106 protein-coding genes, 1 tRNA gene and 1 rRNA gene (1 of these 108 cut by a window edge) are annotated in these 113647 nt (G+C 71.5%); 39 read left to right on the top strand and 69 right to left on the bottom strand.

Translation table 11 applies throughout. From position 1 onward, the window contains the following. From GQF42_RS25025 to GQF42_RS24995, 7 genes are all read right to left on the bottom strand, one after another. Positions 1–756, bottom strand: a 16S ribosomal RNA gene (locus tag GQF42_RS25025); it reaches 770 nt to the left of the window's first position. Positions 757–1411: 655 nt separating this feature from the next. Continuing rightward, positions 1412–2224 (bottom strand): pyrroline-5-carboxylate reductase, encoded by an 813-nt coding sequence (proC, locus tag GQF42_RS25020; RefSeq protein ID WP_158923453.1) that lies wholly within the window; start codon positions 2222–2224, stop codon positions 1412–1414. Between the two features lie 84 nt (positions 2225–2308). Then, positions 2309–3100: an ABC transporter permease gene (locus GQF42_RS25015; RefSeq protein WP_158923451.1), complete on the bottom strand. Its 792-nt coding sequence runs from the start codon at positions 3098–3100 to the stop codon at positions 2309–2311. Next, positions 3097–3861 carry an ABC transporter ATP-binding protein gene (locus GQF42_RS25010; protein ID WP_158923449.1) on the bottom strand — a complete coding sequence of 255 codons (765 nt, stop codon included), beginning with the start codon at positions 3859–3861 and terminating at the stop codon, positions 3097–3099. Before GQF42_RS25010 ends, GQF42_RS25015 begins: the two co-directional genes overlap by 4 nt. A 196-nt stretch (positions 3862–4057) precedes the next feature. Beyond that, positions 4058–4858, bottom strand: coding sequence for a class I SAM-dependent methyltransferase (locus GQF42_RS25005; RefSeq protein ID WP_158923447.1), 801 nt, complete (start codon positions 4856–4858; stop codon positions 4058–4060). A gap of 133 nt (positions 4859–4991) precedes the next feature. Continuing rightward, entirely contained in the window at positions 4992–5516 is a 525-nt protein-coding gene (locus GQF42_RS25000) for an EamA/RhaT family transporter (protein WP_158923445.1), read from the bottom strand. 42 nt (positions 5517–5558) lie between these two features. Further along, positions 5559–5873 (bottom strand): SH3 domain-containing protein, encoded by a 315-nt coding sequence (locus tag GQF42_RS24995; protein WP_158923443.1) that lies wholly within the window; start codon positions 5871–5873, stop codon positions 5559–5561. Between the two features lie 178 nt (positions 5874–6051). On the opposite strand from GQF42_RS24995, the gene GQF42_RS24990 reads away from it, so the two are divergent. Next, positions 6052–8151 (top strand): protein kinase domain-containing protein, encoded by a 2100-nt coding sequence (locus GQF42_RS24990; protein WP_158923441.1) that lies wholly within the window; start codon positions 6052–6054, stop codon positions 8149–8151. 97 nt (positions 8152–8248) lie between these two features. Here the strand turns inward: GQF42_RS24990 and ilvD are convergent, their stop codons facing one another. The 4 genes from ilvD to GQF42_RS24970 form a co-directional block, all read right to left on the bottom strand. Next, positions 8249–10102: a dihydroxy-acid dehydratase gene (gene ilvD, locus GQF42_RS24985; protein WP_158923439.1), complete on the bottom strand. Its 1854-nt coding sequence runs from the start codon at positions 10100–10102 to the stop codon at positions 8249–8251. A 121-nt stretch (positions 10103–10223) separates the two neighbouring features. Further along, positions 10224–10889, bottom strand: coding sequence for a TetR/AcrR family transcriptional regulator (locus tag GQF42_RS24980; RefSeq protein WP_158923437.1), 666 nt, complete (start codon positions 10887–10889; stop codon positions 10224–10226). Then, positions 10886–11698, bottom strand: a complete 813-nt coding sequence (locus tag GQF42_RS24975; RefSeq protein ID WP_158923435.1) for a sugar phosphate isomerase/epimerase family protein — start codon at positions 11696–11698, stop codon at positions 10886–10888. Before GQF42_RS24975 ends, GQF42_RS24980 begins: the two co-directional genes overlap by 4 nt. Positions 11699–11824: 126 nt before the next feature. Further along, positions 11825–12757: a Ppx/GppA phosphatase family protein gene (locus GQF42_RS24970; RefSeq protein WP_158923433.1), complete on the bottom strand. Its 933-nt coding sequence runs from the start codon at positions 12755–12757 to the stop codon at positions 11825–11827. Between the two features lie 71 nt (positions 12758–12828). Here GQF42_RS24970 and GQF42_RS24965 point away from each other — a divergent pair, with 71 nt between their 5' ends. Then, the gene (locus GQF42_RS24965; protein ID WP_199272786.1) at positions 12829–13689 is read left to right on the top strand and encodes a hypothetical protein; all 861 of its coding nucleotides are present in this window, start codon (positions 12829–12831) and stop codon (positions 13687–13689) included. Between the two features lie 94 nt (positions 13690–13783). On the opposite strand, the gene GQF42_RS24960 is transcribed toward GQF42_RS24965, so the two are convergent. Further along, positions 13784–15502 (bottom strand): BACON domain-containing protein, encoded by a 1719-nt coding sequence (locus GQF42_RS24960; protein ID WP_375994848.1) that lies wholly within the window; start codon positions 15500–15502, stop codon positions 13784–13786. Between the two features lie 221 nt (positions 15503–15723). On the opposite strand from GQF42_RS24960, the gene radA reads away from it, so the two are divergent. Then, positions 15724–17133, top strand: coding sequence for a DNA repair protein RadA (gene radA, locus GQF42_RS24955; protein ID WP_158923427.1), 1410 nt, complete (start codon positions 15724–15726; stop codon positions 17131–17133). Positions 17134–17213: 80 nt separating this feature from the next. Further along, the gene (disA, locus tag GQF42_RS24950) at positions 17214–18338 is read left to right on the top strand and encodes a DNA integrity scanning diadenylate cyclase DisA (RefSeq protein ID WP_158923425.1); all 1125 of its coding nucleotides are present in this window, start codon (positions 17214–17216) and stop codon (positions 18336–18338) included. 93 nt (positions 18339–18431) lie between these two features. On the opposite strand, the gene GQF42_RS24945 is transcribed toward disA, so the two are convergent. Then, positions 18432–19244: a hypothetical protein gene (locus tag GQF42_RS24945; RefSeq protein ID WP_199272785.1), complete on the bottom strand. Its 813-nt coding sequence runs from the start codon at positions 19242–19244 to the stop codon at positions 18432–18434. 179 nt (positions 19245–19423) lie between these two features. Between GQF42_RS24945 and GQF42_RS24940 the strand changes: the two genes are divergently transcribed. From GQF42_RS24940 to cseC, 5 genes are all read left to right on the top strand, one after another. Continuing rightward, on the top strand, positions 19424–20299 hold the full coding sequence (locus tag GQF42_RS24940) for an HhH-GPD family protein (protein ID WP_158923423.1): 876 nt from the start codon (positions 19424–19426) through the stop codon (positions 20297–20299). A gap of 274 nt (positions 20300–20573) precedes the next feature. Beyond that, a complete protein-coding gene (locus GQF42_RS24935; protein WP_158923421.1) occupies positions 20574–21113 on the top strand; it encodes a SigE family RNA polymerase sigma factor in 540 nt (179 codons plus the stop codon). Between the two features lie 41 nt (positions 21114–21154). Continuing rightward, positions 21155–21757, top strand: a complete 603-nt coding sequence (locus GQF42_RS24930) for a hypothetical protein (RefSeq protein ID WP_158923419.1) — start codon at positions 21155–21157, stop codon at positions 21755–21757. 44 nt (positions 21758–21801) lie between these two features. Continuing rightward, the gene (gene cseB / locus GQF42_RS24925) at positions 21802–22506 is read left to right on the top strand and encodes a two-component system response regulator CseB (RefSeq protein ID WP_158923417.1); all 705 of its coding nucleotides are present in this window, start codon (positions 21802–21804) and stop codon (positions 22504–22506) included. A gap of 11 nt (positions 22507–22517) precedes the next feature. Continuing rightward, positions 22518–23876: a two-component system sensor histidine kinase CseC gene (gene cseC, locus GQF42_RS24920; RefSeq protein WP_158923415.1), complete on the top strand. Its 1359-nt coding sequence runs from the start codon at positions 22518–22520 to the stop codon at positions 23874–23876. 40 nt (positions 23877–23916) lie between these two features. Here cseC and GQF42_RS24915 read toward each other — a convergent pair whose 3' ends face one another. Beyond that, positions 23917–24498 carry a TetR/AcrR family transcriptional regulator gene (locus tag GQF42_RS24915; protein WP_158923413.1) on the bottom strand — a complete coding sequence of 194 codons (582 nt, stop codon included), beginning with the start codon at positions 24496–24498 and terminating at the stop codon, positions 23917–23919. A gap of 126 nt (positions 24499–24624) precedes the next feature. Here GQF42_RS24915 and GQF42_RS24910 point away from each other — a divergent pair, with 126 nt between their 5' ends. Continuing rightward, a complete protein-coding gene (locus tag GQF42_RS24910) occupies positions 24625–25377 on the top strand; it encodes an SDR family oxidoreductase (RefSeq protein ID WP_199272784.1) in 753 nt (250 codons plus the stop codon). Positions 25378–25525: 148 nt separating this feature from the next. Here GQF42_RS24910 and GQF42_RS24905 read toward each other — a convergent pair whose 3' ends face one another. The 3 genes from GQF42_RS24905 to GQF42_RS24895 form a co-directional block, all read right to left on the bottom strand. After that, positions 25526–25969 carry a VOC family protein gene (locus tag GQF42_RS24905; protein ID WP_158923411.1) on the bottom strand — a complete coding sequence of 148 codons (444 nt, stop codon included), beginning with the start codon at positions 25967–25969 and terminating at the stop codon, positions 25526–25528. Beyond that, positions 25966–26457 (bottom strand): helix-turn-helix transcriptional regulator, encoded by a 492-nt coding sequence (locus tag GQF42_RS24900; protein WP_158923409.1) that lies wholly within the window; start codon positions 26455–26457, stop codon positions 25966–25968. The genes GQF42_RS24905 and GQF42_RS24900 overlap by 4 nt, the downstream gene beginning before the upstream one ends. Positions 26458–26617: 160 nt before the next feature. After that, complete coding sequence (locus tag GQF42_RS24895; RefSeq protein WP_158923407.1) at positions 26618–28192, bottom strand: MDR family MFS transporter; 1575 nt, start codon at positions 28190–28192, stop codon at positions 26618–26620. A gap of 125 nt (positions 28193–28317) precedes the next feature. On the opposite strand from GQF42_RS24895, the gene GQF42_RS24890 reads away from it, so the two are divergent. After that, positions 28318–28929, top strand: a complete 612-nt coding sequence (locus tag GQF42_RS24890; RefSeq protein ID WP_158923405.1) for a TetR/AcrR family transcriptional regulator — start codon at positions 28318–28320, stop codon at positions 28927–28929. Here GQF42_RS24890 and GQF42_RS24885 read toward each other — a convergent pair. Further along, positions 28919–29470, bottom strand: coding sequence for a M23 family metallopeptidase (locus GQF42_RS24885; protein WP_158923403.1), 552 nt, complete (start codon positions 29468–29470; stop codon positions 28919–28921). The two genes, GQF42_RS24890 and GQF42_RS24885, sit on opposite strands and share 11 nt — an antisense overlap. Before the next feature lie 444 nt (positions 29471–29914). Here GQF42_RS24885 and GQF42_RS24880 point away from each other — a divergent pair, with 444 nt between their 5' ends. Next, positions 29915–30535, top strand: a complete 621-nt coding sequence (locus tag GQF42_RS24880) for an HAD family acid phosphatase (RefSeq protein WP_158923401.1) — start codon at positions 29915–29917, stop codon at positions 30533–30535. 114 nt (positions 30536–30649) lie between these two features. On the opposite strand, the gene GQF42_RS24875 is transcribed toward GQF42_RS24880, so the two are convergent. Continuing rightward, positions 30650–33175 carry an ATP-dependent Clp protease ATP-binding subunit gene (locus GQF42_RS24875; protein WP_158923399.1) on the bottom strand — a complete coding sequence of 842 codons (2526 nt, stop codon included), beginning with the start codon at positions 33173–33175 and terminating at the stop codon, positions 30650–30652. 457 nt (positions 33176–33632) lie between these two features. On the opposite strand from GQF42_RS24875, the gene GQF42_RS24865 reads away from it, so the two are divergent. Next, entirely contained in the window at positions 33633–34340 is a 708-nt protein-coding gene (locus tag GQF42_RS24865; protein ID WP_233273454.1) for an SCO3374 family protein, read from the top strand. Here the strand turns inward: GQF42_RS24865 and GQF42_RS24860 are convergent. From GQF42_RS24860 to GQF42_RS24815, 10 genes are all read right to left on the bottom strand, one after another. After that, complete coding sequence (locus GQF42_RS24860) at positions 34319–34654, bottom strand: histone-like nucleoid-structuring protein Lsr2 (RefSeq protein ID WP_158923397.1); 336 nt, start codon at positions 34652–34654, stop codon at positions 34319–34321. The two genes, GQF42_RS24865 and GQF42_RS24860, sit on opposite strands and share 22 nt — an antisense overlap. Before the next feature lie 204 nt (positions 34655–34858). After that, entirely contained in the window at positions 34859–35392 is a 534-nt protein-coding gene (locus tag GQF42_RS24855) for an amino-acid N-acetyltransferase (protein WP_158923395.1), read from the bottom strand. A gap of 9 nt (positions 35393–35401) precedes the next feature. Beyond that, positions 35402–35845, bottom strand: coding sequence for a BlaI/MecI/CopY family transcriptional regulator (locus GQF42_RS24850; protein WP_233273453.1), 444 nt, complete (start codon positions 35843–35845; stop codon positions 35402–35404). Between the two features lie 207 nt (positions 35846–36052). Beyond that, entirely contained in the window at positions 36053–36232 is a 180-nt protein-coding gene (locus GQF42_RS24845) for a hypothetical protein (RefSeq protein ID WP_158923391.1), read from the bottom strand. 168 nt (positions 36233–36400) lie between these two features. Further along, positions 36401–37048, bottom strand: coding sequence for a hypothetical protein (locus tag GQF42_RS24840; protein WP_158930545.1), 648 nt, complete (start codon positions 37046–37048; stop codon positions 36401–36403). Positions 37049–37270: 222 nt separating this feature from the next. Continuing rightward, entirely contained in the window at positions 37271–38068 is a 798-nt protein-coding gene (locus GQF42_RS24835) for a type III pantothenate kinase (RefSeq protein WP_067046540.1), read from the bottom strand. Positions 38069–38073: 5 nt separating this feature from the next. Further along, positions 38074–39051, bottom strand: a complete 978-nt coding sequence (gene nadC / locus GQF42_RS24830) for a carboxylating nicotinate-nucleotide diphosphorylase (protein WP_158923389.1) — start codon at positions 39049–39051, stop codon at positions 38074–38076. Between the two features lie 37 nt (positions 39052–39088). Then, the gene (locus GQF42_RS24825; RefSeq protein ID WP_158923387.1) at positions 39089–40786 is read right to left on the bottom strand and encodes an L-aspartate oxidase; all 1698 of its coding nucleotides are present in this window, start codon (positions 40784–40786) and stop codon (positions 39089–39091) included. Next, positions 40783–41784, bottom strand: a complete 1002-nt coding sequence (panC, locus tag GQF42_RS24820) for a pantoate--beta-alanine ligase (protein ID WP_158923385.1) — start codon at positions 41782–41784, stop codon at positions 40783–40785. Before panC ends, GQF42_RS24825 begins: the two co-directional genes overlap by 4 nt. Further along, positions 41784–42728, bottom strand: a complete 945-nt coding sequence (locus GQF42_RS24815; protein ID WP_158923383.1) for a Rossmann-like and DUF2520 domain-containing protein — start codon at positions 42726–42728, stop codon at positions 41784–41786. Before GQF42_RS24815 ends, panC begins: the two co-directional genes overlap by 1 nt. A gap of 196 nt (positions 42729–42924) precedes the next feature. Between GQF42_RS24815 and GQF42_RS24810 the strand changes: the two genes are divergently transcribed. Continuing rightward, positions 42925–44082: a threonine aldolase family protein gene (locus tag GQF42_RS24810; protein WP_199272783.1), complete on the top strand. Its 1158-nt coding sequence runs from the start codon at positions 42925–42927 to the stop codon at positions 44080–44082. Here GQF42_RS24810 and GQF42_RS24805 read toward each other — a convergent pair whose 3' ends face one another. Then, positions 44083–44289 (bottom strand): hypothetical protein, encoded by a 207-nt coding sequence (locus GQF42_RS24805; protein WP_158923381.1) that lies wholly within the window; start codon positions 44287–44289, stop codon positions 44083–44085. Positions 44290–44473: 184 nt separating this feature from the next. Between GQF42_RS24805 and GQF42_RS24800 the strand changes: the two genes are divergently transcribed. Next, positions 44474–45577 (top strand): DUF5937 family protein, encoded by a 1104-nt coding sequence (locus tag GQF42_RS24800; RefSeq protein ID WP_158923379.1) that lies wholly within the window; start codon positions 44474–44476, stop codon positions 45575–45577. A gap of 33 nt (positions 45578–45610) precedes the next feature. Here the strand turns inward: GQF42_RS24800 and GQF42_RS24795 are convergent, their stop codons facing one another. Both GQF42_RS24795 and GQF42_RS24790 read right to left on the bottom strand, forming a co-directional pair. Continuing rightward, positions 45611–46282: a response regulator transcription factor gene (locus GQF42_RS24795; RefSeq protein ID WP_158923377.1), complete on the bottom strand. Its 672-nt coding sequence runs from the start codon at positions 46280–46282 to the stop codon at positions 45611–45613. Between the two features lie 77 nt (positions 46283–46359). Then, entirely contained in the window at positions 46360–47565 is a 1206-nt protein-coding gene (locus GQF42_RS24790; protein WP_158923375.1) for a sensor histidine kinase, read from the bottom strand. A gap of 238 nt (positions 47566–47803) precedes the next feature. On the opposite strand from GQF42_RS24790, the gene GQF42_RS24785 reads away from it, so the two are divergent. Further along, positions 47804–48979, top strand: a complete 1176-nt coding sequence (locus GQF42_RS24785; protein WP_158930541.1) for an SAM-dependent methyltransferase — start codon at positions 47804–47806, stop codon at positions 48977–48979. A 92-nt stretch (positions 48980–49071) separates the two neighbouring features. Here the strand turns inward: GQF42_RS24785 and GQF42_RS24780 are convergent, their stop codons facing one another. Further along, positions 49072–50223: an NADH-quinone oxidoreductase subunit D gene (locus tag GQF42_RS24780; protein WP_158923373.1), complete on the bottom strand. Its 1152-nt coding sequence runs from the start codon at positions 50221–50223 to the stop codon at positions 49072–49074. A gap of 31 nt (positions 50224–50254) precedes the next feature. Between GQF42_RS24780 and GQF42_RS24775 the strand changes: the two genes are divergently transcribed. Further along, positions 50255–50767, top strand: a complete 513-nt coding sequence (locus GQF42_RS24775) for a PH domain-containing protein (RefSeq protein WP_158923371.1) — start codon at positions 50255–50257, stop codon at positions 50765–50767. A 167-nt stretch (positions 50768–50934) separates the two neighbouring features. Continuing rightward, positions 50935–52224 carry a PH domain-containing protein gene (locus tag GQF42_RS24770; protein ID WP_158930539.1) on the top strand — a complete coding sequence of 430 codons (1290 nt, stop codon included), beginning with the start codon at positions 50935–50937 and terminating at the stop codon, positions 52222–52224. Positions 52225–52281: 57 nt separating this feature from the next. Here the strand turns inward: GQF42_RS24770 and GQF42_RS24765 are convergent, their stop codons facing one another. Together GQF42_RS24765 and GQF42_RS24760 are read right to left on the bottom strand one after the other, a co-directional pair. After that, on the bottom strand, positions 52282–53748 hold the full coding sequence (locus GQF42_RS24765; protein ID WP_199272782.1) for a hypothetical protein: 1467 nt from the start codon (positions 53746–53748) through the stop codon (positions 52282–52284). Between the two features lie 96 nt (positions 53749–53844). Continuing rightward, positions 53845–54969: an alpha/beta hydrolase gene (locus GQF42_RS24760; RefSeq protein ID WP_158923369.1), complete on the bottom strand. Its 1125-nt coding sequence runs from the start codon at positions 54967–54969 to the stop codon at positions 53845–53847. A 203-nt stretch (positions 54970–55172) separates the two neighbouring features. Here GQF42_RS24760 and GQF42_RS24755 point away from each other — a divergent pair, with 203 nt between their 5' ends. The 6 genes from GQF42_RS24755 to GQF42_RS24730 all read left to right on the top strand — a co-directional run bounded on the left by GQF42_RS24755 (position 55173) and on the right by GQF42_RS24730 (position 60507). Further along, positions 55173–57011 (top strand): phosphatidylglycerol lysyltransferase domain-containing protein, encoded by a 1839-nt coding sequence (locus GQF42_RS24755; protein WP_375991383.1) that lies wholly within the window; start codon positions 55173–55175, stop codon positions 57009–57011. Positions 57012–57147: 136 nt separating this feature from the next. Continuing rightward, positions 57148–58197, top strand: coding sequence for a dihydropteroate synthase (folP, locus tag GQF42_RS24750; RefSeq protein ID WP_233273452.1), 1050 nt, complete (start codon positions 57148–57150; stop codon positions 58195–58197). Further along, positions 58194–58730, top strand: coding sequence for a nuclear transport factor 2 family protein (locus GQF42_RS24745; protein ID WP_158923364.1), 537 nt, complete (start codon positions 58194–58196; stop codon positions 58728–58730). The genes folP and GQF42_RS24745 overlap by 4 nt, the downstream gene beginning before the upstream one ends. Positions 58731–58979: 249 nt before the next feature. Beyond that, complete coding sequence (gene folB, locus GQF42_RS24740; protein ID WP_158923362.1) at positions 58980–59339, top strand: dihydroneopterin aldolase; 360 nt, start codon at positions 58980–58982, stop codon at positions 59337–59339. Beyond that, positions 59336–59947, top strand: a complete 612-nt coding sequence (gene folK, locus GQF42_RS24735; RefSeq protein WP_158923360.1) for a 2-amino-4-hydroxy-6-hydroxymethyldihydropteridine diphosphokinase — start codon at positions 59336–59338, stop codon at positions 59945–59947. The genes folB and folK overlap by 4 nt, the downstream gene beginning before the upstream one ends. A gap of 71 nt (positions 59948–60018) precedes the next feature. Further along, positions 60019–60507, top strand: a complete 489-nt coding sequence (locus tag GQF42_RS24730) for a DUF3180 domain-containing protein (RefSeq protein WP_158923358.1) — start codon at positions 60019–60021, stop codon at positions 60505–60507. 22 nt (positions 60508–60529) lie between these two features. Here the strand turns inward: GQF42_RS24730 and folE are convergent, their stop codons facing one another. The 6 genes from folE to dacB form a co-directional block, all read right to left on the bottom strand. Next, positions 60530–61135 carry a GTP cyclohydrolase I FolE gene (gene folE / locus GQF42_RS24725; RefSeq protein ID WP_158923356.1) on the bottom strand — a complete coding sequence of 202 codons (606 nt, stop codon included), beginning with the start codon at positions 61133–61135 and terminating at the stop codon, positions 60530–60532. A 132-nt stretch (positions 61136–61267) separates the two neighbouring features. Then, the gene (ftsH, locus tag GQF42_RS24720) at positions 61268–63307 is read right to left on the bottom strand and encodes an ATP-dependent zinc metalloprotease FtsH (RefSeq protein ID WP_199272781.1); all 2040 of its coding nucleotides are present in this window, start codon (positions 63305–63307) and stop codon (positions 61268–61270) included. A 195-nt stretch (positions 63308–63502) separates the two neighbouring features. Then, positions 63503–64063 carry a hypoxanthine phosphoribosyltransferase gene (gene hpt, locus GQF42_RS24715; protein WP_158923354.1) on the bottom strand — a complete coding sequence of 187 codons (561 nt, stop codon included), beginning with the start codon at positions 64061–64063 and terminating at the stop codon, positions 63503–63505. Between the two features lie 73 nt (positions 64064–64136). Next, positions 64137–65189 carry a tRNA lysidine(34) synthetase TilS gene (gene tilS, locus GQF42_RS24710; RefSeq protein WP_158923352.1) on the bottom strand — a complete coding sequence of 351 codons (1053 nt, stop codon included), beginning with the start codon at positions 65187–65189 and terminating at the stop codon, positions 64137–64139. Positions 65190–65380: 191 nt separating this feature from the next. Further along, on the bottom strand, positions 65381–66514 hold the full coding sequence (locus GQF42_RS24705; protein ID WP_158923350.1) for a zinc-dependent metalloprotease: 1134 nt from the start codon (positions 66512–66514) through the stop codon (positions 65381–65383). 131 nt (positions 66515–66645) lie between these two features. Further along, complete coding sequence (gene dacB / locus GQF42_RS24700; RefSeq protein WP_233273451.1) at positions 66646–68247, bottom strand: D-alanyl-D-alanine carboxypeptidase/D-alanyl-D-alanine endopeptidase; 1602 nt, start codon at positions 68245–68247, stop codon at positions 66646–66648. A gap of 79 nt (positions 68248–68326) precedes the next feature. Between dacB and GQF42_RS24695 the strand changes: the two genes are divergently transcribed. Together GQF42_RS24695 and GQF42_RS24690 are read left to right on the top strand one after the other, a co-directional pair. Then, on the top strand, positions 68327–68818 hold the full coding sequence (locus GQF42_RS24695) for an inorganic diphosphatase (RefSeq protein WP_031225172.1): 492 nt from the start codon (positions 68327–68329) through the stop codon (positions 68816–68818). Positions 68819–68935: 117 nt separating this feature from the next. Beyond that, a complete protein-coding gene (locus tag GQF42_RS24690) occupies positions 68936–70591 on the top strand; it encodes a threonine/serine exporter family protein (RefSeq protein WP_158923348.1) in 1656 nt (551 codons plus the stop codon). 21 nt (positions 70592–70612) lie between these two features. Here GQF42_RS24690 and GQF42_RS24685 read toward each other — a convergent pair whose 3' ends face one another. Further along, positions 70613–71611: a DedA family protein gene (locus GQF42_RS24685; RefSeq protein ID WP_158923346.1), complete on the bottom strand. Its 999-nt coding sequence runs from the start codon at positions 71609–71611 to the stop codon at positions 70613–70615. A gap of 157 nt (positions 71612–71768) precedes the next feature. Between GQF42_RS24685 and GQF42_RS24680 the strand changes: the two genes are divergently transcribed. Continuing rightward, complete coding sequence (locus GQF42_RS24680; protein ID WP_158923344.1) at positions 71769–72137, top strand: YbjQ family protein; 369 nt, start codon at positions 71769–71771, stop codon at positions 72135–72137. 54 nt (positions 72138–72191) lie between these two features. On the opposite strand, the gene GQF42_RS24675 is transcribed toward GQF42_RS24680, so the two are convergent. Continuing rightward, complete coding sequence (locus GQF42_RS24675) at positions 72192–72953, bottom strand: MerR family transcriptional regulator (protein WP_158923342.1); 762 nt, start codon at positions 72951–72953, stop codon at positions 72192–72194. Between the two features lie 141 nt (positions 72954–73094). On the opposite strand from GQF42_RS24675, the gene GQF42_RS24670 reads away from it, so the two are divergent. Together GQF42_RS24670 and GQF42_RS24665 are read left to right on the top strand one after the other, a co-directional pair. Next, positions 73095–74381: an ion channel protein gene (locus GQF42_RS24670; protein ID WP_158923340.1), complete on the top strand. Its 1287-nt coding sequence runs from the start codon at positions 73095–73097 to the stop codon at positions 74379–74381. 31 nt (positions 74382–74412) lie between these two features. Further along, positions 74413–75822, top strand: coding sequence for a glutamate decarboxylase (locus GQF42_RS24665; RefSeq protein WP_158923338.1), 1410 nt, complete (start codon positions 74413–74415; stop codon positions 75820–75822). A gap of 7 nt (positions 75823–75829) precedes the next feature. On the opposite strand, the gene GQF42_RS24660 is transcribed toward GQF42_RS24665, so the two are convergent. Continuing rightward, positions 75830–76051, bottom strand: a complete 222-nt coding sequence (locus GQF42_RS24660) for a DUF397 domain-containing protein (protein WP_158923336.1) — start codon at positions 76049–76051, stop codon at positions 75830–75832. Beyond that, positions 76044–76838, bottom strand: coding sequence for a helix-turn-helix domain-containing protein (locus GQF42_RS24655; RefSeq protein WP_158923334.1), 795 nt, complete (start codon positions 76836–76838; stop codon positions 76044–76046). Before GQF42_RS24655 ends, GQF42_RS24660 begins: the two co-directional genes overlap by 8 nt. A gap of 108 nt (positions 76839–76946) precedes the next feature. On the opposite strand from GQF42_RS24655, the gene GQF42_RS24650 reads away from it, so the two are divergent. Both GQF42_RS24650 and GQF42_RS24645 read left to right on the top strand, forming a co-directional pair. Then, positions 76947–77111 carry a hypothetical protein gene (locus tag GQF42_RS24650; RefSeq protein WP_158923332.1) on the top strand — a complete coding sequence of 55 codons (165 nt, stop codon included), beginning with the start codon at positions 76947–76949 and terminating at the stop codon, positions 77109–77111. Then, the gene (locus tag GQF42_RS24645; RefSeq protein WP_158923330.1) at positions 77108–77410 is read left to right on the top strand and encodes a hypothetical protein; all 303 of its coding nucleotides are present in this window, start codon (positions 77108–77110) and stop codon (positions 77408–77410) included. The genes GQF42_RS24650 and GQF42_RS24645 overlap by 4 nt, the downstream gene beginning before the upstream one ends. A 31-nt stretch (positions 77411–77441) precedes the next feature. Here the strand turns inward: GQF42_RS24645 and GQF42_RS24640 are convergent, their stop codons facing one another. The 4 genes from GQF42_RS24640 to GQF42_RS24625 form a co-directional block, all read right to left on the bottom strand. Further along, the gene (locus GQF42_RS24640; protein WP_158923328.1) at positions 77442–78083 is read right to left on the bottom strand and encodes a PadR family transcriptional regulator; all 642 of its coding nucleotides are present in this window, start codon (positions 78081–78083) and stop codon (positions 77442–77444) included. Positions 78084–78118: 35 nt separating this feature from the next. Then, positions 78119–78658, bottom strand: coding sequence for a DinB family protein (locus tag GQF42_RS24635; protein WP_158923326.1), 540 nt, complete (start codon positions 78656–78658; stop codon positions 78119–78121). A 120-nt stretch (positions 78659–78778) separates the two neighbouring features. Next, positions 78779–80242, bottom strand: a complete 1464-nt coding sequence (locus tag GQF42_RS24630) for an aldehyde dehydrogenase family protein (RefSeq protein WP_158923324.1) — start codon at positions 80240–80242, stop codon at positions 78779–78781. A gap of 109 nt (positions 80243–80351) precedes the next feature. Further along, positions 80352–81176, bottom strand: coding sequence for a helix-turn-helix domain-containing protein (locus tag GQF42_RS24625; RefSeq protein WP_158930531.1), 825 nt, complete (start codon positions 81174–81176; stop codon positions 80352–80354). A gap of 346 nt (positions 81177–81522) precedes the next feature. On the opposite strand from GQF42_RS24625, the gene GQF42_RS24620 reads away from it, so the two are divergent. After that, positions 81523–82017, top strand: coding sequence for an ATP-binding protein (locus GQF42_RS24620; RefSeq protein ID WP_199272780.1), 495 nt, complete (start codon positions 81523–81525; stop codon positions 82015–82017). 101 nt (positions 82018–82118) lie between these two features. Here the strand turns inward: GQF42_RS24620 and GQF42_RS24615 are convergent, their stop codons facing one another. The 8 genes from GQF42_RS24615 to rpmG all read right to left on the bottom strand — a co-directional run bounded on the left by GQF42_RS24615 (position 82119) and on the right by rpmG (position 85745). After that, a complete protein-coding gene (locus tag GQF42_RS24615; RefSeq protein WP_158923322.1) occupies positions 82119–82388 on the bottom strand; it encodes a DUF397 domain-containing protein in 270 nt (89 codons plus the stop codon). 215 nt (positions 82389–82603) lie between these two features. After that, entirely contained in the window at positions 82604–83068 is a 465-nt protein-coding gene (locus GQF42_RS24610) for an SRPBCC family protein (RefSeq protein WP_158923320.1), read from the bottom strand. Continuing rightward, positions 83065–83412, bottom strand: a complete 348-nt coding sequence (locus GQF42_RS24605; protein ID WP_158923318.1) for an ArsR/SmtB family transcription factor — start codon at positions 83410–83412, stop codon at positions 83065–83067. The genes GQF42_RS24610 and GQF42_RS24605 overlap by 4 nt, the downstream gene beginning before the upstream one ends. A gap of 7 nt (positions 83413–83419) precedes the next feature. Further along, on the bottom strand, positions 83420–83794 hold the full coding sequence (locus GQF42_RS24600) for a VOC family protein (protein ID WP_158923316.1): 375 nt from the start codon (positions 83792–83794) through the stop codon (positions 83420–83422). A 64-nt stretch (positions 83795–83858) separates the two neighbouring features. After that, entirely contained in the window at positions 83859–84092 is a 234-nt protein-coding gene (gene rpsR / locus GQF42_RS24595) for a 30S ribosomal protein S18 (protein WP_158923314.1), read from the bottom strand. Further along, on the bottom strand, positions 84092–85312 hold the full coding sequence (locus GQF42_RS24590) for a CobW family GTP-binding protein (RefSeq protein ID WP_158923312.1): 1221 nt from the start codon (positions 85310–85312) through the stop codon (positions 84092–84094). The genes rpsR and GQF42_RS24590 overlap by 1 nt, the downstream gene beginning before the upstream one ends. Then, on the bottom strand, positions 85309–85572 hold the full coding sequence (locus tag GQF42_RS24585) for a type B 50S ribosomal protein L31 (RefSeq protein WP_158923310.1): 264 nt from the start codon (positions 85570–85572) through the stop codon (positions 85309–85311). Before GQF42_RS24585 ends, GQF42_RS24590 begins: the two co-directional genes overlap by 4 nt. A gap of 8 nt (positions 85573–85580) precedes the next feature. After that, entirely contained in the window at positions 85581–85745 is a 165-nt protein-coding gene (gene rpmG, locus GQF42_RS24580; RefSeq protein ID WP_158923308.1) for a 50S ribosomal protein L33, read from the bottom strand. Between the two features lie 61 nt (positions 85746–85806). On the opposite strand from rpmG, the gene rpmB reads away from it, so the two are divergent. The 4 genes from rpmB to GQF42_RS24560 all read left to right on the top strand — a co-directional run bounded on the left by rpmB (position 85807) and on the right by GQF42_RS24560 (position 87575). Continuing rightward, positions 85807–86043, top strand: a complete 237-nt coding sequence (gene rpmB / locus GQF42_RS24575) for a 50S ribosomal protein L28 (RefSeq protein ID WP_158923306.1) — start codon at positions 85807–85809, stop codon at positions 86041–86043. Beyond that, a complete protein-coding gene (gene rpsN, locus GQF42_RS24570; RefSeq protein ID WP_158923304.1) occupies positions 86043–86348 on the top strand; it encodes a 30S ribosomal protein S14 in 306 nt (101 codons plus the stop codon). Before rpmB ends, rpsN begins: the two co-directional genes overlap by 1 nt. A 118-nt stretch (positions 86349–86466) precedes the next feature. After that, positions 86467–86943 (top strand): hypothetical protein, encoded by a 477-nt coding sequence (locus tag GQF42_RS24565; protein ID WP_199272779.1) that lies wholly within the window; start codon positions 86467–86469, stop codon positions 86941–86943. Positions 86944–87062: 119 nt separating this feature from the next. Then, entirely contained in the window at positions 87063–87575 is a 513-nt protein-coding gene (locus tag GQF42_RS24560) for a DUF4232 domain-containing protein (RefSeq protein WP_158923300.1), read from the top strand. A 16-nt stretch (positions 87576–87591) separates the two neighbouring features. Here GQF42_RS24560 and GQF42_RS24555 read toward each other — a convergent pair whose 3' ends face one another. Further along, a complete protein-coding gene (locus GQF42_RS24555; RefSeq protein ID WP_199272778.1) occupies positions 87592–88701 on the bottom strand; it encodes a DUF2786 domain-containing protein in 1110 nt (369 codons plus the stop codon). 268 nt (positions 88702–88969) lie between these two features. Between GQF42_RS24555 and GQF42_RS24550 the strand changes: the two genes are divergently transcribed. Continuing rightward, on the top strand, positions 88970–90670 hold the full coding sequence (locus GQF42_RS24550; RefSeq protein WP_158923298.1) for a bifunctional 3'-5' exonuclease/DNA polymerase: 1701 nt from the start codon (positions 88970–88972) through the stop codon (positions 90668–90670). A 7-nt stretch (positions 90671–90677) separates the two neighbouring features. Here the strand turns inward: GQF42_RS24550 and GQF42_RS24545 are convergent, their stop codons facing one another. Continuing rightward, the gene (locus tag GQF42_RS24545; protein ID WP_158923296.1) at positions 90678–93956 is read right to left on the bottom strand and encodes an AfsR/SARP family transcriptional regulator; all 3279 of its coding nucleotides are present in this window, start codon (positions 93954–93956) and stop codon (positions 90678–90680) included. Between the two features lie 450 nt (positions 93957–94406). Continuing rightward, positions 94407–95300 (bottom strand): glycosyltransferase family 2 protein, encoded by an 894-nt coding sequence (locus tag GQF42_RS24540; RefSeq protein WP_158923294.1) that lies wholly within the window; start codon positions 95298–95300, stop codon positions 94407–94409. Positions 95301–95608: 308 nt separating this feature from the next. On the opposite strand from GQF42_RS24540, the gene GQF42_RS24535 reads away from it, so the two are divergent. Next, positions 95609–96649 (top strand): ATP-binding cassette domain-containing protein, encoded by a 1041-nt coding sequence (locus tag GQF42_RS24535; protein ID WP_233273450.1) that lies wholly within the window; start codon positions 95609–95611, stop codon positions 96647–96649. Further along, complete coding sequence (locus tag GQF42_RS24530; RefSeq protein ID WP_158923292.1) at positions 96646–97440, top strand: ABC transporter permease; 795 nt, start codon at positions 96646–96648, stop codon at positions 97438–97440. Before GQF42_RS24535 ends, GQF42_RS24530 begins: the two co-directional genes overlap by 4 nt. Here GQF42_RS24530 and GQF42_RS24525 read toward each other — a convergent pair. The 9 genes from GQF42_RS24525 to GQF42_RS24485 form a co-directional block, all read right to left on the bottom strand. Further along, positions 97418–100588: an ATP-binding protein gene (locus tag GQF42_RS24525; protein ID WP_158923290.1), complete on the bottom strand. Its 3171-nt coding sequence runs from the start codon at positions 100586–100588 to the stop codon at positions 97418–97420. The two genes, GQF42_RS24530 and GQF42_RS24525, sit on opposite strands and share 23 nt — an antisense overlap. A gap of 123 nt (positions 100589–100711) precedes the next feature. Then, positions 100712–100788, bottom strand: a tRNA-Thr gene (locus GQF42_RS24520). A 118-nt stretch (positions 100789–100906) separates the two neighbouring features. Then, positions 100907–102511 carry an alpha/beta hydrolase gene (locus tag GQF42_RS24515; protein WP_158923288.1) on the bottom strand — a complete coding sequence of 535 codons (1605 nt, stop codon included), beginning with the start codon at positions 102509–102511 and terminating at the stop codon, positions 100907–100909. A gap of 368 nt (positions 102512–102879) precedes the next feature. Then, positions 102880–104085, bottom strand: a complete 1206-nt coding sequence (locus GQF42_RS24510) for a DNA polymerase III subunit delta' (protein ID WP_158923286.1) — start codon at positions 104083–104085, stop codon at positions 102880–102882. A 176-nt stretch (positions 104086–104261) separates the two neighbouring features. After that, on the bottom strand, positions 104262–107591 hold the full coding sequence (gene tmk / locus GQF42_RS24505; protein ID WP_158923284.1) for a dTMP kinase: 3330 nt from the start codon (positions 107589–107591) through the stop codon (positions 104262–104264). Between the two features lie 167 nt (positions 107592–107758). After that, entirely contained in the window at positions 107759–110593 is a 2835-nt protein-coding gene (topA, locus tag GQF42_RS24500) for a type I DNA topoisomerase (RefSeq protein WP_158923282.1), read from the bottom strand. Between the two features lie 269 nt (positions 110594–110862). Continuing rightward, positions 110863–111060, bottom strand: coding sequence for a hypothetical protein (locus tag GQF42_RS24495; RefSeq protein WP_158923280.1), 198 nt, complete (start codon positions 111058–111060; stop codon positions 110863–110865). A gap of 414 nt (positions 111061–111474) precedes the next feature. Further along, positions 111475–113016, bottom strand: a complete 1542-nt coding sequence (locus GQF42_RS24490) for a DUF7059 domain-containing protein (RefSeq protein WP_199272777.1) — start codon at positions 113014–113016, stop codon at positions 111475–111477. A gap of 20 nt (positions 113017–113036) precedes the next feature. Continuing rightward, a complete protein-coding gene (locus tag GQF42_RS24485; RefSeq protein ID WP_158923276.1) occupies positions 113037–113645 on the bottom strand; it encodes a small secreted protein in 609 nt (202 codons plus the stop codon). Positions 113646–113647 lie beyond the last annotated feature (2 nt).

The following is a 113647-nucleotide window of genomic DNA, read 5'->3' as shown; positions in this document are numbered from 1 at the left end:
TGTTCGCTCCCCACGCTTTCGCTCCTCAGCGTCAGTAATGGCCCAGAGATCCGCCTTCGCCACCGGTGTTCCTCCTGATATCTGCGCATTTCACCGCTACACCAGGAATTCCGATCTCCCCTACCACACTCTAGCTAGCCCGTATCGACTGCAGACTCGGGGTTAAGCCCCGAGCTTTCACAATCGACGTGACAAGCCGCCTACGAGCTCTTTACGCCCAATAATTCCGGACAACGCTTGCGCCCTACGTATTACCGCGGCTGCTGGCACGTAGTTAGCCGGCGCTTCTTCTGCAGGTACCGTCACTCTCGCTTCTTCCCTGCTGAAAGAGGTTTACAACCCGAAGGCCGTCATCCCTCACGCGGCGTCGCTGCATCAGGCTTTCGCCCATTGTGCAATATTCCCCACTGCTGCCTCCCGTAGGAGTCTGGGCCGTGTCTCAGTCCCAGTGTGGCCGGTCGCCCTCTCAGGCCGGCTACCCGTCGTCGCCTTGGTGAGCCATTACCTCACCAACAAGCTGATAGGCCGCGGGCTCATCCTTCACCGCCGGAGCTTTCCAACCTCCAAGATGCCTTGGAGGCTCGTATCCGGTATTAGACCCCGTTTCCAGGGCTTGTCCCAGAGTGAAGGGCAGATTGCCCACGTGTTACTCACCCGTTCGCCACTAATCCACCCCGAAGGGCTTCATCGTTCGACTTGCATGTGTTAAGCACGCCGCCAGCGTTCGTCCTGAGCCAGGATCAAACTCTCCGTGAATGTTTACTCGGCCAGAAAATTAATTCAGCCGGTGCAACACCACGAGAGCGGAACCACCGGAGGAATAATCCGATGGTTCACAGCGTCCTCGCTGTGTTTTTTCAAAGGAACCTCGACCATCGGAATGTTCCGACGGACGGGGTATCAACATATCTGGCGTTGACTTTTGGCACGCTGTTGAGTTCTCAAGGAACGGTCGCTTCCTTTGTACTCACCCTCTCGGGCTTTCCTCCGGGCTTCCCTTCGGTGTTTCCGACTCTATCAGATCTTTTCTCGACCCGATTTCCTCGGTGCTTTCCAGGTTCCCGCCTCGCTTTCGCTTGGCGTTTCCCTTTCCGGCGGTTCCGACTCTATCAGATCCTTTCGGCGTCCGATTCCCGGTCGGCGGGGTTTGTCTTCCCGGCCGTTGGGCCGTTCCGACGAGTGAGACTTTAGCGGATTCCTTGCTCCCGAGCTAATCGGGGCGGCGTCCTTTCGAACGCGGATTCCTCATTTCGCAAATACGCACGCCAAAACGGCCGACACCTGGGTGCCGATGATTGGCTGGGACTTGCGGAATGGCTGTCCGGGGACCGACCTGGATCGGCGCTCACGTCGGACAACTCGGAGAACAGTACGGATCGGGAGGGGGCGTGTCAACTCGCTGCCGTGAGGTTCAGTCCTTCTTGCCGGTGGCCAGTTCGCGGCTGCGGTCGCGGGCGGCCTCGAGGGCGGCGATGAGGGCGGCGCGGACGCCGTGGTTCTCCAGCTCGCGGATGGCGTTGATCGTCGTACCGGCCGGAGAGGTGACGTTCTCACGGAGCTTGACGGGGTGTTCACCGCTGTCGCGAAGCATCACGGCGGCGCCGATCGCGGACTGGACGATGAGGTCGTGCGCCTTGTCGCGGGGCAGGCCGAGCAGGATGCCGGCGTCGGTCATGGCTTCGACCAGGTAGAAGAAGTACGCCGGGCCGGAGCCGGACAGGGCGGTGCAGGCGTCCTGCTGGGACTCCGGGACGCGGAGCGTCTTGCCGACGGCGCCGAAGATCTCCTCTGCGGTGGCGAGGTGGTCGGCGGTGGCGTGACTGCCGGGGGAGATGACCGACATGGCCTCGTCGACGAGGGCCGGGGTGTTGGTCATGACGCGGACGACCGGGGTGCCCGCGGCCAGGCGCTCCTCGAAGAACGAGGTGGGGATGCCGGCGGCGCCGCTGATGACAAGGCGGTCGGCGGGGACGTGCGGAGCCAGCTCGTCCAGGAGGGTTCCCATGTCCTGTGGTTTGACCGTCAGGATCAGGGTGTCGGCGGTCTTGGCGGCCTCGGTGTTGGTGACCGGGGTGACTCCGTGACGGGCGCGGAGTTCTTCGGCGCGTTCGGGACGGCGGGCCGTGACGAGGAGGTCGGTGGGGGCCCAGCCGGCGCGGATCATTCCGCTGAGCAGGGCTTCGCCGATCTTGCCGGTGCCGAGGACTGCGACTTTCTGGCTCATGCGGGCCAGTCTGGCACCGGGGCGAGCCGCGCGGGTCGGTTGTCCGGTGAGCGGAACGACGCCGTGCGGCTCGGATCGGCGGGCTCAGGCCGTACGCCGTCGCAGCGTCGCCGCTCCCAGCCCCAGGACCAGCACCGCGCTGCCCGTCACGATCAGGACGTCCCGCACGAAGGTCGCTGTCATGTCGGTGTGGTGCAGGACCTGATTCATGCCGTCGACGGCGTACGACATGGGCAGGACGTCGGAGATGGCGGTCAGGGCGGGGTGCATGTCGGAGCGGGGCGTGAACAGGCCGCAGAGCAGGAGCTGGGGAAAGATCACCGCCGGCATGAACTGGACGGCCTGGAACTCCGAGGCGGCGAAGGCCGACACGAACAGGCCGAGGGCCGTGCCGAGCAGGGCGTCGAGGAGCGCGACTAGCAGGAGCAGCCAGGGGGAGCCGGTCACGTCCAGGCCCAGGAACCAGACCGCCAGGCCGGTGGCCAGAGCCGACTGGACGATGGCGAGACCGCCGAAGGCGAGGGCGTAGCCGGCGATGAGGTCGGCTTTGCCCAGAGGCATGGCCAGGAGGCGTTCCAGGGTTCCGGAGGTCCGTTCGCGCAAGGTCGCGATGGAGGTGACCAGGAACATCGTGATCAGCGGGAAGATGCCGAGCAGGGAGGCGCCGATGTTGTCGAAGGTGCGGGGGCTCGCGTCGAAGACGTAGCGCAGCAGGACCAGCATCAAGCAGGGGATGAGGACCAACAGTGCGATCGTGCGCGGGTCGTGGCGGAGCTGACGCAGGACCCGGGCCGCGGTGGCGGTGGTGCGGGAGACGCTGAACTGGCCGGTGGGGGCGGCGGGCGCGAGGGGGGTCGCGGCGGCTGTCGTGGTCATCGGGTCGGCTCCTGGGTGCGGTGTGCGGCGGCTTCGTCCACCAGGTGGAGGAACGCGGCTTCGACGGTGTCGGTACCGGTGCGTGCGCGCAGGGCGTCGGGGGTGTCGTCGTCGAGGATCTCGCCCTCCCTCATGAGCAGGAGACGGTGGCAGCGCTCGGCCTCGTCCATGACGTGGGAGGAGACGAGGAGGGTGGTGCCGCGGGTGGCGGCGAGCTCGTGGAAGAGGTTCCACAGGTCGCGGCGCAGGACGGGGTCGAGGCCGACCGTCGGTTCGTCGAGGACGAGCAGGTCGGGGGCGCCGAGCAGGGCGACGGCCAGGGAGACGCGACCGCGCTGGCCGCCGGAGAGGTTGCCGGCGAGCGCGTCGGCGTGGCTGGTGAGGTCGACGTCGGCGATGGCTCGGGTGACGTGTGCGTGGCGGCGTTCCGCGGCGGCGCGGCCGGGGTCGAGGATCGCCGCGAAGTAGGCGAGGTTCTGCCGGACGGTCAGGTCGGCGTAGACGGAGGGCGCCTGGGTGACGTAGCCGATGCGGCTGCGCAGGGTCGGGTGGCCGGCCGGGTGGCCGAGGACGTCCAGGGTGCCGGTGACCTTGGCCTGGGTGCCGACGATCGCGCGCATGAGGGTGGATTTGCCGCAGCCGGAGGGGCCGAGCAGGCCGGTGATCCGACCGCGCGGGACGGTGAAGCGGAGCTGGTGCAGGACCGTGCGCCGACCGCGGGCGACGGTGAGGTCGTCGGCGCGGATCGCATTATTCATCATGTGATGAATAATTGGGTCCGACGGCTCGGTCGTCAAGGGGCGTGGTCGTCACGGGGCTCGGTCGTCAGAGGCATCGGTCGTCAGAGGCATCGGTCGTCACGGGCGGGTGCGGCGGAGGCGGGTACAAGGCAGCGGCGGCCGGACGGGTGTCCGGCCGCCGCTGTGCGGGTGTGTGCGTGGGGGGAGAACGCCGTTGTCAGGGCTTGGTGGCGACGAGCAGGAGGACGTCGTACGTCTCCTCGACGATCCCGTCCGGGAAGACCTCCAGCAGATGGACGCGCTCCTGCTCCAGGAAGGCGGCCCTGCGCTCCTCGGGCGCGACGAGGAACACCGAGTGGCTGCCGATGTTGCCGAGGCGGGTCTCGATCGGGACGCGGCGGCTCCAGCGGACCGTGCGCAGGGTGAGGTCCAGGCGTCCGCTGGGGTCGACCCGGTCGACGCGTTCGGCGGCCTTGCGCTTCTCGGCGGCGACGTCCACGCCGAAGAAACGGCCGGTGCGATCGGCGGCCTCGGCGATCCAGTCGACGTCGAGGGCATCGGTGTTCCACCACAGCGCCAGCGCGCCGCCCGGCCGCAGCACGCGCAGGGCCTCCGGGACCGACCGGGCGGTGTCGGTCCAGTGCCAGGCCTGGGCGTAGGTGATGAAGTCGGCGTGGGCGTCGGCGACGGGCAGGGCGTTGCCGCTGCCGCGGACGAGGGGGATGTGCGGCAGTCCGCGGCGGAACTCGGCGGCCATGCCCGCGCCGGGTTCGACGGCGAGGACGTCGGCGCCGCGGGCGTGCAGGAGCGAGGTGGCGATACCGGTGCCGGCACCCACGTCCACGACCCTGGCACCGGACAGCGACCGGCCGGCCAGTTCCTCGACGGTGTCGAAGAGAGCGGGTGGATAGGAGGGGCGGTGCGCCGCGTACTGGGCGGCTGCGGCGTTGAAGGAGTGGGCGCGCAGCGAGCGGGACGGTGGCGTCGTGGTCGCACGGTCATGGTCGTCGACGGTCATACGGCCATGGTGGTCGCTCGGCCGGGCGGACCACAGCGGGTTTCGGGGCGGGGTGCGGGGCGTCGACGACCGGAACGGGTACGGGCCGTGGCGGGCACCCGTCGGCGCCGGTGCCGCTGACCGCCGGGGAGCCCTACTTGTGCCGCTTCTTCTTCGACGGGTTGCCGGTGCGGCGGGAGGTGCGGTGTTCGTACGCCTCGCGGGCCTGGTCGTACTCCTCGCGGTGGAGCTTCTCGCCCGGGGCCTCGGTGAGGCAGCGGAAGAAGTAGGCGACGAGGGAGCCGATGAAGCCGATGGTGAGCAGGCCGCGCAGGGAGGCCTGGCGCTGCGGGTCCTGGCGCTTGCCGAAGCCCTCCCAGGTGTTGCGGAAGGCGAGTGCGCTGCAGATCGCGAACATGGCGATGACCAGCACGGTCACGAAGGAGCCGGTGCCGGCGATCCGGATGCCTTCGTAGGCGAAGCGGAGCACCAGACAGGAGGCGACGGCCGCGGCGAGGGAGCCGACGGCGACGCCGGCGCGGCGGGCCGCGTAGCCGTTGTCGTGCTCCACCCAGGAGGTGCCGAAGAAGCGCAGGGACTCGGGGCGGGGGCCGCCCTGGGCTGCCGCGCCGCCTGGGGAGCCCGCCGGGGTGTCCGGGGTGCCGGTTTCGTCGCTCACGGGACGATTATGGCGCCGGGCGCGGGCGGGCTCCGGGCCGGGTCAGGCGCAGCGCGAGGCCACGTAGCCGTCGGTGCCGGTGTGGACGTAGGCGTCCGACACGTATTCGCCGTTGTTGATGTTGTCCCAGATGTTCGTGGTGCCGTACGGGCCGGAGACCGTCGTGCCCGGTGCCTGGCAGAAGATCGGGACGCGGGTGTTCTCGGGCAGGACCCGGGTGACGCCGTAGTCGGTGCCGGGGCCGCTGCGGACGTTGAGGCGGACGCCGGGGGCGGTCGCGTACGTGCGGATGGCCGACTCGGCCGTCAGGGACTCGTTCTCGTCGCTGCTCGCGGCTTCCGCCTGGTCGATGGACATATCGGTTCTCCCCCTCTGGGCCCCACGGTCGTGGTGGGGTCGCTCGTTTCCCTCTGATCGAGTTCCGGAACACGCATGCGCAACTCGCACGCGGAGGCTAGCAAGCCGCCTCGGTCTCGTACGAGTCATCGACTAGGCTCCGTGCGTCGCGCGCGGACTGACAGTACGGGGGTGGTCCATGACGCCACAGCGCAGCACCGGAGCAGGCGCGGAAGCGGAACTTCCCGAGTACGCCGGTCACTACCCTCTGGAGTCATGTCTGGGCTCGGGCGGCATGGGCGTGGTGCACCTGGCCCGCAGCACCTCGGGGCTCAAGCTCGCGGTGAAGGTCGTACACGCCGAGTTCGCCAGGGACCCCGAGTTCAGGGGCCGTTTCCGGCAGGAGGTGGCCGCCGCCCGGAGGGTGAGCGGTGCCTTCACCGCTCCTGTCGTGGACGCCGATCCGGAAGCCGCGCGGCCGTGGATGGCCACACTGTTCATTCCCGGGCCGACCCTGTCCGAGCATGTGAAGCGGAACGGGCCGATGCCGGCCGCGCAGTTGCGCCGGCTCATGGCCGGGCTCGCCGAGGCACTGCGCGACATCCATCGGGTCGGGGTCGTGCACCGGGACCTGAAGCCGAGCAATGTGCTGCTCGCCGAGGACGGGCCGAAGGTCATCGACTTCGGCATCTCCCGGCCGAAGGACAGCGAACTGCGCACCGAGACCGGCAAGTTGATCGGTACGCCGCCCTTCATGGCGCCCGAGCAGTTCCGGCGGCCCCGTGAGGTGGGGCCGGCGGCCGACATCTTCGCGCTCGGGTCGGTGCTGGTGCACGCGGCGACCGGGCGCGGTCCGTTCGACTCGGACAGTCCGTATGTCGTCGCCTATCAGGTGGTGCACGACGAACCCGATCTGACCGGGGTGCCGGAGAGTCTCGCGCCGCTGGTGCTGCGGTGTCTGGCCAAGGAGCCGGAGGACCGGCCGACGCCCGACGAGCTGATGCGGGAGCTGCGGTCGGTGGCCGCCTCCTACGACACACAGGCGTTCATACCGGCGCAGCGGACCGGGGACGACGCACCGGCGCCGGAACCCTCCGGCGCCGGGCCGGCGCCGGGACCCCGCGGGCGCTTCGGCAGGCGCGCGGCCCTTGCCGCCGGGGCGCTCGTCCTCGCCCTGGGCGCCGTGCTCACCGGGCTGCTGTGGCCGGGCGACGGCGGTGGTCCCGCGGCGGGGAGGACCACCGCGCCCGCCACCGCCGCCAAGGTCACCGCGTGGCGCGCGAAGCCGCCCGGGAAGGGCTCCGGGATGCCGCTGTGCGTCGACGGTGCGGGCACGTTGCTCTGCTTCCGTTCCGGACTGGCGTACGCCCTCGACCCCACGCACGGCACGCTCCTGTGGCGCCGCTCGGTCGCCGGGGAGCGGACGAGCGGCACTCCCGCGTTCTCGGGCGGCCTGCTGTTGGTGCCGACGGACGGTGGCCGCCGGGTGGTGGCACTCGACCCGGCCTCCGGCGCACCGCGCTGGCAGCGGGACATGTCCGGGCCCGGAGGGATGCAGTCCACCGGCGGCATGCTGCTCGTCACCGGCGCGGACGGGACGGTCACGGGGCTGGCCGGGGCCTCGGGGGACACGAAGTGGCATCGGCGGGTGGCCGGGCAGGGCACCCCCGCGCTGGCCTCCTACGCCGGTGACCCGCTGGCGTACGCGGCATCCGCCTCCGCGGACGGGGCGTACACGCTGGTCAGCGCCGTGGACCCGGGCAGTGGTGGCACGCGTTGGCAGGCGCGGCTGAAGGGCACGCTGCAGCCCATCGGCAGCCAGGGCGGTTCCCTGTTCCTGCTCGCCGTCGACCCCGCCACCGGGGAGGCGAACGCGGTCGTCCGCTACACGCCGGGCTCGAAGGCCGTCCGCCGGGTCGCACTGTCCGTCCCGCTCATGGCGCCCCAGGCCGACGTACGCGGCGACGCCGTGCATCTGCTGGCGGCCGGCGGCTCCCTGTACGCCCTCGATCTGGGCACGGGCAAGCAGCTGTGGCACGTCGAGACGTCCGTGAGCCGTGGTTCGGCGCCGGTCTCCTCGGCCGGCCATGTCTACTTCACCGCCCCGGACGGGCGTCTGCTCGCCTTCGACGCACACGACGGCAGCCTGGTGGGACAGACACCGCCCCGACTGGACACGAACGCGGGCGAGGTCGCCGGGGTCCTGCCGACCCCGCTGCTCGCCGGCGCCCGCGTCTGCGCCGCCTCCCCCGACGGAACCGTCTTCGGCGTGGCCGCGCGGGATCCGGCCGGCTGGTGACGCCCGAGGGCTCAGCGGACACGGACGCGGGCAGAGCGGACACGGACACGGCGAAGGGGCCGCTCCACCGGGAGCGGCCCCTTGCGCGAGCGGGGGATCAGCCCAGCTTGGTCACGTCGCGGACCGCGCCCTTGTCGGCACTGGTGGCCATCGCGGCGTAGGCACGCAGGGCGGCCGAGACCTTGCGGTCGCGGTTCCTGGGGGCGTAGGCGCCGTTCAGGGCCTGCTCGCGGCGAGCCAGTTCGGCCTCGTCGACCAGCAGCTCGATCGTGCGGTTCGGGATGTCGATGCGGATGCGGTCGCCGTCCTGGACCAGGGCGATGGTGCCGCCGGAGGCCGCCTCGGGCGAGGCATGGCCGATCGACAGGCCCGAGGTCCCGCCGGAGAAGCGGCCGTCGGTGATCAGGGCGCAGGTCTTGCCCAGGCCCCGGCCCTTGAGATACGAGGTCGGGTACAGCATCTCCTGCATGCCGGGGCCGCCCTTGGGGCCCTCGTAGCGGATGACGACGACGTCGCCGTCCTTGACCTCGTGGGTGAGGATCCGCTGGACGGCCTCCTCCTGGGACTCGCAGACGACCGCCGGGCCCTCGAAGGTCCAGATCGACTCGTCCACGCCGGCCGTCTTCACCACGCAGCCGTCGACCGCCAGGTTGCCCTTGAGGACCGCGAGGCCGCCGTCCTTGGAGTACGCGTGCTCGGCGGAGCGGATGCAGCCGCCCTCGGCGTCCTCGTCCAGGGCCTCCCAGCGCTCGGACTGGGAGAAGGCCTCGGCGGAGCGGACGCAGCCGGGGGCCGCGTGCCACAGCTCGACCGCCTCGGGGGACGGGGAGCCGCCGCGGACGTCCCAGGTCTTGAGCCAGTCGCCGAGGGACGGGCTGTGGACCGCGTGCACGTCCTCGTTGAGCAGGCCCGCGCGGTGCAGTTCGCCGAGCAGGGCCGGGATGCCGCCGGCGCGGTGCACGTCCTCCATGTAGTACGTGCGGTTCTTCGCGACGTTGGGGGCCACCTTCGCCAGGCACGGCACCCGGCGCGAGACGGCGTCGATCTGCTCCAGGCCGAAGGGCACACCCGCCTCCTGGGCAGCGGCCAGCAGGTGCAGGATCGTGTTGGTGGAGCCGCCCATCGCGATGTCCAGAGCCATGGCGTTCTCGAAGGCCTGGAAGGTCGCGATGTTGAGCGGCAGGGCCGAGTCGTCGTCCTGCTCGTAGTAGCGGCGGGTGAGGTCCATGACCGTGCGGGCCGCGTCGACGTAGAGCTGCTTGCGTGCGGTGTGGGTGGCCAGGACCGAGCCGTTGCCGGGCAGGGACAGGCCGATGGCCTCGGTCAGGCAGTTCATCGAGTTGGCGGTGAACATGCCGGAACAGCTGCCGCAGGTCGGGCAGGCGTTCTCCTCGATCCGGAGGATGTCCTCGTCCGAGATCTTCTCGTTCACGGCGTCGGAGATCGCGTCGACCAGGTCGAGGGTGCGGACCGTGCCGTCGACCAGCGTGGCCCGGCCGGACTCCATCGGGCCGCCGGAGACGAACACCGTCGGGATGTTCAGGCGCAGGGCCGCAAGCAGCATGCCCGGGGTGATCTTGTCGCAGTTGGAGATGCAGACCAGGGCGTCGGCGCAGTGGGCCTCGACCATGTACTCCACCGAGTCCGCGATCAGGTCGCGGGAGGGCAGGGAGTAGAGCATGCCGCCGTGGCCCATGGCGATGCCGTCGTCCACGGCGATCGTGTTGAACTCGCGCGGGATGCCGCCCGCCTCCGTGATCGCCTCGCTGACGATCCGGCCGACCGGCTGCAGATGGGTGTGGCCGGGCACGAACTCGGTGAAGGAGTTCGCGACCGCGATGATCGGCTTCCGGCCGATGTCCGCACCGGGTACACCGGAAGCGCGCATCAGGGCGCGGGCGCCCGCCATGTTGCGGCCGTGGGTGACTGTGCGGGACCTCAGCTCGGGCATCGTCGCTCGCTCCTTCGAAGACCTACGAAGACCTACTGCCAGAGAGTTCTGACTGTACGGTCGAGCGTACGCCGGTGCTCCAAGGGCTGGACACACTTGTCCGGAATACGGGACGCGTGTTTCACCTGTCCGTGAGGTGGTGCTGAACGACGGGGGCGAGGCGCGCGATGATCTGCTCCAGGTCCGCCGAGGCCAGCGGCTCCAGCCTGATCACGTAGCGCATCATCGCCACCCCCACCAGCTGGGCGGCGCCCAGCTCGGCGCGCAGCTCCGGATCCGGCAGGTCCACCTGGGCGGCGATACGGCGCAGCAGCTGGGAGGCGATCAGGCGGCGCAGCACGGCGGCCGCGGTGTCGTTGTTCAGGGCGGAGCGGACGATGGCCAGCAGCGGGGTACGGGTCGTGGCGTCCTCCCAGACGCCGAAGAAGAAGCGGGTCAGCCGCTCCCCCACCCCGTCCAGCGGGCCGTCGGCGATCGCGACCGGCGCGTCGAGCGCGGGTGCGACGGCCGCGGAGACGGCCGCCTCGAAGACCTGTTCCTTGGTCCCGAAGTAGTGGTGGACGAGGGCGGAGTCGACACCGGCCACCTTTGCGATGCCGCGGACGGACGTCTTCTCGTAGCCCCGCTGGGAGAACTCCTCGCGGGCCGCGGTCAGGATGCGGTCGCGGGTGCCGGCGGACTCCTTGCGCGGGGGTCTGCCCCTTCTGCGGGCGGCCTTCCCCGACTCGGGCGGGGTCTCGCCGAAGGGGGAGCGGGTGCCGTGGGAGGGGGACGGGGTGTCGTTCATCGCCGTGGCACCCGTACCGCCGAGGCCAGATGTTTGCGGGTGAAGGCCAGGGCCTCGGCGAGGTCGGCCTCGCGCTCGGCGCTGGACATCGCCCGCCGGGTGTTGACCTCGATCACGACGTGACCGTCGAAGCCGGAGAGGGTCAGGTGTTCCAGCAGCTCGGCGCAGGGCTGGGTGCCGCGACCGGGCACCAGGTGCTCGTCCTTGGCGGAGCCCTTGCCGTCGGCGAGGTGGACGTGCCCGAGCCGGTCGCCCATGCGGTCGATCATCTCCAGGGCGTCGGTGCGGGCCGTCGCCGTGTGGCTGAGGTCGATCGTGAAGTGCCGGTAGTCGTGCTGGGTGACGTCCCAGTCGGGGGCGTACGCGAGCATCTCGCGGTCGCGGTAGCGCCAGGGGTACATGTTCTCGACGGCGAACCGTACGTCCGTCTCGTCCGCCATCCGCCAGATCCCGTCGACGAAGTCGCGCGCGTACTGGCGCTGCCAGCGGAACGGCGGGTGTACGACGACGGTGGAGGCGCCCAGCTTCTCGGCGGCCGCCCGGGCCCGCTGCAGCTTGACCCAGGGGTCGGTCGACCAGACCCGCTGGGTGATCAGCAGGCAGGGGGCGTGGACGGCCAGGACCGGCACGCCGTGGTAGTCCGACAGGCGGCGCAGCGCCTCGATGTCCTGGCTGACCGGGTCGGTCCAGACCATGATCTCGACGCCGTCGTACCCGAGGCGCGCGGCGATCTCGAAGGCCGTCGCCGTGGACTCCGGGTAGACGGAGGCTGTCGACAGCGCGACGGGAACGTCCCTTGGTTCGGCCACGTCCGTCACCTTACGGGGTGGAGTGGCTCGGGTGTTGGGTGCCTATTCGCCGTTGTGACCTTTGCCATTCGGGCGGGTGCGAGTGCTTCGTGGTTGCTCGCGCCGCTCCCTGCGCCCCTTCGGGGGCTACGCGGATCCCATGTGGTCGAGGCGCCGCAGGATCACGCCCTCACGCAGCGCCCACGGGCAGACCTCCAGGCTCTCGATGCCGAAGAGATCCATCGCGGCCTCGGCCACCAGGGCGCCCGCGAGGAGCTGCCCGGAGCGGCCCTGCGAGACGCCGGGGAGTTCGGCGCGCTGGTCCGCGCTCATGGAGGCCAGACGGGGGACCCAGGCCTCGAGGGACTCGCGCTTGAGTTCACGCTGGACATAGAGGCCCTCGGCGCTGCGGGCGGCGCCGGCGATACGGGCGAGCTGTTTGAAGGTCTTGGACGTGGCGACGACGTGGTCGGGGGCTCCGATGCGGCTGAATTCGCCGACCGTGCGGGCGATCTCCGTCCGCACATGGCGGCGCAGCGCCCGGACGTCCTCGGGGGCGGGCGGGTCGCCGGGCAGCCAGCCCGCGGTGAGCCGGCCGGCGCCGAGCGGCAGGGAGACCGCGGCGTCCGGTTCCTCGTCCATGCCGTAGGCGATCTCCAGGGAGCCGCCGCCGATGTCCAGGACCAGCAGCTTTCCGGCGGACCAGCCGAACCAGCGGCGAACGGCGAGAAAGGTGAGACGGGCCTCCTCGGCGCCGGTGAGCACCTGGAGCCGTACGCCGGTCTCGGCCTCCACGCGCGCGAGGACGTCGTCGGCGTTGCGGGCCTCGCGCACCGCGGAGGTCGCGAACGGCAGCAGGTCCTCGACGCCCTTGTCCTCGGCGGCCTGGAGCGCGTCCTGTACGACGGCGACCAGCTTGTGGATGCCGTCGTCACCGATGGAACCGCCGTCGTCGAGGAGTTGGGCAAGCCTAAGGTCGGTCTTGTGCGAATGCGCGGGCAACGGGCGCGCGCCGGGGTGAGCGTCCACCACCAGCAGATGCACCGTGTTCGAACCCACGTCCAGGACACCGAGTCTCATATACGGAACGCTACTGCCAGATCGTCCGCCCAAGGTCCCCGCAGCGGCGCTGGGCCGCTTACCCTGGACGGGTGCCAAAGACGAAAAAGGCGAAGGGCCACAAATCCTCCAAGGGTTTGAAGGACTCTGCGCAGGCGAAGGCGTCGTCCATGTCGAAGAAGTCCCAGCAGGCCGCGAAGGCGAGCGACGAGAAGGGGCTCGACTTCGCGCGCGCCTGGGTGGAGTTTCCGGATCCGGCGGACGACGAGCAGGTCTTCCGCTGTGATCTGACATGGCTGACCTCTCGCTGGACCTGCATCTTCGGCAGCGGCTGCCAGGGCATCCAGGCGGGCCGCGCGGACGACGGGTGCTGCTCGCTGGGCGCGCACTTCTCCGACGAGGACGACGAGAAGCGGGTTGCCGAGCACGTGGCACGGCTCACGCCGGAGATCTGGCAGCACCACGACGAGGGCACCCGGGGCGGCTGGGTGTCGAAGGACGAGGAGGGGTCCCGGCAGACGCGGCCCTTCCAGGGGTCCTGCATCTTCCAGAACCGGCCCGGGTTCGCGGGCGGCGCGGGCTGCTCGCTGCACATCCTCGCCCTCAAGGAGGGCCGGGAGCCGCTGGAGACCAAGCCGGACGTGTGCTGGCAGCTGCCGATCCGGCGGACGTACGACTGGATCGACCGGCCCGACGACACCCGGGTGCTGCAGGTGTCCATCGGGGAGTACGACCGCCGGGGCTGGGGTCCGGGCGGTCACGACCTGCACTGGTGGTGCACCTCGGCGACCTCGGCGCACGGCGCGGGCGAGCCGGTGTACGTCTCCTACCGGGCCGAGCTGACCGAGCTGATGGGCAAGGCCGGCTACGACCGTCTGGTCGAGCTGTGCGAAGCGCGACTGGCGTCGCAGCTGCCGCTGGTCGCGCCTCACCCGGCCGACCCGGCGCCGTAACCCCGCTCCCCCGCCGCTCTTCGACCCGCACGCTCCCCGCGCCCACCCCTGGGTCCCGTCGTCGCGAGGCGGACAGGAATGTGACGACAAGGGCCTAGCTCCCCGAAGGACTCGGTGTCCCGCTCCCCGAGGGCGGCGGGGTCGGTGCCGGGGAGTCCGGCGGTGAGGGGGCCGTGGGTGTCGGGCTCGGGTCGGGCGAAGACGGCGGCGGGCTCGAAGGGGGGTCGGTGGGAGGAGTGCCGGAGGGGGTCGGATCCGGATCGGGGGAGGACTGCGGGGGCGTGGGATGCGTCGGGCGGGTCGGGGCCGTGCCGTAGCCGTCGATCGTGACCACCGTGCCGGCCGGGGAGATCGCCACCTGCGCCCGCCAGTGGCCGGATGGCTCGCGGAGGTGGTCGACGTACACCCTGATCGTCGCCGTCCCGCCCGGTTCGAGGGTTCCGGAGGACTGGCTGAGGTAGAGCCAGCCCGCCGCCGTGGACGCGGACCAGCGCACCGGGGCGGAGCCCGCGTCCGTGAGGGTGATCAGCGTGGTGTCGCCGTCGTTCGCGGCCCCGACGTCGAGCCGCCCCGCGCCCTTCGCGCCTGCTCCGTCGACGCTGACGACCTGTACGGAGACGTCCGTCCCGGCACCCTTGCCGGCACTCGGGCCGGGCTTCGCGCTCGCGTTCCCCGCGTTCTCGTAGCCGCCGCCCTGATCGGTGCCGAGGGCGTCGGGGCCCTGTGCCTCGCGCGCGGTGGGCGAGCGGCCTTCCCCGTCGGCGGTCGGGGCGCCCCGGTAGGCGGCCCACAGGGCCAGGACGGGTGCGGCCACGACCGTGGCGACGACCGTCGTCGTCACCGCACGCGCGCGTAGGCGGTCACGGCGGGCCGCGCGGTCCTTGGGGTCCACCGGGAAGCCGCGCCGGTCGAAGCGGGGTACGGCCGCACCACGCGCGCGTGGGCGCTGTGCCGGGGCGACGTGCAGTGCCGCGCGGGGCGCCTCCAGGACGGGCAGCTCGGCAGGGGTGACCGTGGCGCCGGGCCAGCGGGCGGGGTCGGCGCGCTCGGCGGTGCGGCGGCAGCGCGGGCAGTCGTCCACGTGCCGGACCAGTTCGCGGCGCAGGGCCGCGCTGAGGACCAGCCCGCTGTCACCGGTGAGGTGAGCCACGCCCGGACAGCCGCCGGTCTGGACGACGGCGAGGGCGGCACGGGTGCGCTCGACCTCGCAGGCGGCGGAGGCGAGCAGGTCGCGTGCGGTGCCGGGCGTCATGCCGAGAACGGCGGCGACCTCGTGCACGGCGAGGTGGTGGCGGACGGCCAGCTCCAGTGCCTCACGCTGCTCGGGGGTCGTACCGGCCGCCTCCGGCCAGGCCAGCAGGGCGAGTTCGCGGCGGCGGCGCTCCTGGATCTCCGAGGAGACGGGCGGATCGGGAGCCTGCCTCGCGGCCCCGGGCCGGCCGACCGCATGTGTGGCCTGACGTTTCTGCTTGGCCTCGGCCAGCCCGCGCAGACACGCCCATCGGGCCAGCGCGTACAGCCAGGCCCTGCGGTCGGCGGCCTCCGGGACGCGGTGCGCGCGCCGCTCGGCCAGGGCGAGGACGTCGCCGAGGGCGACGGTGGCCGCGTCGTGGTCGCACAGCACGGACAGGCAATAGGTGAACAGGCCGTCCAGGTACGGCTCGTAACGTGCCGGCGGCCGGTGGGCGAGGGTGCGCGCGGCGGCGCGGTCGCGCACCTCCCGCGCATCTCGCGCCTCTCGTGCTGCGCGCGCCTCGCGGTGCGCTCTGTGCGCGCCGGTGGTGCGGGTCGTGGTCTCCGGACTGCTGCTCATCACCCGTGCGACCGTAGGCGGCGGCGGAGTGTCCCCTCTTGCACCTTGAGCACTTTTAATCCGTACGGGTGAAACGATCCCTCATAAGGGGACAGGAACCCTTTGTTCCGTGGCCCGAACCCGACAACCGGTGGCCGATACCGGTTCACCCGCAGACGTCCCGGGAGCACCCGCACACGGGCCGGGGACCGGCTGTCAGTGCCGGGGGCTACGGTTTCCGCATGGCTGCCCGTACGAAGACCACCAAGGACCGCCCGTCCTACCGCTGCACCGAGTGCGGCTGGCAGACGGCCAAGTGGCTCGGCCGCTGCCCCGAATGCCAGGCCTGGGGCACGGTCGAGGAGTACGGCGCACCCGCGGTCCGTACGACGGCGCCGGGCCGCGTCACCACCTCCGCGGTGCCCATCGGCCAGGTCGACGGCCGGCAGGCCACCGCCCGCACGACCGGCGTGCCCGAGCTGGACCGGGTGCTCGGCGGCGGTCTCGTGCCCGGCGCGGTCGTGCTCCTCGCGGGCGAGCCCGGCGTCGGCAAGTCCACCCTGCTGCTGGACGTGGCCGCCAAGTCCGCGAGCGCCGAGCACCGCACCCTCTATGTCACCGGCGAGGAGTCGGCGAGCCAGGTGCGGCTGCGCGCGGACCGCATCGGCGCCCTGCACGACGAGCTGTATCTGGCCGCCGAGACCGATCTGGCCGCCATTCTCGGCCACTTGGACGAGGTCAAGCCGTCGCTGCTGATCCTGGACTCGGTGCAGACGGTCGCCTCCCCTCAGATCGAGGGCGCACCCGGCGGCATGGCCCAGGTGCGGGAGGTCGCGGGCGCCCTCATCCGCGCCTCCAAGGAGCGCGGCATGTCCACGCTCCTGGTGGGCCATGTCACGAAGGACGGCGCGATCGCGGGGCCCCGTCTCCTGGAGCACCTGGTGGACGTCGTCCTGCACTTCGAGGGCGACCGGCACGCGCGCCTGCGCCTGGTGCGCGGGGTGAAGAACCGCTACGGCGCCACGGACGAGGTCGGCTGCTTCGAACTGCACGACGAGGGCATCACGGGCCTGGCCGACCCCAGCGGACTTTTCCTGACACGACGGGACGAACCGGTCCCCGGCACCTGCCTGACCGTCACCCTGGAGGGCCGCCGCCCGCTGGTGGCCGAGGTGCAGGCACTGACCGTCGACTCCCAGATCCCCTCCCCGCGCCGGACGACCTCGGGCCTGGAGACCTCCCGGGTGTCGATGATGCTCGCGGTGCTGGAGCAGCGCGGCCGGATCAGCGCGCTCGGCAAGCGGGACATCTACTCGGCGACGGTGGGCGGGGTGAAGCTGTCGGAGCCGGCCGCGGACCTCGCGGTCGCGCTGGCGCTCGCCTCCGCCGCCAGCGACACCCCGCTGCCGAAGAACCTGGTGGCCATCGGCGAGGTGGGCCTCGCGGGCGAGGTCAGACGGGTCACGGGCGTGCAGCGACGGCTCGCCGAGGCGCACCGGCTGGGCTTCACGCACGCGCTCGTGCCCACCGATCCGGGCAAGGTGCCGCCCGGCATGAAGGTCCTGGAAGTGGCCGACATGGGGGACGCGCTGCGGGTGCTGCCGCGCCCGCGTCGCCGAGAGGCCCCGCGGGAGGCGGAGGACCGCCGGTAGACTTTGCGCAGGTCTCGCCCGTCCGTACGAACCGCGTGCGGGAGCGGGGGCGCGTCAGAACCTGCGACCGGAGGAGTGCAGTGGCAGCCAACGACCGGGCGGCAGCTCCCGGAAAGTCCGGTGGGAGTGCCGGTTCCGATCGCCTGATGCGCGCCTCGCTGAGCGCCGTGGCTCCCGGTACGGCGCTGCGCGACGGCCTCGAGCGCGTGCTGCGCGGCAACACCGGCGGGCTGATCGTCCTCGGCTCGGACAAGACGGTCGAGGCGATGTGCACGGGCGGTTTCGTGCTGGACGTGGAGTTCACCGCGACCCGGCTGCGGGAGCTGTGCAAGCTCGACGGCGGCATCGTGCTGTCGTCGGACCTGTCGAAGATCCTGCGGGCGGGTGTGCAGTTCGTGCCGGACGCGACGATCCCGACGGAGGAGACGGGCACCCGGCACCGTACGGCGGACCGGGTCAGTAAGCAGGTCGGCTTCCCCGTCGTCTCGGTCTCCCAGTCGATGCGCCTGATCGCCCTGTACGTGGACGGTCAGCGCCGCGTCCTGGAGGACTCGGCGGCGATCCTGTCCCGCGCGAACCAGGCGCTGGCCACCCTGGAGCGGTACAAGCTCCGCCTGGACGAGGTCGCGGGCACCCTGTCGGCGCTGGAGATCGAGGACCTGGTGACGGTCAGGGACGTCTCCGCCGTCGCCCAGCGGCTGGAGATGGTCCGGCGCATCGCCACCGAAATCGCCGAATACGTGGTCGAACTGGGCACGGACGGGCGTCTTCTCGCGCTCCAGCTGGAGGAGTTGATCGCCGGGGTCGAGCCCGACCGCGAGCTGGTCGTACGGGACTACGTCCCCGAGCCGACGGCGAAACGGTCCCGTACGGTCGAGGAGGCGCTGTCCGAGCTGGACGCGCTGACCCACGCGGAGCTGCTCGAACTCGGCACGGTGGCGCGTGCGCTGGGCTACACCGGATCTCCCGAGACCCTGGACTCCGCGGTGTCCCCGCGCGGCTTCCGGCTGCTGGCGAAGGTTCCGCGGCTGCCGGGCGCGATCATCGACCGGCTCGTGGAGCACTTCGGCGGCCTGCAGAAGCTGCTCGCCGCGAGTGTCGACGACCTTCAGACCGTGGACGGCGTGGGCGAGGCCCGGGCGCGGAGCGTGCGGGAGGGCCTGTCGCGGCTGGCGGAGTCCTCGATTCTCGAGCGGTACGTCTGAGGAGCGCCCCCGAGGGGCGCGAGGAACTGCACGGCCGGCCACGACGAGCGCGCCGCCGCTGCACGGCGCGACACCCCGAACTGTCGGATGCTCCTAGTCCGCCGAGAGCACGAACGAAGTCTGCAGGTTCCCGAAGCCCGGTGTCTTCGCCTGCAGCAGATACGTGTCCGCCTTCGCCGAGCCGGCCGCGGGCGTCGCGCACTGCGGGGCGCTCGGCCTGCGGTCCCACTGCACGGTGTAGGTGATGCTCTGGCCCGCCGGCACCCGGAAGACGAGGTGCGCGGCACCCCGGGGGCAGTCGGACGACGTCCAGTACGCGCCACCGCCGTCCGTCGGCGTGATGGCCAGCACCGCGTTCTTCGGCCCGAGATCGATCTTGCAGTCGGTGGAGGAACCGTTCTTCGCGGTGAGCTGGAAGGCCGGCGTCTGGTCCGGCGAGTAGGAGTTGTGCAGGCTCTTCAGGCTCAACGCCACTGCGGAGGAGGTGCAGTTGGGCAGCGGGGAGGACGCCGGGAGCACATCCCCCGCGACGACGCTGCCGCCGCCCGCCACCCCCGAGGACGCACCGCCGCCGGACCCGGAGGAGCCCGCGGAAGAGGAGCCGGCGGAACCGGAACCGCCGTCGTCGCCCGAGGAGGAGCCGCTCCCCCCGCCGCCCGACTCGTCGCGCCCGCCCGGGTGTTGGCTGATCGCGGGGCCGGACGAGGACGGACCGGGGGTGATCGTGTGCGCGGGGTTCTTGCCGTTGGACGCCTCGCTGCGCTTCTTGCCGCCCCCGCCGCCGCCGGCGGTGACGACCCATGTGATCAGCAGCGCCGACACGACGACCACGGACAGCAGTACGGCCCTCCTTCGCCAGTAGATGGAGGAGGGAAGCGGCCCGACCGGATTGCGCAGAGATCCCACGCGGAAACTGTACGAGAGATCGGCGCGCTTGCTTGCGTCACCCGCCGCACCGGCGCCAACTTTTCCCGATCATCATTCCGGCAACTGCCGTCACTCCCAGGCTTCTTCACTGTTCGCCACGCTCGGTGACCGCGCCGTCACCCACCCTGCCCGCCGAGGCGTGGCAGGATCGGAAGGCCATGACTGAGAAGCTCCACACCCCCGTGATCGCCTGGTTCGACACCCATGCCCGCGACCTCCCCTGGCGCCGCCCGGACGCGGGCCCGTGGGGCGTGATGGTCAGCGAGTTCATGCTCCAGCAGACCCCGGTCAACCGGGTGCTGCCGGTGTACGAGGAGTGGCTGGCCCGCTGGCCGCGCCCCGCCGACCTCGCGAAGGAGGCGCCGGGCGAGGCGGTACGCGCCTGGGGCCGGCTCGGCTATCCGCGCCGGGCGCTCAGGCTGCACGGCGCCGCGGTCGCCATAACGGAACGGCACGGCGGGGACGTGCCGACGGACCACGCGCAGCTGCTGGCGCTGCCCGGGATCGGCGAGTACACGGCCGCCGCGGTGGCCTCGTTCGCGTACGGGCAGCGGCATGCGGTGCTGGACACCAATGTGCGCCGGGTCTTCGCGCGGGCGGTGACAGGGGTGCAGTACCCGCCGAACGCGACCACGGCCGCCGAGCGCAGGCTCGCCCGGGAACTGCTGCCCGTGGACGAGCGGACCGCCGCGCGCTGGGCCGCCGCCTCCATGGAGCTGGGCGCGCTGGTGTGCACGGCGAAGAACGAGGGGTGCGTACGGTGCCCGATCGCCGCGCAGTGCGCCTGGCGGCTGGCCGGCAAGCCGGAGCACGTCGGACCGCCGCGCCGCGGGCAGACGTACGCCGGGACCGACCGCCAGGTGCGCGGCAAGCTGCTGGCCGTGCTCCGGGAGGCGCACGCGCCGGTGCCGCAGGCGGTGCTGGACCGGGTCTGGCACGAGCCGGTGCAGCGCGCCCGCGCGCTCGACGGTCTGGTCGCGGACGGTCTGGTGGAGCCGCTGCCGGGCGGCCTGTATCGGCTGCCGCTGAGCTGACGGACAGCCAAGTCACAGGAGCCGGGCCTTCGTTACGGGCCATCTCGACCGACAAAGCCCCCCATAAAGGGACATAGCCCCCTCCCCCCTTACCCCGGACCTACTTCCGTTACACAACCGACGGATAGCCGATTGCTAGCCGAAGGCTGGCCCGCACAGCGCCGTGACAACCATTGCCTAACTTCTCTTCTGTGCCCGGCAGACCACCGGACACGGGGAACGCAGGTACTTCAGGCACGGGGCCGGAGTGAACGGGGAACGGAGGCGGTTGATCATGGCGCAGGGAGAGGTGCTCGAATTCGAGGAGTACGTCCGCTCCCGGCAGGACGCGCTGCTGCGCAGCGCCCGCCGGCTGGTCCCGGACCCGGTCGACGCCCAGGACCTGCTGCAGACCGCGCTGGTGCGGACGTACGGCCGCTGGGAGGGCATCGCCGACAAGCGGCTGGCCGACGCCTATCTGCGCCGCGTCATGATCAACACGCGGACCGAGTGGTGGCGGGCCCGCAAGCTGGAGGAGGTCCCGACCGAGCAGCTGCCGGACGCGTCCGTGGACGACTCCACCGAGCAGCACGCCGACCGGGCTCTGCTGATGGACGTCATGAAGGTACTCGCGCCGAAGCAGCGCAGTGTTGTAGTACTGCGACACTGGGAGCAGATGTCCACGGAGGAGACGGCCGCCGCCCTCGGCATGTCGGCCGGTACGGTCAAGAGCACGCTGCACCGGGCGCTCGCCCGGCTCCGCGAGGAGCTGGAGGCCCGCGATCTGGACGCACGCGCGCTGGAGCGTGAGGAGCGGGAGCGTTGCGCGGCCTGACAGGGGCCGGGTCCGACCGGGCCCCAGGCGGTACACAGGCGGTGATCACGGCAGGGGCCGTGCTCGCCGCCCTCGCCCTTTTGGTCGCCGCGTGCGGCACGGGCGGCACGGGCGCCCGGGACGAGGGCCCGGCACACGCCTCGGCGGTGGCCGGTGCCGTCGCCTCGCCCTCGGCGAGCGCGCCCGGCGTGTACAAGAAGGTGGACGCGGTGACGCTGATCAAGCAGGACCCGCAGGTCTCGACCACGGTGAAGAACGAGCTGAAGCCCTGCAGCGGCGAGGAGTACCCGGTCGACGTCACCTACGGCCGGCTCACCGGGAGCACCCGGGACGATGTCGTGGTCAACGTGCTGACCTGTGCGGACGCGGTCGGCATCGGCTCGTACGTGTACCGGGACGAGGGCGGGACGTACAAGAATGTCTTCAAGACCGAGGAGTCGCCGGTCTACGCGGAGATCGACCAGGGCCTGCTGACCGTCACCAAGCAGGTCTACAAGAAGGGCGATCCGATCTCCAGCCCGTCCGGCGAGGATGTGATCACCTACGACTGGTCCGGGGGCCGCTTCGTCGGCCGGCCACCGGTCCACACCGACTACGGCAAGACCGGCACGGGCGGTGACGCGACACCCGCGCCCGACAACTGACCGACCACGACCACCGAACGACCCCAAGGACTGAGAGCACCGGGATGGCAGACCAGACCCACGTCCTGTTCGTCGAGGACGACGACGTCATCCGTGAGGCCACCCAGCTCGCCCTGGAGCGGGACGGCTTCGCGGTCACCGCCATGCCCGACGGCCTGTCCGGCCTGGAGGCGTTCCGGGCCGACCGTCCCGACATCGCGCTGCTGGACGTCATGGTCCCGGGCCTGGACGGCGTCAGCCTGTGCCGGCGGATCCGGGACGAGTCGACCGTGCCGGTGATCATGCTCTCGGCGCGCGCCGACTCCATCGACGTCGTCCTCGGCCTGGAGGCGGGCGCCGACGACTATGTGACCAAGCCGTTCGACGGGGCCGTGCTGGTCGCCCGGATCCGGGCCGTACTGCGCCGCTTCGGGCACGCGGGCGGCAGCGACCGGACCGAGGCCGCCGAGGACCCGGTGGCCGGTGGCGTGCTCACCTTCGGGGACCTGGAGATCGACACCGAGGGCATGGAGGTGCGCCGGGCCGGGCAGCCGGTGGCGCTCACCCCGACCGAGATGCGTCTGCTGCTGGAGTTCTCCTCGGCGCCGGGCACCGTGCTCTCCCGCGACAAGCTGCTGGAGCGCGTGTGGGACTACGGCTGGGGCGGGGACACCCGGGTCGTCGACGTGCATGTGCAGCGGCTGCGCCAGAAGATCGGCCAGGACCGGATCGAGACGGTCCGCGGCTTCGGCTACAAGCTGAAGGCCTGAGCGGGGCGCACATGTGGGGGTTCCTTCGGCGGCCGAAGCGGCGTATGGAGCGCATGGACCTGCGTACCGGGCTCAGATGGAAGCTCAGCGCGGCGATCGCGCTGGTGGCCGGTCTCGTGGCGATCGTGCTGAGCCTGGTCGTGCACAACGCGGCCCGGGTCTCGATGCTGGACAACGCGCGCGAGCTGGCCAACGACCGCGTCCAGATCGCCCAGCGCAACTACGAGCTGAACCGCCGCCCCAACTTCCCCAACATCAAGCTCGACGACCCCGCGCTGCCGGCCGCGCTGCGCGAGAAGCTCGAAGAGGGCCGGATGGTCAGCGACGTCTCGGACCACGCCGGCCGGGCGGACATCTGGGCGGCCGTGCCGGTCAAGAACGGGCACGTGCTGTCGTACCACAGCCATCTGCCGGATCCTTCGGCCGAGATGCTGAACGATCTCGACCAGGCCCTGATCATCGGCTCGGTCTCGGTCGTCCTCGGCGGCAGCGCGCTAGGCGTGCTGATCGGCGGTCAGCTCTCCCGGCGGCTGCGCAAGGCGGCGGCCGCCGCGAACATGGTCGCCAAGGGCGAGACCGACGTGCGGGTGCGCGAGGCCATCGGCGGGGTCGTACGGGACGAGACCGATGATCTCGCGCGCGCGGTGGATGCCATGGCGGACGCGCTGCGCCAGCGTCTGGAGGCCGAGCGCCGGGTCACCGCCGACATCGCGCACGAACTGCGCACCCCGGTGACGGGCCTGCTCACGGCCGCCGAGCTGCTGCCCCCCGGCCGTCTCACGGAGCTGGTCCTGGACCGCGCCAAGGCGATGCGCACACTGGTGGAGGACGTCCTGGAGGTGGCCCGGCTGGACGGCGCCTCGGAGCGGGCCGAGCTGCAGGACATCATGCTCGGCGAGTTCGTCACCCGGCGTGTGGCGGCCAAGGACCCGGACGTCGTCGTACGGGTGGTGCACGAGTCGGAGGTCACCACCGACCCGCGTCGGCTGGAGCGGGTGCTGTTCAACCTGCTGGCGAACGCCGCCCGACACGGCCGGCCGCCGATCGAGGTGACCGTCGAGGGCCGGGTCATCCGCATAAGGGACCACGGCCCCGGCTTCCCCGAGGAACTCCTCGCCGAGGGCCCGAGCCGCTTCCGCACCGGCAGCATGGACCGCGCCGGGCAGGGCCACGGCCTGGGCCTGACCATCGCGGCCGGCCAGGCCCGCGTCCTCGGCGCCCGCCTGACCTTCCGCAACATCCGCCCCGTGGGAGCCCCGGCCCACATCCCCTCGGAGGGCGCGGTGGCGGTGCTGTGGCTTCCGGAACACGCTCCTACGGCGACGGGAAGCTATCCGATGCTGCCGGTGTCGGGCGGCAGCACCTCGTAGGACGGCCGGCGCTGCCGGGGGACCGCGAGCCCGACGGCGCTCAGCGCAGCAGTTCGTCGGCGCATCGCACCGCCGTGGCCGCGTCCAACGGCGCGTGTCCCAGCAGGAACCGGTACCAGAAGAAGCCGTAGAACTGGTCGACCAGCAGGTCGAGGTCCCGGTCGGGGGCCAACTCCCCCCGCTCACGCCCCCGTTCGAGTACCGCCCGGACGGCGTCCCGCCGCCCTTGCGTGAACGTCCGCATCAGTTCGGCCAGATGGGCATCACGGGCCGCCTCCCGGACGAGAGTGCGCAGCGCCGGGGCCGACGGCGGACGCCGGGATGCCTCGAACGTGGCGACGGCCAGCGCGCGCAGGTCCTCGCGCACACTGCCCGTGTCCGGCGCGGGCACGTCCTGGGCGGCGCGGTCGGTGAGGGCCTCCAGCAGCACGGCACCCTTCGACGGCCACCAGCGGTAGAGGGTCTGTTTGCCGACCCCGGCCGCGCGGGCGATGGTCTCCACGCTCACCGGGGCGCCGTCGGCGTCGGCGAGCAGTTCCAGCGCGGCGTCGAGAATCGCCCGCCGCGCGGCCTCGTTACGGCGCCGCCCGGTGTGCGGGCGGGGTTCGTTGCTGTCGTGCACAGACCCATCCTCTCCGACTCCGTACGCCACAGGCTTGACGAGACTACCGGTCTCGGTAACACTTTGACGAGACCGGTGTTCTCGGTAATGGACCGGAACCCGGTGAGCCTCGGGAGAGAGCCAGCCATGAGCACTCCGAACAGCCCTGTGCACCCGCTCGCCGGACAGCGTGCCGTCGTCATGGGAGGCAGCTCCGGCATCGGCGAGGCGGCTGCCGCCCGCTTCGCGGCGGACGGCGCGGAGGTGGTCATCACCGGCCGCGACCAGGACCGCCTCGACGCCGCGACGGAACGGATCGGCGGCAAGGTCTCGGCGTACCGGCTGGACGCGACGGACCGCGCCGCGCTCGACGCCTTCTTCGCCGGCTCCGGCCCCGTCGACCACCTCGTCCTCGCGCTCAGCGGCAGCAAGGGCGGCGGCCCCTTCGCCGAACTGGACCTGGCCGAGCTGGCGGCCGGCTTCGACGGCAAGTTCTGGCCGCACGTCCAGGCAGTGCAGGCCGCGCTGCCCGCGCTGCGGCGCGAGGGCTCGGTGACCCTGGTGACCGCCGCCTCCGCCCGCGCCGCCCTGCCCGGCACCGCGGGCCTCGCCGCGATCAACGGCGCCCTGGAGTCCCTCGTCCCGCCGCTCGCGGTGGAACTGGCCCCGCTCAGGATCAACGCGGTCTCGCCGGGCGTCGTCGACACCCCCTGGTGGGACTCCGTACCCGCCGAGCAGCGCCGTTCCCTCTTCGACGGCTTCGCCGCGATCACCCCCGTGGGCCGCGTCGGACGGCCCGAGGACATCGCCCACACCATCCACCTGCTCGCCACCAGCGGCTTTGTGACCGGTGTGGTCCTGGAGGCGACGGGCGGGGCGACGCTGGCGACAGGCCGCTGAGGCCCCCGGCCACCGGGCCCCGACCCCTACGGCGTCCCGGCCCCAGCCCCCTGCCGCCGGGACGCGCCCCAGGTAACCGTCGGGCCCGGCGGGCCCGGCGAGTGGCCGTCGGGCCCGGCGGACGGCCGCCAGACTCGGCGGACGGCCCTCAGGCACAGTCCCGTTCCAGGTCCAGCCCGCCCTCACGGCGCTGGGTGAAGGAGAACCAGTTGCCGGAGTCGTCCCGGAAGAGTGCCTCGGTGCCGTAGGGGCGCTCCTGCGGCTCCTGGAGGAACTCCACTCCACGGTCCTTGAGTTTCCTGTAGTCACCGTGGATGTCGTCGGTCGCCAGGACACCGACGCCGAAGGCACCCTTCGCGACGAGCTTGCGCACCATCTCGGCGGACTCGGGGTCCATCGCGGGTGGCCCGGGCACCATGAGCGTCAGCTCGACGTCGGGCTGGTCGGGGGCGCCCACGGTGAGCCAGCGCATGCTGCCCTCCCCCATGGTCAGGTCCGTACGGACCTCGAGGCCCAGCTTCTGGGTGTAGAACTCCTTGGCACGGTCCGGGTCGAGGACCCAGACGGTGGCGATGGCCAGCCCCTTGATCATGGTTCTGCTCTCCTGTCGGCGGTGCCGGTGATGCTGTCGGCGGATTCCCCTTCGTCACCGTAGGCAGGGCCGGGCCCGGTCCGCTTCTCCGATCTTGCGGTGCTGAAACCGCCGGCCCAGAGCATGGCGTAGCAGCCGGGTATCAGGGAGGCTCCGCGACCCACGTGCCGGGCGCGGTACGCGCTCGGGGTGAGTCCCGTACGGGCCTTGAAGCGGGCGGAGAACGTACCGAGGCTGCTGAAGCCGACGAGCGTGCAGATCTCGGTCACCGTGAGACTGGCACAGCGCAGCATCTCCTCGGCCCGCTCGATCCGCCGGTGGGTCAGATACTGGCCCGGCGTCTCGCCGTAGGCCTCCTTGAAGGCGCGCAGGAAGTGATACCGCGAGTACCCGGCGCACGCGGCGACCGCGTCCAGATCGAGACCGGGGTCGGCCCAGTCCCGGTCCATGGCGTCCTTGGCCAGACGCATGCGGCGCAGTTTGTCCATGAGGCCGATGGTGACACGGGGGTCTGACAACGACGGCCCGGCCGGATGAGCAGGGCGACCGCACGGGTAGAAGGCGGGCGGGCCAGGGGCGGGCGGGCAGAAAGGAAGAAGACCCCGGGGCGGACACCGGCCGGGGTCTTCAGCTCGAGGGAAGGTGAGGTCAGACGGCCTCGACCAGTGCCACCGGAGCAGCATCCTCGCCGTCCTGCGCCGAGGGCTTGGAACCGGCCCCCCGCAGCGGTACTTCCTTCACGAACAGCGCCGCGATCAGCACGATCACCGCGATCCCCGCGCCCAGCAGGAACGCCGAGTGCGTGCCGGCGGACACGGCGTGCTGGTACGCCTCCCGGATCAGCGGCGGCAGCTTGTGCAGGCTCTTCGCGTCCAGCGCCGCGCTCTTCTCGGTCATGTGCTTGCCGGCCACCCCGGCCCGCTCCGCCATGACGTGCTTGACCCGGTCGTTGAACAGCGCGCCCATGATGGCCACACCGAAGGAGGAGCCGAGGGTACGGAACAGCGTCGCGGAGGAGGAGGCCACGCCCATGTCCTTCATCTCCACGCTGTTCTGCGCCACCAGCATGGTGATCTGCATCAGGCAGCCCATGCCCAGGCCCAGTACGGCCATGTAGATGCCGGAGGTCAGCCGGGTCGTACCGGTGTCCATGACGGACAGCAGATACAGTCCGGCGACCATCAGCGCGCCACCGGCGACCGGGAAGATCTTGTAGCGGCCGCTGTTGGTGGTGACCCGGCCCGCGACCATCGAGGTCACGAGCATCGCGCCGAGCATCGGCAGGAGCAGCAGACCTGAGTTGGTCGCGGAGGCTCCCTGCACCGACTGCTGGTACAGCGGCAGGTAGAGCGTTGCGCCGAACATCACGAAGCCGGTGACGAAGCCGATGATCGACATCAGGGTGAAGTTGCGGTTCTTGAACATGTGCAGCGGCAGCACCGGCTCGGCGGCCCTGGTCTGCCACCACACGAACCCGATCAGCGTGACGACGCCGATGGCGATCAGTTCCATGATCCGCGCGGAGGTCCAGGCGTACTCGGTGCCGCCCCAGGTGGTGACCAGCACGGTCGAGGTGATGCCGACCGTCAGCAGAGCGACGCCCAGGTAGTCGATGCGCGCCTGCGCCCTCTTCTTGGGCAGGTGCAGCACGGCGCTGACCAGCGCCAGGGCCACGACCCCCAGCGGCAGGTTGATGTAGAACGACCAGCGCCAGCCCCAGTTGTCGGTGATGGTGCCGCCGACCAGCGGACCGCCGATCATCGCCAGCGCCATGACGCCGGCCATCATGCCGGTGTACTTGCCGCGCTCCCGCGGCGGGATCAGGTCGCCGATGATCGCCATGACGCCGACCATCAGACCGCCGGCGCCGAGCCCCTGCACGGCCCGGAAGCCGATCAGCTCGCCCATGTTCTGGGCCATGCCGCTGAGCGCCGACCCGATCAGGAAGATCACGATCGAGCTGAGGAAGGCGCCCTTGCGCCCGTACATGTCACCGAGCTTGCCCCAGATCGGGGTCGAGGCCGCGGTGGCCAGGGTGTATCCGGTGACCACCCAGGACAGGTGCTCCAGGCCGCCCAGCTCGCCCACGATCGTCGGCATGGCCGTACCCACGATCATGTTGTCGAGCATGGCGAGCATCATCGCGATCATGAGTGCGAGCAGGACCACCCGCACGCTTTTGGGCTGTTTGCCCTCCGGGGCACTTCCGACCGTGTCCGCCATCTCTTTCCACTCCCCCTGCAGCGACTACTTACTTGCCGCCCGGCTAGTTGACTACACTGGGGAAGGTAGACCTGTCACTAGCCGGTCGTCAAGTAAGTTTCCGTCGGAGTGCGAGGAGTACGAGGATGGGCGGCACCATGGACGGCACGAAGCAGCAGCGCCGCGGCAACACCCGCCAGCGCATTCAGGACGTGGCGCTTGAACTCTTCGCGGAGCAGGGCTACGAGAAGACCTCTCTGCGCGAGATCGCCGAGCGCCTCGAGGTCACGAAAGCGGCCCTGTACTACCACTTCAAGACCAAGGAAGAGATCATCGTCAGTCTCTTCGACGACTTGACGAAACCGATCGAGGAACTGATCGAGTGGGGTCGCAGCCAGCCTCACACCCTCGAGACCAAGCAGGACATCGTGCGGCGCTACAGCGACGCGCTCGCCGGCGCCGAACCGCTGTTCCGCTTCATGCAGGAGAACCAGGCGACGGTGCGGGAACTGCGCATCGGCGACACCTTCAAGGACCGGATGCGCGGCCTCAGGGACATCCTCATCGACCCGGAGGCCGAACTCGTCGACCAGGTGCGCTCGGTCAGCGCGATGTTCACGCTGCACGCCGGGATGTTCGTGCTGCAGGACATCGAGGGCGACGCCGAGAAGAAGCGCGAGGCCGTTCTCGAAGTCGCCCTGGACCTGGTCACCCAGGCGCACGAACACACCCGTCAGCGGGCCCGCTTCAGAGAGTGACGCCCTTGCCGCGCAGGAAGGCGGCCGGGTCGACGGCGGAGCCGTGGTGCGGGGTCGTACGGATCTCGAAGTGCAGGTGCGGACCGGTGGAGTTGCCGGTGGAGCCGGACAGGGCGATGCGCTGGCCGGTAGCGACGCCCTGGCCGACCTTGACGTCGATCCGGGACAGGTGCGCGTACTGCGAGTAGGCGCCGTCGGCGTGCTTGACGACGATGGCGTTGCCGTACGCGGGGCCTTCGCCGGCGCCGTTGGGGCCTGCCTTGACGACGGCGCCGCCGCGCGTGGCGACGACCTCGGTACCGGTCGGCACGGCGAAGTCCTGGCCGCTGTGCCTGGCCTGCCACATGGCGCCGGACTGCATGAACCTGGCCGAGAGGGTGTACTTCCTCACCGGGTCGACCCAGGAGGCGGCGGACGGCGCGGCGGCGCTCGCAACCCCGGTCCCCACGACGGCCGCGGCGCCGATTCCGGCGGCCAGGACGGTCACGCGGGTGCGGAGCGAGGGCGTACGGGAGGAACGGGACGTGGCGCGCTGGAACATCGAAACCTCGTGGACTCGGGGACAGAACCGCCACCCGGTGAACGCGCGTTCAGTCCGGCGGCCATTCCTTCGTAACGCAGCACCTCGTACGCCCCAAAACAGCGCTTCTACGGCTTCTGGTAGTAGATGACCGCGAAACCATCCGTGCTCTTGACAGGACCCCGACCCGCCGGGCACGGCCCCTGGCGACGCCGTTCCCTCCCGGATGGTTCCAGGCAAAAAGTCCCTTTTCCTGACCTTTACCATCCTACTGCCCCGGTTAGTAGGGGGCAGGTCGCCTGTGCGGCTTGTCACCGGGGTCCCGAACCGGCGATCACGCACATGTGACGCACACCTCCGGGCCTCCTACCGTTCAGTAACCTTACGGTTCCCCCCACGCCACCCTCGCCTCGGATCATGCCCCTGACATTCAGGCCGCCCACCCGTGCGAGAGGACCCCCACCGATGACCAGAGGCCCCTGGGCTCGCCGCATATCCGCCACCGCCGTCTCCGGGGCCGCGCTGGCCGCGCTGGCCGCCCCGGCCCAGGCCGCGACCACGAGCAGCACCGCCGCCACCGCCTCGACCACCAAGGTGGACTACGCGACCTGGCAGAAGGACTGCCAGTCGGTGATGGACCAGGCCCTGCCGTACCTCAAGGCACGCATCGCCGCCGCCAAGCCGGGCGAGAGGCAGGCGATCGTCTTCGACATCGACAACACCACACTGGAGACCGACTACGGCTTCAGCTACCCCCAGCCGGCCAACAAGCCCGTGCTGGACGTCGCGAAGTACGCCCAGGAGCACGGCGTCTCGCTCTTCTTCGTCACGGCCCGCCCGGGCATCATCTACCTGCCCACCGAGTACAACCTCGAACACGACGGCTACGACGTCTCCGGCCTCTATGTGCGCGGCCTGTTCGACCTGTTCAAGGATGTCGCCGCCTACAAGACCGCCCAGCGCGTCGACATCGAGAACAACGGCTACACGATCATCGCGAACATCGGCAACAACGCCACCGACCTCTCCGGCGGCCACGCCGACAAGACGTTCAAGCTCCCCGACTACAACGGGCAGTTGTCCTGACGCGAAGCCCTGAGCACATGAACCCGGTCTTCTGACACGGACTTACGCGAACACCGAAAGGGGCCGGTGCCCCAAGGCACCGGCCCCTTTCAACTCGGCTGATCCGCTGGACGCTTACGCGTCCTTGCTCAGGTTCGGCCCGGCTCCGCCGGCCGCCTGCTCGATCGGCGGGACGTCGGGCAGCGCCGCCTTCTCCTCACCCCGGAAGGTGAAGGTCTGGGTGTCGCCCTCGCCCTCGGTGTCCACGACCACGATGTGACCGGGGCGCAGCTCGCCGAAGAGGATCTTCTCGGAGAGCGTGTCCTCGATCTCGCGCTGGATCGTGCGACGCAGCGGACGCGCGCCCAGCACCGGGTCGTAACCCTTCTTGGACAGCAGCTCCTTGGCGGACTGGGACAGCTCGATGCCCATGTCCCGGTCCTTCAGGCGCTCGTCCACCTTGCTGATCATCAGGTCGACGATCCGCAGGATGTCCTCCTGCGTCAGCTGCGGGAAGACGACGACGTCGTCGACGCGGTTGAGGAACTCGGGCCGGAAGTGCTGCTTGAGCTCGTCCGACACCTTGTTCTTCATGCGCTCGTAGTTCGACTTCGTGTCACCCGAGGCCGCGAAGCCCAGGTTGAAGCCCTTGGAGATGTCCCGGGTGCCGAGGTTGGTCGTCATGATGATGACCGTGTTCTTGAAGTCCACGACCCGGCCCTGGGAGTCGGTCAGGCGACCGTCCTCCAGGATCTGCAGCAGCGAGTTGAAGATGTCCGGGTGGGCCTTCTCGACCTCGTCGAACAGGACGACGGAGAACGGCTTGCGGCGCACCTTCTCGGTGAGCTGGCCGCCCTCTTCGTAGCCCACGTAGCCGGGGGGCGAACCGAACAGACGCGAGACCGTGTGCTTCTCGCTGAACTCCGACATGTCGAGGGAGATCAGCGCGTCCTCGTCACCGAAGAGGAACTCGGCAAGGGCCTTGGACAGCTCGGTCTTACCGACACCGGACGGGCCGGCGAAGATGAACGAACCACCCGGACGCTTCGGGTCCTTGAGGCCTGCGCGCGTACGGCGGATCGCCTTGGACAGCGCCTTGACGGCGTCGACCTGGCCGATGACCCGCTTGTGCAGCTCGTCCTCCATGCGCAGCAGGCGGGAGGACTCCTCCTCGGTCAGCTTGAAGACCGGGATGCCGGTGGCGGTCGCGAGGACTTCGGCGATCAGCTCGCCGTCGACCTCGGCGACGACGTCCATGTCGCCGGCCTTCCACTCCTTCTCGCGCTTGGCCTTGGCGGCCAGCAGCTGCTTCTCCTTGTCACGGAGAGAGGCGGCCTTCTCGAAGTCCTGCGAGTCGATCGCGGACTCCTTGTCCCGGCGGACGGCGGCGATCTTCTCGTCGAACTCGCGCAGGTCCGGCGGAGCGGTCATCCGGCGGATACGCATCCGGGAGCCGGCCTCGTCGATCAGGTCGATCGCCTTGTCCGGCAGGAAGCGGTCCGAGATGTACCGGTCGGCCAGGGTGGCCGCCTGGACCAGGGCCTCGTCCGTGATGGAGACGCGGTGGTGGGCCTCGTAGCGGTCGCGCAGGCCCTTGAGGATCTCGATCGTGTGCGGCAGGGACGGCTCGGCGACCTGGATGGGCTGGAAGCGGCGCTCCAGGGCCGCGTCCTTCTCCAGGTGCTTGCGGTACTCGTCCAGGGTGGTCGCACCGATGGTCTGCAGCTCACCACGGGCCAGCATCGGCTTGAGGATGCTCGCGGCGTCGATGGCGCCCTCGGCGGCACCCGCACCGACCAGCGTGTGCAGCTCGTCGATGAACAGGATGATGTCGCCGCGGGTGCGGATCTCCTTGAGCACCTTCTTCAGGCGCTCCTCGAAGTCACCGCGGTAGCGGGAGCCGGCGACCAGGGCGCCGAGGTCCAGCGTGTAGAGGTGCTTGTCCTTGAGCGTCTCAGGCACCTCGCCCTTGACGATGGCCTGGGCGAGGCCCTCGACGACGGCGGTCTTGCCGACGCCGGGCTCACCGATCAGGACCGGGTTGTTCTTCGTACGGCGGGACAGCACCTGCATGACCCGCTCGATCTCCTTCTCGCGCCCGATGACCGGGTCGAGCTTGGACTCACGAGCGGCCTGGGTGAGGTTCCGGCCGAACTGGTCCAGGACGAGGGAGGTCGAGGGGGTGCCCTCGGCCGGACCGCCGGCGGTGGCGGTCTCCTTGCCCTGGTAACCGGAGAGCAGCTGGATGACCTGCTGCCGGACCCGGTTGAGGTCTGCGCCCAGCTTGACCAGGACCTGGGCGGCGACGCCCTCGCCCTCACGGATCAGGCCGAGCAGGATGTGCTCCGTACCGATGTAGTTGTGGCCCAGCTGAAGAGCCTCGCGGAGCGACAGCTCCAGGACCTTCTTGGCACGGGGGGTGAAGGGGATGTGCCCGGACGGAGCCTGCTGGCCCTGACCGATGATCTCCTCCACCTGCTGGCGGACCGCCTCAAGCGAAATGCCGAGGCTCTCCAGGGCCTTAGCGGCGACACCTTCGCCCTCGTGGATGAGACCCAGGAGGATGTGCTCGGTGCCGATGTAGTTGTGGTTGAGCATCCGGGCTTCTTCCTGAGCCAGGACGACAACCCGCCGCGCGCGGTCGGTGAACCTCTCGAACATCGTTAATCGCTCCTCAGAGCGGTCAGGCAGTGGGGGGAACTTCCCCTCCCTGTCCTTCCGCAGCTTAGTCCCGCAAGCGGGGACCGCTCATTCCAACTGCCGACACCGTCCTTGGCCTCCTGACCCCGAACGCCGACATATGCTCCAACCCGATGGTGCGAGACGATGTTCCCGCAGGCCAGGCAGTTACCCCACTCGCCAGTACGCCGATGGCGAACGTGAGACGGCCCGTCCTGCGTGTCGCCCCCTCCCACTAGGCATGTCTTACCCGCCGGCACCGACACTCCATGCCGCGCGCCCCCGCTCCCTCCGCTATGGGCGAACAACCTCGCGCCTCCCCGTACCCCCACGCGCCCCCATTTCCGGGACTCTGCGCGTTCGGGAGGACACCCAGCGTAACTTCGCGCCTGCTTCGGCGGTTGCACTTGGCATGGCTGGCTCGGCCCTCGCGCACCACATGACTGACGCGAATCCCACGCATCCCAGGGAGCCCGGGAGACTCACGGCACCCTCGGGCCCCGCGACCGACGACTCCACGGTCCACACCGTCCCCCTTCCGCGCCGGCCCCTCGGTCCGGGGCCGCAGCCCTGCGCTCCGCCGGCCGGCCCGGAGGCGCGGGCCCGCCACTGGTACGAGAACGATCTGGGATGGACGACCGTGCCCGGACGGCCGCTGCGGCTGCTCACCGGAGTGCGGTTCGACGTCCTGGACGTGCCGGCCGAGGCGGGCGCGGGAGCGCTCCGGCATCTCGCACCGGGCTCTCCGGTGGCCCTGCGGGGCGACCGGATGGAACTGCTGGTGGCCGCGGGCAGCGCGGAGGAGCTGCCGGGGCTGCTGGACTGGCTGGAGTGGAGCGCCGTCGCCCTCGACCTTCGGGTCCTGGGCACGGGCGAGTCACTGGAAGCACCGGTGCCGCCCTTGTGGGGGGCGGCCGGTTCCGTACGGGGGGCCGCCGTGTGGCTGCGGCCCCCCGGGCCGGGCCGCGAGGTCGAAGCCTCGTTGCCCGCGCTGTCGGCCGTGGGACACGAGGGGAGCGCCCACGATCTCGTGCGACTGGTGGACACGGTGGCAGCGTGGTGTCACCGGATCCGGCTGCGGCACGCGTGCGCGCGCACCGAGTCGTCTCCCGCCATACGGCGAGATCAGCCGTTGGCCTTCTCGTAAGCCTCGCGAATGGACGCGGGAACACGGCCGCGGTCGTTGACCTCGTAACCGTTCTCCTTGGCCCAGGCGCGGATCGCCGCGGTGTCCTGGTTGCCACCGGAAGCGGCACGCGCCTTTCCACGCCCCCCAGAGGCACGGCCTCCGGTACGACGACCGCCCTTCACATAGGCGTCGAGAAGTCCACGCAGCTTGTCCGCATTGGCGGTCGTGAGATCGATCTCGTACGTCTTGCCGTCCAGCGCGAACGTCACGGTCTCGTCCGCCTCGCCGCCGTCGAGGTCGTCGACAAGAAGGACCTGAACCTTCTGTGCCACCGGATTTCCTTTCATCGATAACGTTGAGGACCAGGGGTGTGCGGCGTCCCGCCGTTTCGCCGCCCCTGTTATATGCAGTACTGCAGTACGTCGGAAAGCAAACCGCTTTTGCCGGAAAAACTCAAACCCCTGGGAGAGGACCGGTGGACCGACTCCGTCCGGAAACATACGCGTTTCGGACATAGGGCACCGGGGCAATGACGATCACAGATGCAGAAGCATCCGGCTGTTGCCCAAGGTGTTCGGTTTCACTCGTTCGAGACCGAGGAACTCCGCGACACCCTCGTCATAGGAACGCAACAGCTCCGCGTAGACATCGGTGTCGACGGGCGTCTCCCCGATCTCCACGAAGCCGTGCTTCGCGAAGAAGTCGACTTCGAAGGTCAGGCAGAAAACGCGGCGTACCCCGAGCCAGCGTGCCGTCTCGAGCAACTTCTCCAGCAACTGATGGCCGACACCGGCGCCCTTGAGGCCGGGCTTCACCGCCAGAGTGCGGACTTCCGCAAGGTCCTCCCACATGACATGCAGCGCACCGCAGCCGACCACCTCGGCGTTGTCGTCGCGTTCCGCGACCCAGAACTCCTGGATGTCCTCGTAAAGCATGACCGTGGCTTTGTCGAGCAGGATGCGGTCACGCACGTAGGCGTCGAGGAGGTGTCGTACGGCCGGGACGTCGCTGGTCCGAGCCCGCCGGACGGTGATGGCTTTTGCGGAGACTTCGAGGTGCTCTGCTGACATGAGCGGACGCTATCGCCCGAGCGCACCCTCTGCCGAGCCGGGGTTCTCCTCTTGCCGGGGTTCGGCGGCTTCCTGTTGCGCGGGTTCCTGTTGCCGGGGTTCGCGGGCTTCGGGGGCTTCCCGGGTTTCCGGCCCCTGGACGATGCGTACGGCATCCCTCAGGGCCTGGCGCTGTTCGTCGCTCATCATCCCGAAGAAGGCGACGAGAGCGGCAGCCGGGTTGTCACTCTGCGACCACGCGTCGTTCATCAGGGCGGCGGCGTACGCGGCGCGCGTCGAGACGGCCTCATATCGATAGGCCCGCCCTTCCGCCTCACGGCGCACCCAGCCCTTCTGATGGAGATTGTCCAAAACGGTCATCACGGTGGTGTACGCGATCGAGCGTTCCTGCTGGAGGTCTTCAAGGACTTCTCGAACGGTCACCGGGCGGTTCCACTTCCACACCCGCGTCATGACCGCGTCTTCGAGTTCTCCCAATGGGCGAGGCACAGCTCAGAACAATAGTGGGAGATCCCGGCAATGGCGTGCCGGACGTGCACCAACTCTACGAATGGGAACAAAAAGGGCGCACGACTCGAAGTCGCACCGGGATGCGGGAGTCGTACGCCGAGGGAAGTCGAAGGCCGGGCCGGCCACGGGGGCGCCCGGGCGGGCGTCGGATCAGGCGTCGCCGCCGGCGGAGGCCTGCCGCGCACCCTCCGCGCGCGCGAGGGCGGCGTCGACGGCCGCGTCCTCCTTGGCCTTGGCGGCCCCGCCCTGGGTCTTCACGATCACCCTGACCACACCGATGAAGAACACGGCCATCACGGCCGGAGGCACGAGCGCGGAGACGTAGTCCATGGATCCAGGGTAGCCACGCGGGAACGGGCGAAAGGGGCGGGGTGCGCGAACCACCCGTTCGGCCTCCTCACCTGCACAGACACAGCCCGCGCCATCGGTGTCCGAGAGCGGGGGCCGCCGGGTTCGGTACGGGTGGCGCGGGCCGGGGCCGAGCGGTGGCTGCCGGGGTCAGCCCGCGGCCAGCTGGCGGGACTCGGCGGTGTCGGCCGGAGGCGTCGGTTTGCGGCGCGGGAAGACCTCGCCCGGCGTCGGAATGGGCCGCTTGGGTGCCGCCGGTTCGGGCGCGGGGCGCTCCGCGGGGGCCGGTCCGGGCTTCTGTGCGGGCTTCTCCGCCGGTTTCGACGGCTCCTCGGCCTCCTGGGCCCCGGACTCGCCCGCGCCGCCGGGAAGGGCCAGCAGGCGCGTGCGCGAGGGCGGTACGGCGGGCGCCGGCACAGCCCTGCCGCCCTGCGCGAACCGGGCCCGTACGTCCCGCTCGGCCAGCGCCTGGCAGCGGTCCAGCAGCGCGGCCGCCACGGGGTTGCCGCGCAGTGCCCGCAGCGCGGCGAGGTCGTCCGCCGTCGGCCGGTGCCCGGTGGCCAGCGCCTCCTCCAGGAGAGTGAGATAGCCGGCGGCCGTACCGGGGAGAGCGGCCCGGTACCGACCGAGGTCGGCCACCAGGAACGCGCGCAGTCTCGCCCCCTCGCACATCGCCTCGTCGAGCGACTCGGCGAGCCGGAAACAGTCCTGGACGTCTCCGGCGGAGGCGGGACCGGAGTGAAGGGCGAGGGCGAGGGCGCGGCGGAGCACACGCAGCTCCTCCACGCCGAACGCCATGCCGCCGCGGGATCCATATGGCGTGGGCATGCGGCGACGCTACCGCTAATCGGACAAAAGTGACGGAACGGAATGATGTGTCGCCGCGTGTCGCTCCCGGTTTCCCTCGACCGGGGCCACGGGCACGCACGCGTTAAGCCGGAACGGCGCAGCGGGAAAAGCGGTCCGGGAAAACCGGCGTACCGGCAGGGCACCGGTCGGCCGGTCGGCCGGTCGGTCAGCTCACAGACGCGACACATTCCGTTCGTACACCAGGCGCAGTCCGATCAACGTCAGCCACGGCTGGTGCTCGTCGATCGCCGAGGACTCCCCCAGCACCATCGGCGCGAGCCCGCCCGTGGCGATCACGGTCACGTCGTCCGGGTCGTCGGCCAGTTCCCGGGCCATCCGCTCGACCACCCCGTCGACCTGCCCGGCGAAGCCGTACACGATGCCCGCCTGCATGGCTTCGACGGTGTTCTTGCCGATCACGCTGCGCGGCCGGGCCACCTCGATCTTGCGCAGCTGCGCGCCCTTGACGCCGAGCGCCTCCACGGAGATCTCGATGCCGGGGGCGATGACACCGCCGACGTACTCCCCGCGCGCGGAGACCGCGTCGAACGTCGTCGCGGTACCGAAGTCGACGACGATCGCCGGGCCGCCGTACAGCTCCACGGCCGCGACCGCGTTGATGATCCGGTCGGCGCCGACCTCCTTGGGGTTGTCGGTGAGGATCGGCACGCCCGTCTTCACGCCCGGTTCGACCAGCACCGCGGGCACGTCGCCGTAGTACCTGCGGGTGACCTCGCGCAGTTCGTGCAGTACCGAGGGGACGGTCGCGCAGATCGCGATGCCGTCGATGCCGTCGCCCAGCTCGTCGCCGAGCAGCGGGTGCATGCCCATCAGGCCCTGGAGCAGCACGGCCAGCTCGTCCGCCGTGCGGCGCGCGTCCGTGGAGATGCGCCAGTGTTCGACGATGTCCTCGCCGTCGAACAGGCCGAGGACGGTGTGCGTGTTGCCGACGTCGATCGTGAGCAGCATGGCCGTTACTCCGCCTCGCGCAGGTCCAGGCCGATGTCGAGGATCGGCGAGGAGTGGGTGAGGGCGCCGACCGCAAGGAAGTCCACCCCGGTGTCGGCGTACGCGCGCGCGTTGCCGAGCGTCAGCCGGCCGGAGGCCTCCAGCAGGGCCCGGCCGCCGACGATGCCGACGGCCTCCGCGCACTCGCCGGGCGTGAAGTTGTCCAGCAGGATCAGGTCGGCGCCCGCCTCGACGACCTCGCGCAGCTGGTGCAGCGTGTCGACCTCGACCTCGATCGGCACCTCCGGGAAGGCCTCCCGTACGGCCTTGAAGGCCTGCGCGACACCACCGGCGGCGACCACGTGGTTGTCCTTCACGAGGGCCGCGTCCGACAGCGACATGCGGTGGTTGACGCCCCCGCCGCAGCGGACGGCGAACTTCTCCAGCGAACGCAGGCCGGGCGTCGTCTTCCGGGTGTCACGGACCTTGGTCCTGGTGCCCTCCAGGGCGTCCACCCACGCGCGCGTGGCGGTCGCGATGCCCGACAGGCGGCACAGGATGTTCAGCGCGCTGCGCTCGGCGGTGAGCAGGTCACGCGTTCGCGTGGTGACCGACAGCAGCTTCTGCCCGGCCTCGATCCGGTCGCCGTCCTCGACGTGCCGCTCGACCTCGAACTCGTCGGTGCAGACCACGGACAGGACGGCCTCGGCGACCCTGAGGCCCGCCACGACGCCCGCCTCGCGCGCGGTGAAGTCGCCGGTGGCGGTGGCGTCCTCGGCGATGGTCGAGACGGTCGTCACGTCCACCCCGCCGTCCAGGTCCTCCTGGATGGCGACGTTGGCGACGTCCTCGACCTCGATCGGGTCGAGTCCGGCGGCGGCCAGCAGCTCGGCGAGCGCGGGGTCGAGCCCGCACTCCAGGTATTCCTGGTCGCCCTCGGCGCCGCAGGCGCAGTCGTCGCCGCAGCCGCCGGCGGAGGCGAGGGGAAGGTCGTCGGTGCTCACGTCTGTCACTGCTCCTGAAGCGCTGGGTTCGCTGGTGTTACCGGGTCGGGGGGAAGTCTGCGGTGTCGGTGGTGCGTACGGCCAGCGTCCGGTCCGGGCTCAGCCGTACGACGATGTGCCGCCGCCACGCGTTGTCGTCGCGCTCGGCACGGTCCTCGCGCCAGTGGCAGCCGCGGGTCTCCTCGCGCAGCCGGGCGGCGGCGACCAGGACGCGGGCGACGCACAGCAGGTTGGTGGCCTCCCAGGTGTCGACACCTGGCTCGGCGGTCTTGCCGTTCTCCTCGAGAGCACCGCGGGCGTCCGTGTGCAGCTGCTGGAGCTGAGCGGCGGCCCGCGCGAGGGACTCCTCGGAGCGCAGCACACCGGCGCCCTCGGTCATGATCCGCTGGATGCCGAAGCGGGTCTCGGGGGCGAGCAGCGGGTGCGCGGGCTTGTCCGGGTGCGGGACCGGTGCGGGCACGCGCGCGTGGAGGCCGTTCGCCGCGTGGACGGCGGTGATGTCGGCGGCGATCCGCTCGGCGTACACGAGGCCTTCGAGCAGGGAGTTGGAGGCGAGCCGGTTCGCGCCGTGCACGCCGGTGCAGGCGACCTCACCGCACGCGTACAGGCCGGGCACGGTCGTCCGCCCCTGCGCGTCGGTGCGCACGCCTCCGGAGGCGTAGTGGGCGGCCGGGGCGATCGGGATGGGCTCGGTGAGCGGATCGATCCCGTTGGCGCGGCAGGCGGCCAGGATGGTCGGGAAACGGTGCTCCCACATCTCGGCGCCGAAGTGCCGGGCGTCGAGGTACATGTGCTCGGCGCCCTGCTCCAGCATCCGGCGCAGGATGCCCTTGGCGACGATGTCCCGGGGCGCCAGCTCGGCCAGTTCGTGCTGGCCCACCATGAAGCGCACGCCGTCGGCGTCGACCAGGTGGGCACCCTCGCCGCGCACCGCCTCGGAGACGAGCGGCTGCTGCCCCTCCGCATCCGGGCCGAGGAACAGCACGGTCGGGTGGAACTGCACGAACTCCAGGTCGGAGACCTCCGCACCGGCGCGCAGCGCCAGCGCCACGCCGTCGCCGGTCGACACGGACGGGTTGGTGGTCGCGGAGAACACCTGGCCCATGCCGCCGGTCGCGAGGACCACCGCGGGGGCGTGCACGGCGCCCACGCCGTCGTGCTGGCCCTCGCCCATCACGTGCAGCGTGACACCGGCCGTACGGCCCTCGGTGTCGGTCAGCAGGTCCAGTACGAGCGCGTTCTCGATCGTGCGCACCCCACGCGCGTGCACGGCCTCCACGAGCGCCCGGGAGACCTCCGCGCCGGTGGCGTCGCCGCCCGCGTGCGCGATCCGGCGCCTGTGGTGGCCGCCCTCGCGGGTGAGGTGGATGTCGCCCTCGTCGTCGGTGTCGAAGTGCGCGCCGGTGGAGATCAGCCGCCGTACGGCGTCGGGGCCCTCGGTGACGAGGATCCGTACGGCCTCCTCGTCGCACAGGCCCGCGCCGGCCACCAGGGTGTCGTCGAGGTGCTGCTCGGGGGTGTCGCCCTCGCCGAGGGCGGCGGCGATCCCGCCCTGCGCCCAGCGCGTGGAGCCGTCGTCCAGGCGGGCCTTGGTGACGACGACCGTGGTGAGACCGGCCGCCTCGCAGCGCAGGGCCGCGGTCAGGCCGGCCACGCCGGAGCCGACGACGACCACGTCCGCGGAGATGCTCCACCCGGGGGCGGGCGCATGCAGTCGTATGCCTGTGCTGGTCACGAGGCGGCTCCGAGGGTTCCGAAGGTGAGGGGCAGGTTGTCGATCAGCCGGGTCGCGCCGACCCGGGCGGCGACGGCGAGGACGGCCTCGCCGGTGAAGTCGTCACCGATCTCGGTGAAGTCGGCGGGGTCGACCAGGGCGAGGTAGTCCAGCCGGAGCGGCGGGACGAAGCGGGCGGCCTCGTCCAGGATCTGGCGGGCCGCCGCGCGGACCGTGGCCGGACCGCCGGGCGCGGCGGTGGCGACGGCGTGCGCGTCGGCCGCCGCGCGGGACTCCCCTATGGCGCTCAGCGCCTCGGCACGCGCGTGCGTGGAGGGCACTTCGCGGGCCCGCGCGCGCAGCGCCTCCTGCGCGGCGTGCCGGTCGCGGCCCGCGAACAGCGCCCGGGACAGCGCGAGCGCGGTGCCGCGCTCCTCGGGCGAGAGGTAGCGGTTGCGGCTGGACAGGGCGAGCCCGTCCGCCTCGCGCACCGTCGGTACGGCGACGATCTCGACGCCGAAGTTCAGGTCCCGCACCATGCGCCGGATCAGGGCCAGCTGCTGGGCGTCCTTCTGCCCGAACAGGGCGGCGTCGGGGCGGGTCAGGTGCAGCAGCTTGGCGACGACGGTGAGCATGCCGTCGAAGTGGCCGGGCCGCGAGGCGCCCTCCAGGCGTTCGCCCATGGGGCCGGCGGTGATGCGCACCTGGGGTTCGCCGCCCGGGTAGACCTCGTCCACGGAGGGCGCGAAGACGGCGTCCGCGCCGGACTGCTCGGCGAGCTTCAGGTCGGCCTCGAGGGTGCGCGGGTAGCGGTCGAGGTCCTCGCCCGCGCCGAACTGCAACGGGTTGACGAAGACGGTGACGACCACCTCGCCGTCCGGCCCGGCCAGCTCCCGCGCGGCGCGGATCAGGGTGGCGTGGCCCTCGTGCAGGGCGCCCATGGTCATCACGACGGCGCGGCGGCCGGCGCGCACGCGCGCGTGCAGCTCTTCGGCGGTGCTCAGCAGGGCGGTGGTCATCAGGCGTTCCCCTCGGTGCCGTTGGTGCCGGTGATGCCGGTGGAACCGTCGGCCAGCACGCCGAGCAGGTCCTCGGCGAGTTCCGGCTTCAGCAGGCCGTGGGCCAGGGCCCGGTCGGCGGTGGCACGGGCCATCGCGAGGTAGCCCGCAACGGTCTGCGGGGCGTGCCTGCGCAACACGGTGACGTGCGCGGCGACGGTCCCGGCGTCCCCGCGCGCGACAGGCCCGGTGAGCGCCATGTCGCCGGAGCGCAGCGCGTTGTCCAGGGCGGCACCGAGCAGCGGGCCGAGCATCCGGTCGGGCGCCGCCACACCGGCCGTGCGCAGCAGCTCCATGGACTGGGCCACCAGGGTCACCAGGTGGTTGGCGCCCAGCGCGAGGGCCGCGTGGTACAGCGGGCGGTTCTGCTCGCTGATCCACTCCGGTTCGCCGCCCATCTCGATGACCAGGGCCTCGGCGGCCAGCCGCAGCTCCTCGGGCGCGGTGACGCCGAAGGAGCAGCCGGCCAGGCGCTGGACGTCCACCGGGGTGCCGGTGAACGTCATCGCCGGGTGCAGGGCCAACGGCAGCGCGCCCGCGCGCAGGGCGGGGTCGAGGACGCCCACGCCGTACCGCCCGGAGGTGTGCACGAGCAGCTGTCCCGGCCGTACGGCGCCGGTCTCGGCGAGGCCGGCGACCAGCCCGGGCAGGGCGTCGTCGGGGACGGTGAGCAGCACCAGGTCGGCACGCTCGAGGACCTCGGCGGGCGGCACCACGGGCACGTCGGGGAGCAGGGTCTCGGCGCGCCTGCGGGAGGCTTCCGAGACACCGGAGACGGCCACCGGACGGTGTCCGGCGAGCTGGAGGGACGCGGCCAGCGCCGGGCCCACGCGGCCGGCGCCGACGACACCGACGGTGAGCCGCGCGGGGCGGTCCTTGAGATCTGGCTGGTGGACTGTACTCACGCGACGGCGGCCTTCCCGTTCCAGTCCGCTCTGGGTACCGGACGATGTACCGAACGATTTCTCGTCATGTTAACGCTATCGGGTTCGGGGGCGGCCGGTTGTCCACAGGCTGTGGGTTTCACCACGCCGTCGCAACGGCCTCGCGGTGAGGAATTCCCGGTACCGGGCGCGGCCCGGGCGCGGCATGATCCCCGGCATGAGCGATACGGCTGAGCAGGACCAGAGGCGGGCGCGGTACGAACGGCGGGTGGCCGCCTCCAGACAGGCACGGCTCGTGCTGCGGCGCACCGATCACGAGGGCACGATCCGGGAACGCCTGGACTGGCTGACGCGGACGGCACCCGAGGTCTACGACCTCGACGAACGGGCCGACATGTACGGCGACCGGATCGTGGCCACCCTGGAGGAGCGGGTCGCCGGCCTGCTCGGCACGGAGGCCGCCGCCTTCTTCCCGACCGGCACGATGGCCCAGCAGGTGGCCCTGCGCTGCTGGGCCGCCCGCACCGGCGACCCCACGGTCGCGCTGCATGGCCTCGCCCACCCCGAAGTGCACGAACGGAACGCGTTCAGCCAGGTCAGCGCGTTGCGCCCGGTGCGCGTGACCAACGAACCCCGGCTGCCCACGGCCGCCGAGATACGCGACTTCGAAGAGCCTTTCGGCGCGCTGATGCTGGAACTGCCCCTCAGGGACGCCGGTTACGTGCTGCCCACCTGGGAGGAGCTGACCGAAGTCGTCGAGGCCGCGCGGGAGCGCGACGCGGTGGTGCACTTCGACGGCGCGCGCCTGTGGGAGTGCACCGCGCACTTCGGCCGCCCCCTGGACGAGATCGCTGCACTCGCCGACACCGTCTACGTGTCGTTCTACAAGTCCCTGGGCGGTTTCGGCGGCGCCGCGCTGGCGGGCCCCAAGACGCTCGTCGAAGAGGCGAAGACCTGGCGGCACCGGTACGGCGGAATGGTCTTCCAGCAGTTCCCGACCGTCCTTGCGGCGCTCGCGGGGCTCGAGACGGAGCTGCCCCGGCTGCCCGACTACGTGCGACACGCGCGCGTGGTGGCCGCCGCGCTGCGGGAGGGGTTCGCCGAGGCCGGGGTGGCGTGGGCCCGCGTGCACCCCGCGCAGCCGCACACCCACGAGTTCCAGGTCTGGCTGCCGTACGACCCCGACGTGGTGGCCGAAGCGGCGGTGCGGCAGGCGGAGGAGACCTCGGTCCTGCTGTTCTCACGGGCCTGGGACCGCGGTGGACCGGACCTCGCGTACACGGAGGTCACGGTCGGCGCGGCGGGCCTGGAGTGGACGGCGGACGACGTACGGGCGGCCGTGGCCGACTTCGTCGCCCGCCTGCCCGCACGGTGATCACAGCGCGCGCGGGCGCAGCCACCGGCGCAGGGCGTAGCGCACGCGTCCCCGCGCCGGGCGCTCGGCGATGACCGCGCCGAAGCGCCGGTAGTCGCGCAGTTCGCGCGCCACCCGGAGGTCGTGGCGCCCGGGCGCGGGCGGCTCGGGCTCGCCGAGCACCCGCGCGCGGTGGCTGTCGAGGAGGTACTGCTGAGTGATGCTCATGGCGGATCGCCTTCACGGACGTTCTCGGGACGTGGACTGGTCACCGACCGCTCGGTGACCGCTCGGGCTCCGCGGCTGCCCCGGTGTCCCCAGCCTGCTCGGGACCGGTGCGGATGTCCCGTGGATTGACGACAGCCGTCAATCCACGGGGTCACTGTCAGTGGCGGGGTGCACGATGGAGGGCATGAGCGTGACCATCGACATCACCGGACTGCCCCTGGAGCGGGTCTGCGTCGCGCCCTCTCCGCTGGCGGAGCTGGGAATGGCGCTGCACGCCCTCAGCGAGCCCGGCCACCATCCCGATCTGCAGGGCTGGGCGACCGCCGTCTCGTCCCGGCTGGACCCCCGGCTGGCCGACCGCCTGTGCGAGGCGGACTTCCTGTGGCGTACGACGTTCTCGGACGTCTTCGCCCCGTTCGCGGGCATCCCCGGCCGTCGCACCCCGCCCGGCGCCACGCTCGCCGAGGAGCTGGACCTGCTGGACAAGCTGACGGACGAACAGTTCGTCAACGCCGCGCTGGAGTTCACCTGCCAGCTGCGCTACGACGTCCAGGAACCCTCCCTGCTGGACGACCCGGAGATGCGCCGCCGCGCGCTGGAGCTGGCCGCCGCACGCGGGGCCGTACAGGAGCAGTTCGCGCGCCGGCTGCTGGAGGACCCGCCGGTCGTCCGCGCCTGGTTCCGGCAACTGATGCTCGACTGCGACGAGGCCTTCTTCGCCGACACCTGGGCCCGTATCCAGCCCCAGCTCGCCGCCGACGCCCGGCACAAGACCGAGCTGCTGCGCCGCAAGGGCCTCGGCGAAGCCCTCGCGTCCCTCTCCGAGGCCATCTCGCTGGACGAGCAGGCCGCGCTCATCACGGTCGACAAGCTCTCGGTGGGCCGCACCGCCACGGGCGACGGCTCCCTGGTCCTGGTGCCGACCAGCCTCGGCTGGCCGCATGTCCTGGTGCTGCACCGGTTCGGCTGGCAGCCCTCGATCACCTACCCGGCGACCGGCTCCCGCCCGCAGGCCCCCTCGGTCGAGCAGCTCACGCGCCGCATGGAGGCGCTGGCCCACCCGGTGCGGATGCGGCTGTGCCGGCATCTCGCGCGCGCCCCGCACACCACGGGCGAACTGGCCGACGCACACGGCATGTCGGCCCCCGAGATATCCCGGCACCTAGCGGTGCTGAAGAAGGCGGGCCTGATCACCGACTGCCGCCGTGGCCGGTACATCCAGCACCAGCTGGACCTGTCCGCGGTGGCCCGGCTGGGCAGCGACTTCATCGAGGGCGTCCTGCGCTGAACCGCCGCCGGTACGGCACCCGTACGGACGCCGTCAGCCGTGCCCGCCCGCGCGCACCAGGCCGGTCTCGTACGCCAGCACCACCACCTGCACCCGGTCGCGCAGCCCGAGCTTGGTCAGGATGCGGCCCACATGGGTCTTCACCGTGGCCTCGCTCAGCACCAGCCGGGCGGCGATCTCCCCGTTGGACAGGCCCTGCGCGACCAGCACCATGACCTCCCGCTCCCGGTCGGTGAGCCGCTCCAGCTCCTTGTGCTGCGGTTCCTTGCCGCTGGAGGGCAGCATCGGCGCGAAGCGGTCCAGCAGCCGCCGGGTGGTGGAGGGTGCCACGACGGCGTCACCGCTGTGCACGGACCGGATCGCGGCCAGCAGTTCGCCGGGCGGCACGTCCTTGAGCATGAACCCGGAGGCGCCTGCCTTCAGCCCGGAGAAGGCGTACTCGTCCAGGTCGAACGTGGTCAGGATCAGCACCTTGGGCGCGTCCGGCTCCGCGCAGATCCGCCGGGTGGCCTCCACCCCGTCCAGCTTGGGCATGCGCACGTCCATCAGGACGACGTCGACGGGGGTGGCGCGCACCACTTGCAGGGCCTCGACTCCGTCACCCGCCTCCGCGACGACCTCCATGTCCGGCTGGGCTGCGAGCACCATCCGGAACCCGGTGCGCAGCAGCACCTGGTCGTCGACGAGCATCACGCGGATCGTCATCGGGTCTCTTTCCTTCGGGGCGGCGGGACGAACGGGGCAAGGGGCTTACAGGTGTCAATCAGGGGCGCGCGAGTGCGTCAATGCGCCGGTTTGAGCGGGAGCAGGACGCTGATGCGGAATCCTCCGCCCGGGCGCGGACCCGCGTCCAGGGTGCCGCCGACCATGCCGACCCGCTCGCGCATGCCGATCAGCCCGTGTCCCTGGCCGTCGGCGCCGCCCTCCTCGTACAGCTCGTGCGGGGCGCCCTTGCCGTCGTCCTCGACCAGCAGGCCGAGCCCGTCGTCGAAGTACACCAGCCGCACGCTCGCACCCGCGTTGGGGCCGCCGTGCTTACGGGTGTTGGTCAGCGCCTCCTGCACGATCCGGTAGGCGGTCAGCTCCACGCCGCTCGGCAGCGGGCGCGGGGTGCCCTCGACCTTGAAGTCGACCGGGAGCCCGGAACTGCGGCACTGCTCGACCAGCTCGTCGATCTGCCCGACGTCGGGCTGCGGGACGTACTCCCCGCCCTCCTGGTGCTCCCCGGTGCGCAGCACACCCAGCAGGCGGCGCATCTCGGCGAGGGCCTGCCGGCCGGTGGAGGAGATCGTCTCCAGGGCCTTCTTGGCCTGGTCGGGGGCCGCGTCCAGGACGTATGCGGCACCGTCGGCCTGCACCACCATCACCGACACGTTGTGTGCGACGACGTCGTGCAGCTCGCGCGCGATGCGGGCGCGCTCGGCTGCGACCGCGACCTTCGCCTGCGCCTCACGCTCCTTCTCCAGGCGGGCCGCGCGCTCCTCCAGCTGGGCGAAGTAGGCACGCCGTGTACGCATGGAGTCACCGAGCACCCAGGCGAGCGCGAAGGGCACCGTCTGGAAGACCACGATGGCGATCTGCCCGACGAAGCCGGAGTGCTCGGCCGGCCAGCGGATCTGTGCGAGGGCCGCCGCGGCGAAGCTGACGGCCAGCGCGAGCCGCGAGGCCCAGCGGGCTCCGACCGCCGCGACGGTGTACGTGATCACCAGCATCGCGAAGTCGGCCAGGGTCGTCCCGACGTCCAGGACCAGCTGAGCCAGCCCGGTCGCGCACGCGACCAGCAGCATCGGCTCCGGGTAGCGGCGGCGCAGCGCGACGACGACGGACAGGACGACGGACACGGTCATCGCCGCCGCGACCGACCCCTGCCGACCTGGCGCCCCGTGCAGATTTGCCACACTCACGCCGGACAACCCGAGCAGGGCGGCAGCCCAGAAGCTGTCGACCCAGGTCGGGTGGCGGCGGAGAAAGTCGTAGAGGCGCTGCACGTAACCCAGAGTAGGGAAACGAGATGCGTGCAGGAGTCAACCGGAGGGCCGATCCGGGCTCGGCGCGCATACTCCGCAAGGTGGAGGAAGTGATCATCTGTGCGCCTAGTCTGTTGCGGTGACGGATGAGACGGCGCGGGAAGCGGAACCGGACCCCGGCGACGGCGACTGCGACTGCGACTGCAGCCAGGACCGTCGGCGCGACCGGCACGGCTGGCGTGCCGCGACCGAGGAGGCGCTGTACGGGCCCGGCGGTTTCTACCGGCGCCCGGAAGGCCCGGTCGGCCACTTCCGCACGTCCGTACATGCCTCCCCACTGTTCGCTCGGGCCGTGGCCCGGCTGCTGTGCCGGGTGGACGAGGCGCTCGGCCGGCCCCCGGCGCTCGACTTCGTCGACATGGGGGCGGGACGGGGCGAGCTGGTCACCGGGGTGCTCGCGGCCCTGCCGACCGACGTGGCGGCCCGCGCGCGCGGGTACGCCGTCGAGCTGGCCGACCGCCCCGCCGGCCTGGACGCGCGCATCTCCTGGCTGGACGCACCCCCGGCCGCCGTCACCGGGCTGCTGTTCGCCAACGAGTGGCTGGACAACGTGCCCGTGGACGTCGCCGAGGTCGACCCCGCGGGCGTGCCCCGGCTGGTGCTAGTCGAGCGGGACGGCACCGAGCGGCTCGGGGAGGCCGTGACCGGCCCGGACGCGGACTGGCTCACCCGCTGGTGGCCGCTGCCCGCCGAGGAGGGCCTGCGCGCGGAGATCGGGCTGCCCCGGGATCTGGCGTGGGCGTCCGTGGTGGGCCGGGTGGTGCGCGGGCTCGCGGTGGCGGTGGACTACGCGCACACCATCGACACGCGCCCCCCGTTCGGGACGCTCACCGGCTTTCGCGAGGGGCGCGGGACGGAGCCCGTGCCGGACGGGTCGTGCGACATCACGGCGCATGTCGCACTGGACGCGTGCGCGGCAGCGGCAGCGGCAGGAGCGGGCGCCCTGAGCCCGCCCCACAGCGCGGTAGGCGCGCCATGGGGCACGCCGTGCGAGCCCGCCGACGCGGCCCGCACGACCACGGATGCGGCGCACGCGAACCGAGACACCACGCGCACGCCCTCCGACGTACCCTCTGCGCCCCGCACGCCCCCGAACACTGCGCGCACACCCCATGGGACGGCGCAGGAGCCCTCCAGCCCGGCGCGCACGCTGCCCCCTGCACGCCTGCTCACGCAACGCGCTGCCTTGCGTGCCCTCGACATCACCGGCGCGCGCCCTCCGCTCGCGCTGGCCTCCACAGACCCTTCCGCCTATGTCCGCGCCCTCGCGAGCGCCGGGGAGGCCGGCGAACTCACCGCCCGGGGCGGCCTCGGTGACTTCGGCTGGCTGGTCCAGCCGGTCGGCATCCCGGACCCGCTGGATGCGGGCCCTTAGCGTGCGGGCTCCCTGCCGGCCCCTCGGACTTCCTGCCGAACGCCTCGTTGCCGCTACCCGTCGCCGCTACCCGTCGCCGCTACTTGTCGCCGCTACTTGTCGATGTCCCCGACCACGAAGAACATCGACCCGAGGATCGCCACCATGTCCGCCACCAGCGTCCCGGGCAGCAGTTCGGTCAGCGCCTGGATGTTGTTGTAGGACGCCGAGCGCAGCTTGAGCCGGTACGGCGTCTTCTCGCCCTTGCTGACCAGGTAGTAACCGTTGATGCCGAGAGGATTCTCGGTCCACGCGTAGGTGTGCCCCTCGGGCGCCTTCAGCACCTTCGGCAGCCGCTGGTTGATCGGTCCCGGCGGCAGTTCGGCGAGCCGGTCCAGACAGGCGTCGGCGAGGTCGAGCGCGTTGTGGGTCTGCTCCAGGAGCACCTCGAAGCGGGCGAGGCAGTCGCCCTCGCGCCGGGTGGCGACCTTCAGCGTGTCCTGAAGATCTCCGTACGCCAGATAGGGCTCGTCGCGGCGCAGGTCGAAGTCGACGCCCGAGGCGCGCGCGATGGGTCCGCTCACGCCGTAGGCGTGCACGGTCTGCGGCGTCATCGCCCCCACCGCGCGCGTACGGCCGCGGAAGATCTCGTTGCCGAGCACCAGGTCGTCGAAGACGTCCATGCGAGAGCGCACGGCGGCGACGGCGGCACGCGCGCGCGTGGCCCAGCCGGCCGGCAGGTCCTCCTTGAGGCCGCCGACACGGTTGAACATGTAGTGCATGCGCCCGCCGGAGACCTCCTCCATCACGTTCTGGAGCACCTCGCGCTCGCGGAACGCGTAGAACACCGGAGTGATGCCGCCCAGCTCCAGCGGGTAGGAGCCGAGGAACATCAGGTGGTTCAGCACCCGGTTCAGCTCGGCGAGCAGCGTGCGCGTCCACACCGCCCGCTCGGGCACCTCCATGCCGAGCATCCGCTCCACGGCGAGGACCACACCCAGCTCGTTCGAGAACGCCGACAGCCAGTCGTGGCGGTTGGCGAGCACGATGATCTGGCGGTAGTCGCGCGCCTCGAAGAGCTTCTCGGCGCCGCGGTGCATATAGCCGATCACCGGCTCCGCACGCACGATGCGCTCCCCGTCCAGCACGAGCCTGAGCCGCAGCACGCCGTGCGTGGACGGGTGCTGGGGCCCGATGTTGAGCACCATGTCGGTGCTCTCCGCGGCGCCGCCGATCCCGACCGTGGTCTGGGTCGTAGGAGTCATGGCCCCAGTTTCCCCTACGTACCCTGGCCCCATGGAAACGGGGAGCCCGCGCGAGGCGGGAATGGCGGGGACACCGGGCGACGAGACGGTCTGGCGCGCGCTGCCGCCGGGTCTGCTGCGGATGCGGCGGCTGCTGCTCGTGCTGTGGACGGCGGCGCTCGCGCTCGCCGCGGGCCTGCTGCCCGGCCTGCTCGCGGGGCCCGCATGGGCCGCCTTCGCACTGCTGCCCGTGGCGTGCGCCGCATGGTGCTGGAGGCTGCTGGGCCGCAACTGGCGTTCCTGGCGGTACGCCGAGCGCGCCGACGACCTGCTGATCAGCCGCGGTGTGCTGTGGCGCGAGGAGACGGTGGTGCCCTACGGGCGGATGCAGCTGGTGGAGGTCACCTCCGGTCCGGTGGAGCGGCGCTTCGGGCTGGCCACCGTGCAGCTGCACACGGCGGCCGCCGCGACCGACGCCACCATCCCCGGCCTCGACCCCACCGAGGCGGAGCGGCTGCGCGACCGGCTCACCGAGCTGGGCGAGGCCCGATCGGCGGGCCTGTGACGACCCCGGACCACGGCGACGGCATAGCAGCCACCAACGCCGCGCACGCCGCACAGACCGAAGACGCCGCACACGCCGTGGCTGCCGCACACACCGTGGCTGCCGCAGACGCCAATGGGGGCGGGAAAGGGCCGGTCGGCGCGCAGGACACCGAAGGGCGCGTGCCCATGGCCGAGCGCCGGCTGCACCCGGTCACGCCCTTCCGCCGGGCGTGGGCACCGGTCGCCGTACTCGTCGGCTGGGCGGCACACGACCCGAACGGCGCGCAGGAGCAGCTGACGCGGCTGACCGACACCATGCTCCTGCTGGGGCTCGCGGTCCTGGTGCCGACGGCAGGCCTGTACGGCTTCCTGTCCTGGTGGTTCACGCACTTCGCGGTCACCGACTCCGAACTGCGCATCCGTACCGGCCTGTTGTTCCGGCGCACCGCTCACATCCGGCTGGAGCGCATCCAGGCAGTGGATGTCTCCCGTCCCCTCCTCGCGCGCGTGGCGGGCGTCGCAAAGCTGCGGATCGACGTCGTCGGCGCCGAGAAGAAGGACGAACTGGCCTTCCTCGGCGAGCAGGAGGCGCGCGCCCTGCGCGCGGAGCTGCTCGCGCGCGCGGCGGGTTTCGCACCCGAGACGGCGCATGAAGTCGGCGAGGCGCCGGCACACGAGCTGCTGCGCGTGCCCCCGCGCGCGCTCGCGCTCTCCCTGGCGCTGACGGCCGCCACCTGGGCCTCGCTGGGCGCGGCGCTCGTCGTGCCGACCGTGCTGTGGCTCACCACCCACAACCCGTGGACCGTCCTCGCGACCGCCCTGCCGTTGCTCGGCGGGGCCGGCGCGAGCAGCGCGCGGCGGTTCGTCGCCGAGTTCGACTGGAAGGTGGGCGAGTCCCCGGACGGGCTGCGCATCGACCACGGGCTGCTCGACCGCACGCACGAGACGGTGCCGCCCGGCCGGGTACAGACCGTGCGGATCGTCGAGCCGCTGCTGTGGCGGCGGCTCGGCTGGGTGCGGGTGGAACTGGAGGTGGCCGGATCCTCCAACTCGGTGCTGATACCCGTCGCCCCGCGCGCGGTCGCCGAGTCGGTCCTCGCGCGCGTGCTGCCGGGTGTGACGGTGCCTCAGGAACTGTCGCGACCGCCGCGGCGGGCCCGGTGGTGCGTACCGCTGTGGTGGCGCGGCCACCGCCTCGCGGTCACCGGCACGGTGTTCGCCGCCCGGCACGGACTGCTGCGCCACAACCTCTCGCTCGTGCCGCACGCCAAGGTGCAGAGCGTGCGGCTCACCCAGGGCCCCTGGCAGCGCCTCTGGCGGCTTGCCGACGTCCATGTGGACAACGGGGCCGGAAAGACCGTGACGGCCCGCCTGCGGGACGCCGAGGAAGCCCTACGGCTCCTGCGCGACCAGGCCGAGAGGTCCCGTACCGGACGCCGGGACGCCCGCCCGGACCGCTGGATGACGTCCGGATGACACGGGGCCCGGCTCCCCTCGGGGAAGCCGGGCCCGCCGTCCTGCGGCACCGGGGTCTCAGGAAGCCGCGGTGCGCAGTCCCTTGACGTCGATGTGCTCGGTCTCGTCGTGCGCGGTGAGGTCGATGACCTGGCCGCCCTCGTGCGACTGCGCGTCAGCGGGCTTGAACTCGGACTCGGTCTCGGCCTTGTGCACGGCGAGGGCCTCCGCGCCGACCACGTCGGCGAGGTCCTCGTTGTGCACGGAGTCGAGCTGCGCCTTGGGCGCGGCCTTCTGGGTGCCGAAGAAGTCGAAGCCGCCCTCGACCATCGGGCGCCGCGCGGGCGCGGCGGGTACGACGGCCACGGCGGTCGGCACCGTGAAGTGCCCGGCGGGCGGCTGGGCCACCGGCGTGGCGGGGACGGGCACAGGGACGGCCTCGTTCCGGCCGGCACCGGCGTCCTCGGTCACAGCGGCCGTCACATCGTCGGTCACAGTGGCCGTCACGCCGTCCCCGGCGGCCCCTTCGGCCCCGGCGTCGGCGGATTCCCCGACGTCTTCTCCTTTGGCAACGGAACCTCCGCTCCCGTCGTCCGCGACGGCCGTACGCGCGTCGGCCTCGCCCTCGACGACGAAGTCCGCCTGCGCACCGCGGTCGTCCGCATCGGAGTCGTCCGCATCGGAGTCGTCCGCATCGGAGTCGTCCGCGCCGGTCCCGCCCAGCTCCTCGGCCACGGAAGGTGCACCCTCGAAGGCCGTGGCCCCCAAGGCCGTGTCAGCCTCGGCAACCACGTCCTCGTCGGCCTCCACATCGGACACCGCAGACTCGGACCCGGACCGTGGTTCGGACTCGGACTCGGACTCGGACTCGGACTCGGACTCGGCCGCAGTCTCGCGGTCGAACCGGGCCAGGGCCGTCAGAGCGCGCAGGTACAGCCGGGCTCCCTCGGCCGAGAACACCGCGTGCGCCGTCGGCTCGCCCCCGTCGGCAGGCCCGGCCGCTTGCTTCGCCTCGGCCTGTGCCGGTTCCGGCTCCGGCTCCGGCTCGGCACTTCGCGCGGGCGGCAGTGCGGGCGCGGACGAGGGCACGGCCGCCTCGATCTCCAGCTGCCGACGGCCCTCCAGGGCGCTTGCGCGCTCGGTCTCCGCCGTGGCGTACCGGCGCAGCAGCGCCGCGTGCTCGTTGCGCAGGCCCGCCAGCTCGGCGCGCTTGGCGCGCAGCCGCTGCTCCAGCTTCGTGCGCAGCTCGCGGGATTCCTCGAGGTCGGTCTCCAGTTCGGCGACCCGCTCCTCGTTGCGCCATTCGTCGCTGGCACGCGCGCGGGCGAGTTCGGCGACCTGCTTGCCCGCATGGATGTCCCAGCGGCGCATCACCACCGCGCCGACGACTGCCGTCGCCGCCGCGGCCGCGGCCAGGGCGCGCAACACCGTGGCCTCGGAGAACGCCCAAGGACCCAGCGCGCAGACGACGGACACGCCGGCAATCGCCGAGGGAGGCAACAGCCGGTGCAGGGGTGGGGAATGGCGGTGGCGTCCACGTGGCATGGCCAGAAACTTACCGCGCGTAGGGGAATCGTGGACCCTCGCCCCGTAAAAACCCGGCCACACCGTGTCCTTAACGGGACATCGGTCGTAGGGACCTCAGTGCGAGACGAGACGTGAGCTGAGCCACTCGAGCGCGCTCGGGATCTCCCGCTTCCAGGTGTTGAAGTTGTGCCCGCCGCTCGGGAGGATGATCGAGGAGACCCTGGTCACGTTCGTGTCCTGCACGGCCTTGATGAACTTGAGCGTGTCCTTGTAGTTGTGCTCACCGACCTTGCTGCTCGTGACGAGCAGCGAGGTCTCCGGCGCCGGCAGGTGCTGGAGAGCCCAGAAGAGGTTGGCACGATTCTGCAGGTTCTTGTTGCCGTGGAAGAGGTCGCCGGTGGTGGGGTCGATCGGCGCCTTGTAGTACGGCGACAGGCCTACGGCGGCCGCGTACGAGGCCGGGTGGTGCACGGCGATCTTCAGCGCGCAGTAGCCACCGGTCGAGTCGCCGATGATGCCCCAGCTGGCGGGCGTCTTGTCCACCCGGTAGTGGGCCATCACCGAGTCACGCAGATCCTTGGCAAAAAACGTCTCGGTCTGCGGGCCGCCGGGAACGTCCACGCACTCGGTGTCCCGCGGCGGCGCCACGGAAGGCCGGAGCATCACCAGGATCGTCGGCTGCATCTTGCCGGACTTGGCCAGCTGCTGCGCCGTGCTCGGGTAGTGCAGCTTGTCCACCAGTGCCTGCGCCGTACCGGGGTAGCCCGTGAGGACGACGGCCACCGGGAACTTGCGCGCGCGGTTCTGCGGCTGGAAGTACTCCGGCGGCAGGTACACGAACGCCGGTGCGGCGATGTGGGTCGTACGGCCGAGTATGTCGACCTTCTGGACCTGCCCGGCCACCTGCGGCAGCGCACTGCTGACCCCCACGACCCGGGACGTGGAGACCACCTGGATCGGGCTGTTGGCGCCCGCCGCCGTGTGATCGACCACAACTCCCTGCCCGGTCTCCGTACCGAGCAGGTCCGACCAGCTCGCATAGAAGCCGAACGCCTGGTTGGCGGCGAGGCCGAAGGAGGCGAAGATCGTCAGCTGGGTGGCCAGCAGCATGCCGACACGGCCGCTGACGGCTCGCCAGCTCTGCCGTGCCAACCGCGGCCACAACCACACCGTGGCGATGAAGAGCACAATGGCGAAGAAAATCGCCAGCACCAGCACTTTGTTGCTCGTGAGACCCATGGGCTGTTTCCTGCCTGCGCTTTCCGCCCGATTCCACCCGCGCTTCGTTGCGAAGGCTTGCCCGGGGCTTTCCTTAGCCTTTGACCCGACTTTCCGGTGGGGAGTGAACCTCTCTCCCCAAGACACCGTCCTAGAGGGCGCAATGTCGCCGGATGCCCTGATCGGGCCCGGGTTCAAGGTCTCTCGCAGAACTACGGGATGCGATGTCTGTCAGGATAGATGGGGAATTGTCGGGCGAGGTTCCGGGTGGTAAGAGCCGGGCGCGGCGCATACTTCGCGGCCCGCGTCCCGAGACCGTTCCCACTCTGGTCAGCAGGGCGGCCGCGATCGTGGGCGTCCTGGACATTGCCGCGGGCGTGTTCCCGCGCTTCCGGCACAGCCGCATGCACGCGATCGCCGAGGTGCTGCCCGGCTCGTTCGGGCCCTTCGCCGCGGCGCTCTCGCTGAGCGCCGGCGTGCTGTTGCTCCTGCTCGCGCACGGTCTCAGGCGGCGCAAACGCCGGGCGTGGCGGGCCGCGGTGGCGCTGCTGCCGGCGGGTGCCGCGGCGCAGTTCGCCTACCGGCACTCGATCGTCGGCGTGCTGATCGCGGTCGCGCTGCTGGTGCCGCTGCTGCGGCACAGGGACCAGTTCGCGGCGCTCCCGGACCCGCGCAGCAGGTGGCGTGCTCTTACCAACTTCGTACTCATGAGTGCGGGCTCCCTGGTCCTCGGTCTCGTGATCGTCAGCGTTCACCCGCACCGCACGATCGGCGACCCGAGCCTGGCCGACCGGCTGACCCACGTCGTCTACGGCCTGTTCGGCTTCGAGGGACCCGTCGACTACTCGGGCAACACCTCCTGGACCGTCGCCTTCTCCCTCGGCGCGCTCGGCTGGATCACCGCGGTCACCACGATCTACCTGGCCTTCCGCCCCGAGCACCCGGCGGCGCGCCTCACCGAGCAGGACGAGGCCCAGCTGCGGGCCCTGCTGGAGAAGCACGGCCGCCGCGACTCCCTCGGGCACTTCGCGCTGCGCCGTGACAAGGCGGTCGTCTTCTCGCCCAGCGGCAAAGCGGCGGTCACCTACCGCGTCGTCTCCGGCGTGATGCTCGCCAGCGGTGACCCCATCGGCGACGTCGAGGCCTGGCCCGGCGCCATAGAGCGCTTCATGGACGAGGCCAAGGCCCACTCGTGGACCCCGGCCGTCATGGGCTGCTCGGAGACGGGCGGCGAGGTGTGGACCCGCGAGACCGGTCTGGACGCCCTGGAACTGGGCGACGAGGCGGTGGTGGACGTCGCGGATTTCTCGCTCGCCGGACGCGCGATGCGCAACGTACGACAAATGGTCAAGCGCATCGAGCGAGCCGGCTACGAAACCCGGGTGCGGCGCATCCGTGACCTCAGCGACGGAGAACTGGAACGCATCCGGCGGGCGGCCGACGACTGGCGCGGCACCGACACCGAGCGCGGGTTCTCCATGGCGCTCGGCCGCGTCGGCGACGCGGCCGACGGCGACTGCCTGATCGCCACCGCCCACAAGCAGGACGACCAGCCCGGCGAGTACGGCGACCTCAAGGCGATCCTGCACTTCGTGCCCTGGGGCAAGGACGGTGTGTCGCTGGACCTGATGCGCCGCGACCGCAGCGCGGACCCGGGCATGAACGAGCTGCTGATCGCCGCCGCCCTGCAGGCCGCGCCCAAGTTCGGCATCACCCGTGTCTCGCTGAACTTCGCGATGTTCCGCTCCGCCCTCGCGCGCGGGGAGAAGATCGGCGCCGGTCCGGTGCTGCGCGCCTGGCGCGGGCTGCTGGTGTTCCTCTCACGCTGGTTCCAGATCGAGTCGCTGTACAAGTTCAACGCCAAGTTCCAGCCGCGCTGGGAGCCCCGCTTCGTCGTCTACCGGAACTCCGGAGACCTGCCCCGCATCGGCTTCGCGGCCATGCAGGCGGAGGGGTTCGTCAACCTCGCGCTGCCGCTCCCGCGCTTCCTGCGCCGGCGCAGGGCGGCGGCCGAGCGCCCCTGCGCGCACGCCATGGCGGAAGGGGACGTGCGCGCGGCCTGAGCGCCGCGGGACGTCACGGGACCAGCGGCGTGGCCGAGGACCGGCCCGGGCGGAAGCCACACCCCCCCTCCAGCACGGGTGCTTCCGCCCGGGCCGCCGCGCGTTCCGGGCACCCTCCTGGGCCTACGCTGAACGTATGAACAACCTCAGCGGGCGCGGCCTGGTGGCGGGCCTTCCGGCATGGGACCGGTGTGCGGTCATGGGCGTCGTCAATGTGACCCCCGATTCCTTCTCCGACGGCGGCCGCTGGTTCGACACGACAGGCGCCGTCAAGCACGGCCTGGATCTCGTCTCCGAGGGCGCGGACCTGGTCGACGTCGGCGGCGAGTCCACCCGGCCGGGCGCCACGCGTGTGGACGAGGCCGAGGAACTCCGGCGGGTCGTCCCGGTCGTGCGCGGTCTCGCCTCCGAGGGCGTCGTCGTCTCCGTCGACACCATGCGCGCCTCTGTCGCCGAACAGTCCCTCGCGGCCGGTGCCGCCCTGGTCAACGACGTCAGCGGCGGCCTCGCCGACCCCGCGATGATCCCGGTGGTCGCCGCCGCGGGCGCCCCGTTCGTCGTCATGCACTGGCGCGGCTTCCTCGATGGCGGCAACGTCAGGGGCCGTTACGAGGACGTCGTCACCGAAGTCGTGGACGAGCTGCACGCGCGCGTGGAGGCCGTTCTGGCGGGCGGTGTCGCCCCCGACCGCATCGTCGTCGACCCCGGCCTGGGCTTCTCCAAGGAGGCCGAGCACGACCTCTCCCTCCTCGCCCACCTCGACCGCCTGCACGCCCTCGGTCACCCCCTGCTCGTGGCCGCCTCCCGCAAGCGGTTCCTCGGCCGGGTACTGGCCGGTCCGCAGGGCGCGCCCCCGCCGGCCAGGGAGCGCGACGCCGCCACGGCCGCCGTCTCCGCGATCGCGGCGCACTCCGGCGCATGGGCGGTGCGCGTGCACGAAGTACGCGCCACCGCGGACGCGGTGCGGGTCGCACGGGCCGTGGAGGAGGCGCGCGAGGCGGGATCAGGGCCGGGCTCGGGCGGCGTGCGTGAGGTGCGGGGCACGGGTCACGCGCCGGGCGCGGAGCGCGGGCCCGGGGCGCAGGACGCGGGATACGTGCCTGGCGATGCAGGTGAGCACGGAGCGCGCGATGTAGGACGCGCACCCGGTGCCGATGGTGAGCGCAAGGCGGAAGGAGACCGGTGAGCGCCCCCCATACCGACGTCGAGCAGGTCGAGGCCGCCAACACCGCCTTCTACGAGGCGATGGAGCGCGGCGACTTCGACGAGCTGTCCTCGCTCTGGCTCACCCCTGCCGACCTGGGCGTGGACGAGGAGTACCACGACCCGGCGGACACCGGCGTGGTCTCCTGCGTGCACCCCGGCTGGCCGGTGCTCACCGGCCGCGGCGAGGTCCTCAGGTCGTACGCCCTGATCATGGCCAACACGGACTACATCCAGTTCTTCCTGACCGACGTGCACGTCTCCGTCACCGGTGACACCGCCCTGGTGACCTGCACCGAGAACATCCTCAGCGGTGGCCCGGCCCCGGCGGACGGCGCGGAGCTGGGTCCGCTGGTCGGCCAGCTCGTCGTCGCCACGAACGTGTTCCGGCGTACGCCCGCCGGCTGGAAGCTGTGGTCGCACCACGCCTCACCCGTCATGGCGGAGAGCGACGGGGCCGAGGACGACGACACCAGTGCAGACGGTGCGAATCCGGACGGCGGTCCTCTCGACTGAGCGGATCGGCGCCTCACGCGGGCGAAGAAGTGGTTGGAATCACCTACCCCGGGGTATGAGCGGCTTCCACCCCAAGGCGCGACCGGGTTTCCCGGGGGAAACACAAGATGAACCCTCGTGGTATCCGTCGGGGCCCGCGGCCCCGTGACCCGGCCGTGTCAGTGCCCGCAGGTAGATTCGTCTGAGGCCGGTGTGCCGCCCGCACGTGGTACGGGCCGGTCCTTCCCGACGATTGCAGGAGTGATTCGCGTGGATCGTGTGGCGCTGCGCGGCCTCAAGGCCCGCGGGCATCACGGTGTGTTCCCCAAGGAGCGCGAGGAGGGCCAGACCTTCATCGTGGACCTCGTCCTCGGGCTGGACACCCGACCGGCCGCTGCGGACGACGACCTCACGAAGACCGTGCACTACGGCATCGTGGCCGAGGAGGTCGTGGCCGTGGTGGAGGGCGAGCCGGTGAACCTCATCGAGACGCTCGCCGAGCGGATCGCCCAGACCTGCCTCAAGCACGAAGGGGTCCAGGAGGTGGAGGTGTGCGTCCACAAGCCGGACGCGCCGATCACCGTCCCCTTCGACGACGTGACCGTCACCATCACCCGGAGCCGAGTATGACCCGACCTTTCCTTCAGGGTCACAGCGACCCGACCGTCCAGCCGGTACCCGCCTCGGTCGTCGAGCAGGTCGACGCCGCCGACACCACCCTGCAGAACCCCAAGTGGGCCGTCATCTCCATTGGCGCCAACCTGGGCAACCGCCTGGAGACCCTCCAGGGCGCCGTCGACGCGCTCGAGGACACCCCCGGTGTCCGCGTGAAGTCCGTCTCGCCGGTGTACGAGACGGAGCCCTGGGGCGTCGAGCCCGGCAGCCAGCCGTCGTACTTCAACGCGGTCGTGGTCCTCAAGACCACCCTGCCCCCCTCCTCCCTGCTGGAGCGCGCGCACGCCATCGAGGAGGCGTACAAACGCGTCCGTGACGAGCACTGGGGCCCGCGCACCCTGGACGTCGACATCGTCGCGTACGCCGACGTCACCTCCGACGACCCGCAGCTCACGCTGCCCCACCCGCGCGCCCACGAGCGTGCCTTCGTGCTCGCCCCCTGGCACGACGTCGACCCGCAGGCCCAGCTGCCCGGCCGCGGCACGGTGGCCGATCTGCTGGCGGCGCTCACCCGTGCGGGCGTGGAACCGCGCGCGGACCTGGAACTCCGACTGCCCGAGTAGTCGTTAAGGTCAAGACGGCAAGGTCGTCACGACCACAGTCCGGGTCGGTCCGGGGGAGCTGAAGGGACACCGTGAGAGAGCTGCGCATCAGGTTGCTGGTCGGCGTGTTCGTCGTGGCCGGAGTCCTGTCCTGGGCGGGCGCCCGCCTCTGGAACTCGGTCGGGACCCTGCCCAGCGTCCCCCTGGCCGCCCCCATCGTGCTCGCCCTGATCGCCGTGGTCCTGGTCTCGACGGCGCTCTCGCTGCGTGCCCGGCTCAAGGCCCAGCGTGAGCGCCGCCCCGGCGCCAAGGGCGTCGATCCGCTGATGGCCGCCCGCGCGGTCGTCTTCGGCCAAGCCAGCGCTCTGGTCGCGGCCCTCGTCGCCGGTATGTACGGCGGCACGGGTGTCTTCCTGCTGGAACTTCTCGACATCCCCGCCCGCCGTGACCAGGCCGTCTACGCCGGCTTCTCGGTCGTGGCGGGCATCGCGGTGATAGTGGCCGCCCTGTTCCTGGAGCGCGTGTGCAAGCTCCCGGACGACGAGGACCAGGACCGCCCGGGGGCGGAACCGGCGGCGTGACCGCGGCGCCGCCCCGCCCGGCTCAGCGCGCCATGATCAGGCTCATGGCCTCGTTCCGGGTGGCGACGTCCCGCAGCTGACCGCGGACGGCCGACGTTATGGTCTTCGCCCCGGGCTTGCGGATTCCCCGCATGGACATGCACATGTGCTCGCACTCCACGACCACGATCACGCCCCTGGGCTCAAGGATCTCCATCAGGGAGTCCGCGATCTGCGTCGTGAGACGTTCCTGCACCTGCGGGCGGCGGGCGTAGACGTCAACGAGCCGGGCCAGCTTGGACAGGCCCGTGATCTTCCCGGACGTCGACGGGATGTAGCCGACGTGGGCGACGCCGTGGAACGGCACCAGGTGGTGCTCACAGGTCGAGTACACCTCGATGTCCTTCACGAGCACCATCTCGTCGTGCCCGATGTCGAACGTCGTCGTGAGTACGTCCTCCGGCTGCTGCCACAGGCCCGCGAAGATCTCCTTGTACGCCCGGGCCACCCGCGCCGGCGTCTCGCGCAGGCCCTCGCGGTCCGGGTCCTCACCGACCGCGATCAGCAGCTCCCGTACGGCGTTCTCGGCGCGCTTCTCGTCGAACTCGCCGATGCGTCCCTCACCGTCCAGCGTCACGGGGTCGATCATGTGGTTCCTCGTTCCTGTGCCTTGACGCATGACGGCGGCCATGCGTCGTAATGCGGACATACGAACGCCGCGCCCCCCAGGCTAAACCTGGTGGACGCGGCGTTCATTCCGGCCTTCACGGCCGAAACGTGGTCAGCTCTCGGGGCGGTCCTCCGGGGCCTGCTCCGTCACCGGGACGGACTCCGCCGCCGCGGACTTGACCGTGCTGATCGAGGCCGTGGCGCCGTTCGCACCGTTGGTCAGTGCCAGCTCCTTCGGGGAGAGCACCGGCGGGCGGGTGGACGGGGTGCGGCGGGACGAGCCGGTCCACGCCGGCCGCGGCGGGCGCTTGACGATCGGGGCGAAGATCTCGGCGATCTCCTCCTTGCCCAGGGTCTCCTTCTCCAGCAGGTGAAGGACGAGCTGGTCGAGCACGTCGCGGTTCTCGACCAGGATCTCCCAGGCCTCGTTGTGCGCGTTCTCGATGAGCTTCTTGACCTCTTCGTCCACCAGCGCGGCGACCTCTTCCGAGTAGTCGCGCTGGTGAGCCATCTCACGGCCGAGGAACGGCTCGCTGTTGTCGCCGCCGAACTTGATGGCGCCGAGCCGCTCGGTCATGCCGTACTGCGTGACCATCGCGCGGGCCAGGTTGGTGGCCTTCTCGATGTCGTTCGCAGCGCCGGTGGTCGGGTCGTGGAAGACCAGTTCCTCGGCCGCGCGGCCACCCAGCATGTAGCCGAGCTGGTCGAGCATCTCGTTGCGCGTGGTCGAGTACTTGTCCTCGTCCGGCAGGACCATCGTGTAGCCGAGGGCACGGCCGCGGGACAGGATGGTGATCTTGTGGACGGGGTCGGAGTTCGGCGAGGCCGCCGCGACCAGGGCGTGACCGCCCTCGTGGTACGCGGTGATCTTCTTCTCCTTGTCCGACATGATCCGGGTCCGCTTCTGCGGGCCCGCGACCACGCGGTCGATCGCCTCGTCCAGCGCTCTGTTGTCGATCAGCTTCTGGTCGCCACGGGCGGTGAGCAGCGCGGCCTCGTTCAGCACGTTGGCGAGGTCGGCGCCGGTCATGCCCGGGGTACGGCGGGCGACGGCGGACAGGTCGACGTCGGGCGCGACCGGCTTGCCCTTCTGGTGAACCTTGAGGATCTCCAGACGGCCCTGCAGGTCCGGCGGGTCGACCGCGATCTGGCGGTCGAAGCGGCCGGGGCGCAGCAGCGCCGGGTCGAGGATGTCGGGCCGGTTGGTGGCGGCGATCAGGATGACGCCGCCCTTGACGTCGAAGCCGTCCATCTCGACGAGCAGCTGGTTCAGGGTCTGCTCGCGCTCGTCGTGACCACCGCCGAGGCCGGCGCCGCGGTGGCGGCCGACCGCGTCGATCTCGTCGACGAAGACGATCGCCGGGGCGTTCGCCTTGGCCTGCTCGAACAGGTCACGGACACGGGAGGCACCGACACCGACGAACATCTCGACGAAGTCCGAACCGGAGATCGAGTAGAACGGCACGCCCGCCTCGCCGGCGACGGCACGCGCGAGCAGCGTCTTACCGGTACCCGGGCGGCCGTAGAGCAGCACACCCTTGGGGATCTTGGCGCCGACGGCCTGGAACTTGGCCGGCTCCTGCAGGAACTCCTTGATCTCGTGGAGTTCCTCGACGGCCTCGTCACAGCCCGCGACGTCGGAGAACGTCGTCTTCGGGGTGTCCTTGGTGATGAGCTTGGCCTTGGACTTGCCGAAGTTCATGACCCGGGAGCCGCCGCCCTGCATCTGATTCATCAGGAACAGGAAGACGACCACGATCAGGACGAAGGGCAGCAGGGAGAGCAGGACGCCGACGAACGGGTTCTGCTTGGACGGCGAAACCGTGTAGCCGTCCGGAATCTGCTTGCTCTGGTACCTGGTCTGCAGGTTGGTCGCCAGCTGAGCGCCCTGGTCGCCGATGTAGCTCGCCTGGATCTTCGAGCTGCCGTCGACCTTCTGGCCGTCCTTCAGCGTGACCTTGATGCTCTGCTCGTCACCTGTGGTCAGCTTGGCCGACTGGACCTTGTTGTCATTGATCGCCGCCACGACCTGGCCGGTGTCCACCGTCTTGTAGCCGCCGGACGAGCCGACGACCTGCATCAACACGACCACGGCAAGGACGGCCAGCACGATCCACATGACCGGCCCACGGAAGTATCGCTTCACGTCCATCCATACGGAGCGGTGTCGCCCCGTCCCTCCTGCCATAGTGAGTTTGATAAGACAGTTCTTCTGACGGTACCCCAGGCTGCTTGTCCGAAGTCGCACGAAGCTGCTTCGACGGCTGGGAAACCCGTCCTCGCATGCTTCAACGGCCTGGAACCCGCCGGGGTTCCCGATCGTCCTACAAGGACTGAGCCGACTGGCTCAGCCGCCGTAGACGTGGGGCGCGAGCGTACCGACGAACGGGAGGTTGCGGTACTTCTCGGCGTAGTCGAGGCCGTAGCCGACGACGAACTCGTTCGGAATGTCGAAGCCGACCCACTCGACGTCGATGGCGACCTTCGCGGCATCCGGCTTGCGCAGCAGCGTGCACACCTTCAGCGAGGCGGGCTCGCGGGAGCCGAGGTTGTTGATCAGCCAGGACAGGGTCAGGCCCGAGTCGATGATGTCCTCGACGATCAGGACGTGCCGGCCCTTGATGTCGGTGTCGAGGTCCTTGAGGATCCGCACGACCCCGGAGGACTGGGTGCCCGCGCCGTAGGAGGACACGGCCATCCAGTCCATGGTGAGCGGGGTGGACAGCGCCCGGGCGAGGTCCGCCATGACCATCACCGCGCCCTTGAGGACGCCGATGATGAGCAGGTCCTTGTCCGCGTACTCCGCGTCGATCTTCGCGGCCAGCTCGGCCAGCTTCGCGTCGATCTCTTCCTTGGTGATGAGCACCCTCTCGAGGTCGGCACCCATGTCTTTCGCGTCCACCCGCATCACTTTCGGTCGTCCCGCACTTACGGCCCCGGCGGCCGCCCGGTCCGCCGGAGTCGCTCCGGACGGTCGGGATTCAGCCCTGCCGAATCACCAGTCTGCCACCCTGGCGCTGGGCGACGACTTTGCCCGGGAGATTGATGGCTCCCTGACCGCGCCAGCCGGTGATCAGACGGTCGACTTCCTCGATGTGACGGGCGAACAGCGCACCGGCCGGGGCCCCGGCCTCAATGGCGGCGCGGCGCAGGATGCGGCGGCGTACGGCCGGCGGGAGGGCGTACAGCTTGGCGCACTCCAGCAGCCCGGCGGCGTCCCGTACGGAGCCCTCGGCCTGGCGGGCCCAGGTGTCGAGGGCGTCGGCGTCGTCGCGGGAGAGCTGGGCGGTGCGGGCGAGTGCCTCCACGACGCCTTTGCCCAGGGCCTTCTCGAGGGCGGGCAGGCCCTCGTGCCGCAGCCGGGAGCGGGTGTAGGCGGGGTCGGCGTTGTGAGGATCGTCCCAGACCGGGAGGGACTGGACCATGCAGGCCTTGCGGGCGGTCTGCCGGTCGAGCTGGAGGAAGGGCCGCCGGTAGCGGCCGTCGGCCCCCGAGACCGCGGCCATGCCGGACAGGGAGCGGATGCCGGAGCCGCGGGCGAGGCCGAGCAGCACGGTTTCGGCCTGGTCGTCGCGGGTGTGGCCGAGCAGGATCGCCATGGCCCCGTGGCGTTCGCTCACGGCGTCCAGGGCGGCGTAGCGGGCGTCGCGGGCGGCGGCTTCGGGCCCGCCGTCGCGGCCGACGGTCACGGCGACCGACTCGACCGGGTCGAGACCGAGTTCGCGCAGGCGCAGGACGACCTCGTCGGCGCGGAGGTCGGAGCCGGCCTGGAGGCCGTGGTCGATGGTGACGCCTCCGGCGCGGATGCCCAGTCGGGGCGCTTCGAAGGCGAGGGCGGAGGCGAGGGCCATGGAGTCGGCGCCGCCGGAGCACGCGACGAGGACGAGCGGGGAGGGGGACCGCTCGGCCGTCGGCTCCGGGTGCCTGCCGGTGGCCCTGCGGCCCGGCTCGCCCGAGGTGTGGTCGTTGAGGATGTCGTGGAGGACGCGGCGGACCGCCAGGCGTATCGCCGCGACCGCAGGATGGGGACCCATGTCCGGTTCCCTTCATGAAGTTGTCGGGGGTGGATCCGAGATCAGTCACTCAGAGTGTGTAGATGGTGACAGAATCGGGAGGTTCCCCGAGCATTGCACGCCTACGCATGGCTTACGGTCCCTCGGACGGGTGATTGGAGGGGCGTTCGCCTGCCGCAGGCCGGATTCGATTCACGACTCCCCCGTGCCGTTCACGACTCGCTCTTGCGGTGCACCCGCGCGACCCAGTCCACCGGTTTGGCGATCTCGGCCTTGGTGGGAAGGGTGTTGGGCGAGGTCCACACGCGGTTGAAGCCGTCGATGCCGACCTCGCCGACGACCGCCCGTACGAAGCGCTCGCCGTCCCGGTACTGCCTCAGTTTGGCGTCCAGGCCCAGCAGCTTGCGCAGGGCGAGGTCGAGCCGGGAGGCGCCCTTGGCGCGGCGCTGCTGGAACTTCTCGCGGATCTCGGCGACGGACGGTACGACGCTGGGTCCGACGCCGTCCATGACGTAGTCGGCGTGGCCCTCCAGCAGGGACATCACGGCGGTCAGGCGGCCGAGGATCTCGCGCTGGGCCGGGGTCTGCACCAGCTCCACGAAGGAGCGCCCGCCGTCGTCCTCCTCGCCCTCGGGGCGGCCCCCGGCGAGGGACTGGGCGGCTTCCCGGATGCGCTCCAGGAAGGTCATCGGGTCGACGTCGGTCTCGGCCAGGAACGACTGGATTTCGCCCTCGAGGTGGTCGCGCAGCCAGTGCACGGCGGTGAACTGCGTGCGGTGGGTCTCCTCGTGCAGGCACACCCACAGGCGGAAGTCGTGCGGTTCCACGTCGAGTTCGCGCTCGACGTGGACGATGTTGGGCGCGACGAGGAGCAGCCGGCCGGCGCCGTCGGCGCCCGCCGGGAGGTCGCGGGTGGCCGGGGCGAAGGTCTCGTACTGGCCGAGGACGCGGGAGGACAGGAACGACAGCAGCATGCCCAGTTCGACGCCGGTGACCTTGCCGCCGACGGCGCCGAGGACCGCGCTGCCGGGGCTGCCGGCGCGCCGTTCCTGCATCTTCTCCAGCAGCGGTTTGAGGATCTCGCGGAAGCCGGCGACGTTGGCGCGGACCCAGCCGGGGCGGTCGACGACGAGGACGGGGGTGTCGTGGGTCTCGTCGGTGCCCATCCGGGTGAAGCCCCGTACGTGTTCCTCCGAGGCCTTCGCGTGCCGGCGCAGCTCCGTGACGACGGCACGTGCCTCGTCACGGCTGACGTCGGGGCCCGGCCGTACGAGCCGCGTCGCGGTCGCGACCGCGAGGTTCCAGTCGACCATCCCGGGAGATGTGGTGCCACCGAAGCCAGTCATGCCGTCAACCGTACGGGACCGTTACGGCTTGGGGCAGAGTGTGCGGGGCGCGTGGGCACGGCGCTGCGGCAGGCCCCGGCCCGGCGCTGGGCCGTGTCGTCGAACTCCCGCCTGCCCCGCGCCGACAGGCCCTAGCCGCATCCGCACCCCGCCAGTGCCGTGGCCGTTCTGTCCAGGGCCGTCTGGGCCGCCTGGGGATCGGTCGTACCGGAGGCCATGAAGGCGAAGGCGAGGAGGCGGCCGTCGGCGTCGACGACGGTACCGGCGAGGGTGTTGACACCGGTCAGGGTGCCCGTCTTGGCGCGCACCACACCGGCCGCGCCATCGGTGTAGCGGCTGGTCAGGGTGCCGGTGAAGCCGGCCACGGGCAGGCCGGTGAGGACGGGGCGCAGGCCGGGCCGGGCCGGGTCGCCGGCCGTGACCAGGAGACCGGCGAGCAGGTCCGGGGTCAGCCTGTCGTCGCGGTCGAGGCCGCTGCCGTCGTGGAAGGAGGCGCCGGACATCGGCAGGCCCAGCTTGGTCAGGCGCGCGGAGATCGCCCGGGCGCCGCCGTCGAAGCTGCCCGGCTGCCCGCTGGCGAGCGCCGTGTGGCGGGCCAGGGTCTCGGCGATGTCGTTGTCGCTGTTGGTCAGCATCCGCTCGACGATGTCGGACAGCGGGGGCGAGGAGACGGTGGCGAGGTTCTCCGCGCGCGTGGAGGCCTTGGAGGGCCCGGGGGGCGTGGTCGTGATGCCGACGTCCTTGAGGAAGCCCGCGAACCTGGTGGCCGCGTCCGCGGCCGGGTCGCTCACGCGCGGGGCGGGGCCGCTGGTGGAGTCGTCGCTGCGGCCCTCGTCGGCGGTCAGGGCGCTGACCGGGGCGAGGTTCTCGTTGACGCCGATGGGGTGCAGGGCGGGCCCGGTGAACAGGGTGGTGTCGTAGGAGAGCGTGATCTTGTGGATGCCGCGCTTCTTCAGTTCCTCGGCGGTGCCGGACGCCAGCTGCCGCAGGTCGGCCCAGCCCCCGTCGTCCTTGTGGGCGGTCAGGGTGGGGTCGCCGCCGCCGACCAGGACGAGTTCGCGGGTGTCGGGTTCGAGGGCGGCGCGCGTGGTGAAGCGGTGGTCGGGGCCGAGGGCGGACAGCGCTGCGACCGCGGTGGCGATCTTGGTGGTGGAGGCGGGGGTGAGGGCCTTGCCGGAGTCCGTGCCGTACAGGCGTCGGCCGGTGGTCATGTCGACGACGGTCGCCGCATGACCGTCGCCCAGCTCGGGGTCGTCCAGCAGGGGTCCCAGGACGGCCGAGAGGGGCTTTCCGCCCGGGGCGGCCTTCTCGGTGCCGACGGCGGCCGTCGCGCCGTCCAGGCCCATCAGGACGGGCGCGGCACTCGGTGCGGGCCGCGGCGCCCCCGCGGTCGTACCGGAGCGGCCGTGATCTGCGCCACCTGAGCGCTCCAGGGCGATCGCCCGGTCCCGCTCGGCCGTACGCTGACCGTTGGCGTCCCAGGGGCCGGCCACGGTCACCACGCCGGCGGCGAGTGCGAGGCCGACGGTGGCGGCGCCCGCCGAGTACTGCCAGGTCCTGACGGCTCGCGGACGGGGGAGGTGCGAGGACCGGGAGGCAAGGGCCTGCGTCAACCGCACGACCCGCGGCTTCACGGCCGCCACGGTCCGCGCAAGACGCGGCCGTACGGCGTTCGCGATCCGCTCCACCTGCGGTCCCGCGGCTCGCCAAGGCCTCAGCTCTGGCACGACCACCAGCCCCTTTCGCGATCACACACCTGCGTGAGGGACACTTAACCACCAGAACTATGTGCTGATCATGGAGGAGCCACCGGTGGAGTTCGACGTCACGATCGAGATCCCGAAGGGTTCGCGCAACAAGTACGAGGTGGATCACGAGTCCGGTCGGATCCGCCTGGACCGTCGTCTCTTCACCTCGACCGCCTACCCGACCGACTACGGCTTCGTCGAGAACACCCTCGGCGAGGACGGCGACCCGCTGGACGCGCTGGTCATCCTGGACGAGCCGACCTTCCCGGGCTGCCTGATCAAGTGCCGCGCGATCGGCATGTTCCGCATGACGGACGAGGCGGGCGGCGACGACAAGCTGCTGTGCGTTCCGGCCACCGACCCGCGCGTGGAGCACCTGCGCGACATCCACCACGTGTCGGAGTTCGACCGCCTGGAGATCCAGCACTTCTTCGAGGTGTACAAGGACCTGGAGCCCGGCAAGTCGGTCGAGGGTGCCAACTGGGTGGGCCGCACGGACGCCGAGGCGGAGATCGAGCGGTCGTACAAGCGCTTCAAGGAGCAGGGCGGCCACTGAGCGAGCCCTGTCCCGCTGACGGGCCGCACGCGCACGCGTGCGGCCCGTTTGTGTGCCCGCCGGGCGCACTGCGCATACTGAGGCTACGAGAGGGTGTCGTTCAGGGAGCGGTGCGAGGTGACGGAGGCGGAGGACCGCAAGCCCCGGTCCGACGAGGCGCGGTACGACCCGGAGATCACGTCCGAGTTCGCCATCCCCGAGGGCATCGAGGTCATCGAGGGCGGTGTTGAGCCGGAGACCACGTCCGAGTTCGCCGTGCCGGACGGTCTGGCGGTGTCGCAGCCGCCGAGCCCGGAGCCGGAGGGGTCGGCGTTCGTCCTGCCGAGCGCCTACGGCGCCAAGAGCGGGCCGAGCGCGTTCACCCCGGCGACCGGGATACCGATGGTCAGCCTGGTCAAGGACGCGCCCTGGCAGGACCGGATGCGCACGATGCTGCGCATGCCGGTGACCGAGCGGCCGGCGCCGGAGCCCGTGCACCGGCACGAGGAGGAGGGCCCGGCGGTCCCGCGCGTGCTCGACCTGACGCTGCGTATCGGGGAACTGCTGCTGGCCGGTGGCGAGGGCGCGGAGGACGTGGAGGCCGCGATGTTCGCGGTGTGCCGTTCCTACGGCCTGGACCGCTGCGAGCCCAACGTCACTTTCACCCTGCTGTCGATCTCGCACCAGCCGTCGCTGGTGGAGGACCCGGTGACGGCGTCGCGGACGGTACGCCGGCGGGGCACCGACTACACGCGGCTGTCGGCCGTGTTCCGGCTGGTGGCCGAGTTGAGCGACCCGGAGACGCATGTCTCGCTGGAGGAGGCCTACCGGCGGCTGGCGGAGATCCGCCGCAACCGGCACCCCTACTCCGGCTGGGTGCTGACCCTGGCCGGCGGGCTGCTCGCCGGCGCCGCCTCCGTCCTGGTCGGCGGTGACCTGATCGTGTTCGTCGCGGCGGCCGTGGGCGCGATGCTCGGCGACCGGCTGGCCTGGCTGTGCGCGGGGCGCGGGCTGCCGGAGTTCTACCAGTTCACCGTCGCCGCGATGCCGCCCGCCGCGATCGGCGTGGCGTTCGCGCTGGCGCACGTCGACGTCAAGGCGTCCGCCGTGGTCACCGGTGGACTGTTCGCGCTGCTGCCCGGGCGGGCGCTGGTGGCGGGCGTGCAGGACGGCCTGACCGGCTTCTACATCACGGCCTCCGCGCGCCTGCTGGAGGTCATGTACTTCTTCGTCGGCATCGTCACCGGCGTGCTGGTCGTCCTGTACTTCGGCGTGAAGGTCGGCGGGAAGCTGAACCCGGACGCGGCGCTGATGATCAACGAACGGCCGCTGATCCAGATCGCGGCGTCCATGGTGCTGTCCCTGACCTTCGCGGTCCTGCTCCAGCAGGAACGTTCGACCGTGCTCTGGGTGACCCTCAACGGGGGCGTCGCCTGGTCGGTGTACGGCGCGATGCACTACGTCGGGGGCATCTCGCCGGTCGCCTCCACGGCGGTGGCGGCGGGGCTGGTGGGCCTGTTCGGGCAGTTGCTGTCGCGCTACCGGTTCGCGTCGGCGCTGCCGTACACGACGGCGGCGATCGGGCCGCTGCTGCCCGGTTCCGCCACGTACTTCGGGCTGCTGAGCATGGCCCAGAACGAGGTGGACAAGGGACTGGTGTCGCTGGCCAAGGCGGCGTCACTCGCCATGGCCATCGCCATCGGGGTCAATCTGGGCTCGGAGATCTCGCGGCTGTTCCTGCGGATCGGCTCCGCCGGGAAGCGGCGGGCCGCGAAGCGGACCCGCGGTTTCTAGCGGCCCGGGGTCTCCTGGCGCCTACGGCCGAGGCTGGTCGTAGGGGTACTGGTTCTGGCCGTACTGGTCCTGGCCGTGGCCGTACTGGTTCTGGCCGTACTGCTGCTGCGGGTACTGCCCCTGGTCGTAGTACTGCTGGTCCCAGTCCTGCTGCCGGGGCTGCTGGTACTGCTGCTGAGGCTGGTACGGCTCCTGCTGGTACTGCTGCTCCGGGTGCTGGTGCTGGTGCTCCTGCTGGTACTGCTGCTGGTGCGGCTGCTGCTGGTAGGCGTACGGCTCCGGCTCGGCCGGCTCGATGCGGCGGAGCTGTGCCGTCGCGTCGTCCATCACCGGCTGGTGCTGGTACGCGGGCTGCTGCTGGGGCACGGGCTGCGGGGCGGGCGGGGCCGCCGGGGTCTGCTTCGCCTTGCCGCGCGCCCGCAGCAGCTCGATCGCGACCGGGATCACGGAGACGAGGACGATCAGGATCAGGATCGCCTCGACGTTGTTCTTGACGAAGTCGATCTTGCCGAGCCACGAGCCGAGCAGCGTGACGCCCGCGCCCCACAGGACGCCGCCGATGATGTTGAAGACCACGAACGAGCGGTACTTCATGCCGCTGACGCCGGCGATGATCGGCGTGAACGTCCGCACGATGGGCACGAAGCGGGCCAGGACCAGCGACTTGGGGCCGTACTTCTCGAAGAACTCGTGCGCCTTGGTGACGTTCTCCTGCTTGAACAGGCGGGAGTCCGGACGGTTGAAGAGGGACGGACCGACCTTCTTGCCGAACATGTAGCCCGCCTGGTCGCCGAGTATCGCGGCGAGGCAGATCAGGCCGATGGCGCCCCACAGCGGGAAGTCCATCTGGTGCGAGGTGATCAGCAGACCGCAGGTGAACAGCAGCGAGTCACCGGGCAGGAAGAAGCCGATGAGCAGGCCGGACTCGGCGAAGACGACGAGCAGCAGACCCCAGATGCCGAAGCTGTTGAGCAGGTGGTTGGGATCGAGCCAGCTCGGGCCGAGGGCGAGTGTCATCACGGGTCCGGGCTCCTGAGGGGGTGAAGGGCGGTTGCGGCGGCTGACGGCGTGCTTCCCTTGTCGTGCCGCCCAAAGCTATCAACGTGATGTGACCGCCCCAGGTTCCACCGGCGCATCCAGGATGCGCTGTGGGACAACCGAGAGAAAGCTGTGACTCATGGGACTCGAAGACTACGGCGGGGGCCAGGGGCCCGGGTCCGACGTGCTCGTCGTGACGACGAACGACGTGCCCGGGCACCGGGTGGAGCAGGTGATCGGCGAGGTCTTCGGGCTCACCGTGCGCTCGCGGCACCTCGGCAGCCAGATCGGCGCCGGACTCAAGTCGATGATCGGCGGCGAGCTGAAGGGCCTCACCAAGACGCTCGTGCAGACCCGCAACCAGGCCATGGAACGGCTGGTGGAGCAGGCACGCGCGCGCGGGGCCAACGCCGTGCTGGCGTTCCGCTTCGACGTGACGGAGGCCGCCGACGTGGGCACCGAGGTGTGCGCGTACGGCACGGCGGTCGTCCTCGCCCGGGTGGAGTGACCTCCTCGGCCCCGGCCCGGGGGTGATCTCGCGCACACCCCGGGCCGGGACCGGTCAGGAGGTGTGCCGGTCGGCGTTGGCGAGGATCGCGCCCCGCAGGTGCTCGGCGAGGCCGGGCCGCACGGCGTCGTAATACGCCTTGAAACGCTCGTCGGAGACGTACATCTCCGCGAAGCACCGGTGCATCTCGTACGAGACCTCGAAGTACCACTTGGCGATGTGCTGCCGGTGTTCCTCGGCCAGGTCCATGGCCGCCTCGCCGGACGGCTGCCCGCCGGCGGCCACCAGGGCGGCGTACCGCTCCTGCCAGTCGTCGACCTCGGCCTGGACGCGCTTCCAGTCCTCCTTGGTGTAGGTGGCGGCGCGGCGCTGCGACTCGGCCCACGCCTCGGTGTTGCCCCAGCGCTGCTCCGCCTCCTCGCGGTACTGCTCCGGATCCTTGTCCCCGAAGACCTCGAACCGCTCCTCGGGGGTGAGTTGAATGCCCATCGTGCGTGCCTCCATGGCGTGCTCCACGGCCGCGGCCATCTTCTGGAGTCTCTCGATCCGGACGGTCAGCAGATCGTGCTGGCGGCGCAGGTGTTCGCGCGGGTCCACCGCCGGGTCGTCGAGCAGGACCGCGACCTCCTCGAGCGGAAAGCCGAGTTCCCGGTAGAACAGGATCTGCTGGAGCCGGTCGAGGTCGGCGTCGGTGTAGCGCCGGTGCCCGGCGTACGTGCGCTCGCCGGGCACGAGCAGGCCGATCTCGTCGTAGTGGTGCAGGGTGCGCACCGTGATTCCGGCGAACCCCGCGACCTGCCCCACGGAGTAGCTCACTTTTCCGCTCCTTAGGTCGGTACGTCCTCCACGCTGAGGCCTCACGTCACGTGAGGTGCAAGCCGGTTCGGTTTCCGGACCACTCCGAATGTCGTCGAGTCCTGCCCGTTTCGTCTATTTCGACCCGTTTAGGGTTGGCCCGTGGCCCAGGACACCGCGCGGCAGCCGCCCCCGACCGCTCCCGCGGCCCCGGCACGGGCACTGCTGCCGTTCATCCTGCCCGCCGTCGTCGTGGGCGTGGTCGCGGCCCTGGTCTTCGTCGGAGTGTCCACGGCGGCGGAGAAGCTCCAGCACGTGCTGTGGGGGCCGCTGCCGGACGCGCTCGGGGTGGGCCGCTACTCGGTGCTGTGGATGTTCGTCATGCTCGTGGCGACCGGCATCGCGGTCGGACTGGTGGTCTGGAAGGTGCCCGGCCACGCCGGTCCCGACCCGGCGACGCTCGGCCTGGACGCCCCGGTCCTGCCGCCGGAGGTGCTGCCGGGCCTGGTGCTGGCGGCCGCGCTGATGCTGGCCGGCGGCCCGAGCCTCGGCCCGGAGAACCCGGTCATCGCCGTCAACGTGGGCCTCGCGACCTGGCTCGGCACCCGGCTGTTGCCCCGCACGCCGGGCACGCTGTGGCCGGTGCTGGCCGAGTCGGGGACGATCGGCGCGCTGTTCGGCACGCCGGTGGCGGCGGCGCTGGTGATCTCCGAGGCGCTGGCCGGGAAGCCACTGCGGGGACGGCTGTGGGACAACCTGTTCGCACCGCTGGCCGCCGGTGCGTGCGGGGCCATGACGACCTCGCTGGTCGCCCGGCCGACCTTCGACCTGGGGCTGGCGCCGATGGGCCGCCCGCACGCGAAGGACCTGCTGGCCGCACTGGTGATCGCCGCGACGGCCGCGCTGCTCGGCTTGTGCGCCGTGTACGCCTTCCCGTACGTCCACGCGGCCTTCCGGCGGCTGCGGCACCCCCTGCTGGCGCTGCCGACGGGCGGGGTCGTACTGGGCGGGCTGGCGGCGCTGGGCGGCCATCTGACGCTGTTCAAGGGGCTGTCGGAGGTCGGGGAGCTGGCCCGGAACCCGGAGGGCTGGTCGGCGGGGCGGTTCGCCCTGATGGCGGTGGTGAAGCTGGCGGCGCTGGTGGTCGCCGCGTCCTGCGGCTTCCGTGGCGGCCGTATCTTCCCCGCGGTCTTCATCGGCACTTCACTGGGCCTGTGTGCCCATGCGCTCGTTCCGGCCGTGCATCCCTCGCTGGGCGTGGCGATGGGCGTCCTGGGCATGCTCCTGGCGATCACGCGACAGGGCTGGGTGAGCCTGTTCACCGCGGCGGTCCTGGTGGCCTCGCCCGCCATCCTCACCCTGTTGTGCGTCGCCTCGCTGCCCGCCTGGCTGCTGGTGACGGGGCGTCCGCAGATGCAGTTGCGGCCGGACGGTACGCCGGTCCGCTGAACCCTTCCCGGAATTCCTGGAGGCACGTTTCATGGCCCTGCACAAAGGTCCCCAGCAGCATCGGAAGCGAGCGACGCCGATCAACCCGTTCTACGGTGAGGCCAACCCGGTCGTCGGCATGACCGAGACGCCGCCCACGCACCGGCTCCCGGACGGCCCGCTCGCGCCGACGACTGCGTACCAGCTGGTGCACGACGAGCTGATGCTGGACGGCAACTCCCGGCTGAACCTGGCCACCTTCGTCACCACCTGGATGGAGCCGCAGGCCGGGGTGCTGATGGAGCAGTGCCGCGACAAGAACATGATCGACAAGGACGAGTACCCGCGCACGGCCGAGCTGGAACGGCGCTGCGTGGCGATGCTCGCCGACCTGTGGCACGCGCCGGACCCGTCGACGGCGGTGGGCTGTTCGACCACCGGTTCCAGCGAGGCGTGCATGCTCGCCGGGATGGCGCTCAAGCGACGGTGGGCCAAGCGCAACGCCGACCGCTATCCGGGCTCGGCACGGCCCAACCTGGTCATGGGCATCAACGTCCAGGTGTGCTGGGAGAAGTTCTGCAACTTCTGGGAGGTGGAGGCCCGGCAGGTCCCGATGGACGGCGACCGCTTCCATCTGGACCCGCAGGCGGCGGCCGAGCTGTGCGACGAGAACACCATCGGGGTCGTCGGCATCCTCGGCTCGACCTTCGACGGGTCGTACGAACCCGTCAAGGAGCTGTGCGCTGCCCTGGACGCCCTGCAGGAGCGCACGGGACTCGACATCCCGGTGCACGTGGACGGCGCGTCGGGCGGCATGGTGGCGCCGTTCCTCGACCCGGACCTGGAGTGGGACTTCCGGCTGCCGCGCGTGGCCTCGATCAACACCTCCGGGCACAAGTACGGGCTGGTGTATCCCGGGGTCGGCTGGGCGCTGTGGCGGGACTCGGAGGCGCTGCCGGAGGAGCTGGTCTTCCGGGTCAACTACCTGGGCGGCGACATGCCGACCTTCGCGCTGAACTTCTCCCGGCCCGGCGCCCAGGTGGTCGCCCAGTACTACACGTTCCTGCGCCTGGGCCGCGACGGCTACCGGGCGGTGCAGCAGTCGACCCGGGACGTGGCGACCTCGCTGGCCGAACGCATCGGGGAACTGGGCGACTTCAGGCTCCTCACCCGTGGGGAGCAGCTACCGGTGTTCGCGCTGACCACGACCGACGAGGTCACGGCGTACGACGTCTTCGACGTCTCCCGCCGGCTGCGCGAGAGCGGCTGGCTGGTGCCCGCGTACACCTTCCCGGCGAACCGTGAGGACCTGTCCGTCCTGCGGATCGTGTGCCGCAACGGGTTCTCGCACGACCTGGCCGACCTGTTCCTGGACGACCTGACCCGCCTGCTGCCCCAACTGCGCCGACAGCCACACCCGTTGACCCGGGACAAGGCGGCGGCGACCGGGTTCCATCACTAGACGACGGTCAGAAGTGCAGGGTCCCGTCCCTGACCGCCCCGACGAACGACGCCCACACGGGCCCCGCGACGACCAGCGCGGGGCCCTCCGGGTTCTTGGAGTCACGGACGGGGATGCCGGAGGGGTGGTGGTCGAGGACTTCGAGGCAGTTGTCGGCACTGGGACTGCTGTAGGTCGACTTGCGCCAGCCGCTCAGTGCGGCAGCGTTCGATATGGTCCGGTCAGTCATCGTGTCCGTAGTCCTTCGCAGTGGTCCTGAGCAGGGCGGCCGAGTCCTTCAGTGGCAGGGCGTCGCTCAAAGCGAGATCGTAGCGACTCTGCAACTCGCGGACCATGGAAGGGGAATCGTGTACTTTTCCCATCCCGTATCCCTCGGTGTACGCCAGGGGTGGCTGGTCCTCGAACCACATGAGCCTGAGCGTGTTGTCCAGCAGCGGATGAAGACCCACCCCAAACGGCAGCACATGCACGCGGATACGTCCAGCCTCGGCGAGGCCGACGAGATGCATGACCTGCTCCGCCATGACGTCCTCACTGCCCACAGGCCGTCGTAGCAACGCCTCGTCCAGCAGCGCCCACAGTACGGGCGTGACGGGATCTTCGAGGATCTTCGCGCGTTCAAGGCGTGTGACGACGCGCCTGTCACACTCCTCTTCACTCACCGGAGGGAACGCCGAGCCCAGGACCGCGCGCGCGTACTTTTCCGTCTGCAGGAGGCCAGGGATGTACGCCAGCGCGAACTCCCTGATCATCACGGCCTGCTGTTCGAGTTGGCGCACCGCCTCGAAATGGTCGGCGACGGCCACGTCCTCCCGCGGCAGAAAACTGCTCAGCACATTCCCCGTGTTCAGCGCCGCGTCCAGCCGCCTCGCGTCCTCCTTCGACGGCACCCGGCGCCCCGCCTCGATGTGCGCGATGTGCGAACGCGTCATGACAGCCATGTCGGCCAACTGCTGCTGCGTCAGCCCCGCCGCCTCGCGCTGTTCCTTGAGCCAGTCGCCGTACGTACTGCCCACCGGTCAACTCCCTTGTGACAAAAGTTCCGTCACCTTCTCCCCTCTGGCGAGGCTAGCCCGCGCGACCGCACAGTGTGACCAGTTCGCCACAGAAAGCGAGTTCGCGACATGAGTCACCGCTTCGCCCGCCGCCTCCTCGGACGGCTGCGCCGACGACGCCGTACGCGTACGGCCGCCGCCCCGCCGCAGCCGCCCTACGTCCCCCGCCTCATCGACGGCCGGGTACCCGGCATCGGCGTGGGTGTGTGCCTGAGTGCCGAGGTGAGGAAGTGACGTACGAGGGGAACGAGACCCGGCTGCTGCCCTGGACGGGCCATGGCGGCAAGCCCTGTTATCTCGTCACCGACGGATCGGGGCAGATGTCCCGGATCGCCGACACCGTCGAGCGCGTACAGCTCGGCATGGCCCGCGATCTGCTCGGGCACGCGGCCGACCTGCTCGCCGACGATCGGCCGACGCCCGCGCAACTCCGCTTCCTGCTCGCCCGGATGAGCGAGGCGCTGACCGCCGTGCACCGGATCGCGCAGAGCCGTGGCGCCCGCCTGCGCACGGACACCGACGACGGGGCCTGAGCCCGCGCCTCCCGCCGACCCGGCCAGAGTCTCAGCGGTCGTCCCCCGGATGCCGCTCCCCCGTCGCGTACGGGTTCTCCTCGCCCTCGGCCGGCACGCCGACGAACGGCTCTCCCTCGCCGGCGAAGGTGTAGGCGCCGCGCTCGAGACGTTCGACGAGGCCGTGGACCCACGCGGCCTCGGAGTCGGCCGTGTGGACCCACATGTTCATGATCTCGCCGATGTGACCGAGCTGGGCGGACCCGCCCTCGGGCACGTAGTGCTCGGTCACCGAGGCCCGCCACGCCTCGATCCGGCGCGTGCGCTCCTTCAGCAGCGCCACCGCCTCGACCCGGGGCAGGTCGACCATGAAGCCGAGGGCCGCCGCCTTCATGTCGCCGCGCTGGTCGTAGCCGGCCAGCGCGTCGCGCAACAGGGCGAAGTACTCCCCGGTGCCCTTCTCCGTCACCTCGTACTCGGTGCGCGGCGGCCCGCCCGCCGTGGACGGCGCGACCTCGTGCGCGTGCAGCAGTCCCTGCTTGGCCATCTGCTTGAGGGCGTGGTAGATCGAGCCCGGCTTGGCCTGGGACCACTCGTGCGCGCCCCAGTACTCCAGGTCGCCCCGCACCTGGTACCCGTGGGCCCGCCCGTGCCGGCGGACCGCGCCCAGCACGAGAAGACGGATCGCTGACATGCGGTCCAGGTTATTGCCGTGTCCTCGCCGTACGGCTATCCGGCCTGTTCCTGGGCCACCAGCTCGAACGCCGTCCTGCCGTCCAGGGACTCCCGGATGATGTCGGCGTGGCCCGCGTGCCGGGCGGTCTCGCGGATCAGGTGCAGGCACACCCAGCGCAGCGACACACGGCCCTCCGGCGGGAACCAGGGGTCGGGCGGCAGCGGGAAGGTCTCGTCCAGGCTCGGTGCGGAGCGGATGAACTTCTCCGTCTCGGCGGCGACCTGCTCCCAGTACGCCAGCTGCCCCTCGACCGTCTCGCCGTCGGCCAGTTGGAAGCACTCGTGCCAGTTCGACTGGTCGCGGTGCACCGCCGGCGGCTCCTGCTTCGCCCGCGCGATCCAGCTCTGCTCCACCTCGGCGACATGCTTGAGCAGTCCGCCGAGCGACAGCTCGCTGGCGCTCGGACGGGTACGGGCCTGCTCCTCCGTCAGCCCGAGCAGCGCCCGGCGGATGCCGCCGCGCTGCTCCTCGATGAACGCGAGCAGCGCCCCGCGCTCGTCGCCCTGTGTCTCCGCCGCTACATGCTTGACCATGGCCGACCGCCTTTCCTGGTGCTGTCGGGGCACTCGGCCCCCTGACACCACCGAAGCTACGGGCCATTGAGGTCAGATCCTGACCTCAATGGCCCGGCACTTCCGGAGAACTCAGAAAACTCAGAACGGGAAGCCGCTGCGCCCGTGCTGGACCGAGATCCACTTGATGGTCGTGAAGGCCTCCAGCGTCGTCTCGCCGTTCAGGCGGCCGATACCGGAGTGCTTCTCGCCCCCGAACGGCACGATCGGCTCGTCGTGGACCGTGCCGTCGTTCACATGGAACATGCCGGTGTCGATCCGCTTGGCGAAGGCGACGCCCCGCTCGATGTCACCGGTGTGGACGGCGCCGCTGAGGCCGTACGGCGTGTCGTTGACGATGCGGACCGCCTCCTCCTCGCCGTCGAACGGGACGAGGAAGACGACCGGGCCGAAGATCTCCTGCTGGAGCAGTGCGGAGTCGGCCGGGACGTCGGTGAGCACACTGGGCGCGACCAGGTTGCCCTCCGTGGTGCCCCGCACCAGGGCCGTGGCGCCCTCGGCGATCGCCTGCTCGACCGCGCCCGCAATAGCGTTGGCCTGCTGCGAGTTGATGACCGGGCCGATCACGGTCTGCGGGTCGCGCGGGTCGCCGGTCCTCAGGGTGCGGACCTTGGCGACGAACTTCTCGGTGAACTCGTCGGCGACGGAGGCGTCCACGAGGACGCGGTTGGCGGCCATGCAGACCTGGCCCTGGTGCACGAACCGGCTGAAGACCGCCGCGTCCACCGCGTAGTCGATGTCGGCGTCGTCCAGCACCACCAGCGCGCTGTTGCCGCCCAGTTCGAGCACCGAGCGCTTGAAGTTCGCGGCGCAGACGGTGGCCACGTGCCGGCCGACCTTGTCGGAGCCGGTGAAGGAGATGACCTTGGGGACGGGGTGCTCGATGAAGGCGTCGCCGATCTCGGCGATGTCGGTGACCACGACGTTGAGCAGGCCGCCGGGCAGCCCGGCCTCCTCGAAGATCTTCGCGATGAGGGTGCCGCCGGTGATCGGGGTGTTCTGGTGCGGCTTGAGGACCACGCCGTTGCCGAGCGCGAGCGCCGGCGCCACCGACTTCAGCGACAGCAGGAAGGGGAAGTTGAACGGGCTGATCACGCCCACGACCCCGACCGGCACCCGGTAGACGCGGTTCTCCTTGCCGTCGGCCGGGGACGGCAGGATCTTGCCCTCGGGGCGCAGCGCGAGGTGGATCGACTCGCGCAGGAACTCCTTGGCGAGGTGCAGCTCGAAACCGGCCTTCACGCGGGTGCCGCCCAGTTCCGCGATGATCAGATCGGCTATCTCCTGCTCGCGGTCCTGTATCAGCCGCAGCGCCCGCTCGAGGACCGCCCGCCGGGTGTAGGGGTTGGTCTCGGCCCACTGCTTCTGGGCCCGGGCGGCGGCCCGGTAGGCCTGGTCCACCTCGTCGACGGTGGCCACGGTGATCGAGGCCAGCTTCTCGTCGTCGTAGGGGTTGAAGTCGATGACGTCCCAGGAGCCGGTGCCCGGACGCCACTCGCCGTCGATGTACTGCTGGGCCAGGTCGCTGAAGTAGGACGACGCCATGTGATCCCTCAATCGCTAGCGGACACCAGATCTACGCCAGGTCTGATCACACGTCATCGTACTTGTGTTTAAGGAGAGTTGGAGGTGACCGAATGCAGTCGGAAGCCGTTTACGACAGCTGCAGCAGCCCGCGCAGCAGGTCCCGGCTCTCGTCGGGCCCGGGGCTGTCCTTCTGCAGCTCCTTGAGCGCCTGCTCGTACTGGGCGACGTCCTCACGCTTGTCCAGGTAGAGGGCGCTGGTCAGCTGCTCCAGATAGACGACGTCGGACAGATCGGCGTCGGGGAAGCTGAGGATGGTGAATGCACCGCTCTCGCCGGAGTGCCCACCGAAGCTGAACGGCATGACCTGCAGGCGTACGTTGGGCCGCTCGGAGACGCCGATGAGGTGCTGGAGCTGGCCGCGCATCGCCGCGCGGTCGCCGTACGGGCGGCGCAGGGCGGCCTCGTCGAGCACGATGTGGAACTCGGGGGCGCCGTCGGCGAACAGATGCTTCTGCCGCTCCAGGCGCAGGGCGACACGACGCTCGATGTCGTCCGGGCTCGCGCCCTTCATGCCGCGCCGGACCACCGCGCGCGCGTACTCCTCGGTCTGCAGCAGGCCGTGGACGAACTGCACTTCGTAGGCGCGGATCAGGGAGGCGGCACCCTCCAGGCCCACGTAGGTGGGGAACCAGCTGGGCAGGACGTCGGTGTAACTGTGCCACCAGCCCGCCACGTTGGCCTCACGGGCGAGGGAGAGCAGGGACTCGCGCTCCGCCTCGCCGGTGATGCCGTACAGCGTCAGCAGGTCCTCCACGTCCCTGGTCTTGAAGCTCACCCGGCCCAGCTCCATCCGGCTGATCTTCGACTCGGAGGCGCGGATCGAGTAGCCCGCCGCCTCGCGCGTGATCCCCCGTGCTTCACGCAGCCGCCTGAGTTGCGAGCCGAGCAGCATCCGCCGCACCACCGATCCGGGCTCTCCCGCGCTCACGTTCGCCAGCCTCCCCAACCGTCTTCAGGGCCCGCAGTCTGCCACTAAAACACTTCGAGCAGTACTCGTCCGGTTACGGAAACGGAAAGAGCCGAGCCGTTTCTGCCTGCGTCCGGCCGGGAAAAGGTCAGGACCACTGGCGACAGCGTCATGAGGTTGGCAGAAAAAATGGCCAAGAAGCGGTACGGGCAGGGCTATTTCGGTCGCGTGCACGTGCATCTGCCCTTGCATCTGCTGTGCGCTTCCGAAACCATGGGTGCCGCGCCACCGCTGCATCGCAACGACCGCGAACTCCCCGGGAGTGCCTCGCATGGGAACGAATGGATCGACCATGCTCAAGCCGTTACGGCAGGGCCTTCCGCCGCTGGATCCCGCAGCCGTGTCCGACGCCGCCTCCTGCTCCCTGCCCGCCCGTTACGAAGCGGTGCGCGAGGCGCGGCGCTTCACCCGCGCCACCCTCGACCAGTGGGACGTCGGTGACCGCTTCGACGACATATGCCTGGTCGTCTCCGAACTCGTCACCAACGCGCTGCGCCACGGTCTGCCGGGCGACGCCGGATGCTCCGAACACACCCCGTCCGTACGGCTGCACCTGATGCGCTGGACCGAGCGGCTGGTGTGCGCGGTGCGCGACCCGAGCCACGAGACCCCGGTCCCGCGCGACTCGGACGACTTCTCGGCCGAGTCCGGGCGCGGGCTGTTCCTGGTCGACTCCTTCGCCGACAGCTGGGGCTGGCACCCGCTCGCGGGCACCCTCGACGGCAAGGTCGTCTGGGCACTGTTCCGGCTCCGCCCGGCCGTCTGACGCGGTACGCACCGAGCGACGCCCACTGTCTACGCGCGTCGCACCGGGCATTTCCCCCTTGGCGACATCGTTGCCGTCGGGGCCCCGCCGGTACCGGCGCGTCAGCCGGCGATCAGGTGGTCGAACTCGCCGTCCTTGACGCCGAGGAGCATGGCCTCGATCTCCGCGCGCGTGTAGACAAGCGCCGGCCCGTCCGGGAAGCGCGAATTGCGTACGGCGACCTCGCCGCCCGGCAGCCGGGCGAACTCCACGCAGGAACCCTGCGAGTTGCTGTGCCTGCTCTTCTGCCAGGCCACTCCGTCCAGCTGCGCGGCAGCCATGCCGTTGTACACGTCGTACCCCCCGTACACGCCGTCAACGTCGCGGTCCACAGGTCGCTCCCCGCTGGTGCACTGGCTGGTGTGGCCATGGATGCTGTAGTCAACTGACCCGGATCATAACCTTGTTCACGTGCAGACGCATGAGCAAATGCACGTGCACGCGCGGTGTTCCCTCGGTTACAGCTTTGACGACCGCTTTACCCGAAGCCGCAACGGCGCCCCGGGCCGAACCAGCCCCGTTCCCGCACCGAACCGGTGGGTGCGCGTTACCGAAGCTGTTCCAGCGCCTGCCCCAGAGCGGGCAGGACATGCCCCCGCCATCCCCCGTCCATGATCTTCCGCGCCATCATCTGAGCCGGGTCGTCCGGATCGAACCCCTCGTGCACTAGGAACAGACGCGTTCCGCGCCCTTCCTGTTCCAGGGTCCAGGTGATCGTCCAGTCCGCCGCGTTGGCCGGATCGGCGTCCGTCCAGCGGACGGACAGCATCCGCTCGATGTCGTACCCGAGGACCCGCACCTCCACGACGCCGGAGAAGCGGGAGTTGGGACGCGGGACCGAGGTCATCCGGTACCGATGGCCGACCCGGAGCCGGAAGCCCTCGGCTCCGGGCATCTGCCACTGGACGAGCAGGTCGGGATCGGTCAGGGCACGCCAGACCTTGGGGGGCGGATGCGGGAAGAACTGATCGACGCGGAGGGTGGTCAGGTCGTCGTCCGGCTGACTGTTCATGACCCGCCATCGTCGGGCATGCGGTCGAGCAGATCGCCGAGGCCCTTCAGCCGCTCGCGCCAGAACCGCTCGTACGGATGGAGCCAGTCCTGCACCTCGGCGAGCGGGGCCGCCTCGAGGCGGTAGATGCGCCGGCGTCCGGAGCGCTGTTCGGAGACGAGTCCGGCCTCCCGCAGCACCCTGAGGTGTTCCGAGAGGCTCGGGCGGCGCATGTCGAAGTGGTCGGCGAGCACCTGCACCGGCTGGGGCCCGCGCTCGCGCAGCAGCCGCAGCACCTCGCGGCGGGTGGCGTTGGCGAGGGCGGCGAAGACGCGGTCCTCGGCGGCCGTACCGGTCGCGTTCATCGAATGGTCAGAAGCCTTCCTTCTCCGTCAGCAGCATCAGACCGTTGCCGTCGGGGTCCGTGAAGGAGGCCATACGGCCCCAGGGCAGCTCGTCCGGGCCCCGGACCTCGGTGCCCGCCCCGGTGAGCCGGGCGCAGTCGGCGTCGACATCGGTCGTCACCAACATGATCCCCCGAGCGGAGCCGGGCTCGAAATCGCCCATGCCGGGCCCGGCGAGGGTGAAGACGGTCCGTGCGCCCTCGGGTGCGACCTGGAGCCAGCGGCCCTGGGGCATGTCCCGGTCGGCGGTGACCGCCAGACCCAGGACGTCCCGGTAGAAGCGCAGAGCGCGGTCCTGGTCGGAGACGGGAAGCGTGACGAATGCGGCATGCGTGATGGTCATGCCGCGAGAATAGGTAGGGAATCACCTACGCGTCAATCGTAGGAGATTCCCTACCCATACATGTTCACCTGCTGGAGTACGGCAGCAGCGCCATCTCTCGTGCGTTCTTGATCGCCCGCGCGAGCAGTCGTTGCTGCTGGGCCGTGACGCGGGTGACCCGGCGGCTGCGGATCTTGCCGCGGTCGGAGACGAAGTTCCGCAGCAGGTCGGCGTCCTTGTAGTCGATGTACCCGATCCCGGCCTGGTCCAGGGGGTTCGGGCGGTTGCGGGCCGGCGTGCGGTCGGGCTTGCGGGACATCAGATCTCCAGCAGGGTGTCGAAGGCGGGCGGCAGCCTCTTCCAGGCATCGCGCCCGGCCTCGAACTCGACGTCGGTGAGCAGGCAGGACTCCAGCAGCCGGGCGAGTGCGTCGCGGTCGAGGCCGGGCGAGGTGAAGACCAGGTGGGTGCAGCAGTCGCCGTGCTCCGGATGCCAGTCCAGCGCGGCGGCGGCCCGGCGCACGGGGGGCACCAACTCCCAGGCGGCGTCCGGCAGCGCCGCCAGCCACGGCCCCGCGCTCTCCACGCACAGCGCCCCGCCGGCCGCGTCCCAGTGGAGCAGCACATCGGGCTTGTCGGCGAGCCAGAACCGGCCCCGGCTGCGGGCCGCGGCACAGGTCAGGTCCTCCAGCGCCGCGTACAGCCGCTCCGGGTGGAAGGGCCGGCGCCGGTGCCACACCAGGGTCGAGACGCCGTGGTCGTCGGCCTCGGCGGGCAGCAGGGCACAGGCCGGGTGCTGGGCGGCCGCGGCCGCCTCGACGTCGAAACCGGCCAGGGCGGCCAGGGCCAGGGGGCTGCTCGACCGGCGCTCCTGTGCACGTGCAGGTGCGGGTTCCACTGCAGGTGCCGGCCCCTCGGCCGGCGCAGGAAGGGCGCCCGCCGGGCCGCCGTGGCCGATCGGGACCCGGCGGGCCGTCGGGTGGAGCTGCGCGAGCAGGGCGCGGTCCTCGTCGTCGGCCTCCGGGGAGTCGGCGACGGCCAGGACAGGGGCGTACTCCAGTTGACGGGCGAAGGTGTCCGCGACCGTGCGCTGGTCGGTGGCCGCCGCGGCGAGCCCGGCCTCGGCGAGGTCGTCGCCGTTGCCGAGGTACGGCAGCACCAGCGCCGGGTCCACGGCGGTGATCACGGACGTGACGGTCAGCCCGCCGGACGCGACCACCTCGGCCATCGCCTTGGGCTCGACCGAGTCCCACAGCTCGACGACCGCGAGCCGGGTCGTGCCGTCGTCGGCGAGCCGGCGCAGCTCCGGCACCAGGTCCGCGCGCAGCGCACAGCACGCGCAGTCGTTGACCAGGGGCGTCTCGCCCGCGGACAGCAAGCCGTCGCGGTCGCGGACCGTACGCACGACCGTACCGGCGGCGGCCGTCGTCAGGTCGTGGTGGAGTACGACGCTGCCGGGTACGTCCGCGAGCAGCTGCTCGACGGCCGCCCTGCGCGCGTCGGCGTGCAGCCCGCCGACGACGGCCACCGCCAGGCTCACGCGCCGCCCCGCTTCCCGTACCGGCGCTCGAAGCGCTCCACGCGCCCTGCGGTGTCCAGCACGCGCGCGGTGCCGGTGTAGAAGGGGTGGCTGACGTTCGAGATCTCGACGTCGACCACCGGGTAGGTGTGGCCGTCCTGCCACACGACCGTCTTTCCGCCCGCCCCGGACACGAGGGTCGAGCGGGTCAGGAAGGCGTGGCGCGCGGCACGGTCACGGAACACGACGGGCCCGTAGTCCGGGTGGATTCCCTTGCGCATGGGGTGGCTCAGCGCTCCTCTCGGAAGTCGACGTGCCGGCCGGCGACCGGGTCGTACTTGCGCAGCGTCATACGGTCCGCGTCGTTGCGGCGGTTCTTGCGGGTCACGTAGGTGTAGCCGGTCCCGGCGGTGGACCGGAGCCTGATGACGGGTCGGAGTTCGTTGCGTGCCATGCTGCTATGTTACTGAAAATGAATTCCATTAGCATCAACGTCTGAGGAGAGCTTCGTCACCATGTCCGCGCACTGCATGCTCACCGGGGCCCGGCCGGGCTTCGGCAACCACATCTCCCACTCCCACCGGCGCACCTCCCGACGCTTCGACCCCAACATCCAGAGCAAGCGCTACTGGCTGCCCGGCGAGAACCGGTACGTCCGGCTGCGGTTGAGCGCGAAGGGGATCAAGACCGTGGACGCGATCGGCGCCGAGGCCGCCGTGGCCCGGATCCGCGCCCGGGGGGTGCGGGTCTGATGGCGAAGAAGAGCCGGATCGCGAAGAACGAGCGGCGCAAGGAGGTCGTCGCCCGGTATGCCGCCCGGCGCGCCGAGCTGAAGGAGATCATCCGGCGGCCGTCCTCCCCGGCGGCAGAGCGTCTCGCCGCACAGCGCGAGTTGCGCGGGCAACCGCGGGACGCCGGCGCAACGCGCGTGCGCAACCGCGACCAGGTGGACGGCCGCCCGCGCGGCTACCTGCGCACCTTCGGCCTGTCCCGGGTAAACCTGCGCGACCAGGCTCACAACGGATTCCTGCCTGGCGTCCGGAAATCCTCCTGGTAACGGCTGGTAGCTTGCTGCGGGCCGTCCGGCGCAGGACGGCCGCCGCTACAGCTTGGGGGCATTTCCGGTGACTTCTGCGACTGCAAGGGTTGCGCGTGCGAGGGTTGCACCCGCGAGGGTGCGGACCGTGGCCGTGGCCGCGGGTCTGGCGGGCGCGCTCGCCGCACTGACCGCGTGCAGCGGGGGCGGTGGGGGCAAGAGCGCCTCCTCGTCCACGCCGCACGCGGGCGTCACCCCCACCTCGTCCTCCGGCTCCAAGGCCGCGACCGGCGCTTCCGCCGAGCTCCAGGGCAGCTGGATCACCACGAGCGGCGGCAAGATCGTGGCCCTGGTGATCACCCAGAAGAAGGCCGGGCTCTTCGTCACCGGCAGCAAGTCGTGGTGCTCGGGCGCCGCGGGCCGCAAGGCGGGGAAGCAGATGATCCATCTGACCTGCCCCGACGGCAGCAAGGACCGGGCCACCGGCAGGGTCGACTCGGTCGACGCCAAGTCCCTGAAGGTGACCTGGTCGGGCAAGACCGGCCAGGAGACGTACACCAAGGCGGAGGGCGGCACCCTGCCGACGAAGCCGCCGGGCCACCTGAAGAAGAACTGACGTTGACCTCGGTGGGGGCGGACCACCTGAAGCGGTGATTCCGCAGGGGTGCGCGAACGGGGTGGCAGCGCAGGCGCCATGATGCAGGGGCACCGTCACAACCTCGATGGGACCTGCTCATGCGCGCCATTCCGCTCACCGTCACCGCCCTCGCCGCCGCCCTGCTGCTGACCGCTTGCAACGGCGGCGGGAGCAAGAGCGAGGGCAGCAAGAACAGCTCGGCCTGCGAGATCGGCGGGGTCTCCGTGCAGATCGGGTCGGCGAGCGTGGCCCCGGGGGCCGGCGACACGGGCGAGATCCCCGTCAGCCTCACCAACCAGAGCGCCCCCTGCACCCTGGACCAGTTCGCCGGCGTGGCGCTCGGCGCCGGCGGCACCGAGGCCAAGGTGCCCGTGCTCAAGGGCGCCACGGCCCAGAAGCTCAAGCTCAACAAGGGCGACTCGGCCACCTTCACCATCAGCTATGTGCGCGGCAAGGCGGGCGACAGGACCAGCCTGGACGCGAAGACGGTGAAGATCACCCTGCCCGGCACCACCGCCTCGCGCAGCTTCCCCTGGTCCTACGGCCCCGTCGCCGGCCAGGGCAGCGGCCCGAACGCCTCGGTGAGCGCCTTCCAGCAGGTCGGCGACTGAGGTACGCCGCCGAGGCTCACCCGAGCCGTGGGCGGGAGCGGACCTGCGCCCGGTCCGCCGCCCGCGCGCCCTCCGTCCACCCGGCCGCGTCGCTCACCCCGCGCAGCCGGGTCGTGGTGGTCTCGGGGAACATCCGCTCGAGCCGGCCGGTGACGGCCGTCTCCCTGGTGACCAGGACCGGCAGCAGATCCTGGCCGACCTGGGCCTCGGCGACCGCCGCGAGCCGGTCGCCCACGCGGTGGGCGTAGGCCGCGAGGAACGACTGCCGGAAGGTCTTGGTCCGCTTGCGTCCGCCTGCTCTCTGCTCGGCCTCCGCCCTGGTCATCGCGTGCGTGGCCTGCACGAGCAGCGAGGTGTAGAGCAGCTCGACCGCCTCCAGGTCCGCCTCGAAGCCGACGACCGTGGAGAAGGCCAGCGGTTCGTTCCACACCGCACGGCAGTGGTTCGCGCCCGCCACGGCGTCGAGCAGGACCGCCTTGGCCTGCTCGTACGGCGGCTCGACCCCGATCCGGCAGGCCCCGGGCGCGTCGGGGGCGGGGGCCTCGGCGGCGAGCAGCGCCTCGTCGACACTGTGCCGGGCCATCAGCTCCTGCGCCTTGGCGCTGAGCGCCTCCGCCTCCTGCGGATACCCGGTCGCCTCGGCCTTGGCGAGCAGCGCGCGGATCCGGCCGAGCATGCGGGAGGCGGCCGGACCGGCGGCGCGGCGCGGCTCCTCCTCCAGCGGCTCCAGAGCGGGCAGGCGCAGCAGCAGGCGGTACAGCTCCAGGGCGGTGGTGGACTGCGAAAAACGGTCGGCCTCGCGCGCGGGGGCCGCGGGCAGGTCCGTCAGCTGGGCGGTCCAGCGGCGCCCGCGCGGGCGGTCCCGCCCGGCCTGCGCCCGGATCAGCGCGGCGGCCAGGTGTATGTGCTCGTCCCCCAGTTCGCGCCGCACCAGCCGTACGACGTCGGCGGGCTGCCAGCCGCGCTGCCAGGCCGCAGCGACGAACTCCTCACCGCGGCGCACGAGTTCGGCGTCCGCGGCCGGGTCGGCGGCGAGCAGGGAGGCGCCGGTGTCGAGGCCGGTGTCGGTGTCGTCGTACAGCGCGGCCCGAAAGGCCCGCTCGACGGTGCTGGCAGTGCTGGTCACGCCTTCGATCGTGCCATGCCCCACCGACAGCGGGCCGAGCTTCGTCCACAGCCTGTGGACGAACCCGCCGACGGGCCTGCGGGACCACGGTAGTCGCCCACCGCACCCCGGACCGGGAGAACGACTCCGGAGCGACCGCCTGCGAACATGCGGCCCTGAGGCGGCCGGTCGTGGTGCGCCTGGCCGCCGCTCCGCAGCGACACCTCCCGGACGGGGCTGAAAGCGCAGGTCACGGCGATTGTCAGTGCCACCTGCCACACTCGCACTCATGACCGACCGATGGGCGCTCGCCCCGGCCGAGGACGGTGGCGTGGACGTCGCCCCCCTCGGTCCGGACGGGCTGCCCGCCGGGCCGGTGCGGCGGGAGAGCGATCCCGCCGGGGCGGTGCGGAGCCGCCCGGAGGTGACGCGCTGGGTGTGGCGGTCCACCCCCGAGGTCTACCCGCGTCTGCTCGCCACGGGGGTGCGAGTAGAGCGGTGCTACGACATTGAGGACGCCGAGACACTCCTGCTGGGCCACGAGGGCCGGCACGGCGAGCCGCGTTCGGCCGCCGCCGCCCTGGCCCGCCTCCGGGGCGGCCCCGTACCGCCCGATGCACCACAGCGTGCGGCCGAACCGGGCGCCCAGTCCCCGCTGTTCGAGCCCACCGGCACCCACCTGCCCCTGACCGACCTCCTCGCGGTCTACGCCGAGCAGCTGCGGCGGCACGAGCGGACCGCCCGCCCCGACCGGATGCGGCTGCTGACGGCCGCCGAGTCGGCCGGGATGCTGGTGGCCGCCGAGATGAACCACGCGGGCCTGCCCTGGAGCGCCGAGGTCCACCGCGAGCTGCTGCACGGCCTGCTGGGCGAGCGGTACGCGGGCGGCGGAGAGCCGCGCCGCCTCGCCGAGCTGGCCGACGAGGTGTCCGCCGCCTTCGGCCACCGGGTGCGCCCCGACCTGCCGGCCGACGTGATCAAGGCCTTCGCCCGGGCGGGGATCAAGGTGCGCTCGACCCGCCGCTGGGAGATCCAGACCGTCGACCACCCGGCCGTGGCACCCCTGCTGGAGTACAAGAAGCTGTACCGCATCTGGGTGGCGCACGGCTGGTCCTGGCTGCAGGACTGGGTGCGCGACGGCCGCTTCCGCCCCGAGTTCCTCGCCGGCGGCACGGTCACCGGGCGCTGGGTGACCAACGGCGGGGGCGGGCTGCAGATCCCCAAGGTGATCCGCCGGGCCGTGGTCGCCGACCCCGGCTGGCGGCTCGTGGTGGCCGACGCCGACCAGATGGAGCCCCGCGTGCTCGCCGCGATCTCCCGCGACCCCGGCCTGATGGAGGTCGCCGGCCGCGAGAGCGACCTCTACCAGTCGGTCTCCGACCGCGCCTTCTCCGGCGACCGCGACCAGGCCAAGCTCGCCGTGCTCGGCGCGGTCTACGGCCAGACCTCCGGTGACGGCCTGAAGAACCTGGCCGCGCTGCGCCGCCGCTTCCCCAAGGCCGTGGCCTACGTCGACGAGGCCGCGCGCGCGGGCGAGGAGGGCCGGCTCGTGCGCACCTGGCTGGGCCGGACCTGCCCGCCGGCCGCCGGGTCGGGTGAGGACGCGGCGGAGGAGGCGGGCATCCCCCTCGGCGAGGACGACGGCGAGGCAGCCGCCGCGGACGGCCAGGCCTGGGTCCCCGGCTACGCCTCCACCAACGCCCGCGCGCGGGGGCGCTTCACGCGCAACTTCGTCGTCCAGGGCAGCGCCGCCGACTGGGCCCTGCTGATGCTCGCCGCACTCCGTCAGGCCTGCGCGGACCTCAAGGCCGAGCTGGTCTTCTTCCAGCACGACGAGGTGATCGTGCACTGCCCCGCCGAGGAGGCCGACACGGTCGTGGCGGCCATCCGTGCCTCGGCCGAGCTGGCCGGACGGCTGACCTTCGGCGAGACACCGGTGCGCTTTCCGTTCACGACGGCGGTGGTGGAGTGCTATGCGGACGCCAAGTGAGCGCGGGTCACAGGCCCCCCGGCCGGTCCTCGGCAAGCAGGGTGCGCAGTTCGTCGAGCACGGCCTCCTCGTCCGTGTCGTCCAGCGCCGTGAGCGCCGCACGCCAGGCCTCGTACGCCTCCGCCCGCCGCCCCCGCTCGCGCAGCAGCAGCCCGTACTGGTGCCGGGCAAGACCGCCGATGTAACGGTCCGCACGGGCATCCGCACGCTCCAGCAGCTCGGCGCACTCCCCGCCCGCCCGCTCCGTCTCCCCCAGCTCGCGCAGCGCTCGGACCAGGCCGAGCCGGGTCTGCGACTCCCCGTGCCAGTCACCGGCGCCGCCGAGGATGCGCAGGCTCTCCTCGAAGTGCTCGGCAGCGGCGGCCGGTTCGCCGAGAGCGAGATGGGCGTAGCCCGTGTTGCAGTGCGCCGAGTGCTGCACGATGACAGCGCCGATCGCGTCCCCGATCGCCAGCGAGCGCCGGTGCTGCTCGATGGCGGCCCGCGGATCGGTGTGCTCGTAGAGGTTGCCGAGGTGGCTGTGGGTGACGGCCTCGCCGTAGGGGTCGTTCAACTGCCGGGAGTACGCAAGGCTCTGCCGCAGCGCCTCCCCGGACTCCGCGAACCGCCCGAGCCCCTCCAGCAGCAGCCCGCGGTTGTTCAGGCAGCGCCGGATCCTGGAGGCCCTGCCGAGCCGCCGCCAGATCTCCAGGCACTGGTCGGTGAGGGCGAGGGCGTCCTTCTGCCGGCCGGTCAGGAAGTGCAGGCCCGCGAGGTCGCCCAGCGCGTAGGCCTCGGCCGCCGCGTCCCCGAGCCGCAGCGCCGCCCGGAGCGCGGCCCGCCCGAGCACCTCCATCTCGGCGACCCGGCCACTGCGCTGGACGTAGGGAAAGAGCAGCCGCACCAGCACGGACAGATACGCGGTCCGGCGCGGATCGGCGCTGTCCGCGTTCCGCGCCACCAGGGCGACGACGTTCTCCAGCTCCACCTCGCCCCAGCCGAAGGCCACCTCGGCGGATCCGAAGAACGGCAGCTCCGCCACATCCGCGGCATGCTCCAGCGGCTGCGCGGAGGTGGGCAGCCGCCGGTCGTCCTGATCGAGCCCGGGCTCCACGACGGCCACGAGCAACCGCTCGGCAACGGCGGCGTACCACCGCAGAGCGGCAAGATCGGAGTCGGGCCGGGCGGCCTCCTCCTGCGCGGGTGAGATGGCAAGGCCGGCTCGGCCGGTGGCAGGGCTCGGCGCCTCCCGCTGCGTCCCGGTGTCCGGCAGGGCCACGCCCCGCTCCCTGTCCGCCAGTTCGCGGGCGAAGTCGCGGACCAGGTCGTGCGGGGCATAGCGGCCGTAGGCCGTTTCCTCCAGGAGGGCGACGTCGACGAGGCGGTCGAGGGCGGACTCGGCGCGGCGCTCGTCGGTGCCGGTGAGGCGGGCGATCAGCGGGGCGCCGTAGGTCGGCAGGTCGAGCGCGCCGATGCGGCGCAGCGCGAGGGCCGCGTCCCGGTCGGCCTCGCGCTCGGCGGCGGCGAGCGCGTCGTGGGCGACGGCCAGGGACCGCCGTACGCTCAGGTCGTCGTACTCCAGGTGATGCAACCGGCCGCCGGTCTCGGCCAGTTGGCCGGCCAGCACCTCGGGTGTGAGGGCGCGGCGGGCGGCGAGCCGGGCGGCGACCACGCGCAGCGCCAGCGGAAGCCGTCCGGTCAGCTCGACCAGCGCATGACCGCCGTCCAGCCTCTCCCGCCCGCTCACCGCACGCAGCAGCGCCGCGCTGTCCTCGCTGGTCAGCGGGGTGAGCGGAAAGCGCCGAGCGCCGTCGAGGACGGTCAGCGGCGAGCGGCTGGTGACGATCACGGCGCAGCCGGGCCCGGCCGGCAGCAGGGGCCGTACCTGAGCCGCGTTCGCCGCGTCGTCCAGCACCATCAGGATGCGGGCCGGGGCGAGCAGCGAGCGGAGCAACGCGGCGGCGGCGTCGGGGTGTTCGGGGATGCTGCGAGGCTCGACGCCCAGGTCCCGGAGCAGCGCGGCAAGGGCCTGCGTGGCGGTCAGCGGGGCCATACCTGGAGTGGCGCCGTGCAGGTTGACGTAGAGCTGGCCGTCAGTGAAACGTTCCCGCAGCTCATGTGCGACATGGAGGGCGAGCGCGCTCTTGCCAACGCCCGCCATGCCGCTGATCACGGCGACGGCCGGGGCCGGTGCGGGCGGCTCGGTGAGCGCGAGCCGCAGCCGGTGGCGCGCGTCGGTCCGACCGGTGAAGTAGGCCGGCGGAGCGGGCAGCTGGGCCGGGCGCGGAGTCTGCCGCGCGGCCGGTTCCTCCTCGTGCCCGTCCCCGCGCTCCTCGTCCGGCTCCACCCCGACGACCGGGTGCCCGTCGCCGCACAGCAGTTGGCGGGGCTCCTCCTCGGCATCCTCCCGCTGCCGCTCCTCGCCGCCGCCCCGCAGCACCTCGACATGTGCCTCACGGACCGCCGAGCCGGGCTCGATGCCGAGTTCCTCGATCAGGCGGGCACGCAGATCACGGTGGACCGCGAGAGCCTCGGCCTGACGGCCGGTGCGGTGCAGGGCGAGCATGAGCTGACGGTGGTACGCCTCGCGCAGCGGATGCTCGGCGACGAGCGCCGCCAGCTCCGGCACGAGCGCGGCCAACCGTGCTCCGCCGAGGGAGAGTTCGGCGTCGTAGCGCCACTGCAGCAGAAGCAGCCGTGCCTCCTCCAGACGCTGCACCAGGGCGTAGCCGCCGAAGTCGGCGGGGAGCCCGCTCAGCGGGGTGCCGCGCCAGAGCGCGAGCCCGGCCGTGCACGCCCGTACGACGCCCGTCCAGTCGCGCCGGGCGTGCGCGGCCCGCGCCTCGGCGACCCGGGCATCGAAGACGTGCACGTCCAGCTCGCCGTGATCGACGCGCAGCACGTACCCCGGCGGTACGGCCCTGAGCCGTTCGGGGTCGTCCAGCAGCCGGCGCAGCCGGGCGACGTGGTTGTGCAGGGAGGCCTGCGCCGACACGGGCGGGGCCCCGCCCCACAGGGCGTCCTTCAACGACTCGACCGACACGACCCGGCCCGCCTCCAGCAGCAACGCGGCGAGCAGGGCACGCACTTTGGGACTGCCGATGGCACGGACGTCGTTGTCGGGGGTGTCGTCGACGGGGGACTCGGCGAGGCGGCCTGCGCCGGGACTCCGGTCGGGGGCGGCGATGCCGGAGCGGACCTCGGGTCCGGAACCGTCCCCGGAGGTCTCGTACGACATACCGTACGGCGGTCGGTCGTACAGGACCGGTGGCCCCAGCAGTCCGAACCGCAGCTCGCACCGCCGCATCACGCCGCTCCACTGCCTTCCCGCGCGGTCGGTGCCGACCGTGCTCCGCGGCGGGTGTGCGCCCGCCGTTCCTCTGGCGAAAATCCGCCCTGTCCAGGGCGGATTCCCGCCACCTTCCGTCTGCCGGACCGACCCCGGATCAGCCCCGGACCGGCCTTTTCGACGACCGTCCCCCCGGTACCGTCAATGTGTTCTGGCCAACCGGAACGCAACCCACCGCCGAACCGTTGGCCACATGTTAGCGATCCGTTGGCGAATCCTGATGTGATCATTCCATCGGATCCGGCCCAACGGTGCGCGCGTTTGCCGCGTAACTCGGGGGAGTGTCGCCGCAGGCTGGATCCGGGGACGCAGGGGGCCCCGGTCGGCGGAGGTGAACGACCGGGGCCCCGTCCCGTCCCCTCCGCGGAGCCTTGGGCTCCGCAGGTCTTCGACGGACGGCGCCTGCGCTCAGATCACCGGTGGCCGCCCGAGCCGGCTGAGTCGCCACACCGTGCGCCAGCGCATGGGCCGCCGCTCGCCGGCCGGCTCCCTCAGCCCCTCCACGAACCCGGCGAACCACGCCTTGAGTCCCGCAGGAGAGCGGATGCGGGCGAGGGTGAGGAGCGTCCACACCCCGAGGTGCACGAAGGCGAGCGGCAACGGCAGCCGGCGGCGCACCAGCCAGACGCGGTTGCGGGCGTTGACACGGAAGTAGATGGCATGCCGGGCCGGTGACGTCCTGGGGTGCCGGAGCAGCAGCTGGGGGGCGTAGAGGATCTTCCAGCCGGCGTCGGCGGCGCGCCAGGCCAGGTCGGTCTCCTCGTGCGCGAAGAAGAACTCGGCGGGCCAGTCCCCGGTCTCGGCCAGCATCGACATGCGCAGGGCATGCCCGCCCCCGAGGAAGCCGGTGACATAGCCCCCGCGCATCGGATCCGACTTCCCCACCCGGGGCACATGCCGCTGCTGGGTCTCACCGTGCTCGTCGGCGATACGGAACCCGACGATGCCCAGGCGCGGATCGGCGGCGTACAGATCCCGTACCCGGCGCAGCACATCGGCCTCGACGAGCAGACCGTCGTCGTCCAGCTCCACGACGACGTCGACGTCCCCGAACTCCCGCAGCCGGGCGAGGGCCACGTTCCGCCCGCCCGGGCATCCGAGGTTCTCCTCGACGTCGACGGTGGTGACCTCGCCGGGCAGCGCGAGCCGCCGGCCGAACTCGGGCAGCCGACAGCCGTTGCCCACGATCACGATGCGGGCGGGGGCGAGGTCCTGCTTGGCCACGGACTCCAGCAGGGCGTCGACTTCGGCGGGCCGGTTGCCCATGGTCACCACGGCGACGGCAATCCTCGGCTCCGCCACGTCCCTCACCCCATCCGGCCGACGGCCGCGCCACACCCCTGACCGCGCGGCGCCCACCGTTCACCAAGATGTTGCCTCAGCTCCGCGGGTTCACCCGATGCGGATTCACTTTGCCGCCCCTTTGCTCCCCTTTGTCGGTGCCTTCCCTGTGTCCTGCGGAGCCGAGCCCTCCGCGGCCCGCCGCGCCCCCCGGAAGACCATGGCAGAGCCCCCCGTGAACGACGAAATCCCGGACCGGCCGGGCCTGTCCGCGCGGCTGAAACCACGCTGAAACCACGGTGCACCGCCCCGGCCGCACGCTCTGCGGCATGACGACGGACCACGAACTCGCGATCGCGGCCACCGGGCTGCGCAAGTCCTACGGGGACAAGACCGTCCTCGACGGCATCGACTTCCAGGTGCCCGCCGGCACGATCTTCTCCCTGCTCGGGCCGAACGGCGCGGGCAAGACCACGGCGGTCAACATCCTGTCCACCCTCATCCGCGCCGACGGCGGCTCGGCGCGGATCGCCGGGCACGACCTCACCACCGACGCCCGGGCCGTGCGCGCCGCGATCGGGGTCACCGGGCAGTTCTCCGCCGTGGACGGCCTGATCACCGGCGAGGAGAACATGCTCCTGATGGCCGACCTGAACCACCTCTCCCGGCGCGAGGGACGACAGGTCACCGCCGAACTGCTGGAACGCTTCGACCTCACCGACGCCGCGAAGAAGCCCGCCTCCACCTACTCCGGCGGCATGAAACGCCGCCTCGACATCGCCATGACCCTGGTCGGAAACCCGCGGATCATCTTCCTCGACGAGCCGACCACCGGCCTCGACCCACGCTCGCGCCACACCATGTGGCAGATCATCCGCGAACTGGTCACGGGCGGCGTCACCGTCTTCCTCACCACCCAGTACCTGGACGAGGCCGACCAGCTCGCCGACCGCATCGCCGTGCTCAACGGCGGCAGGATCGCCGCCGAAGGCACCGCCGAGGAGTTGAAGCGGCTCGTCCCCGGCGGCCACGTCCGGCTCCGCTTCACCGACCCGGCCGCCTACGAACGTGCGGCCACCGCACTGCGCGAGACCACCCGCGACGACGCGGCGCTCACGCTCCAGATCCCCAGCGACGGAAGCCAGCGCGAGCTGCGCGCCATCCTCGACTGGCTCGACGCCGCCGGCATCGAGGCCGACGAACTGTCCGTGCACACCCCGGACCTGGACGACGTGTTCTTCGCCCTGACCGGCGACCCCGTCCCCGCCCCGTCCGCTCAGCCCGCCCCGTCCACCCAGCCCGTCCACTCCGCCGGTTCCGTCGGTTCCGTCGGTTCCGTCGGTTCCGTCGGCAAGGAGACCGTTCGATGAGCACCGCCGACTCCGCGTTCCGCGACAACTTGACCATGCTGCGGCGCAGCCTCCTGCACGCCCGCCGCTACCCCTCCCTCACCCTGAACCTCCTGCTCACCCCGGTGATGCTGCTCCTGCTGTTCGTCTACGTCTTCGGCAACGTGATGAGCGCGGGCATGGCCGGCGGCCACGCGGACCGTTCCCACTACATCGCCTACATCGTCCCCGGCATCCTCCTCATGACCGTGGGCATGACCGCGCTCGGCACCGCGGTGTCCGTGGCCACCGACATGACCGAGGGCATCATCGCCCGGTTCCGCACCATGGCGATCAACCGCGCGTCCGTGCTGATCGGCCACGTGGTCGGCACGGTGATCCAGACGATGCTGGCGCTGGCGCTGATCCTGGGTATCGCGGTGGCCATCGGCTTCCGGCCCGACGCCACGCCCGTGGAGTGGATCGCGGCGGCCGCGCTGATGGCTCTGGTCAGTCTCGCGCTGACCTGGATCGCGGTCGGCATCGGCCTGGTGAGCCCCAACGCCGAGGGAGCCAGCAACCTCGGGATGCCGCTGACGATGCTGCCGCTCCTGTCCAGCGCGTTCGTGCCGGTGGACGCCATGCCGTCGGGCTTCCGCTGGTTCGCCGAGTACCAGCCGTTCTCGCCCGCCATCGAGACCCTGCGCGGGCTGCTGCTGGGCAGCGGCATCGGTACCAAGAACGTGCTGCTCGCCGTCGGCTGGTGCCTGGGGCTGACCCTGGTGGGCTACCTGTGGTCCAAGGCGCGGTTCAACCGTGAACCGCGGCAGTGAGTTCGCGCAGCGCCGCGGCCCGCAACTCCTCCCGCCCCAGGGCGGCGTACCTCGACCTCGCGTCGGCGTACGCCGCCCGGTCGGCGTTCTCGGCCGCTTCCCGGGAGCGGGGCAGGGAAAGGGTCGGGAACTCCCGTGCCACCGGCATCCGCTCGGCCAGCGCCACCAGCCGTACGGCCGCCGGGTCGCCCTGAGCCAGCCGGGCGTGTCCGAGCGCCAGCAACAACGTGCCGTAAACCGGCAGCTCCACCGGGGCCCCGTCGACCGGTGAGCCGTCGCCCGGCGACCCGTCGGCCGCGGCACCGGACAGCAGCCCGATCAGGCGCGCCCGCAACTCCTCTGTGAGCCCGGCGACCGGGTCCGGCCGGCCGTGCAACCCGTGCGCGGCCACGGCGGCCGCCTGCACCTGAAGCACCCACGGGTCCACGAAGGGATCGTCGGCGTACCGGGCACTGGCCTCCCGTGTCCACTCCACCGCCCGGCGCCACAGCCCCAGCCCGACCTCGGTCAGCCCCCGGGCCAGCGCGATCTCCGCCCTGGCCGGCAGCTCTTCGCTGAAGATCCGGTCCGGATCCGCCGGCTGGTCCAGGACGGCGCGGCCCAGCCAGTACTCGGCCTCGTCGATCTCGCCCTTGTGCAGACAGGCCAGCACCAGCCCCCAGCGGACACCGATCAGGTCCGACCAGTCGCTGAACCCGTCCAGCGCGCTCAGTGCGGCGCGCAGATGGTCGTACGCCTGCGCGCCCCGCTCGGACTGCAGGCACAGCTCGCTGATCCGGCCGTGGCTGAGCAGGTTCATGGCCGGGTTGTTCAGCGGGGCGAGCGCGTCGAGCATCCGGCGGGCGCTCTCCAGCGCCCGTTCCGTGTCGTGCCCGGCCTCCCAGACATAGCTGGCGACCCCCGAGGCGATGCCCGCCAGCATCGGCTCGTCGGCCTCGCACAGCTGCTGGAGCCGGGCGAACTGCGGCGCCCGTATCTCCGGTACGGCGCACAGCACGACGGACAGGGCCCGCAGCACAGTGTCCGGCGGGGCGGGCGGCAGCCGACGCAGGGTCACCAACTGGCGTACGGCGCGCGGGCCGTGGCCCATGAAGAGGCTCGCCGCACACACCGCCGCCGCGCTGCGGGCGGGTTCCACGTCCTCGGCGGCGCCGGGCCGGAAGTGGGACAGGGGGCCCCCGGTGTCGGCGGCCAGCGAGGCCAGCCGGGCGTAGTTGGAGCCGGTGGACCACAGGGAGGACAGTACGGCGGTGACGGCTGCGACGGCGGGTCCGTCCGCGCGGGCCAGCGCATGCCGCAGGGCAAGGACGAGGTTGTCCTGCTCGGCGCGGACGCGGGCCCAGGCGGGCCCCGGATCGTGGCTGAACAGCAGGTCGTGGTGGGCGCGGCCGAGGTCCCGCGCCCAGGCGAGGAACCGGTCGGTCACCGTCTCCTCCTCGCCCGCCGCGGCCCGCCGGTCGGCACCGAACTCGCGCAGCGTCTCCAGCATGCGAAAGCGCACACCCAGGGGGCTCTCGTCCACCTTGATCAGGGACTGCCCGGCCAGCTGCTCCAGCAGGTTCAGCGTGTCCCCGGTCTCGCCGAGCACGTACTGCGCCGCGTCCTCGGTGAAGCCCCCGGGGAAGACCGACAGCGCACGCAGCGCCGCCCGGCCGTCCTCCTCCAGCAGGTTCCAGCTCCACTCGACCACGGCCCGCAGTGTGCGATGCCGCTCGGGTGCGTCCCGTGCGCCACCGCGCAGCAGCGCGAAACGGTCCTGCAGCCGCCGCGAGATGTCGGCCACGGAGAGCACCCGCACCCGGGCCGCGGCCAGCTCCACGGCCAGCGGCAGCCCGTCCAGGTGCCGGCAGATCTCGGCCACCCGCTCGGCTGGCAGCTCCACGCCGGGCCGGGCGGCCTGCGCCCGCTGCTCGAAGAGCTGGACCGACGTGGTCAGGGAAAGCTCCGGCAGCGCGTACACGGACTCCGAGGTCAGCCCCAGCGGCCCCCGGCTGGTCGCCAGCACCCGCAGCTCCCTGGACCGCGACACCAGCGCCTGTACGAGACCTGCCGCACCGGCGAGAACGTGCTCGCAGTTGTCCAGCACCAACAGGGCGGGGCCGGGGCCCAGCGCGGCGACGATGCCGCTCACCCCGTCCCCGCCGACGGCGAACTGCCGGCCGTCCCCGGCGCCGACCGCCGAGGCCACCTCGTCGGCCACGTCCTCGTCGGCGGTGACACCGGCCAGGGTGACGAAGTGCACCAAGGACTGCTCGGCCGTCCGGCTCACCGCGTGGGAGAGCCGCGTCTTGCCCAGCCCACCGGGGCCCGTGACGGTGACCACCCGCGCGCCGCGCAGCAGCCCGGCAACGGCGGCGATGTCGGCGTCCCGCCCCAGCAGGGGGTTCGGCTCGTGCGGGACACCGTGGCGCACGGGCGGCGTGTCCGCGTGCAGCAACTCCTGGTACACAGCCCTGAGTCGGGGCCCCGGATCCGTGCCCAGATCGTCGCGCAGCCCGCGCCGATAGGCGTCGTACCGGGTCAGCGCCGCGGCCCGGCCCGCCGTTGCCACCTCGCAGCGCAGCAGCTGCGCCAACACCTCCTCGTCGCGCGGAAGTTCACCGGCCAGCTCCGCCAGCGGCGCCGCCGCCTCCTCCTTCCGCCCCAGCCGGGCCAGCGCGAGCGCCCGGGACCGCGCCAGCGAACGCAGCGTCCGGACCCGAGCGGCGCGCAGCGCCGTCACCGGATCGTGCAGCTCCTCGCCCTGCCCTGCGCCCAGGCTGCCGTCCCACAGGGCCAGCCCCGCCTCGGCCCGCGCCAGGGCGCCTTCGTGACCCCCGGCCCGTGCCCGCTCGGCGCTCGCGGCCTCGTGCGACAGCAGCGCCGAGCTGTCGACCTGCGCCTCGTCCAGGGCGAGCCGGTACCCCGTCGGTGTGCTCACGATCAGTGTGGCGCCCAGCTGCGCCCTGAGCCGCGACACCAGGACCTGCACCGCCTTGCCCGGCCGCTCCGGCAACGCATCCGGCCACAGACCCTCCACCAGCCGGCCCGTGCTGCACCCGGAGCGCAGATCCTCGGCGAGCAACGCCAGCAGCCCACGCAGCCGGGGCGCCGTGACCTCCTGTCCGCGACAGGCGACTCGGGGCAGCAGGGTCAACTCGGTGGTCACGTCCGAAGACTAGCCAGCAGGGCGGACGGACACACGCACGAATCCACCCCCTCGCCGACGCACGGCCAGCACCCCGGACAACAGAAAACCCCAGGTCGGATACATTCCGTCCTGGGGTTCCAGTGGAGCCGCCTTCGGGATTCGAACCCGAGACCTACGCATTACGAGTGCGTTGCTCTGGCCATCTGAGCTAAGGCGGCACGCCGTCCGCACTATGGTGCGATCGGCAACGTCGGTAAGTCTACACAGTTTCCGCGGGCGCTCCGACCACGCCCCGGAAGCACGGGTTCCGGAGCGGGCTGCAGGGGCCATGAGCAGCTATGAGCAGCGTTTTCCGGTGGTCGGCGGGGTGCCGTGGAGCAGGTAGGTGTTGATCGCGGTGTCGATGCAGGTACTGCCGCGCCCGTAGGCGGTGTGGCCGTCGCCGACGTAGGTCAGCAGGCGCCCGGAGGAAAGCTGACGGGACAGGGACTCGGCCCAGCGGTAGGGGGTCGCCGGGTCGCGGGTGGTGCCGACCACCACGATCGGCGCCGCGCCCTTCGCCTCGATGCGGTGCGGCACACCCGTGGCCTTCACCGGCCAGTACGCGCAGCTCAGCGCGGCCCAGGCCAGGGTGTCACCGAAGACCGGCGACGCCTTCTCGAAGGCGGGCAGGGCCTGCTGCACCTGGTCGGGGCCGGTGAAGGCGGGCGGCAGGTCCAGGCAGTTCACGGCGGGATTGGCCATCATCAGGTTGCTGTAGTGGCCGCTCGCGTCCCGTTCGTAGTAACTGTCGGAGAGTGCGAGCAGGCTCGCGCCGTCGTTCTCCTTCATCGCCGAGGTCAGCGCCTCGCGCAGCTGCTCCCACTCCCCCTGGTCGTACATCGCCGCGATCACCCCGGTCGTGGCCAGCGCCTCGTCGAGCTTGCGGCCGTTGGTGTCGCCCGTCGGGATGGGGTGCGCGTCCAGCTTGCGGAAGAACGCCTTGAGGTGGTCGCCGACCTGCGCGGGCGTGGTGCCCTTGCCGCCGAGCGGGCAGTCGGAGTGCCGTACGCAGTCCTTCGAGAACGCCTGGAACGCCGTCTCGAAGCCCGCCGTCTGGTCCAGGTTCAGCGTGCGGGCGTCGATGGAGGGGTCCATCGCGCCGTCCAGGACCATCCGGCCCACCCGGTCGGGGAACAGTCCCGCGTACGTCGCGCCGAGGAACGTGCCGTACGACGCTCCCACGTAGTTCAGTTTCGGATCACCCAGCACCGCCCGCAGGATGTCCATGTCCCGCGCCGCCTCGACGGTGGAGACATACCGCAGCAGCCGCGCCGAGTGCGCCCCACAGCTCTCGTCGAACTTCTTGTCCGCCGCGACCAGCGCGTCGCGCTCCTGCTGGTTGTCGGGCGTCAGGTCCGTCTGCGCGTACTGGTCCATCCGGCGGCCGTCGAGGCACTCCACGGGCTCGCTGCGGGCGACGCCCCGCGGGTCCATCCCGACGATGTCGTAGCGCGCGCGGACGTCCGCCGGGTAGCCGATGCCCGCGTAGCTCTGCACGTAGTCGATCGCCGAGCCGCCGGGACCGCCCGGGTTGATCAGCAGCGAGCCGATCGGCTTGCCCTTGCCGGTGGCCTGCTTGCGGGTGACGGCCAGCCGCACGTCGCCCGCGCCGGGGGTGCCGTAGTCCAGCGGGGCCTTCATGGTCGCGCACTGGAAGCCGGGGGAACCGCAGCTGCGCCAGTGCAGTTGCTGGGTGTAGTACGACGACAGGGCCGACGGCGTCGCCCGCGGCAGTGCGGCCAGCGCCGCCTGGGTCGTGTCACCGGCCGAGGCGGTCGGGCTGCCGGGGGAACAGGCGGACACGAGCAGGGCGGCGGCCCCGAGAAGGGCGACGGTGAGGCGGGCCGTCGGCCGGGGGCGGGTGCCCCGGGTCCGGCCGGGGGTGGGCCTGATGTGCATCAGGCGAGCGTAACGCTGTGCGACCAATCGGGCGCGATGCGTGCGAGAGATCAGCTCGTACGAGGGACACGCGCGGCTGCGGGCGGTGGTGGGAGTGGCGGTGTGGGCGGTGACGTGGTCGGTGGCGTGGGCGACGCATCGGACGGCGGCGCGCGCGGCGGTTCGGACAGTGGCACCCACGGTCGTTCGGACGGCGGCGGGCGCGGCGACCCGGACAGTGACCCGGGCAACGGCGCGCACGGTGGTTCGAACGGTTGCACGCACGGTCGTTCGGACGGTTGCGCACGCGCCGTCGGGGGGCTCTTCGGGGCGCACGTCACCCGCCCGCAGGGGCCGGCGCATCACTCCCCGCGCCGTCCGCACACCCCTCACCCCTCCCGCAGCGCCATCGTCATCGCCTCCACCGCCAGCAGCGGGGCCACGTTGCGGTCGAGGGCCTCGCGGCATGCGGCGATGGCCTCGATACGGCGGAGGGTGGACTCCGGGGTGCTGCCCCGGGCCAGCCGCTCCAGGGCGTCCCCGGCGTCGGCGTTGGCGATCGCCACGCGTGAGCCCAGCTGGAGGGCGAGGACGTCGCGGTAGAAGGCCGTGAGGTCGCCGAGGGCGATGTCGAGGCTGTCGCGCTGGGTGCGGGTTCTGCGGCGCTTCTGCATGTCCTCGAGGTCCTTCATCACGCCCGCCGTGCCGCGCGGCAGCCGACCGCCCTGGGAGGCGCCCAGCGCCGTCTTCAGCTCCTCCGCCTCCTTGCCGTCCATCTCCTCGGCGAGCTGCTTGGCGTCCTCGGCCGCCGCGTCGACCAGCTCCTGCGCTGCCCTGAGACAGGCACCGACCTCGTCGAGGCGCAGGGGCAGCTTCAGTACGGCGGCGCGGCGCTCGCGGGCCGACGGGTCGGTGGCCAGCCGCCGGGCCCGGTCGACGTGGCCCTGCGTGGCCCGGGCGGCGGCTCCGGCGACCTCCGGCTCGATGCCGTCGCGGCGGACGAGCATGTCGGCGACCGCGTCGACGGACGGCGTACGCAGATTCAGGTGGCGGCAGCGGGAGCGGATCGTCGGCAGCACGTCCTCGACCGAGGGGGCGCACAGGAGCCAGACGGTGCGCGGAGCGGGTTCTTCCACCGCCTTCAGGACGGCGTTGGCCGACTTCTCGTTCAGCCGCTCGGCGTCCTCGACCAGGATGATCTGCCAGCGGCCGTTCGCCGGGGCGGTGAACGACTTGCGGACCGTGTCCCGCATGTCCTTGACCAGGATCTCGGAGCCGACCGCGGCGACCGTGGTGACGTCCGCGTGGGTGCCGAGCAGCGCGGTGTGGCAGCCGTCGCAGAAGCCGCAGCCGGGGGAGCCGCCGAGGGCGCGGTCGGGGCTCACGCACTGCAGGGCCGCGGCGAAGGCCCTGGCCGCCTGGTTGCGCCCCGCGCCGGGCGGGCCCGTGAACAGCCAGGCGTGCGTCATCTTCGACGCCTCGGGCAGCGGCTGGTCGGCCGCGACGGCCGTGACGAGGGCGTCGGCGTCCCGCGCGGCGGCGTCGAGCACCGCGCTCACCTTCTCCTGCCCGACGAGGTCGTCCCATACGGTCATGGGTCACGCCGCCCTTCCGTCACACTCCGCGTTCCTTCGTCCATTGTGCGGGCGGGCACTGACAACGCGGTCCGGCCGCCTGCCCAGGGGCCACCCGGAAAAGGCGAGGGCGGCGCCGGTCGCGTTCCGCGCCCCGCGCCGCCCCCTGCCTCGCCCTACCCCGAGGGGATCCGCCGTCAGCCCCGTCGGCCCCGGCCCCTGCGGCCCTGCTCCTCGTCGTGGTCGCCGTGGTCCCGCTCGTCGTACGACCCCAGCAGCTCGTCCGCCAGCGTCGGCAGGTCGTCCAGCGGGGTCTCCTCGGCCCAGTCGGGCCGCGGCCGGCGGCGCGGTGTGCCGTCGGCGTCGAGCTGGGGCATCTCGCGGGTGCGGTCCTCGGAGCCCTCGGAGCGCGCGGCGGGCCGCTCGTCCCGGAAGAACCCGGCCGGCACCCGGTCCGCCGCGGTGTCACCCGGCGCGGGCGGCACGTCACCCCGGACGGGCGGCAGCACGGCCGTCTCCTCGGCGGAGACCGGCGGCAGGACCGCCGTCTCGTCCGCCGCGCCCGCGCCCGCCGGCGGCTGCGGCAGCTCGGCCGTCACCTCGGCGTCGGAACCGACTCCGGAGCCGGACTCGGACGCCCCTGCGCCGTTGCCGGCCTTCCCGGACTGCCCTGACTGCCCTGGCTGCCCTGACTGCGCAGCCTCGTCCGCCCCGGCGCCGTCCTCGCGCACCGGACGCAGCACTGTCGTCTTCTCCACGGCCCGCTCGTCCTGCCCGCGCGACACCACCGGCGTCGGAACGGTCTCCTCGGCGCCACGCGGCTCCGGCGACACCACCGGCGTGGGCACCGTCACCGCGTCGGACACCACACCCGGCGCGGCCGGCAGCCGGGAGCTGGACCTGCGGGCCGCCGTGTCGGCCGCCGCCGCGGCCTCGGCCGCCTGCCTGCGGGCCTCCTCGGCACGCAGCAGCGCCTCCTCGGCCTTGCGCTGCTTCTCCAGGCGCCGCGCCTCCTCCTCGGCACGCAGCCGGGCTTCCTCCTCCGCCTGCTTACGGCGCCGCTCCTCCTCGACCCTGCGGCGGGCCTCCTCCTCGGCGCGGGCCTTCTCCTCGGCGAGCAGCCGCTGTCGCTCCTCCTCGGCGCGCCGGGCGGCCTCCTCGGCCCGCTGCCGGGCCTCCTCCGCCTGCCGTTCGGCCTCGCGGCGCTGCGCCTCCTCCAGCTCCCGGCGCTTGCGCTCCTCCTCCTCGGCGCGCAGCCGGGCCAGTTCCTCCTGGCGCTCGCGCTCCAGGCGCTCCTCCTCGGCCTTGCGGGCGGCCTCCTCCTCGGCCTTCTTCCGTGCCTCCTCCTCGGCCTTCTTCCGCGCCTCCTCCCGGGCCTTGATCTCGGCCTCGGACAGCGGCAGCACGGTGTCGAGCCGGTGCCGGATCACCGTGGTGACGGACTCGGGCTCCTGACCGGCGTCCACCACCAGGTAGCGCCCGGGGTCGGAGGCGGCCAGGGTGAGGAAACCGGCCCGCACGCGCGCGTGGAACTCGGCCGGCTCCGACTCCAGGCGGTCCGGCGCCTCGGTGAACCGCTCGCGGGCCGTCTCCGGGGAGACGTCCAGCAGGACGGTGAGGTGCGGGACGAGCCCATTGGTCGCCCAGCGGTTTATGCGGGCGATCTCGGTCGGGGACAGGTCGCGGCCGGCGCCCTGGTAGGCGACGGACGAGTCGATGTACCGGTCGGAGATGACGACCGCGCCGCGTTCCAGGGCGGGGCGTACGACGGTGTCCACGTGCTCGGCGCGGTCGGCGGCGTACAGCAGCGCCTCCGCGCGGTGCGACAGGCCCGCGGAGGAGACGTCCAGCAGAATCGAGCGCAGCCGCTTGCCGACGGGGGTGGCCCCGGGCTCGCGGGTGAGCACGACCTCGTGGCCCTTGGCCCGGATCCACTCCGCGAGAGCCTCGGCCTGGGTGGACTTGCCGGCGCCGTCGCCGCCCTCCAGGGCGATGAAGAAGCCGGTCCCGGCCGGTGCCTCGAGCGGGTCGTCGCCGCCGAGCAGCGCGTCCTTGAGGTCCTGGCGCAGCGGGATGCCGGCGCGGTCGTCGACCTTGGCGAGCACCAGCACGGCCACCGGCAGCAGCAGCGCGCCGACCAGCATCAACGTGAAGGAGGCGCCGCCGTGCGCGAAGACGAACCGGCCGTTCTCCAGGCGGTGCCGGCCGATGAGCCCGGCGACCACGGGCGCGATCAGGACGCCGAGCGCTGTGCAGACCCGGACCACCGCGTGCAGGTGCTCGGTGACACGCGCCCGGCGGAAGTCCTCGGTCTCCTGGTCGAGCAGGGCGTGGCCGGTGTTCGCGGCCACGCCCGCGGTGACGCCGGCGATCGTGACGATCAGCAGCACCGTGGTGACGTCCGGGACCAGGCCGGCGGCCAGCAGCGCGATACCGGTGAAGGCGATCGCGAGGGCGAGGAGCCGGCGGCGCGAGAGCGAGGGCAGCAGCGCGGGGGCCGTACGGATGCCGACGGCGACGCCGCCGGTCAGGCCGAGGACCAGCAGGCCGTACAGGACCGGGCCGCCGCCCAGGTCGGTGGCGTGCAGCACGCAGACCGAGACGGCGGCGGCGATGGCGCCCGCGACGGTGGCGCAGGCCGGGACGAGCAGCGGGATCGCGCCCGTACGGCCCTTGTCGACGCCGGTGCCGGTGCGCGGGCGGCGCAGGCCCTCCAGCGGCGAGCGCGCGCGGGGGGTGCGCACGTCGGGCAGCTCGAGGAAGGCCAGCAGGGACAGCGAGGCGGCGAACAGGCCCGCCGCCACGTACGACCCGAGGGCCGCGTGATGCTGGTCGAACCAGACCACGCCCGTGCCCAGCAGGTTGTTGAGCAGCCCGGCGACGACCAGGGCGGCGGCGGCCAGCGGCACGGCCAGGAAGCCGGTGCGCAGCGACAGGCGGCGCAGGGCGTCCATGTGGTCCGGCAACGGCCGTACGGTGGCGCCTTCCGGGGGCGGGCCGGGCAGCAGGGCGGGGGCCGCGCTCTCCCGGCACACCGTCCACAGCCGCTCGGCGACGCCGGTGACGAAGGCGGTGACGAGCAGGACGGCCAGTGCGTTGTCCGGCGTCCAGTCGATCCACAGGGGCGCCACGATCAGCAGGAGGGCACGCACGGCGTCGGCGCCGACCATGGTCCAGCGCCGGTCGAGGGGGCCCTCCTGGCCGGTCAGCGCCGTCAGCGGGCCGAGCAGAACGGCGCCGAAGAGCAGCGTGGCGAGGACACGCGCGGCGAAAACGGTCGCCACTGCGAATGCCACGCCCCGGTAACCACCGCCGAACACGCCCTGGACGATCGCCGCCTGCAGGACGAGGACGACCAGGACGAGGAGGGCGAGGGCGTCACCGACACCGCTCACCAGATGCGCGCTCCACAGGCGCCGCAGCTCCGGTCGGCGCAGCAGGGAGCGGACAGCGCGCTCGCGGGAGTCCGCGACCAGGGCGTCGTCCGGGGTTGCGGTGGGGGCCGTTGGCTGCTCGGCTCGCGTCATGCGTTCAGCCTATCGGCAGCCACCGACATCACACGCCGCCTCTCCTGGCATGCGCACGCCCCGACACCAAAGTGATGCCGGGGCGTACCCAAGTGAGACCGAAGCGGTACCCGGTGAAACCGGAGCGTGCGCTTCGCGAACCCGAACAGGTGCTCAGTGGGTCGGGCTCAGTCCTCCGTGCCCGATGCCGTCGACTTGGCGGCGGTCGCCTTCTTGGCGGTGGTCTTCTTCGCCGCCGTGGTCTTCTTCGCGGCCGCGGTCGTCTTCTTCGCCGCCGTCTTCTTGGCCGCGGTCTTCTTCGCCGGGGCCGCCTTCTTGGCCACCGTCTTCTTCGCGGTCTTCTTGGCGGGCCCCTTCGCACGCTTCTCGGCGAGCAGCTCGAAGCCGCGCTCCGGGGTGATGGTCTCCACGCTGTCGCCGGAGCGGAGGGTCGCGTTGGTCTCGCCGTCGGTGACGTACGGACCGAAGCGGCCGTCCTTGACCACGACCGGCTTCTCGCTGACCGGGTCGGTGCCCAGCTCCTTCAGCGGCGGCTTGGCCGCCGCACGACCGCGCTGCTTGGGCTGGGCGTAGATCGCCAGCGCCTCTTCCAGCGTGATCGTGAAGAGCTGGTCCTCGGACTGCAGCGAGCGCGAGTCCGTGCCCTTCTTCAGATACGGGCCGTAGCGGCCGTTCTGCGCGGTGATCTCCTGGCCCTCGGCATCGGTGCCGACAACGCGCGGCAGCGACATCAGCTTGAGCGCGTCATCGAGCGTCACCGTGTCCAGCGACATCGACTTGAAGAGCGAGGCCGTGCGCGGCTTGACCGCGTTCTTGCCGGTCTTGGGCGTGCCCTCGGGGAGGATCTCCGTGACGTACGGGCCGTAGCGGCCGTCCTTGGCGACGATCTGGTGGCCGGTCACCGGGTCGGCGCCCAGCTCGAAGTCGCCACTGGGCTTGGCCAGCAGCTCCTCGGCCAGCTCGACGGACAGCTCGTCCGGCGCCAGGTCGTCCGGGATGTCCGCGCGCTGGTGCTGCTCGGAGTCCTTCTCGCCGCGCTCGATGTACGGGCCGTAGCGGCCGACGCGGAGCACGATGTCGTTGCCCACCGGGAACGAGGACACCTCGCGCGCGTCGATCGCGCCCAGGTCGGTCACCAGCTCCTTGAGGCCGCCGAGGTGGTCCCCGTCGCCGTTGCCCGCCTCGGCCGCGCCGCCGTGGCCCGTGCCTTCACCGAAGTAGAAGCGCTTCAGCCACGGCACGGCCTGTGCCTCGCCGGCCGCGATGCGGTCGAGGTCGTCCTCCATCTTGGCGGTGAAGTCGTAGTCGACGAGCCGCCCGAAGTGCTTCTCCAGGAGGTTCACCACAGCGAAGGACAGGAAGGACGGCACCAGGGCCGTGCCCTTCTTGAAGACGTAGCCCCGGTCGAGGATCGTGCCGATGATCGACGCGTACGTCGACGGGCGGCCGATCTCGCGCTCTTCCAGCTCCTTGACCAGGGAGGCCTCGGTGTAGCGGGCCGGGGGCTTGGTGGCGTGGCCGTCGACCGTGATCTCCTCGGCGGACAGCGCGTCGCCCTCGGCGACCTGCGGCAGCCGGCGCTCGCGGTCGTCCAGCTCGGCGTTCGGGTCGTCGGCACCCTCGACGTAGGCCTTCAGGAAGCCGTGGAAGGTGATCGTCTTGCCGGAGGCGCTGAACTCGACGTCCCGGCCGTCGGCGGCGGTGCCGCCGATCTTCACGGTCACGCTGTTGCCGGTCGCGTCCTTCATCTGGGAGGCGACGGTCCGCTTCCAGATCAGCTCGTAGAGCTTGAACTGGTCGCCGGTCAGGCCGGTCTCGGCGGGAGTGCGGAAACGATCACCCGAGGGGCGGATCGCCTCGTGGGCCTCCTGCGCGTTCTTGACCTTGGCGGCGTACGTACGCGGCTGCGGCGGCAGGTAGTCGGCACCGTAGAGCTGCGTGACCTGCGCGCGGGCCGCCGCGATCGCCGTGTCGCTCAGCGTCGTGGAGTCCGTACGCATGTAGGTGATGTAGCCGTTCTCGTACAGCTTCTGGGCGACCTGCATCGTCGCCTTGGCGCCGAAGCCGAGCTTGCGGCTCGCCTCCTGCTGCAGCGTCGTCGTACGGAACGGGGCGTACGGCGAGCGGCGGTACGGCTTGGACTCGACGGAGCGCACGGAGAAGCGGGTGTTCTCCAGGGCGGCGGCGAGGGCGCGGGCGGTCGCCTCGTCGAGGTGGAGCGTGTTCTCGCCCTTGAGCCGACCCAGGGAGTCGAAGTCGCGGCCCTGCGCGATCCTCCTGCCGTCGACGGTCTGCAGGCGGGCGACCAGCGACGACGGGTCCGAGGAATCCCCCGCGCGGCCGGTCGCGAAGGTGCCCGTCAGGTCCCAGTACTCGGCAGAACGAAACGCGATGCGCTCGCGTTCCCGCTCGACGACGAGACGGGTCGCGACCGACTGGACACGGCCGGCCGACAGCCGCGGCATGACCTTCTTCCAGAGCACCGGCGATACCTCGTAGCCGTAGAGGCGGTCGAGGATGCGGCGGGTCTCCTGGGCGTCGACCAGCTTCTGGTTGAGCTGGCGCGGGTTGGCGACGGCCTCGCGGATCGCGTCCTTGGTGATCTCGTGGAAGACCATCCGCTTGACGGGGATCTTGGGCTTGAGGACCTCCTGGAGGTGCCAGGCGATCGCCTCGCCCTCCCGGTCCTCATCGGTGGCGAGGAACAGCTCGTCGGAGTCCTTCAGCAGGTCCTTGAGCTTCTTGACCTGTGCCTTCTTGTCGGCGTTCACCACATAGATCGGCTGGAAGTCATGGTCGACGTCCACACCGAGGCGGCGGACCTCGCCGGTGTACTTCTCGGGCACCTCCGCGGCGCCGTTGGGGAGGTCGCGGATGTGCCCGACACTCGCTTCGACGACGTAGCCGGGGCCGAGATAGCCCTTGATCGTCTTCGCCTTGGCAGGCGACTCGACGATGACGAGTCGGCGGCCGCCGTGTGCGGTCTCGCTGGTCGGGGACAACTTCGCTCTTCTCTCCGGTCGACGCTGGGGCCTCCCCAGGGCCTTCGTCCCGGGGTCGCGGCGTACTGCTGGCACGTGTGACGCTGCGGAGTGTGACGCTACATCCCGCCCCCGTGTCAAACGGGAAAAGCCCACAACGGCCACTCGAACGGTAACCCGACTACCGCCATTCCTGCCGCCCGGAGTCCCCGGCAGCCCGGCGGCCCCTGTCCGGAGCGTGACGCTCCCCTTACTCCCACGGTATGCCCGCCGCGGCGCAGCCGCCGACGTCAGAGGCGGGTCAGGCAGTACACACCGAGGGCCAGCGCGACCGTCCCGGCCACGGTCGCGAGGGTGGCCGATGCGACTTGGTTCACACCGTGGGCCACCGGCTCCCGGCGCCGCAGGCGGGTGCCCGTCCAGACCAGCAAAGCGCCTCCGAACAGGGAGAACACCATTCCCGCGAAGATCGCCGGCCCGCTCTCCATGCCCGTGCACCCTTTCCGCGCCGTCCGGCTCTGCCCAGCGCGGGGAGGGTGGCACGCGCGGGATACGGACGGGCGACATCGGGGTGAACGGAGGGTCGACACCACTTCGAACATACGATCGACATCGGCCGGGGTGCCCCCGTCACCCATACTTTTCCGGCCTTTTTGCCGACCGCGGCGCGTCCCGCGACCCGCGGCAGCCGCATCCGGTCCCGTGCCACCGGCATACGACGATGATCCCGGCGCGACGAGGAACACGATCCGACCACGTCTACGACGGCACGAGCACGCGGCGTACGACACCTGCCCGGCACGGCCCGGCACGCACCGCGGCACGCACCGCCCGGCACGCACCGCGGCACGCACAGCCCGGCCCCGCACGGCACGGCGCCGAGCGGCGCCCCGGCCCTCGGCTCAGCCCGCCGGCTCCAGGAACCCCTGCTCCACCAGCAGCCGGATCTGCGCGGGCGTGCGGTCACGGAGCCGCACCGGGTCCTCGCCCATGAGCTGGGCGATGGCGTCCAGGATGCGGCCCGCGCTCAGCGTGCCGTCGCAGACGCCCGCGAATCCGGCACCGACCGTGTCCACCTTCGTGGCCCGGCGCATCCCGCGGTGCTGGCGCAGCACCACGTGCTCCGGATCCTCGGCGCCGGGCAGGCCGACCTGCTCCTGGACCACCTCGGCGGTCAGCCTGAAGTGCCCTTCGAGCAGCGCCGCGTCGTCGTGCCCGCGCAGATAGTCGATGCGCTCGAAGTGCGCCAGGATCGTGTCCCCGAGCGGCTGCTCGACCGGATGCGGCCACTCCTCCACGGTGACGACGGGCTCGGCGGAACCCGTCCGGCGCAGGGTGATCCAGCCGAAGCCGACCGCCTTGACCTTGCGCGCCTCGAACTCGTCGAGCCAGGCGTCGTAACGAGCCTGGTATTCCGCCGGATTCCCGCGATGGTCCCCGGCGTCCCTCAGCCACAGCTCGGCGTACTGCGTGATGTCCTGCACCTCGCGCTGCACGATCCAGGCATCGCACCCGCGCGGCACCCACGACCTGAGCCTGTCCTGCCAGTCCTCCCCTGCCACGTGCTGCCAGTTGGCGAGGAACTGCGCGAACCCGCCCTCGTTCAGCCGTTCCCCCGCCTGCTGAACGAGCGAGCGGCACAGATCGTCCCCGCTCATCCCGCCGTCCCGGTACGTCAGCCGGGCACCGGGAGAGATGACGAACGGCGGGTTGGACACGATCAGGTCGAACGTCTCCTCGTCCCGGACCGGTTCGAAGAGCGAGCCCTCGCGCAGATCGGCCACCCGTGCGCCGGACAGCGCCAGCGTGAGCGCGGTGATGTGCAGCGCGCGCGGGTTGAGGTCGGTCGCCGTCACGCGCGTGGCGTGCTGGGCGGCGTGCAGCGCCTGGATCCCGGATCCGGTGCCGAGGTCCAGGGCGGAGGCGACCGGCGTACGGACGGTGATGCCGGCGAGGGTCGTGGAGGCGCCGCCGACGCCCAGGACGACAGCCGTGTCCGCCTGCCGGCCCTGCTGCCCGCTGCCGCCCGCGCCGCCCACCGCGCAGCCCAGGTCGGAGACGATGAACCAGTCCTCGCCGTCCGGTCCGCCGTAGGGCCGTACGTCCACGGTCGCGGCCACCTCGTCGCCGCTCACACGCGTGAGCCACCCGGCGTCCACGGCCTCCTCGACCGGCAGAACGGCCGCCACGCGCGCGTGGGGCACCGGTTGCTGGAGCAGGAACAGCCGTACGAGCGTCTCCAGCGGCGTGTCGCCGCGGGTCGCCCGCAGGGCGGGCACGGTCTCGCTGCGGGCCAGCGCCGCGTACGCGGGGGCACCGAGCAGCTCGAGCAGCCCGTCGGCGGTGAAGGAGGCGGCCAGCAGCGCGTCCCGCAGGCGTGCGGCGACGTCGGGCCGGTCGGAAGCGGGCAGGGAAGCGAGTCCGGAGTCAGTCACGCCCCCCATTGTGGCCCGCGGCGGGTGCCTCAGCCCTTGCCGGCGGACGGCGAGGCGGAGGACGCGGAGGCCTTCGTGCAGCCCGCCTGCTTGGCCACGGCCTGGTTGACGTCACCCTTCTCGAGGTTCTGCAGGGAGGTGATCGCGCTGTCGTACTGCCCCGACACCGCCTTCATCCGCTGCGAGAGGTCGCCCAGACCGGCGGCGAACTTCGTCTGGTCCTTGGTGTCGAGCCCGTCCACCTGCTTCTTCAGATCGGCGTAGGCCGCGGACAGGGCCGTGAGCTTCTTGACGGCGTCCTGCTGCTTCGCCACGCCGCCGTCGACGCCCGGAGGCGCCCCGGCGCTGCTCAGGGTGGCGGCACGCGCCTTGAATGCGTCGGCCAGGTCCTGGAAGGCCTGGGAGTCCGTCTTCTGGACGTCCTTCGGCGGGCCGTCCTGGGCAACCGCCTTGAGCGCGTCGTTGGCACCCGAGATCTTCGCCTGCTGCGAGGGCAGCGGGTCGCACACCGTCTTGGCCCAGGCGACCAGCTTGGGGTCGGGCCCCTTGCTGCCGCCGTTGCTGCTGCTGGTGCATCCCGTCAGCGCCACCACCAGTACCGCACCGCCGGACAGTGCGGCCGCGAGCTTCTTGTTCACCG

The organism is Streptomyces broussonetiae (assembly GCF_009796285.1).
Classification (GTDB): Bacteria; Actinomycetota; Actinomycetes; order Streptomycetales; family Streptomycetaceae; genus Streptomyces; species Streptomyces broussonetiae.
The sequence above is the reverse complement of the archived record's forward strand: the minus strand, read 5'-3'. Positions and strand labels throughout refer to the sequence as shown.

Excerpts from the sequence above, each read along its gene's own strand:
- GQF42_RS24495 (WP_158923280.1), bottom strand. The coding sequence starts at position 111,060 with ATGGAGAGCGGGCCGGCGATCTTCGCGGGAATGGTGTTCTCCCTGTTC.
- GQF42_RS24625 (WP_158930531.1), bottom strand. The coding sequence starts at position 81,176 with ATGCTGCTCGGCTCGCAACTCAGGCGGCTGCGTGAAGCACGGGGGATC.
- GQF42_RS24855 (WP_158923395.1), bottom strand. The coding sequence starts at position 35,392 with ATGTCAGCAGAGCACCTCGAAGTCTCCGCAAAAGCCATCACCGTCCGG.
- GQF42_RS24995 (WP_158923443.1), bottom strand. The coding sequence starts at position 5,873 with ATGTCCATCGACCAGGCGGAAGCCGCGAGCAGCGACGAGAACGAGTCC.
- panC (WP_158923385.1), bottom strand. The coding sequence starts at position 41,784 with ATGACCACCGCCCTGCTGAGCACCGCCGAAGAGCTGCACGCGCGCGTG.
- GQF42_RS24890 (WP_158923405.1), top strand. The coding sequence starts at position 28,318 with ATGGGCGGCACCATGGACGGCACGAAGCAGCAGCGCCGCGGCAACACC.
- GQF42_RS24905 (WP_158923411.1), bottom strand. The coding sequence starts at position 25,969 with ATGATCAAGGGGCTGGCCATCGCCACCGTCTGGGTCCTCGACCCGGAC.
- GQF42_RS24910 (WP_199272784.1), top strand. The coding sequence starts at position 24,625 with ATGAGCACTCCGAACAGCCCTGTGCACCCGCTCGCCGGACAGCGTGCC.
- GQF42_RS24875 (WP_158923399.1), bottom strand. The coding sequence starts at position 33,175 with ATGTTCGAGAGGTTCACCGACCGCGCGCGGCGGGTTGTCGTCCTGGCT.
- GQF42_RS24885 (WP_158923403.1), bottom strand. The coding sequence starts at position 29,470 with ATGTTCCAGCGCGCCACGTCCCGTTCCTCCCGTACGCCCTCGCTCCGC.
- GQF42_RS25015 (WP_158923451.1), bottom strand. The coding sequence starts at position 3,100 with ATGACCACGACAGCCGCCGCGACCCCCCTCGCGCCCGCCGCCCCCACC.
- radA (WP_158923427.1), top strand. The coding sequence starts at position 15,724 with ATGGCTGCCCGTACGAAGACCACCAAGGACCGCCCGTCCTACCGCTGC.
- cseC (WP_158923415.1), top strand. The coding sequence starts at position 22,518 with ATGTGGGGGTTCCTTCGGCGGCCGAAGCGGCGTATGGAGCGCATGGAC.
- GQF42_RS24535 (WP_233273450.1), top strand. The coding sequence starts at position 95,609 with ATGACGACGGACCACGAACTCGCGATCGCGGCCACCGGGCTGCGCAAG.
- tilS (WP_158923352.1), bottom strand. The coding sequence starts at position 65,189 with ATGGGTCCCCATCCTGCGGTCGCGGCGATACGCCTGGCGGTCCGCCGC.
- GQF42_RS24635 (WP_158923326.1), bottom strand. The coding sequence starts at position 78,658 with ATGGTCAAGCATGTAGCGGCGGAGACACAGGGCGACGAGCGCGGGGCG.
- GQF42_RS24840 (WP_158930545.1), bottom strand. The coding sequence starts at position 37,048 with ATGGCGTTCGGCGTGGAGGAGCTGCGTGTGCTCCGCCGCGCCCTCGCC.
- GQF42_RS24990 (WP_158923441.1), top strand. The coding sequence starts at position 6,052 with ATGACGCCACAGCGCAGCACCGGAGCAGGCGCGGAAGCGGAACTTCCC.
- folK (WP_158923360.1), top strand. The coding sequence starts at position 59,336 with ATGACCCGACCTTTCCTTCAGGGTCACAGCGACCCGACCGTCCAGCCG.
- folP (WP_233273452.1), top strand. The coding sequence starts at position 57,148 with ATGAACAACCTCAGCGGGCGCGGCCTGGTGGCGGGCCTTCCGGCATGG.
- GQF42_RS24780 (WP_158923373.1), bottom strand. The coding sequence starts at position 50,223 with ATGACTCCTACGACCCAGACCACGGTCGGGATCGGCGGCGCCGCGGAG.
- GQF42_RS24970 (WP_158923433.1), bottom strand. The coding sequence starts at position 12,757 with ATGAGACTCGGTGTCCTGGACGTGGGTTCGAACACGGTGCATCTGCTG.
- GQF42_RS24765 (WP_199272782.1), bottom strand. The coding sequence starts at position 53,748 with ATGCCACGTGGACGCCACCGCCATTCCCCACCCCTGCACCGGCTGTTG.
- GQF42_RS24630 (WP_158923324.1), bottom strand. The coding sequence starts at position 80,242 with ATGGCGTCGTCCTACTTCAGCGACCTGGCCCAGCAGTACATCGACGGC.
- cseB (WP_158923417.1), top strand. The coding sequence starts at position 21,802 with ATGGCAGACCAGACCCACGTCCTGTTCGTCGAGGACGACGACGTCATC.
- GQF42_RS24530 (WP_158923292.1), top strand. The coding sequence starts at position 96,646 with ATGAGCACCGCCGACTCCGCGTTCCGCGACAACTTGACCATGCTGCGG.
- GQF42_RS24680 (WP_158923344.1), top strand. The coding sequence starts at position 71,769 with ATGGGACTCGAAGACTACGGCGGGGGCCAGGGGCCCGGGTCCGACGTG.
- GQF42_RS24640 (WP_158923328.1), bottom strand. The coding sequence starts at position 78,083 with ATGTCAGCGATCCGTCTTCTCGTGCTGGGCGCGGTCCGCCGGCACGGG.
- rpmG (WP_158923308.1), bottom strand. The coding sequence starts at position 85,745 with ATGGCACGCAACGAACTCCGACCCGTCATCAGGCTCCGGTCCACCGCC.
- GQF42_RS25005 (WP_158923447.1), bottom strand. The coding sequence starts at position 4,858 with ATGACCGTCGACGACCATGACCGTGCGACCACGACGCCACCGTCCCGC.
- GQF42_RS24805 (WP_158923381.1), bottom strand. The coding sequence starts at position 44,289 with ATGAGCATCACTCAGCAGTACCTCCTCGACAGCCACCGCGCGCGGGTG.
- GQF42_RS24835 (WP_067046540.1), bottom strand. The coding sequence starts at position 38,068 with ATGCTGCTCACGATCGACGTCGGCAACACGCACACCGTCCTCGGCCTG.
- GQF42_RS24800 (WP_158923379.1), top strand. The coding sequence starts at position 44,474 with ATGAGCGTGACCATCGACATCACCGGACTGCCCCTGGAGCGGGTCTGC.
- GQF42_RS24600 (WP_158923316.1), bottom strand. The coding sequence starts at position 83,794 with ATGACCATCACGCATGCCGCATTCGTCACGCTTCCCGTCTCCGACCAG.
- hpt (WP_158923354.1), bottom strand. The coding sequence starts at position 64,063 with ATGCGGGTGGACGCGAAAGACATGGGTGCCGACCTCGAGAGGGTGCTC.
- tmk (WP_158923284.1), bottom strand. The coding sequence starts at position 107,591 with ATGACGCGAGCCGAGCAGCCAACGGCCCCCACCGCAACCCCGGACGAC.
- GQF42_RS24935 (WP_158923421.1), top strand. The coding sequence starts at position 20,574 with ATGGCGCAGGGAGAGGTGCTCGAATTCGAGGAGTACGTCCGCTCCCGG.
- GQF42_RS24850 (WP_233273453.1), bottom strand. The coding sequence starts at position 35,845 with ATGACGCGGGTGTGGAAGTGGAACCGCCCGGTGACCGTTCGAGAAGTC.
- GQF42_RS24980 (WP_158923437.1), bottom strand. The coding sequence starts at position 10,889 with ATGAACGACACCCCGTCCCCCTCCCACGGCACCCGCTCCCCCTTCGGC.
- GQF42_RS24550 (WP_158923298.1), top strand. The coding sequence starts at position 88,970 with ATGACCGACCGATGGGCGCTCGCCCCGGCCGAGGACGGTGGCGTGGAC.
- GQF42_RS24795 (WP_158923377.1), bottom strand. The coding sequence starts at position 46,282 with ATGACGATCCGCGTGATGCTCGTCGACGACCAGGTGCTGCTGCGCACC.
- folE (WP_158923356.1), bottom strand. The coding sequence starts at position 61,135 with ATGATCGACCCCGTGACGCTGGACGGTGAGGGACGCATCGGCGAGTTC.
- GQF42_RS24760 (WP_158923369.1), bottom strand. The coding sequence starts at position 54,969 with ATGGGTCTCACGAGCAACAAAGTGCTGGTGCTGGCGATTTTCTTCGCC.
- GQF42_RS24880 (WP_158923401.1), top strand. The coding sequence starts at position 29,915 with ATGACCAGAGGCCCCTGGGCTCGCCGCATATCCGCCACCGCCGTCTCC.
- GQF42_RS24665 (WP_158923338.1), top strand. The coding sequence starts at position 74,413 with ATGGCCCTGCACAAAGGTCCCCAGCAGCATCGGAAGCGAGCGACGCCG.
- GQF42_RS24660 (WP_158923336.1), bottom strand. The coding sequence starts at position 76,051 with ATGACTGACCGGACCATATCGAACGCTGCCGCACTGAGCGGCTGGCGC.
- proC (WP_158923453.1), bottom strand. The coding sequence starts at position 2,224 with ATGAGCCAGAAAGTCGCAGTCCTCGGCACCGGCAAGATCGGCGAAGCC.
- GQF42_RS24810 (WP_199272783.1), top strand. The coding sequence starts at position 42,925 with ATGAGCGATACGGCTGAGCAGGACCAGAGGCGGGCGCGGTACGAACGG.
- GQF42_RS24610 (WP_158923320.1), bottom strand. The coding sequence starts at position 83,068 with ATGAACAGTCAGCCGGACGACGACCTGACCACCCTCCGCGTCGATCAG.
- GQF42_RS24755 (WP_375991383.1), top strand. The coding sequence starts at position 55,173 with ATGTCTGTCAGGATAGATGGGGAATTGTCGGGCGAGGTTCCGGGTGGT.
- GQF42_RS24605 (WP_158923318.1), bottom strand. The coding sequence starts at position 83,412 with ATGAACGCGACCGGTACGGCCGCCGAGGACCGCGTCTTCGCCGCCCTC.
- GQF42_RS24770 (WP_158930539.1), top strand. The coding sequence starts at position 50,935 with ATGGCCGAGCGCCGGCTGCACCCGGTCACGCCCTTCCGCCGGGCGTGG.
- GQF42_RS24940 (WP_158923423.1), top strand. The coding sequence starts at position 19,424 with ATGACTGAGAAGCTCCACACCCCCGTGATCGCCTGGTTCGACACCCAT.
- rpsR (WP_158923314.1), bottom strand. The coding sequence starts at position 84,092 with ATGTCCCGCAAGCCCGACCGCACGCCGGCCCGCAACCGCCCGAACCCC.
- GQF42_RS24705 (WP_158923350.1), bottom strand. The coding sequence starts at position 66,514 with ATGACTGGCTTCGGTGGCACCACATCTCCCGGGATGGTCGACTGGAAC.
- GQF42_RS24620 (WP_199272780.1), top strand. The coding sequence starts at position 81,523 with ATGGGAACGAATGGATCGACCATGCTCAAGCCGTTACGGCAGGGCCTT.
- GQF42_RS24960 (WP_375994848.1), bottom strand. The coding sequence starts at position 15,502 with ATGAGCAGCAGTCCGGAGACCACGACCCGCACCACCGGCGCGCACAGA.
- GQF42_RS24510 (WP_158923286.1), bottom strand. The coding sequence starts at position 104,085 with ATGACCGTATGGGACGACCTCGTCGGGCAGGAGAAGGTGAGCGCGGTG.
- GQF42_RS24775 (WP_158923371.1), top strand. The coding sequence starts at position 50,255 with ATGGAAACGGGGAGCCCGCGCGAGGCGGGAATGGCGGGGACACCGGGC.
- GQF42_RS25010 (WP_158923449.1), bottom strand. The coding sequence starts at position 3,861 with ATGATGAATAATGCGATCCGCGCCGACGACCTCACCGTCGCCCGCGGT.
- GQF42_RS24845 (WP_158923391.1), bottom strand. The coding sequence starts at position 36,232 with ATGGACTACGTCTCCGCGCTCGTGCCTCCGGCCGTGATGGCCGTGTTC.
- GQF42_RS24560 (WP_158923300.1), top strand. The coding sequence starts at position 87,063 with ATGCGCGCCATTCCGCTCACCGTCACCGCCCTCGCCGCCGCCCTGCTG.
- rpsN (WP_158923304.1), top strand. The coding sequence starts at position 86,043 with ATGGCGAAGAAGAGCCGGATCGCGAAGAACGAGCGGCGCAAGGAGGTC.
- GQF42_RS24900 (WP_158923409.1), bottom strand. The coding sequence starts at position 26,457 with ATGGACAAACTGCGCCGCATGCGTCTGGCCAAGGACGCCATGGACCGG.
- GQF42_RS24490 (WP_199272777.1), bottom strand. The coding sequence starts at position 113,016 with ATGGGGGGCGTGACTGACTCCGGACTCGCTTCCCTGCCCGCTTCCGAC.
- ilvD (WP_158923439.1), bottom strand. The coding sequence starts at position 10,102 with ATGCCCGAGCTGAGGTCCCGCACAGTCACCCACGGCCGCAACATGGCG.
- GQF42_RS24515 (WP_158923288.1), bottom strand. The coding sequence starts at position 102,511 with ATGCACATCAGGCCCACCCCCGGCCGGACCCGGGGCACCCGCCCCCGG.
- rpmB (WP_158923306.1), top strand. The coding sequence starts at position 85,807 with ATGTCCGCGCACTGCATGCTCACCGGGGCCCGGCCGGGCTTCGGCAAC.
- GQF42_RS24650 (WP_158923332.1), top strand. The coding sequence starts at position 76,947 with ATGAGTCACCGCTTCGCCCGCCGCCTCCTCGGACGGCTGCGCCGACGA.
- ftsH (WP_199272781.1), bottom strand. The coding sequence starts at position 63,307 with ATGGACGTGAAGCGATACTTCCGTGGGCCGGTCATGTGGATCGTGCTG.
- GQF42_RS24545 (WP_158923296.1), bottom strand. The coding sequence starts at position 93,956 with ATGCGGCGGTGCGAGCTGCGGTTCGGACTGCTGGGGCCACCGGTCCTG.
- GQF42_RS24585 (WP_158923310.1), bottom strand. The coding sequence starts at position 85,572 with ATGCGCAAGGGAATCCACCCGGACTACGGGCCCGTCGTGTTCCGTGAC.
- GQF42_RS24895 (WP_158923407.1), bottom strand. The coding sequence starts at position 28,192 with ATGGCGGACACGGTCGGAAGTGCCCCGGAGGGCAAACAGCCCAAAAGC.
- GQF42_RS24865 (WP_233273454.1), top strand. The coding sequence starts at position 33,633 with ATGACTGACGCGAATCCCACGCATCCCAGGGAGCCCGGGAGACTCACG.